We start from the raw sequence: 100365 nt of genomic DNA, 5'->3' as shown, positions 1-100365 counted from the left end.
GGTTTTTTGATAAAAATACACAAAAACCCCGAATCATGGGGCTTTTTTTAAGTGTCCATGATTCGGGGTACAGTTCATTACCTATAAGGTGGTGCTTTTTTAATTCCCTTGCTCATGTACAAGAGTGAACGTATCTTTCAACTCACTATCGTTTATTTTAATATTTGCTTTTTTTAATTCATTTTGCAATAGTTTTTTGCCGAATATAGGGTCAGAGATACGTTCTTCTTCTAAGTTTTTGCGAATAGAGTCTTTCACTTCATCATAAGGCTTTAAAGCTTTTTTATCAGTTAATTTAATAATATGATAACCGTTTGGTGATGCAACGGGATTGCTAATTTGTCCGACCTTTAGTTTATAGGCAGCAGTTTCAAATTCAGGTGCCATTCTACCTGAATTGAAGTATCCAAGGTCTCCGCCTTTCTCTTTTGATAGTAGGTCTTGCGATTCTTGTTTTGCTAGTTCTTCAAATGAAGCACCAGCATCTAATTTTTTCTTTATTTCTTTCGCTTCATTTTCGTCACTTACTAAAATATGGCTTGCTTTAATTTCAGGTTTATAGTGGTCTTTCACGTCTTTTTCTGTAATACTTTTCTTAATCGCTTCATTCATAGCAAGTTTGAACTTAATTTGATTTTTGAAATCAGCTTCATCTTTTAAACCATTGTTTTTCAATACGTTTTTAAATTGGTCTCCGTATTGATTTTTCGCTTTTTGTAATTCTTTATCTACATCATCGTCAGATACTTTATATTTTTTCGTGATAACGTCTTGCGCCATCATTTCGTACAGCATGTCTTTTCCGTAACGATCTTTTAACTGTTTTTCGAAGTCGCTCTTCGTAATGGTTGAGTCTGTTGCTGTAGCGACTGTATCTGAGTCGTTTTTTTGTCCACAAGCAGATAGCATTAATATACTTAGTAGTGCAGTAATAATGAAAATGTGTTTCCCTCTCATGCTAACACCTCATCCGAATATGTTATCGCTATTGTAGAATATAGAAGTGAACATGAAGTGAATTTTTAATGTTTTTTCCCTGTAAACTGTAAAAAAAGTACACCAACAATATTGTCGGTGTACGATGGAATCAAAGGTGATCAGTCTTTTTAGAATAGGCACGCTTACCTTGTTCTATATTCTTTTGTTCTTGCTCATTTTTTTGCGCGCGTTTTGCATTATTATCGCGTGCTTTTTTGTCGTTATCACTCGTATGTGGCATATGTATCAACTCCATTTCTAAACGTTGTACGTTTATCATTTCCTTTTTCGTAAAGACTATGTATAGCAGTGTACTCATGAATAATGAAGGTGGATTGGAAATGGATTTGAAGTTGAATTATACCGAACTTATAAAGAAGTTAATCGTTGTAATCGTCGCAGGTTTGTTAAATGCGATTGGAATGAATTTATTTTTAACGCCAGCGAAAGTGTATGCAAGTGGCTTTGCTGGATTGTCTCAATTGCTATCACAAATATTAGGTGATTTTTTATCTATTCACATATCAACCGGGGTATTATTTAGCTTGTTTAACATTCCAGTCGTTATTTTAGCCTGGAAAAAGGTTGGAAAGGCCTTTACTTTCTTTAGTTTTCTTTGCGTTATCTTTATGACTATGTTTTTAGAAATTATCCCAGTTAGAGCAGTTTCAAACGACATCATATTAAATGCGATTTTTGGTGGGCTTATTTCAGCAATCGGGGTAGGGATTGCGTTGAAGTGGGGGGCTTCTACAGGTGGTTTAGATATAATCGCCATGATTTTATCAAAGATTAAAGACAAGCCTGTCGGTACGTATTTTTTCTTCTTTAATGCACTGATCATTATCGCTGCCGGCTATGTGTATGGATGGGAAAAAGCATTATATACTTTAGTGACTTTGTATGTGTCAACGCGAATCATCGATGCAATTCATACGCGTCATGTGAAGATTACGGCGTTAATCGTTACGAAGAATGGGGCGGATGTACGAAAGGCGATTCACTCACGCTTAGTGAGGGGGATTACAACTATACCAGCAACTGGTGCTTATACGAATGAAAATAAGGAAATGTTAATGATTGTTATTACTCGTTACGAACTGTACGAATTAGAGAGGGTTATTAAACAAGTGGACCCAGGTGCATTTACAAACGTACTGCAAACGGTTGGGGTGTTCGGATTGTTTCGAAAAGATTAAAGAGGACCAAAGCTGGTCCTCTTTTTTAATGTGCATTCGTAATGTTTTGCAACTGCTCTTGCATTTCACGTAGCTGAGCTTTTTCAGCTGTTGAAGAGTTTGCGTATGCAGAGTGCAAAGCGTTTTTGGCTCTATATACGAGATCTTGTTGCTCGGCACCGCTTGAACAAGATACGGCATTTGCAACAGCATCTCTAGCTTGTTGAAATAGTAAGTTCCCCATTTAGACCCCTCCAAAAGAAGAGTTACTTCTCGCTTTTTCTGCCTCAGCTAATGTACCTCGGTACGGGAATCTTGCATCATGCTTCATAACAGCATCGGCTCCTTGTTGGATAAAACGTTTTGATTTATTCTTTTTACCCATTCGAAAAACCCCCTTTATTTAGCTGAAAACAATCGACGCGCTAACTTTTGCGTCTAATGATAGTATGAGCGTTTGGCGAGAAACTATAAGCAGGGAATTTTTAGATTACAACCCAAGAACCTCTTCTAAATATAGTGCAATGCCATCTTCTTCGTTCGTTAGCGTCGTATGGTTTGCGAGCGATTTTAATTCAGGGATGGCATTTCCCATTGCGATGCCGTGACCAGCAAATTCAATCATTTCAAAGTCGTTATCTTCATCACCGAAAGCGATAATTCGCTCTTGTGGAATGTTGTAATGACTAGAAATTTTTTGTAGTCCAACGGCTTTATTTAATCCGCTTTTTACAATTTCAATAATCGGCCAAGGTGCGCCCCATTTTCTATGGTCAATTACTTCAGCATGCATATCAGTTAAATGTTGACGAATTGCACTGGAATGCTCGTCATGTGCGTCAATTAATAAGCAAGTTGGATGATCGTTTAAAATATTTAATAAGTCTCCTGTAAAAATGTTTGGAGAACCGAATTCAAAAATATGTTTTTTATCTTCATCAATTTCACGAACATACACATCATCCATTACTTCAGCGTATATATTTTTTACGCCAAAATCAAAGCAAGCTCGGACAATTTCTTGCGCTGTTGCTAGCTCAAGAGGAGAGTGATGTGTGCCCCACTTTGAATCAAGAGGGTGATGTACGTAAGCGCCATTAAAGTTTACGATTGGTGTATTTAAACCAAGTTCTTTATAGTAATCATAACTAGCGCGGAATGGACGTCCTGTTGAAATAACGACAATATGTCCTTGTTCCTTTGCTTTTGCAATTGTATGTTTCGTTCGAGTGGAAATTATTTTGTTGTCTGTTAATAAAGTGCCGTCTAAGTCTAGTGCGATTAAATGCTGTTTGTTCATAATTTCACCTCTTATAATAATTTATTTTTGTTTCTATCTGTATTTCCGTTTTAATATGCAGAAATAAGAGGTTAAGCTGGGTGAGACCACCAAAGATGGAAACTTCACTATATATCCATCTTACGTCGCAAAGTGTTACGGTGTCTACTATTTCTCGCTGGAAATTAAGAAAAGTCAACATCTTTTTAGAAAGTTCAAACAATGTTTCTTTCATTATGGACAAATTGTGAAAAGGGTTACATTGTTCGTAGGATGAGGCTTATAATGAACATGTAATCTTCTCGTATATGTTTGACTCTCCTTTGAAACTGGCCTATAGTAGGTTGGTTTCTTTTTTTTCTACAAATAGGGAAGAAATCCCTGCTTTAAGCTTGTGTCATTCATGTATATGTACAAGAATGAAATGTAGTACTTGTTTCCTAAACATGACAGACAAGCTTTCTTTTAAAATGGATATACTAATGAGGCAAAGACGTCATGGAAGGAGAATGGAAATGGGGCAAAATCGTAGGTTTCGTTCTGGACAAAAAGCGCCGAATGATGGCATTTACGTAGAAATTGGTGAAACGGGAAGTATGGTGAAAGATCCGCAAATGGTAAAATTAACTGCTGGTGAAAAGTTTCCAGATAACACAAATCATAACCGCCAGTGGACATATAAAAGAAAACCGTAAAAGAAGCCGCAATTATTATTGCGGCTTTTTTGTCGTCATTCATTTTAATTTCATTTACCGTATATTTTTCAGTCGTATCATGCATGCTCCCTTTTTCTTTTTCTAATAATAAGTTTGAAAATACATAATCAAAATTATTGTATAAAAAAGTCAGTTGGCGTATAATCAAATCAAAGGTCAAAGAAAGTCAAACATTTGGAGGACTGTAAAGATGGACTTAAATCAAATGACAACAAAAACACAAGAGGCGATTATGAGTGCTCAATCTTTAGCGGTATCTCATCATCATCAAGAAGTAGATACTGTTCATCTCTTGTTTACATTATTAGAAGAGCAAGATGGGCTAGCAGTACGTATTTTTCAAAAAATGAATGTCGATATAGAAGCGTTAAAACAAGGTGCTGAAGGTTTAATTAAGAAAAAGCCCTCTGTAACGGGAAGCGGTGCAGAAGCAGGTAAATTATATATAACAGGTGCTTTGCAACAACTGCTTGTAAGAGCAGGAAAAGAAGCAGAAAAATTGCAAGATGATTACATTTCAGTTGAACATGTATTACTTGCTTTTACTGAAGAAAAAGGCGATATAAACCAATTATTTACAAGATTTCATATTACGAAAGATAACTTATTACAGTCTTTAATGACAGTTCGGGGGAATCAAAGAGTGACTAGTCAAAATCCAGAAGCAACTTATGAAGCGTTAGAAAAATATGGTCGTGATTTAGTGGCGGAAGTAAGAGCGGGGAAAATTGACCCTGTTATCGGCCGCGATAGTGAAATTCGCCGCGTAATCCGCATTCTTTCACGTAAAACGAAAAACAACCCAGTTTTAATTGGTGAACCAGGTGTTGGTAAAACAGCAATTGTTGAAGGGTTAGCACAGCGTATTGTGAAAAAGGATGTACCTGAAGGATTAAAAGATAGAACAATTTTTGCATTAGATATGAGTGCGCTTGTAGCTGGAGCGAAATTCCGCGGTGAGTTTGAGGAGCGTCTCCAAGCTGTATTAAATGAAATTAAAAAGAGTGAAGGTCGTATTTTACTATTCATTGATGAACTTCACACAATCGTCGGCGCTGGTAAAACAGAAGGCGCAATGGATGCAGGAAATATGTTAAAACCGATGCTTGCGCGTGGTGAACTGCATTGTATCGGGGCGACGACGTTAGATGAATATCGTAAATATATTGAGAAAGATCCAGCGCTAGAAAGACGTTTCCAACAAGTATTAGCAGAAGAACCAACTGTTGAAGATACAATTTCCATTTTACGTGGTTTAAAAGAGCGCTTTGAAATTTATCACGGTGTAAATATTCATGACCGCGCGATTGTAGCAGCATCAGTTTTATCAGATCGATATATTTCGGACCGTTTCTTACCAGATAAAGCAATTGATCTTGTCGATGAAGCGTGTGCAACAATTCGTACAGAAATCGATTCTATGCCGACAGAATTAGATGAAGTAACGCGCCGCATTATGCAGCTAGAAATTGAAGAAGCGGCTCTTGGAAAAGAAAAGGACTTTGGTAGCCAAGAACGTCTAAAAACGTTGCAACGTGAATTATCGGATTTAAAAGAAGTTGCAAGTGGTATGAGAGCCAAATGGGAGAAAGAAAAAGAAGATATTCACAAAGTTCGTGACTTACGTGAACATTTAGAGCGTCTGCGCCGTGAATTAGAAGAAGCAGAAGGTAATTACGATTTAAATAGAGCAGCGGAACTTCGCCACGGAAAAATTCCTGCAATTGAAAAAGAGTTAAAAGAAGCAGAAGAAATGGGCGCGCATAATAAACAAGAAAATCGTTTATTACGTGAGGAAGTAAGTGAAGAAGAGATTGCTGATATTGTTTCACGCTGGACTGGTATTCCTGTCGCAAAACTCGTTGAAGGTGAACGTGAGAAATTATTACGATTAGAGCAAATTTTATCAGAGCGTGTCATCGGACAAGAGGAAGCGGTAAGCTTAGTATCAGACGCAGTTCTTCGTGCGCGCGCAGGTATCAAAGACCCGAACCGTCCGATTGGTTCCTTCATTTTCTTAGGACCTACTGGTGTTGGTAAAACAGAACTTGCAAAAACGTTAGCGCAGTCATTATTCGATAGTGAAGAACAAATGATTCGTATTGATATGTCTGAGTATATGGAGAAACACGCTGTGTCACGCTTAATTGGTGCGCCTCCTGGATATGTTGGATATGAAGAGGGCGGTCAATTAACAGAAGCGGTAAGACGTAAACCGTATTCGGTTATTTTATTAGACGAAATCGAAAAAGCACATCCAGAAGTATTCAACATTTTATTACAAATGTTAGATGACGGTCGCATTACAGATTCGCAAGGACGTACAGTAGACTTTAAAAACACAGTTATTATTATGACTTCAAATATTGGATCTGCTCATTTATTAGATGGATTAGAAGATGATGGCTCCATTAAAGAGGAATCAAGAGAGCTTGTAATGGGACAATTAAGAGGACATTTCCGACCAGAGTTTTTAAACCGTGTCGACGAAATTATTTTATTCAAACCTCTTACAACGAATGAAATTAAAGGTATTGTTGATAAAATTGTAAAAGAATTACAAGGTCGTTTAGCTGACCGTCACATTACGGTAGAATTAACAGACGCAGCGAAAGAGTTTGTTGTCGAAGCTGGCTTCGATCCGATGTACGGAGCCCGTCCATTAAAAAGATATGTACAGCGTCAAGTTGAGACGAAATTAGCGAGAGAATTAATTGCAGGTACGATTACTGACAATAGTCATGTAGTGGTTGATGTAGAAAATAACGAGTTAGTTGTTCATGTGAAATGAAAATAGGTTGTGGAGGAGGATTTCTCCACAGTCTATTAAAAAAAGCACTCTTAAGTGCTTTTTTTATTGTTTATAGACTCTGGTGCAACTTCATTATCGGTTTGAGTGTAGTAATTTTCATCGTGGTAGGGCAAAGCTAAGTGCTCCAATGTTTTTTCATCTTCTAGACAAATAATTTTCAATTCGTATCCTTCAAAATCGGTTGGATAGAAAATATCTTCACTTTGATTTTCAGTTAATGCTACATCAATCATATCCCTTAATTGTTCTAATCCTTTTTTGTTACCGATAATTATAGCTTGATTATGCCACATTTGCTGGCCGTAAATATTGCAAATCTTATAATCTTTGAAATTAATAACATTACTCCTTTATATTACGATATAGTCTTTTTTAATAAGAGAATAGTGCTTTTTGTCCTTATATTAGTTATTTAACCGTTAAAGGATAATAAAGGATTTTTATCCATGTAAAAAAGAGTTCGGATAAAATCCGGACTCTTTTTTTAGTGTTGTTCTACTGGTTCGTTTGGAATTGCAGCTGAAATTGCTAGTACGAATACCGCAAGAACAACTGAGAAAATAGACGCTTGGTTAAAATCGTATGTACCGCCAGTCATAGAGCCGATTACGTAGCTCATCATATGTACAAGCAAGAACGACCAAATTAATGCCCAAATGAAACGCATATTTTACACCTCTATTCGTTCAATCTGTCCTTATTGTAACACAATTGAAAAAAGAATATAGAAAAATATTTGTAGATTTTTCAACGCAAATTTGCATTCCGTTCATACATTATAAAAGAGTACTTTTATACGTTTAGAAAATAAGGCGGGGGAAAAATGAGTATTACGGAACGTTTTTTTTACTTAGAAAAAGAACCATGCGTTATTTATTTACCAGAGAAGCCAAATGGATTTTCTGTCATGCTTCTTGGTGATTACAACTACTTTATTGAGAATGGTACAAGTTTATGGACACAGCATACAGGTAGATCTTATTTTTTACATGGCCTTATTGAGGAAGGCTATACGGTCTTTTCTTCTAATTTATACGGAAGACATTGGGGAAACGACCAATCTGTTCGTCTAGCGAAACGTCTATATGACGTTGTGTTGAGAAAAGAGACATTAAATGCAAAAATGCACATTATGGCAGATGGTATGGGGGCACTTGTTGCGCTTGAAATGATGAACAAATACCCTGAATGTATACGTTCTGTCATTATGTTAAATCCGTGTTTAGATTTACCAGAATATGTGGAGTTTGAGAAAGAGCATAAATTTTTTTACAAGAGACTCTTGAAGGAATTAAGTTTGGCGTATGATGCTAAAGAAGAAGAATTAGAAGCGAAAATAAATAAGAAATCATTTACGCTTCTTCCGTCTTGTGTACCTGTTAAAATTTTTGTATCAACACAAGAAAAAAGAGGAAGAAAACAGCTGCTACGTAAATACGAGAAAATGAGGCAATTGAACCAATGCGATACTTCTGTCTTATTCCATCTGCAAGATGTGAAATATAAAATGGTTAGGCAAACGACTGATTTCTTTAAAAAATATGAAGAAGAATTGTGAAGCTCCCATATACATAAATGAGGAGCTATTTGTTTCAAGGGGAAAGGGCTGGTGGTATGGAACGCGTGCTAATTATAGGTGCACTTACGTTTGTAGGTTATCACCTTGTGAATAAAATGATTGCAGAAGAAGTAGAAGTATATGGTCTTGATTTTGATGAATTTGATAGTATGACAAAAATTAATGAAGAGAAGTTATTGTTAATTGGGCGAAATGCGTTATTTACGTATTATTCGATAAGAGATGAAGACGGATGGAGATCCGTAGAGGAAGAGAAATTTGATGCCGTTTACTTTTGTCTGTATGAACCAAATCAACAAAGGGGCTTTCGAAATGAAAGAGTTATATTACAGTATTTAAAGCGAATGATAAGACTGTGTGAAGAACATAAAGTGAAGTTAAATCTAATTTCTTCTATTGAAGTAGGAAACGCAGATGAGTCCGAAAATAAACGTTTATTTTCGAAAGTGGAAGAAGGATTGAAAAAAGGAGAGGTACAATATAGTGTATTTCGAGTTCCTACATTATATGGTCCATGGCAACCATCTTTTATGATGTATCATCAGCTCATGTTATCAGAACTGGGTGAGAAAGAGTGCCATTATGTGAGTGAGGAAAACGGAAGTGATCTACTGTACGTTGAAGATGTATGTGAATACTTATGGGAAAATGGAATGAACGAGGAGCATCTCGGTATATATAATTTACTTAGTGGCAAAAAATCATTATGGAAAAAAGGTATGAACCTTTTACGTGCAGAGGATAAAGTGAATAAAGAGAATGCGGAAGAAAGAGATGGAGCGGCCGAGGATATTTCAATAAAAAGAAATACTCCGTTAGAATACGGTTTAAATAAACAATTGGCACATATGAAAAAATATAAAGAGTTATACGAAGGATAGAGAGCGTGTTACACTATGTATGTGAAAGTTTTAATGGAGAGGAAGAACGTAATATGAATGAGAAAAGCATGCAATTTTTACAAATCGCAATGAAGCATTTACCAGAAGCTAAGGCCATTTTAGATGATAATGGAATTGCGCTTGATATGGAGAAAGCTCAACCAGTATTAGAGTTATTGATGAAAGTTATGAACGAAGCATATGAGCTCGGGAAAGCAGATAAAGAATAAAAGCATTTTTTTAGACGGAAGAAAGGCCCGAACCGTAAGTAGAAGCGGTTCGGGCCTTTTTATATTTCGAAAGAATAGGGAAAGGTATGTTTCCGTTTCTTTTCATGAACAATAAGGTGAATAATGCGTTAGCTTTATGTTTTAGCTGAAATATATTCTAGACAAAAATACATTTATGTTTTAAAATTAGTACCAAGTCATAATAATTGATATAAAACGGAGGGCTGCGATGTGAACGTGGGCATTTTAGGGATCGGAAGATATGTGCCAGAAAAAGTAGTCACAAATCACGATTTAGAGAAAATAATGGATACATCCGATGAATGGATTCGTACGAGAACAGGGATTGCGGAAAGACGCATTGCCGATGATACAATAGATACTTCATATATGGCCGTAGAGGCTTCTAAAAAAGCACTTGAAGATGCAGGGATTAGCGGAGAGGATATCGATCTTATTTTAGTAGCCACAGTAACGCCAGATCGTGCTTTTCCAGCAGTAGCTTGTGTTATTCAAGAAGCGATTGGCGCAAAACATGCAGCTGCAATGGATTTAAGTGCAGCGTGTGCTGGTTTTATGTACGGAATGATTACAGCGCAGCAATTTATTCAAACGGGAACTTATAAAAATATACTAGTAGTTGGTAGTGATAAACTATCTAAAATTGTAGACTGGAACGATCGAAATACAGCAGTACTATTTGGAGACGGAGCCGGTGCGATCGTAATGGGAGCTGTTTCAGAAGGTAAAGGTGTTCTATCTTTCGAATTAGGAGCGGACGGAAGTGGCGGTAAGCATCTTTATCAAGACGAGTATGTTATGATGAATGGCAGAGAAGTCTTTAAATTTGCCGTTCGTCAACTTGGGGATTCTTGTCTTCGCGTTTTAGATAAAGCAGGTCTTACGAAAGAAGATGTGGATTTCTTAGTACCGCATCAAGCGAACATTCGTATTATGGAATCTGCAAGAGAGAGATTAAATTTACCACAAGAAAAAATGAGTATGACAATTGAGAAGTTCGGTAATACATCAGCTTCTTCCATTCCGATTGCGATGGTAGAGGAATTGCAAAACGGACGTATTCAAGATGGTGATTTAATTATACTTGTTGGTTTTGGCGGCGGATTAACGTGGGGAGCAGTCGCTCTTCGTTGGGGTAAATAAGGACTGAGAGAAAAAAGGAGTGTATTTTGTATGGAAAAAAAGAGGGTCGTAATTACAGGACTAGGAGCTGTTACACCGGTCGGTACAGATGTTGAAACAGCGTGGGAAAACATTAAAAAAGGTGTATCTGGAATCGGACGACTTACAAGAATTGATCCGGAACTATTTCCAGCAAAAGTAGCAGCAGAAATTAACGACTTTGAAGTCGAGAAATATATTGATAAAAAAGAAGCGCGCCGTATGGATCGCTTTACACAATATGCAGTAGCAGCAGCGAAAATGGCAGTTGCAGATGCAAAGCTTGAGATTACAGAAGAAAACGGACCTCGAATTGGTGTATGGATTGGTTCTGGTATTGGCGGTATGGAAACATACGAAGAACAATTTAAGATTTTTACTGAGAAAGGTCCGCGCCGCGTGAGCCCATTCTTCGTACCGATGATGATTCCAGATATGGCAGCAGGCCAAGTATCAATCGCAACAGGAGCAAAAGGAATTAACACTTGTTCTGTAACGGCTTGTGCATCTGGTGCAAACTCAATTGGTGATGCGTTTAAAGCGATTCAGCGAGGTGATGCTGATGCAATGATTACAGGCGGAGCAGAGGCGCCGTTAACAAGTATGGCATTCGCAGGATTTAGCTCAGCGAAAGCATTAACATTCAATGAAGATCCAGCAACAGCTTGCCGTCCATTCGATAAAAACCGTAGCGGTTTCGTAATGGGTGAAGGTTCGGGTATTTTAATTCTTGAAGAATTAGAGCACGCATTAGCTCGTGGTGCTCACATTTATGCAGAAATCGCTGGTTACGGTGCAACTGGTGATGCATTCCATATTACAATGCCGGCTCCTGGCGGTGAAGGCGGCGTGCGCGCAATGCGTCAAGCTTTAGCAGATGCAGGTCTACAGCCAGAAGATATTGATTACATTAATGCGCATGGTACAAGTACGGATGCGAATGAAAAGTATGAAACGATGGCAATTAAAGAAACGTTCGGTGAGCATGCGTATAAAGTAGCGATCAGCTCAACGAAATCAATGACAGGTCACTTATTAGGGGCAGCTGGTGCTGTTGAAGCGATTTTCTCTATTAAATCAATTACAGATGGAGTAATTCCTCCAACAATTAACTATGAGACACCAGATCCAGAATGTGACTTAGATTACGTACCGAATCAAGCGAGACATCAAGAAGTAAACGCAGTGTTAAGTAATTCATTAGGATTCGGTGGTCATAACGCAGTATTAGTATTTAAAGCGTATAAATAATAGATGAAATAAGGAGTTTTTTCGTAACATATTGCGAAAAAACTCCTTATTTATTTTTACGCCTTTTTCTCCTTTTGCATATACATAAGAAAAAGGAGGGATAAAGATGGGGGTTGTTGAAACTGCTGAGTGGTTACATCTATATTACGGACGGCCAGAAAAGCTGTGTGAGAAATTTACGAAGTATATCCCGCTGCCAAAAGAAAGATTGTATCGCTTTTTAATTTCTAAAGGTATGTATCGCCCCGTTATGCGAGGAGAACGAGAAATTAAAGAGTTAGAGAAAAAGGAAGTTTGGAAAGAGTTACGTGCGGAGTATGAGAAGCTGAAAGATTGGCTAAAAGGTCCAGATGTCCCTGTCTTTATTTTATTATCAGATTCCTATAATCGAACGGTACAAGAAGAGTATAACGGCAGGGCTGGATTATCTATGCGTCACGTTATTTTCTTATTTGTATGTGGACGGAATTCGGTGGAAGAATTAAAAGTGTTACTAGCGCATGAATATCATCACATATGCAGGTTACATCAAATTGAGACGAAAGAAACGGAATATACATTACTTGATACGATGATTATGGAAGGTTTGGCTGAGCAAGCGGTAACGGAAAGATATTCAGAAAAAAACAATGCACCGTGGACGACGTATCTTTCAAAAGAAGAGGCTATATATTATTGGAAAAATGTTGTACATGAAAGAATAAGTATAAAGCGAGGAACAAGGGAGCACGACATCTTATTAAATGGATTTCATTCTTATCCAAAGATGCTTGGCTATGCGCTTGGATTTCATATTGTCAAAGATTGTGTAACTTTGGAAGGAGAAGATACACTTTCTTTATTGCCTATAGATGCGAAAGAAATATTGAATAAAGCAAATACATTTCATATATAAAAAAACAGGAGCTCTCTTTCCTGTTTTTTTAGTATTAATAGAAGAAAAAATAATAATTAGAATATATTTCCTTAGGTGGAATAAAGTTAAGAAAAATTGAACATAATGATGGATACAAACAGTAGTGAAGTGAGGGGTAGTGAATGTTATATCTACATGATGTATGGGTAAATTGGTTTGAAGGTGAAGAAAATGGGTATAACGTTTGTCATTTTTACGAATGGCGGAAAGATGATACGATTGAGCTATTAGATCAAGTGCCATTATTAAAAGTAGATGCCACATTATATCATTACATCGAGAACGAATTGTTAGAGCTTCCGCAAAAAATGTTGGAAGACGTACATCATAAGGCTTATATTCGTAAAAATCATGAACGTTTGCAGCAAGAGTATTGCTTTGTAGTTACAGATGGAAAAGGAATTATTGCGATTGACACAATTGGTTACAATGTACCGATTCGAAAAAGTAGACTTATACCGCGCCAAGAGCAGATGGTATATGAGATGGTAGAAAACGTACAAGCAGAAAAGTATGAGTTCCAAGTAGAAGAAATAGAAAAAGAACATCATATTTTATCACCATCACCATTCATTATGAATGGCCTGACTCGTAAAGAAAGACAGCTTAAACAATTATTATTTATGGCGTTAGATCAATTACATACAACGAAAAACACAGCAGAAATTCGCTATTGGTTCACAGAGTGGGATCCATCAGCATACGGAATGGTTCAACATATGGAATTTGAAGATATTTGGGCTAAGCTGTATGAGGAAGCGAAAACAGGTTGGTCTGAGAAGCACGAACAATTATGCGAGCGTCTCGTAAAAGGACAACCATTTTTTGAAAAGTTATGGGAAATGGAAAACGAGCAAAAGGTAAATTAAAAAAACCGCCAATCGGCGGTTTTTTTAATTTGGTGTAACTTATCTTCAGCAGCAAGCTCTTCGTGTCTAAGAACTGAACGAGCTGCCTCCGCTTTTATATGAAATCCAGCTCCAGCGGCAAGAATGTTCGGTGGCTTCGCACCTTCCTGCGAGGCAAAAAACGCCTCTCCGTCAGGAGCTCCATCCCCTCACATTCTAAGCGAGCCGCTTCCGCTTTATATAGAAATCCAGCTCTGGCTCCTAGCCCTCCGCTTTATATGTTACCTACGTTTTCTGCTTAGTCCCATTGCGTTTTCTACTTTGCGTAGTTGTTTGAATGCGACGCGGTTTGCTTTTTCGGCACCTTTGTCTAGAATTTCGTCTAGTTCTGGTGAGTTAATTAGTTCGTTATATTTGTCTTGGATTGGGCGAATCGCTTCTACGACTACTTGTGCTAGGTCGCCTTTGAAGTCGCCATATCCTTTTCCTTCGTACATTGCTTCGATTTCTTCAACTGTTTTTCCAGAGAATGAAGAGTAGATTGTTAATAAGTTAGAGATACCAGGTTTGTTTTCTTTATCGAATTTCACGATACCTTCAGAGTCAGTTACAGCACTCTTAATTTTCTTTTCAATTGTTTTTGGTTCATCAAGCATGCTAATCATTGATTTTGGATTCGGATCAGATTTACTCATTTTTTTCGTAGGCTCTGTTAGTGACATAACGCGAGCTCCTACTTTTGGAATGCGGATTTCAGGAATTGTGAATACTTCACGGAAGCGTTTGTTGAAACGCTCTGCTAGGTCACGTGTTAATTCCATATGTTGCTTTTGATCATCACCAACAGGCACGATCTCAGTGTTGTAAAGTAAAATATCAGCAGCCATTAATGGTGGATACGTTAGTAATCCAGCTGGTACTGAATCTCTACCTGACGCTTTATCTTTATATTGCGTCATACGCTCTAATTCTCCAACGTAAGCAACTGATTGCATAATCCATCCTAGTTGAGCGTGTGCCGGTACTTCTGATTGTACAAATAACGTAGCTTTTTCAGGGTCGATACCGCATGCTACATAAAGTGCAGCAAGACTGCGGATGTTTTTACGAAGCCCGACAGGATCTTGAGGTACTGTAATCGCATGTTGGTTTACAATACAGAAATAACAGTCGTGTTCATTTTGAAGCTCTGTAAATTGCTTCATAGCTCCTAAATAGTTTCCAAGTGTAATCGTTCCACTTGGCTGAATACCAGAAAAGATAACTGACATAATTAATTCCTCCTAAATTTGAATGCGTAATGGGGAAGAGAAGGCAAACAAAAAAAGCCCATTCATCCCAAAAAACTATAGGGACGAATGGACCGCGGTACCACCCTAATTATTTCACTACTGTGAAATCTCTCTAATCCATAATAACGTTTGGATATAACGCCAAAGCCTACTACTTTCGGTTCGGTTTGGAGCTCAAAAGCCCATTCCATACTGTACAATTACTTGTTCACACCAGCCACAAGCTCTCTGAAATTGCCTCAATATGTACTCTTCTTTATCATCGCATACATATAAATTTATTTATTGTTACCTGAGCTCTTTAAATATGAAAGAACTAAAGTTTTATAACAAAATGTTTTGCTGATTATTATATCATATGGGATAGTGTTTGCAAACTACATCAAAATAGTAAAGCTAATGAAGGTCGAGAACAACCCAAGAATGATACCGGTAATGCAAATTGGATACGTCCATTTGAATGAATATGTTTTATAAATACGTTCTTTCTTATCGACAGGTTCCTCTACTTCTTCAATTAAAGAGTCAATTTTTTTGTTCGTACCAAATACTCTTTGGAAGGCGTAAATTGTTACATTAAAAAATCCATTTTGAAATATGAATAAAAAACCGCCTATAAGAATAAAAAATAGTGCAATATAAAACGAGATGTTGACAAAATTCAACAAAAAATGCGATGAAACGAGGAATGCACCAATACTAGAAGCGATTATCGCTATGAAAATTAGTATACAAGTATGAAAAAAAACTTTATTCAAAATGTTCCCCTCCGTCAAAATATTACTAGAATTATTATACTATAAAAGCTATAATATGTACTAGAACTAATTTTTTGAAAATTATACGCAATTAAAGGTCTGATTGCAAGATGATGGTAGCAATGTTAACGTATCCCTTTACAAAAAAATAAAAATATAAACATTTTATTAAAAATTTTAACAAAAAAACAAAAAACTATATTCACAATTGTTATATTATATGTATAATGAAAATTGTAGAAACTTGGAGATTATTCTTTCAATTCTACTTTTTTACAAGTGAGGGTACAGGAAGTGCAATTAGGGGAGGCAACACAACATGAAGAAAAAGATACCGTTATTACTTGCATCGACGTTGACTGTCAGTATGTTAGGAGCTTGTAGTTACCAAAAAGAGGATAATAAAGCAGGCGCGAAAGAAAAATCCTCAAACAAGCAAGTGTTAAATCTAACTGAGACAGCTGAAATCCCAACTATGGATACGACGTTATCAACAGATGCAACATCTTCTAACATCATGAATAACACAATGGAAGGGTTATATCGTCTGGGGAAAGATGATAAACTTGTTCCGGGTGTCGCTAAATCTTATGAGAAATCAGAGGATGGCAAAAAGTATGTGTTTAAGTTACGTGAAGATGCGAAATGGTCTAATGGTGAACCTGTAACAGCGAAGGACTTCGTTTATTCTTGGCGAAGAGCTGTAGATTCAAACACGGGTGCCAAGTTTGCTTACATACTATTTGATGTTAAAAATGCGGAGAAGGTTAACAAAAAAGAGTTACCAGTTGAAGAACTTGGTGTAAAGGCAATTGATGATCATACACTTGAAGTGGAATTAGATAACCCTGTTCCTTATTTTGTAAGTTTAACAGTCTATCCAACATTGTATCCTTTGAATGAGAAGTTTGTAACAGAACAAGGAGCAAAATTTGGATTAGAATCCAATACGACACTTTATAATGGTCCATTCGTATTAAATGAATGGAAGCATGAACAAAGTTTCAAGCTTAAGAAGAATCCAACGTATTGGGAAAATAAAGAAGTAAAACTTGAGGAAATAAACTTCAATATTGTTAAGGATCGTTCAACTGCTATAAATTTATATGAAACGAAAGCAATTGATCGTGTAGTCTTAACATCAGAGTTTGTAGATAAATACAAATCAGATGCTGACTTTAAAACGATTAAGAGACCATCTACACAATTTATTCGCTTAAATGAAAAGAATAAATTTTTAGCAAATAAAAATATCCGAAAAGCAATTGCAATGTCCTTTGAACGTGAAAACATCGGAAAAGTAATCTTAAACGATGGTTCAGAGGGTATATATGGTTTTGTTCCGAAAGGCTTAGCAAAAGGTCCGAATGGAAAAGACTTCCGTGAAGAAAACGGAAAGCTTATAAAAGAGGATATGAAAGAAGCACAAAAATACTGGGAAGCTGGTAAAAAAGAACTTGGTGTAGACAAAGTAGAGTTAGAGCTATTAAACTTTGATACTGATGATGCTAAAAAAATCGGAGAGTATTTAAAAGGCCAATTTGAAAAGAACTTACCAGGTTTAACAGTTCCAACAAAAATGCAACCATTTGCACAAAAATTAAAACTTGAAGCAAGTGGAGATTATGCAATGTCATATGCGGGATGGAATCCAGATTATATGGATCCAATGTCATTCCTTGAAATGTATACGACAGGTAATGCGCAAAACAAAGTACATTACGCAAACCCAGCGTATGATGATTTAATTAAAAAAGCAAAAACAGAAGTTGATGTACAAGCTCGTTGGGATGCATTATTACAAGCAGAAAAACAACTGCTTGAAGATGCAGCAATTGCTCCAGTATATCAACCTGGAAAAGCATATTTACAACGCCAATCTATTACTGGCCTATTAGAACATAAATATGGCGGGGAATTTAGCTATAAGTGGGTTGAACTCAAAAACTAAAAATGGTTTCCATCATGAATAAGGGTATATGCCTATGATGGGCATATACTCTTATTTTAAAAAAATAAAAGTAAGAATATTTAAAACTATCTTATTGCTTTTGAGAAAAACGGGGAGGTGCTTGACTATGGGACGTTATGTATTAAAACGTTTCGTGTACATGGCTTTGACATTATTTTTAATTACTACACTGACTTTCTTTTTAATGAAATTACTTCCGGGTTCTCCGCTTAAAAACCAGGAGAAGTTATCACCGGCACAAAAAGAAATCATTCTTGAAAAATATGGCTTAAATGATCCAGTACCAGTTCAATACGCACGTTACTTAGGTAACTTAGCAAAAGGGGATTTAGGGGTATCATTCCAATATGATAACCGTCCAGTAACAGACATGATTGTGGATCGCATTGGACCATCAGCACAACTTGGTTTACAAGCGATTATATTAGGAACATTTATTGGTTTAATTTTAGGAATCGTTGCGGCACTTCGTAACAATACGTGGGTCGATTATGGAGCAACAATTATTTCCGTACTCGGGATGTCGGTACCATCGTTCGTATTTGCCGCATTACTACAATATTTCGTAGGGGTAAAACTTGGATGGTTCCCAGTAGCATTCTGGAAAGGACCAGAGTTTACAGTAATGCCTACAATTGCTTTATCGATGGCAGTTATCGCAACAATCGCACGTTTCGCTCGTGCAGAGTTAATTGAAGTTATGCAAGCTGACTACATTTTAACAGCGAAAGCGAAAGGAATTAGCCAAGGCGTTATCATTATCAAACACGCCCTTCGTAACGCGTTAATTCCAGTTGTAACAATTTTAGGACCAATGGTTGCAGGGTTAATTACAGGTACATTAGTTATTGAGCAAATTTATGCTGTACCAGGACTAGGGGAACAGTTCGTTAAATCTATTACAGTGAATGACTATACAGTTATTATGGGAACTACAATTTTCTATAGTGCGATCTTCATCTTAGTTATTTTCATTGTTGATATTTTATACGGAATTATTGATCCTCGTATTCGTTTAGCGGGAGGGAAAAAATGATGAAAGATGTACAAAAATTATCTCCAGACTTATTTCAACAAGCTAATCAAAATAATGTGGATAATGAAGTCATTGCCCGTCCAAGCTTAACGTTTTGGCAAGATGTAAGAAGACGTTTGTTCCAACATAAAGGAGCAATGTTTGGTTTAGTTTTATTAACGCTTATTATCTTACTAGCAATCTTCGGACCGATGGTAAGTAAGCACTCGTATAAAGAGCAAGATTTAGGACGTGCAAAATTGCCACCGAAAATTCCAGTTATTGAAAATGTTCATTGGTTACCATTTGACGGTACAGATCAATATGGTGTTGACCAATATGAAAAACGTGATATTAAAGAGTATTTCTGGTTTGGTACAGATGATCTTGGACGCGATTTATGGACAAGAACATGGGAAGGTACACGCGTATCATTATATATCGCTCTTTTAGCAGCAGCAATTGACTTAGTAATTGGGGTTGCATATGGAGGTATTTCAGCATTCTATGGCGGTAGAGTAGATAACATTATGCAACGTATTATGGAGATTATTAACGGTATTCCATACTTAATCATCGTTATTTTAATGGTAATCATTATGGGATCTGGTATATGGTCAATTACACTTGCAATGGCAATTACAGGTTGGATAGGGATGTCGCGTATCGTTCGTGGACAAATCTTAAAATTAAAAAACCAAGAATACGTATTAGCATCTCGTACATTAGGTGCAACAAATACACAATTAATTGTAAAACACTTAATCCCGAACGTAATGGGACCAATTATCGTAATGACAATGTTTACAATTCCAACAGCGGTGTTTGGTGAGGCGTTCTTAAGCTTTATCGGTTTAGGTATTCAGCCACCATTCGCATCACTAGGTTCTCTTGTAAATGACGGTTATAAATCAATTCAAACGTATCCGCATATGATGTTCATTCCTGCGGTTGTCATCAGTATATTAATTTTAGCATTTAACTTAATGGCAGACGGATTACGCGATGCGTTAGATCCAAAAATGCGTAAGTAAAAGAGGGGAGAGGCAAAGATGAAAACATTGTTAGAGGTAAAAGATTTACAAGTCTCCTTTGATACACATGCAGGTGAAGTACAAGCTGTACGCGGCGTTACTTTTGATTTGAAAAAAGGGGAAACATTAGCGATTGTAGGAGAATCTGGTTCTGGGAAATCAGTTACTTCTAAAGCGTTAATGGGTTTAATTCCGAATCCTCCTGGACGCATTAAAAATGGTGAAATCGTATTTGAAGGTCGTGACTTAACGAAATTAACAGAAAAAGAAATGCAGCAAGTACGTGGTAAAGATATCGCGATGATTTTCCAAGATCCAATGACATCATTAAACCCAACGATGACAATTGGAAATCAAATTATGGAAGGCCTTATTAAACACCAAGGGATGAGTAAAGCAGACGCACGTAAAGTTGCGTTGGAATTAATCGACCTTGTAGGTATTCCAAATCCAGAAGCTCGTTTAAAACAATATCCGCACCAATTCTCTGGTGGTATGAGGCAGCGTGTAGTTATTGCGATGGCGTTAGCTTGTAACCCGAAATTATTGATTGCGGATGAGCCGACAACAGCGCTAGACGTTACAATTCAGGCGCAAATTTTAGAGCTTATGAAGGACATTCAGCAAAAAACAGAAGCAGCAATCATTTTCATTACGCATGACTTAGGTGTAGTGGCAAATGTTGCGGACCGCGTAGCAGTTATGTACGCTGGTAAAGTTGTTGAAATCGGAACTGTAGATGAAATTTTCTACAACCCAAAACATCCATATACTTGGGGCTTAATCGCATCTATGCCAAGTTTAGATGGTTCAGAAGAAGAGTTATATGCAATCCCTGGAACGCCTCCAGATTTATTGAAGCCGCCAAAGGGAGATGCTTTTGCACCACGTAACCCACAGGCATTAAAAATTGATTTTGAAATGGACCCACCTTTATTTAAAGTAAGTGATACACACTATGCGGCAACTTGGTTACTTCATGAGCAAGCTCCAGAAGTAAAACCGCCGGCAGTCGTTGAAAAACGTATTCTTCAAATGAAAGCAGGTGAACAACATGACTAAACAACGTGAGAAATTAATTGAAGTAAAAAATGTAAAGCAGCACTTCGACGTGAGTGGTGGTGTTGTCAAAGCGGTTAATGATATTTCATTTGATATTTACCGCGGAGAAACATTTGGTCTTGTAGGAGAATCAGGTTGTGGTAAATCAACAACTGGAAGAACGATCATTCGTTTATATGATGCAACTGCTGGTGAAGTATTGTTTGATGGTGAAAATGTACATGGTAAAAAATCACGCGCAGAACTGAAGAAATTCAACCGTAAAATGCAAATGATTTTCCAAGATCCATATGCATCATTAAACCCGCGTATGACAGTAGGGGATATTATTGCAGAAGGTATTGATATTCACGGATTAGCGAAAAACAAAAAAGATCGTATGGACCGTGTTCATGAATTATTAAACACAGTTGGTTTAAATAAAGAGCACGCAAACCGTTTCCCGCATGAATTCTCAGGTGGACAACGTCAACGTATCGGTATCGCTCGTGCACTTGCTGTAGAACCTGAATTTATCATTGCCGATGAGCCAATCTCAGCACTTGACGTATCAATTCAGGCACAAGTTGTAAACTTACTGAAAAAGTTACAAAAAGAAAAAGGATTAACATACTTATTCATTGCCCATGATTTATCGATGGTAAAATACATTAGTGACCGCATTGGCGTAATGTATCGTGGTCAAATCGTTGAATTAACAACAAGTGATGAGTTATATGCAAATCCAATTCATCCATATACAAAATCACTATTATCAGCAATTCCACTTCCAGATCCAGATTATGAGCGCAATCGTAAACGTATCGTATACGATCCATCTCAGCACAATTATGGTAGTGAAGAACCGACAATGCGTGAAATTCGCCCAGGACATTTCGTATTATGTTCTGAAGCGGAGTATAAGAAATATAAAGAGATTTATCAATAATAAAAAATCCATTCTTCTATCACGGAAGAATGGATTTTTTTACTATATAAAAGAGTTGTCAATATTTCTCGGTAAGTCGATATATTTAAAGAATCGCAGATATAAGTTGCCTATACGAATGACTACACCTTAATTAAACGAGTATTATTGCGCCTGAACAGAAACAATCTCCTCTTGTTCTTGAGGTTTAACAAGTGCATAACGTTCCCACGCTCTACTTTTCCAGCGGAAGAACATAATAATAGCACGTGTCCATTCATCAATAGCAATTGCTAGCCAAATACCAACGAGCCCCATATCTAAATGGAAGGCAAAAAAGTAGCCGAGTGGTAAACTCATTAACACCATAGAAAATGCGCCGATTAAAACTGGGTACTTTGCGTCACCAGCTGCGCGAAGTGAATTGATGATGACGATGTTCATCGTACGTCCTGTTTCAAGTAGTACACTTAGTAAAAGAACGCTTGCACCTAACGAAATAATGTGCGGATTATCTGTAAATAGTCCCATTAATTGTGTGCGGAATGTAATAACGAGAGCAACCATACATAAAGTGACACCAATCGCCCACTTTACACTTTTCCATACACGTTCATACGCTTCATCTTTTTCACCACCGCCAACGAGGCGCCCAATAATAATAGCTGTTCCCATACCGATTGCAATAGCGAATAAATAAGTGAACATAGAAATGTTCGTAGCGTATTGTCTAGCCGCTAACGATTCCGTTCCTAAATATGTTGCATAGTATAAGAAGACAATTTGGCAAGCTTGATACATAACCTGCTCAAATGCAGATGGAATCCCAATCTTTAAAATTTTTCCGATGTATTCTTTTGATAAGGTGAAGTAGTATTGTAATTTCACACGGTACTCCATAACGCGGTACAGTAACCAGAAGAAAACGATAAGCGCGATTAGCCTGCTGGCAGCAGAAGAAATGGCAGCCCCTTGTACACCAAGCTCTGGAAAACCAAATTTCCCGAAAATGAGTACGTAGTTTCCAGCGATATGAATAATATTCATTCCAAGTGAAATAAACATCGCTTGCTTTGTGAAGCCATGTACGCGGATAATTGCGGCTAATGAATTAATAATAGCTTGAAGGAAAATAGCTCCTCCGACGATAGATAAATAGCTCTGTGCATACATAAGTACATCGCCTTGTAAGTTCATCGCCATCATCATATGTTTTGAAAATAAAAGAAAACCAGCACTTATAACGAGTCCGACCACTAAATTTAATGTGACGGCTAAAGCTGATATTTTAGATGCTTCCATAAAACGTTTGGAACCGAGGTATTGAGATACGACGATAGCTGCGCCGTTCCCGATGACTTCTAGTACCAAAATAGCGATATGGAGATATTGATTCGCTGCACCAACCCCAGATACAGCATCGTCTGATAATGCACTTAACATGAAAGTATCAGCGATCCCCATTAACATAAATAGAAAAACTTCTAGAAAAATAGGCCATGTTAATAAGAATAAACTTAATTTCTCAGTAGGCCTGTTTTTTGCCTGAATTGCTGTCATGTCCGTCCCCTCTTTACCGATATCTATTTTTAGCAAAGTGTATCGTAACATACTTTCTTAACCTTTGCACTCATTTTAACCTACATATCTTTATTATGAAGGGAGCGCTATTTTATGATAAAAACAGAAGGATAATTATGCAGAAAGTATTATAGAATATAAAATTTATTTTTATCTAATAATTTAGAAAAATATAAAAATAATTATTTCTGACATTTCAGTAAGGAAAATCAGCAATATGAAACGTTTACAAAGGTTTATTTTTTAACAGAAAATTTTAATAAAATAGAAATATAAATATACAAAAAATATATTTGTGTGTATAATATGAATTATTGGAACATATATATATTTCTATTTGTTTGAAAATGAAAGGGCTAACATTTTTGTGGAGGGTGGAAATATGAAAAAAAAGATGCCAGTTTTTGTAGTATCAACAGTAGCGATGAGCATGATGTTAGGGGCATGTAGCTACCAAAAAGATGAACCGCAAGCGAACGCAAAAGGGGATAGCGGGAAAAGCGGTGCGAAGCAAGTTATTAACTTAATTGAAACACAAGAGATTCCAACGATGGATCCAGCGTTATCAGCTGATGCAGTTTCTTCAAGAGTAATGACTAATACGATGGAAGGCTTATACAGTTTAGGAAAAGATGATAAGCTAGTTCCTGGTGTAGCGAAGGAATTCAAAAAGTCAGAAGACGGTAAAAAATATACATTTACATTACGTGAAGACGCAAAATGGTCAAATGGTGAGCCTGTGACAGCGAAAGATTTCGTATACGCATGGCAAAGAGCGATTAACCCAGATACAGCTGCGAAATCAGCGTACATTATGTATGATATAAAAAATGCAGAGAAAATTAATAAAAAAGAGATGAGTCCGGACCAATTAGGGGTAAAGGCGATTGATGATTATACATTAGAAGTGGAATTAGATAATTCCATTCCATATCTTGTAGATTTAATGGTATATCCAATCTTCTATCCTGTGAATGAAAAGTTTGTGAAAGAGCAAGGTACGAAGTTTGGTTTGGAAGCGAATACAACACTTTATAACGGACCATTTACATTAAGTGATTGGCAACATGAACGTAGCTTTAAAATGACAAAGAGCGCGTCATATTGGGATAATAAAGAAGTGAAGATTGAGGAAGTAAACTTTAATATTGTTAAAGATACGTCTACACCAATTAATTTATATGAAACAAACGCAGTCGATCGAGCGACGTTATTAGCGGAGTTCATCGATAAATATAAAGGAAAACCAGATTTCCAAACAGTAGAAGATACATCTGTATTCTTCCTTCGTTTAAATCAAAAAGATCCAGCGTTAGCAAATAAAAATATTCGTAAAGCAATTTCACTTGCTTTTGAACGTAAACCGTTCGTTGATACATTATTAAATAACGGTTCTAAGCCGGCGACAGGATTAATTCCTGATAACTTCATTAAAGGACCGGATAAAAAGGACTTCCGTGCTGTAAATGGAGATATTGTAAAACCAAACGTGAAAGAAGCGAAGAAATATTGGGAAGCTGGTAAAAAAGAGCTTGGTAAAAATGAAATCGAATTAGAGTTATTAAACGAAGATGTTGAATTATCGAAGAAAACAGGGGAATATTTAAAAGGTGAGTTAGAAAAGAATTTACCAGGTTTAACAGTGAAAATTAAACAACAACCATTCGCGCAAAAACTAAAATTGGAAGATGCGGGCGATTTCGTCATGTCATTCTCTGGATGGAGTGCAGACTTCCCAGATCCAATTACATATCTTGATATGTTTGTAACTGATGGATCACAAAATAAAATGAAATATTCTAATCCGAAATATGATGAGATCATCATGAAAGCGAAAAAAGATGGAAGCGATGTAAATGCTCGTTGGAAAAGCTTACTAGAAGCAGAGAAAATGTTACTTGATGACGCTGCGATTGTACCGGTATATCAACGTGGTAGAGCATACTTACAAAGAGATTCCATTAAAAATATGTACAACCATAAATATGGCGGCGATTTAAGCTTTAAATGGGCGTCAGTAGAGAAATAAGAAAAAAGCAGGTAATTGCCTGCTTTTTTTAATACGTACGTTTCTTATAAATACCTTTCCCGCCAACCTCGTTCCAGCCGGATTGTACATCCAAACTTTTATTAACAAACTTCATCTTTTCTTTTCCGCCAAAGAGTTTTTCACCAATGCTATTTGTAATGACACCAATCAATGCTGTTATTCCGATGATGAGGGCAGCAACAGTGACAAAATCAATAAAAAAAGCAATCATTTGCAAATTCCCCCTTTGCCTGTCTGTATTTTTATTGTATGAGATAAAAGATGAAAAAGAAAGAAATGTCAGAAAAATATTTAATATATTTTAGAAATCGTATAGACATGAACGAGAATGTTTGTTAAAATAAGAACAAACGTTCTTTTAATTCTCACTTATATAGTCTTACATTTCTTAATTGATTTATCAAAAAAAGGTAAGAAAACGTTCTCTTTTTCATAGAAAAGATTATGAGGAAATAACTATAAATCATATGAAAAATCTATGAAAAGCAAGCGTTAAGAGGGTTGAAGATTATTGTTAAAGAACAGATGAAGTAAGTGTGATTATGTTACATAGCAGTGAAATGCACGGAAGAGTTTTCTCAATTAGAAGGAAATTTACTGTATATTTCTTGCAAAATCTATTGTATAATGATTATAGAAGTTACTTATTAAAAGTAATTGTTGTTTACTAAAAGTTGTTGCTTACATGAAAAGCAATTTTTGCACTTTGTTTTAAGACAAGGTATCGCGAAAAATTGCTGAATTAAGAAATTTAAACTGTAATTAGTACAGAATTTGTACTCTTTAAGGAGAGTGAGCTTTGTATGGTAACATTATATAGTTCTCCAAGCTGTACGTCTTGTAGAAAGGCGAAATTATGGCTAGAGGAAAATCATATTCCTTATACAGAACGTAATATTTTCTCAGATCCGTTAACGATTGAGGAAATTAAAGAGATTTTACGCATGACAGAAAGCGGAACGGATGAGATTATTTCTACTCGTTCGAAAGTTTTCCAAGAATTAAATGTAAACTTAGAGTCTTTACCACTTCAAGATTTATATAAGATGATTCGTGACTATCCAGGGATTTTACGTCGTCCAATTATGATTGACGAGAAACGCCTTCAAGTAGGTTACAATGAAGACGAAATCCGCCGTTTCTTACCACGTACAGTAAGAACGTTCCAATTACGTGAAGCACAGCGTCTTGTAAATTAATTATAATAATATGAAAACCTTCTACCTATTATATAGTAGAAGGTTTTTTTTAATGTTTCACATTTCGTAATCGAACTCGTTGAACGATAAAACCGATGCATAAGATGGTGAAAATAAATAAGTAAGGAATGCCTGCAGTGAAACTTGGGTTGTTATGAAAAAAGGTTGCCAGTCTGTCTTCATGTGTGACCATTTTTCCTGCTGTATAAGCGAGAATTGCTGCCCCGCAATAGATGAGGAATGGAAAGCGTTCCATAAGTATTAAAATGAGTTTGCTGCCCCAAATAATAATCGGGATAGAAATGAGTAAACCGATTATTACGAGTAAAAATCTTCCGTGAGCTGCCCCTGCAATGGCGATAACGTTGTCAAATCCCATAACAAGGTCCGCGAATACAATTGTACGCACAGCTTGAAATAAAGTTGTTTTTCCTTGAATAGAAGAAAGATCGTTGCTATTATCAGTTAGTAAATTTACTGCAATGAATGTAAGTAAAATGCCCCCGATAAGTTGCAGAAATGGAATGTCGAGCAAATAGACAGCTAGTATAGTAAGGATAATTCTTAGTACGATTGCTAAAAGAGTACCGATCAAAATAGCTTTATTTCGTTTCGATTCAGGTAAATTTCGGCTAGCTAGTGCGATGACAATTGCGTTGTCACCACCTAATACAACATCGATACCGACAATCATTAGTACAGATGTTAAAAACTCTAAGTCCATTCGTCTGCCTCCATTTATGATGTTTTAATAAGCGAACTATATGTATGTGGTGAAAAGGACTAAAGCATCTTCTCTAATAAAAGTTTCACTTTATTACAGTGTACGGGGGAAGATGGAAATGTATGTCCAAATTTTTTATAAGTGAGTAATCGCCACAATGATATATTTGTGTATACCATTGAACGAAGATAGGTATATAACTATTTTTGTAAAATAAATCGATTTTATTTCCATTCTGGAGAATCTTATCATAAAATGAGAGTACAAGAATCTATTGATTTGTCATATGAGTGGGGAATCCCTTCATAACAATTCTAAGCAGGAAGGGAGAGTTGTATTTTGGATATTGAAAGAATTAATGATCATACGATGAAATTTTTTATTACGTACATTGATATAGAGGACAGAGGCTTTAATCGTGAGGAAATTTGGTATGACCGCGAAAGAAGCGAAGAGCTCTTTTGGGAAATGATGGACGAAGCTCGTGATCATGACGATTTCTTTATTGATGGGCCGTTATGGATTCAAGTGCAAGCAGTCGATAAAGGGATTGAAGTACTTGTAACGAAAGCAGAACTTTCAAAGGATGGACAAAAGCTAGAACTACCAATAGGTGTAGATAAAATTATAGACATTCCTCTAGATGAAGGTATTGAATCATTATTCCAGCAAGAAGTAGTGGAAGAGGTAGAAGAACAAGCAGGTACAAACTTTAACGAAGATGGTACGTTTGGCTTTTTAATTAAGTTTAATGATTTTGAAGATGTCATTTCATTAAGCCACCGTCTTATCTTTGAAGATATAAAAGATGAGCTGTATTCATTTGAGGACCGCTATTATGTATATGTGGAATTCGATGAAGTGCTACATGATGAAGAAGAAATTGATCGCATTTTAAGCATTGTTTTAGAATACGGGGAAGAATCAACTTTAACAATTCATCGTGTAAGTGAGTATGGGAAACAAATTGTGAAAGAGCATGCGCTTGAAACAATTCGCAATAATTTTCCTGCTAAAACGTAGGCCGATTTCTGTAGTATGAAATCGGCTTTTTATATGAAGAATAGGAAAGCTTTCTTAGTAAGGAGGTAAGAGATGAAAAATACGTTAAAGTTGATTTTTTTTGTGTTACTATTGTTTGCATTATTTGTGTCATTACGTATGTTTATTGATGTAGCATTTTATTCGGATGTAATTGGGATAAAAGATGTTTCGATTTTAGGTATTATTAGTATTTTATTTACGGTATCTGCATTTTTAATTGGCTGCGTTATTTTCTTAGAGAACCGTCATCCGTCAAAAACACTTACATGGCTCATTGTGTTAGGGATTTTTCCGGTATTTGGATTTTTCGCTTATTTATTATTCGGACAGAACTTTCGGAGGAAGAGAATGTTCCAAAAGAAGGCGTTGCTCGATGAACAAGCATTTTTACAATATAAGGGGCATGAAGATTACGAAGAACGGATTTTGCGCAATCATAAGCATCAAGAGCTGTTATTTCGTTTAGCGGATCGCTTAGGCGCTTTAAATATTTCATTTCAAACTGAAACGAGAACATTAACAAATGGAGATGAAACGTTTCAGGCTATTTTAGATGGATTAAAACGAGCGAAACATCACATTCATATGGAATATTACATTGTGCGTGATGATAAGCTTGGAACAGAAATTAAAGATATTTTAATACAAAAATCAAAAGAAGGCGTAGTCGTTCGTTTTTTATATGATGCGGTTGGAAGTTTTAAATTATCAAAATCATATATTGAAGAATTAAACGACGCAGGTGTCGAAATGATTCCGTTCTTCCCTGTACGCTTTCCGATTTTAAACGATAAGATTAATTATCGAAACCACCGAAAAATCGTTATTATTGATGGAAATGAAGGATTTGTAGGTGGATTAAATATTGGTGATGAATATTTAGGGAAGGATAAGTACTTCGGCTTTTGGCGAGACACACATTTATATTTACGTGGTGAAGCTGTGCAAAGTTTGCAGCTTATTTTCCTTCAAGATTGGTTTTATATGACTGGTGAGGCTGTGCTAGCCCCTGAATATTTACAAGCGAAAGCAGTTGAGGGGGAGCATTGGGGAGGCGTGCAGCTCGTTGCAGGTGGACCGGATAATAAATGGGAAACAATTAAACATTTATATTTTGCCATGATTGCTTCTGCGCGGAAATCCATTTGGATTGCAACGCCGTATTTCATCCCGGATGATGATATTTTGTCCGCATTAAAAGTAGCGGCACTTGCCGGTATCGATGTTCGTTTGTTAATGCCGAGTAAGCCTGATAAGCGCACTGTCTTTTATGCATCAAGGTCATACTTCCCAGAGCTTTTAGATGCAGGGGTAAAGATATATGAATACGAAAAAGGTTTTCTTCATAGTAAAGTTGTCATTGTCGATTCTGATTTAGCTTCAATTGGGACAGCTAATATGGATATGAGAAGTTTTCATTTGAACTTTGAAGTAAATGCCTTTTTATATGATACAGATAGCATTCGAAAACTTGTTCAAGATTTTAAAGACGATTTAGAAGAATCCAGTGAAATTCACGTCGATCGTTTTCATAAAAGGCGTCTGCATAGAAGAATTGTTGAATCAACGTATCGGTTATTATCGCCATTATTATAAAAAGAGATGTCCGAAATTGGGACATCTCTTTTTTAAAAGGAATTTGTAATAAATTGTAGAATATAAGGAGCTGAAAGGGTGTGATTCCGATGTTTATTGCCAAAAGAGAAAACGGAGAGAAAATTCATCTACTCTATCATCATGATGAAGAGATTTTACATCGTATGCGGAAAAGGGAAAGCTTCTTTTGCATAGCTTGTGGGAAAAAAGTACTAATGAGATTAGGAAAACAAAAAAAGTGGCATTTTGCTCATAAGAAAGAAGATTCATGTTTAGCCTTTTATGAAGCAGAATCTATGTATCATAGGCACGGTAAAGAATTGTTATATAAATGGTTCAAACGTCAAAACTTTCATGTAGATATAGAGCATTATTTACCAGAGATTCAGCAGCGACCAGATATTTTCATAGAGAGAGCAGGGAGAAAAGTTGCGATTGAATACCAGTGCGCGAATCTCTCTATAGAACAGCTGTACAAACGAACCTATTCGTATTGGCGAGCTGGTATACAGGTCATTTGGATTATTGGTGGAAATCAATTGAAAAAGCACTCTGCCTATTGGGTGAAATTTTCCTCCCTTATGGCTTTCTCCTTACAATCTTATCCTCAACCACTTCTTATTTTCTTCTGTTCGAAACAAAAATCATTTATGAAATGCGCGTTTCTCACTTCGTTTTCTACAAGCGTCTCTTTCTCACATATTATATACTTACCAACTGAAACGACTACTTTTGAAATGCTCTTTTCTTCTGTTCCTTTTCAAAAGGAGATATTAGAACGAGAATGGAAGAAGCGAAAGGACTATTTTCGAAAAAAGGCTTTGCCTATTTGGAATTATAATCATAAATCACTATTACGCCTCTTATATCACTGTAAATGTACCCCAGCAAATTTCCCTTCTGAAATTGGTGTGCCGCTTCCGTCCTCATTTGCTTTTCAAACAAATCCATTTATATGGCAAGCTTTTTTATATATGAAGTGTATAGGCGAGCTTGCGGTAGGGGATTATATTTCCCTTCCATACGTGTGGAGTTATATAAAAAAGTATACGAAAAGGCGTATGCTCCCGTACTTTTCACAGCATATATGGAAAGTAGCAGTTACTGAGTATATGACATTTTTATGCTATACAGGTGTATTACGTAAAGTAGGGACTTATAAGTACCAGAAAATACGGGGGATAGTTATGGTAAAAACAGAGGAGGAAGTTATGAAATATGATGAAAGTAGTTTAGCGTATGCCTTATCTTTATTTGAGGCAAAGTACAACATGAGAGAAGGAAAAGCGGATATAATAAAGACTGATCGTGAAGGAATTACATAAGAAAAATCGAATTGTATGTAAGTAGAGATATTTAAAGGAGGGCTTAAAGCATGTCTGAACAAAACACAGCAAAAACATTACCGGATCGTAACGAGATTGAAGAATCAAGTACGTGGCGATTAGAAGATATTTTCCAAACAGATGCAGAATGGGAACAAGAATTCCAAGCTATTAAAGAGCTATTACCGAAGTTAACTGAATTTAAAGGGAAACTTGGTGACTCTGCGAACAATTTACTTGAAGCATTGCAATATGAAGATGAAATTTCAATGCGATTAGGTAAGCTATATACATATGCACATATGCGTTACGATCAAGATACAACAAACTCTGTGTATCAAGCGTTAAATGACCGTGCAACAAATTTATATTCACAAGTATCTAGTAGCACAGCATATATTGTGCCTGAAATTTTATCGATTTCAGAAGATACATTGCAAACATTCTTGAAAGAAAATAGAGAATTAAGTGTATATGAACATGCGTTAGAAGAAATTACGCGTCAACGCCCTCACGTATTATCTGAAGCGGAAGAGGCTTTATTAGCAGAAGCATCTGAAGTAATGAGTGCGTCAAGTAATACATTTGGTATGTTGAATAATGCGGATTTGAAATTCCCATCTATTAAAGGTGAGGATGGAGAAGAAGTAGAAATTACACATGGCCGTTACATTCAGTTTTTAGAAAGTGATGATCGTCGTGTGCGTGAAGATGCATTCAAAGCTGTATATGAAACGTACGGAAAATATAAGAACACATTTGCAAGTACGTTAAGCGGAGCTGTAAAGCGTAATAATTTCAATGCACGTGTTCGTAAATATGACTCTGCACGTCAAGCAGCATTAAGTAATAATAATATTCCTGAAGCGGTGTATGATCAACTTGTTCAATCTGTAAATGATAATTTACACTTGCTACATCGTTACATTGATATTCGTAAGCGTGCACTAGGGCTTGATGAGCTTCATATGTATGATTTATATACACCACTTGTACCAGAAGTGAAAATGAATGTGAAGTATGAAGAAGCGCAAGACATGTTATTAAAGTCTTTACATGTACTGGGTGATGAGTATGTTGATATTTTGAAAGAAGCATATGAAAATCGCTGGGTAGATGTGTATGAGAATAAAGGAAAACGAAGCGGAGCATATTCATCTGGTGCATATGGAACAAATCCTTATATTTTAATGAACTGGCATGATAATGTAAATAATTTATTTACACTTGCTCATGAATTTGGCCATTCTGTCCATAGTTACTACACAAGAAAAACGCAGCCGCACGTATACGGGGATTATTCAATCTTCGTTGCGGAAGTAGCATCAACTTGTAATGAAGCGCTTCTAAACGATTATTTATTAAAAACGACAGAAGATAAGAAAGAGCGTCTATACTTATTAAATCATTATTTGGAAGGATTCCGTGGTACTGTATTCCGTCAAACGATGTTCGCAGAGTTTGAGCATATTATTCATAAGAAAGTACAAGAGGGACATGCGGTAACACCAGACATGCTAACGGAGATCTACTATGATTTAAATAAGAAATATTTCGGTGATGCTTTAGTAATTGATGAAGAAATTGGTTTAGAGTGGTCTCGTATTCCGCACTTCTACTACAACTATTACGTATACCAATACGCAACAGGATTTAGTGCAGCAACGGCTCTATCTAAACAAATTTTAGAAGAAGGGCAACCAGCAGTAGAACGTTACATTAATGAGTTCTTAAAAGCAGGAAGCTCAGATTATCCAATTGAAGTGCTGAAAAAAGCTGGAGTAGATATGGCATCTCCAGAACCGGTAAAAGAAGCATTGCAAGTATTTGAAGAGAAATTAAATGAATTAGAAGCATTATTATTTGAAGAGAAGTAATAGAAAAGACGAGGAATTTGCCTCGTCTTTTTCTTGATGTCATTTTGTCGATATTTGTCGAGAAAATAAATCGAATTGTCTTCTTTTTTCTAAACTAGAAGGCAGTTTTACAGTTCATTAAAACCCTTTAAATCGTTTTTTATGGTTGAAATAAGAGAGAGCGATGACAATGACTCCGAATAAAAGAGGAAAGGCAATCATTTTAGGAAAAGCTTGTAGTAGAGAGAGGATGTACAAGAAAAAAGAAACGATGACGGCTAGAATGATAAGTAAAATATACGTTTTTTTCATACAAAACACCTCCAAAATAGCTTTTTTATAGCTTATTCAAAAATGAAAACGTTTAGAATGTGACAAAAGTGTGAAATTCGACAAAAGGGGTTGTCATCTGACGTCGAATCTTGTAATATAATAAGCGTGAACGAATTCACATACAAACATATACCCCTTTGTTTGAACGTGAAAATTTCTCCCATCCCCTTTAATATTTTTATAAGCCGTAAAGAAAAAGACCTGGTGTTTACACCAGGTCTTTTTCTTTTGCTATCCATTTCCAATAACGCTCACATTTTACGTCAATCATTTGTACTTTTCGTTTCAGTTGTAATTTTTTTAGTTCACGTTCAATTTCTTGCTTCGAGCAGTCATATATAAATGCTACTTCTTTTGAAGAGATAAATTGTGTCGCTTCCAGTAATACTTCTAAAGGTGGTAATGGCTCTGGCTCGATTTCACATTTTACAAGTTCTTTCAATAATTGTACGTAGACGTCGTAGGAATACGTTCCAGCGATTTTAATACCTTCTTCATCTGAATTTGCATGAAAGAATACGAGAGAAGGTATTTCTGTAATATGCATTTCATTTGTGAATTTTAAGTCACATTGGAAAGCCTTTTTTGCGCTAGCGGAATATAGGTCTTTTTTAAATTCTTCTACATCAATATTGCTATCTTTTGCGCATGCAAGTAATAATTCGCAGTCAGGATTTGATACATTTTCAAGGAAAATATATTCTTGGAGTTTTCGCAAAAACTTCGAACCTGCTTTTCGGCCCTGCAACTCCGCTGCTTTAATTGCCATCGAAACTAAATATGGTGTTGACGATGCTTCTTGCATATGTACCTTTCCATCACATGAAAAACCTTGTAAACTTGTTGTCTTTTCCCACACAAATCGAATATTAGCAGGTTTATTCCATTTGTGTGAGGAAGCGTTCGTTCCGTCCACTTTTCCTGTTACGATATGACGAATAGAGAAGTATTTCCCGTACTCAAGCCATAGTTTAATAATAAAGGGCTCAATTTCCCAGCAATCTTTACAAAGTGGATCAATAAATAAATATGCTTCTACAGACTTATGCTCACATGCGGAAGGAGATGGCATATTGATATGCTTTGCTTCCTGTTTATCCATTATATTTCACCTGTTTCGTTTGGAGTATTAACCATATGCTGAGCAGTTAATGCTAAACGTTCAAAAACGAACTCTCTTATATGACCGTGCACTCCTGTGTCATCCATTGCTTGCTCCATGCACGATAGCCAAGCCTCTGCTCGTTTTGGAGTAATCTCAAACGGGAGATGGCGTGCTCTTAACATAGGATGACCATGTTCTTCAGTGTACAAATTAGGACCACCTAAATATTGTGTTAAAAATTGTTTCTGCTTCCTAGCTGTTTCGGTTAAATCATCCGGGAAGATGGGAGATAGGTCAGGGTGTTTACTGACATAGGAATAAAATGTGTCTACTAATATTGCAATGCATTGTTCACCGCCAATTGCTTCAAATGGTGTCATCGGTTGCTTGCTCATCCTTTTAAACTCCTTTTTCCATGAAATGTATATCTATTGTAGCAATGGAATGTTAGGGAGGGCAAATAAACAGCCTTCATAACGTTCTTTGCTTATTCTACAAATGTAAAAGAATCTTTTCTTTTTCAAAAAGTGAGATGTATCCACTAGTAGAACGTATTCACTAGTGGAATTTTCACTTTAGCGTGCTTTGTTTTGTTTGGCAAGGAAAAAGCGTTTTACTTTATTATTTGTATGACGGATTGGTATGTCGTGTTGCTTTAACAAATGAATAAATGAAGCTTTGCCTGCTTCTTCATCTTGCACTTCAAATTCAATTTCATAATCATCGTGATTGTAATAGAAACTATGATCAAAGACAAGCGTTCCGCCTTCAAATAGTGTTTCGGCTCTTTCAGTTGTTAAACTACCCATATAAGTTAAAGCAGAAACAGGAATTTGTAATGTGTGTAGTTGATCTACTACAGCGCCTTGAATAATTGTATTTGTTTCCATCATCAATCTTGCTTCATCTGCTGTTATAACTTGATGCGTTTCTAACAAGCCGACTTCTGCAGGTTGTTTCAATGTTAATGTATAAGTTGCTCCTTTATGACGAATACGAAGTGCAGAGCCAGCTTCTTTTAATGAGAAGCTCGGTGTTTCAAAGTAGTGATTCACCTGTTTCGTAAATCCTTCAATAGAGAATGATTTACATAATGTATTGAATTCTTCTTCTGTAACAATATTTTTAAATTCAATTTCAATTTCTTGTGTCATTGTATGCGCGCTCCTTTTGAAAAATAATTCTTTACACATTATCGCTTTTTCACAAATTTGGTTCAATGTTTTATTTGTTTGCGTCCATGTTATGATACAATAATACTGTTAAGTAAGACAGGAAGTTGAGATGGAGGAGTTAGAGCATGCAAAATAAAATCCAAGTTAAGAGCGTAGAAAAGAGAGAGAATGCTCTTATTTTTTGTGCGGAAAATAGTGAAATAGAGGTAAAGGAGTTAAGTGCGCGTAATCACGTACTTGTAGACTCAGATAATTTATCATTTTTATATATCTTAGAAAACGAATCATCTTTCATTTATGTAAGCATTCCGCATACATGCTGGGAAGCAATGCATGAAGCGATGAATAACGACGTGGTTATGTTCGTTCGCGTGAATGACATTGAAATGGAATTAGAAGGTTTAAAAGAAGAAGTAGAATATTTAGTTGAAAATATTGAAGGTAATGCAAATTACGGAGAAGAACTAGTAACTGCTGTAGAAAAAGTATTTCTATAAGCAAATGGATTGATTTTGGTGGTGGTTGAAATGAATCGAAATTGGGAAGAATTTTTAGCACCTTACCACCAAGCGGTGGCAGAGCTGAAAGTGAAACTAAAAGGAATGCGTACTCAATTTGCAATGTTAACAGAGCATTCTCCAATTGAGTTTGTAACAGGAAGGGTAAAGTCGGTTGCAAGTATTATTGATAAAGCGGAGAAGAGAAATGTACCGTTAGACAGGCTAAGAGAAGATATGCAAGACATCGCGGGCCTTCGAATGATGTGTCAATTTGTTGATGAGATTAAGCCTGTTGTAGAATATCTTAGAAAACGAAATGACTTTGAAATCGTGGAAGAACGTGATTACGTCACGCAGAAGAAAGATAGCGGTTATCGTTCTTATCATGTTGTCATTAGTTACCCCGTTCAAACGATTCAAGGTGAACAAAAAGTATTGGTAGAAATCCAAATACGTACGCTAGCAATGAACTTTTGGGCAACAATTGAGCATTCTTTAAATTATAAATATAGTGGGCGTTTTCCTGAAGATATTAAAATACGCTTGCAACGTGCAGCGGAAGCAGCATTTTTATTAGATGAAGAAATGTCTTCTATCCGTCTTGAAATTCAAGAAGCGCAGAAGGCTTTTTCAAGAAAGCAAGAAACGAAAGATTCCGAATCATAAACTAAAGGGTGTTGGGCGATGAAATTTACAATTATGTCAAAGGGAGATCAATCATCAGATGCACTGGCAAGCACGATGAAAGAATACTTGCTAGATTTTGGATTTATAATGGATGAACAGGAACCCGATATTGTAATTTCTGTTGGGGGAGATGGAACGCTTTTATATGCGTTTCATCGTTATTATAATCGATTGGATGAAACAGCATTTGTTGGTGTACATACAGGGCATTTAGGTTTCTATGCAGATTGGTTACCGACAGAAGTAGAGAAATTAGTAATTGCAATTGCTAAAACACCATTCCAAGTGGTGGAATATCCGCTTTTAGAAGTGATTATTCGCTATGTGAATGGGAGTAAAGAGTCACAGTATTTAGCGATGAATGAAGCGACTGTGAAAAGTGCAGAAGGTACATTAGTAACAGAAGTGGAAATACGCGGAGAGTACTTTGAAACGTTCCGCGGGGATGGCCTTTGTATTTCTACTCCTTCGGGAAGTACTGCGTATAATAAGGCGCTTGGCGGAGCAATTATTCACCCTTCTATTGAAGCGATTCAAATTGCGGAAATGGCATCTATTAATAACCGTGTGTTTCGTACGGTAGGTTCGCCGCTCGTATTGCCGAAACATCATACATGCGTGCTGAAGCCGACTGCAGGAATGAACTTACAAATTACGGTGGACCATTTAACGATGGTTCATCAAGATGTGAAATCAATTCAGTATCGCGTGGCAAACGAGAAAGTACGATTTGTTCGTTTCCGACCGTTTCCGTTCTGGAAACGAGTTCGTGACTCGTTTGTTGCAGATAAATAGAAAGGGTTTATATATTTGAACAGATTTACATTGAAATGGGATATAGACTCGGCTGAGGAAGGAACTTTGGTTAGAGAATTTTTAAAAACAAAAGGGATCTCCAAAGCCGCATTAACGGATATAAAGTTTCACGGCGGAGCTATTGAAGTAAATGGTCAACATGCGAGCGTTCGCCATCAGTTGCAAGCTGGTGAAGAATTACGTGTCTTTTTTCCAGTGGAGGAAAGAAGTGAAGGGATGATTGCAGAAGATATCCCTTTATGTATTGTATACGAAGATGATGCAGTTCTTGTCATAAACAAAGAGGCGAACATGTCAACGATTCCGTCTAGAGAACATCCGGCTGGAAGTGTTGCAAATGCACTTTTATCTCATTATGATAAGCAACATCTTGCAAGTACGGTGCACATCGTAACGAGGTTAGATCGTGATACTTCAGGGCTTATGCTTATTGCAAAAAATCGTTTCGTACATCATCTTTTATCGAAACAGCATCAACAAAAAGCTGTGAAAAGAACGTATGAAGCGATCGTTCACGGTGAGATGGTAGAAAGAGAAGGAACGATTGACGCACCGATTGGACGAAAATCGGATAGCATTATTGAGCGAACCGTTTGTGAGGATGGGCAAAGAGCTGTTACTCATTTTAGAGTGATCGATAGCGCGAATCATAAGACGCACGTATCACTTGAGCTCGATACAGGGAGAACGCATCAAATTCGTGTACATATGGCGCACATAGGACATCCGCTACTTGGCGATAATTTATATGGTGGAAAAAGAGATGAAATGAAGCGACAAGCGCTTCACAGTACATCCTTGACGTTTTATCATCCTATTTTAGAGAAAGAAATGTCTTTCACTACACCGATTCCAAGCGATATGCAAGCGGTATTAAGACATACTTAAAAAGGGAACAAAATTCTTATGTAACGAAGAATTTTGTTCCCTTTTTTCTTAGCGGAATAATATTAAAATTTGGTTTTCACCCGTGCGCTTTATAACGAAAAAGCCACTTTCAGATTTTGTAGCAATGCCATCGTTATTTGGACGACAATATCCATGCGTTTCGCAAGTACCGTCATCACGTACTAACATTTGTCCAATTAATCCGACAGGAAGCCACTCGTTACGGTCTTTTCTTGCTATATATTTGCAAGCTGGATCCCATTCTGTATTTAAAAGGGGTTGTATGTCTTGCGATTCCGTACGTACATATTGACGTTTTCCAAAGCTATCTGTTTTATAGCGTTTTTGCCAACTTAAAGCGCCGCTATTTCCTATAAGAGCGGGGGTGGCGCTAGATATTCCTAAGATGAATGAATCGTTTGAAGTAGCGATTCGAATTTTTTCTTCGCTACTAAATGTAACGAAATAACCTACATCAATAAAAGTATTGTCTACTGTTTCAAACATTTGCGCAAAATCAGTTCCGCTTGCATTGTAAGAAGCGCCCTCAATGTACATTTCTCCATTATGAGCAAGCCACTTTGCACCGATATTATGATCGGTTTCATTTGTGCCGTTTGCAATAAACCAAGAATAAGATTCATCTGCTGTGCCGAAGCGCCCCATAATATGGCTACCTGCAAAATGAGCTGTTGATGTATGATTACCTTCCGCATGAGAAGAGAATCCGTTAGCGATAGTCGCGGTTCCTTCTGCATGTGCTGCTTCGCCTAAAGCGATTGTATGTTTACCTTCTGCATGAGAATAAGCGCCACTTGCTGTCGTTTCACTTCCTTCACTATGGGAACTATGTCCAGTTGCTTTCGTTTTTGATCCTTCTGCATGAGAGAAAGAACCTTTTGCATGTGTCAGAAGTCCTTCTGCATGTGAAGCTGTACCCTCTGCATGAGAGTGAAGACCCTCTGCATATGCATACCGCCCATCTTTTTTTACTTTTGTATTTTCAGATGTAGGGGTCTGAATGATAATCGTTTTTTCTGTTTGTATATCACCTGATGGTACTAATGCTTCTTTAATTTTTTTCACTTGATTTATAATAGCAGCTGGAATTTCTGCTTCCGCTTTTTTATTTATTGCTACAGGGCTGTTTTCTTCTGTATTCTTCTCTACTTGCTCAGAAGGCACAATCTGTTCAGGATGAGTAGAGAGAGGTTTATTTTTTTGCTGCATCTTTGCTTTTCTATTATCAATTATGCGGCTCATTACAGCATTCTGTAATGAGACATATTTTGGTCTATCTTTGTTTTTTGTGGAAGCCTCTTGTTCTTCCAGTTCTTCTACAGCTGCAGCTCGAATGCTGCACCAGTTGTTAATTCCGTACATGGGCAGATAAAAAGGCGGGCATTTTCTTTTTTGTTTAGAAGATTTTTTCTTCATTCTGTCACCTCCTGCGACAGTATATGCCGTGTCATTAAAAAAAGATGCACTTTATTGCATCTTTTTTTAATGACTTTACCTAGTTTTTATATGAGAGACGCCTAAATGATACGGTAATCCTTACATATGGGTTATGAAATTGGGCGGAATTTCTCAGGGACAAAAGGCAGGGAGGAAGGAACGGAAACAGTCTCCATTTCAGGATAACGTAGTCCAGTTAGTTTGCCACCAAATACAGCACCAGTGTCAATATTGACTGTATGATTTACAAAGCGAGGTTCTTTTACGGGTGTATGTCCATATACAACCCAAGCTGTTCCTTTATACTCCTTCGCCCAGTCGCGACGGACAGGAGAGCCGTCAGCATGTTTTTCTCCTGTAATATCGCCGTATAATACAAAGGTTTGTACTTTTTTATCTTTTCTTCCTATGTAATCTTGCCGAATGCCGGCGTGACACATAATTAACCTTTTTTCATCGAGTACATGATATAAAGGGGATTGCTCGTAAAGTGTGATGAATTTTTCTTTTATCATGTTTTGTTGATGAGAAGGCAGTGCTTCATATTCGGCAACAGTTGTTTCGAGTCCATGAGCGATTGTCACATTACGTCCAAGGAAAAATCGGTATAGCTTATTGCAGTGATTTCCCGGAGCGTAATACGCTACTTTTTTATTTATGACAAGTTCCCATACAATTTCAATCATACGTAATGAGTGAGGACCGCGATCTGTGATATCGCCAACAAAAGCAAGCTTGCGTTGATCAGGGTGAATCGGCAAGTCACTATTCCAGTTATATCCGAGTTTTTTCGTTAAATCTTGAAACTCTTGGAAGCATCCATGAATATCCCCTATAATGTCATATTTCATATGTAAACCTCCATCATATTTTTCATTAGTATATCTAAAAAAGGATAGAGATAAAAATATACCGCTTTTGTGCTTCAGTTGAACATAAAGATTTTCGTTCTTGAGCGGACGTTTAAAACAAATCCAATCGCTATCATGTATGTGAGTAAGGAGCTTCCTCCGTAGCTCATAAGGGGTAGTGTGATGCCTGTAATAGGTAGTAATCCGATTGTCATCCCGATATTTTGAAATACTTGAAAAGTAAACATTCCGATTGTACCAGCGCAGATGTAACTGCCGAAAGGGTCATTACTTTCTATAGCGATATGAATCATGCGGAAAATAAGTAGGAAAAAAAGCGCAATAATGACGCTTGCGCCTAAAAATCCGAATTGCTCAGCGACATTCGTGAAAATAAAATCTGTATGTGGTTCTGGAAAGTATACTTGTCCATTTTCCCAACCTTTTCCTTGCATTTCTCCTGATCCGGTAGCTAAGAAAGCTTGTCTTAATTGATAGCCTTGCGCATCATATTTGTATGGCGCTAACCAGCCGTAGAAGCGATTTAGTTGATATTCTTGTAAAATGTGTGCTTTAAAGAATTTTGTATGAGTGAAAAAAATATACGTTAATGTAAAGCCAGCTACAAAGATACCGGAAACTAACCCGAAAATAAAACGCCAACGTATACCAGAAACTAATATCATTGCTGCGAGCATAGCTGAAATTACCATTGTGTTTCCTAAATCAGGTTCCTTTGCAATCAGTAGTAATGGCGGCAAACTTGTTGCGCATATTTTTCCGAGTAATAGAAAATCGTCGTGTATTGTTCGGTAAAAATATTTCTCATTATGATTAGCTATAATTCGTCCGATGACAATAATTAAAAACAATTTCATAATTTCGGAAGGCTGGAAATTTCCGATGCCTGGGAGCCTGTACCAAGCGGTCGCACCTTTAATTGTAACGGCACCTGGTACTTGAAATTCTAGTCCAATAAGTAGTACCAATGCAAAGCTATATAAATACCAAGCAATTTTTTGATAACGATCGAAATCGATAATCATAATGATACCAATGGCTATGAATCCAATGAAGTACCACTGGATTTGCTTTAATACAAAATTTACATGTTGTAAAAATGGTGGTAAAGAGGCTTGTGCACTTGCAATTGCAAAACAACTAACAATTCCAATGGCAAATAAAATGAATAGCAATACGTAGTCTATTTGATATTGAGAATTTGAATCTTTCAATGTGTGTATTCCTTTCTATCGCCTAGTAAGTATGTGGATCATGTCATGATAAAAATAATATACAAGCAGACTATGCATACATTTATTCCACTATTTGCGGGAAGTCATACATCACAAGGAAGGAATTCCCCCTTGTGATGGATTATATTGCATGGAGTTCTTTTGTAACTATATTCAAACAATGAGAAAGGCGAGTATGTGTATCGGTCGTTGGAATGAGTTCTGGATATAGCTGATAAAATGTTGTAGCATTTTTATACCATTCGCAAGCTTTTAACAGACTCGTTTTGTAATAGTCAATCTCTTGTAGAAAACCATATTTTTTTGAATGTAAAACGAGATGTGAAAAATCTTCGCAACCTTCAAGGTATTTGTGATGTACTTGCTGTCCCGTATGAAGGCGGAAAGAACTTAAAGGTTCCGTGATGTAGATTGCATCACCTTTGGAAAGTAAACTGATCCAAGAAGCCATATCAACACTACAATTATAATTTCTCCCATTTAAAGTACCGAAAGGTTCTGTTAATAGGCGTTTTCGAAAGAGTACAGTCGTAGGTTCACCGATAATATTTTGTCCTAGTATAAGCATATGGTTTCCAAGATCTCTCCCATTTAGTAGAGTATCTTCATCATATAATCTTTTCATGGAGGGATGTTGTTCAATTATCTCTCCATCGTCATTAATCCAAGTACGATAAGATGTAATAAGTGCGAGATTTTGATCTAAGTCTTTTTGGAAATAAAACATCATTTTTTCAATTTTATTATTATAAAATATATCATCGTCCATTAAGAAATTTATGTACTCTCCATTTGACTGTTCTAAGAGCATAAGGGCGTTATGAAATTGTCCTAAAGTAGAGGGATTTCGAATGTATTTTATATGTTTATACTTATGTAAATAATGTCTGTATATTAATTTTTCTGTTTCATTATTTGTACTATCGTCTCCTACAATAATTTCAATATTCGAATACGTTTGTGCTAATGCACTTTCTAGAGCAATTTTAAAATAATGTGGTCGATTATAGGTAGGAATAAGGATGGAAACGAGAGGTGAATTTTTTATATTATCCATATACAACTACCTTTCAGAAATTTTTTGTGTAAGAATCATATCTTGATAACTTGTGTGTTTCGTTCTGCCACACCATGAACCATAATGGAGAGGAGTCTGTACTTCTAGCCCATATTTATTTAATAGAGTACGAATATCTTCCTCAGGATAGGCAACTGCGAAATTCGGGATATCTTTATTTAGAACATAACAATTGTCAATTTGATGATAAAAACCTAACGTACTTAGTCCTGCATTTAAGTAATAGGAAGATTCAGGGTTAATTAAAAAGAAAGTAATAAAACATCTCCCATCCTTTTTCAAAACTCGAGAAATTTCACTTAAGTAATGCTCTAATTCTTTCGGAAGGAGGTGGGTAAATATAGACGTTAAAAAAATAAAATCAAATGATTCATCTCCATATGGAAACTTGTATTGGGAAGCATCTTCTTTTCCATCGGGATTGTAGAATTGGTTATATATATCGACATGTTCAAAATGGAAATTGTTACGGCGTTTTGAAATGTTATTTTTGCACCATGTAATTCCCTTATTAAATAAGTCAAATCCATAATAATTACCATCATCGCTTAAATAGTTCATTAATGGAACCGCCATCCGGCCGATACCACAGCCTACATCTAACACTGTTTCATTTGATTTTAAATTGCCAATTTCAATAAAATACTGCATAAACTCTTTTCCAACTTCTTCAAAATGACCACCTACATATTGAACAAGTTCTGGAGGTGGGATTAATGTGATTTTTTTCTCATTTTCGTTCAAAAAATTCACACCTTTCTTATAGTAAAGTAGGAAATTTCTACTTTATATTGAGGGGAGCTTTGCTTTTATTCATTACAAGATTGGTTTTCATGAATTAGTAGTATAATAGTACCCCTCAACTAAATATTTTTTTATTCTATTCTTTTCTCCAAAAAATACCGAAATCATCAATTTGAGTCATAGGAGTTTTTATGTTTCTTTCACTTCTGAAATCTGTTACAGCCTCTGCGCATGTTATCAATCCATAATCATCAATAATAATAAAGCCGCCTGTTGAAACTTTATCGTATAAATTTACAAGACTATCCATCGTTGATTCATACATATCACCATCAAGGCGAGCAATTGCAATTTTTTCTATCGGTGCTGAAGGCAATGTATCTTTAAACCAACCCTTTAAAAATTTCACCTGATCATTTAATAAATCATATTTTCTAAAGTTTTCTTGCACTGTTTCTAAAGAAACTCGTAAGTAATCGAATGTGTGCAAATAATCACCGTAATCTTTCGGATATTGTTCTAAGTTAGGTGCGGGCAGACCTTCAAACGAATCGGCAACCCATACAGTACGATCCTTAATGTTGTTTGCTTGTAAAAACCCGTTCATAAAAATGCATGATCCTCCGCGCCATACACCAGTTTCAATAAAATCACCTTCTATATTTTCCCTGACTACAGTTTCCATCGCCTCTTGTAATTGATTCATACGTTTTCGCCCAACCATACTATGTGCAGCTCTTGGCCAATCCTTGCCACCTTGCCGCTCATTGTTTGAAACATTAGGATTAACGATTTTTAAATTGTGATTTTCTACATACTGCTTAAGAAATAAAGGAAGTGGAACCGTAACTGGTTCATATGATAGTTCTTTAGATATATGTAACGAAGCAGGTAAGTATGGTTCGTATTCTAACCATATTTCAAATAAAATTGTTTTCTTTAATAACTCAAGATAAAGCTGGACAGCCGATTTATTTTCCATATAAGTGCCTCCTGCGGAATGTCATACAACATTATGACTATGTAGAAAAGGAAGATTTAATGATTGAATTTAAAAATGAAAAAGCAGTAAAACTGATATCAGTTTTACTGCTAAGTAAAAAAATTAAGCGATTTTTTCAATAATAATAGATGCATTTGTACCAAGAGCTAATGATAGCCCAACCCCTGTAACAATTACTTCAACTAATGATGGAGTTGTCGTAATTTGCGTAATTGCTTGAACAACGATAGGTGCTCCAACTGAGATTAAAGTAGCCCCAGTACCTGGTACAGATACCCCATTTACTTGAATTGTAAGCCCCCCTAATACACTTACTGCTGCAGTATATACGATAACAGTGATTTTATAGAATCCAGTTTCACTAATTACGAAAGTATCAGGATCTAATTGAGAAATTGCTGTACCAAACTGAGATCCAACAGTATTAAATGGTACTGGAGCATTAAGTCCAAGATCCAAAGAAATCCCAGCGGAGTTAAATGCATACAATCCTGCTGGAAGTCCTAGCCCTGATGGTCCAGTCAGTCCAGTCGGTCCAGTAGGCCCAGTCGGTCCGGTAGCCCCAGTCGGTCCAGTAGCACCAGTGTCACCAGTAGGCCCAGTTGGTCCAGTAGCACCAGTGTCACCAGTAGGCCCAGTTGGTCCAGTCGTACCAGTTGTACCAGTCGGTCCAGTGTTACCAGTTGGTCCAGTTGGTCCAGTTGTACCAGTAGGCCCAGTAGGCCCAGTCGGTCCAGTAGGCCCAGTAGGCCCAGTTGGTACAGTAGGCCCAGTAGGCCCAGTCGGTCCAGTCGGTCCAGTAGGCCCAGTCGGAAGGGTAAACGGTGGTATTGGTGGTAATGTTGGTCCTACAAGATTAGGGTCAAATGCACTAGCTGATAAAGATTCATCGGGATTCAATCCATCTGAATAATTATTATTTGACATAAATTCACCTCCATAAAGCGTTCATTATATAGTAGATGCAAAACCGGAAGAAAATGACACGGACATTTGAATTATTGAAAAGAAATCTTAAACTGCTTGTGCAAGTTAAAAAAGTGGAAAGTTTATTGTATGTATAACATATGATTGATTTGGAAGAGGGTGATTATGTTGAACAAGCAAGGAATTACAATTAGTTTATGTATGATTGTTCGAGATGAGGAAGATACAATCGGTCGATGTTTAGATGCAGTCGGAAAAATTGTTGATGAAATTATTATAGTTGATACAGGTTCCATTGATCGAACGAAAGAAATTGTAGCTCAATATACCTCTAACATATATGACTTTCCATGGATTAATGATTTTGCGGCAGCGAGAAATTTTTCTTTTTCAAAAGCAACGCAAGAGTATATATTGTGGCTAGATGCAGATGACGTATTATTAGAAGATGCTCAAGAAGCATTGAAACTCTTAAAAAGAGAATTAGATCCTAAAATTGATGCTGTTTCGATGCCTTATCATCTTGCATTGGATTCTAGCGGGAAACCTTTATATTGTACAAAAAGAAATCGACTTGTAAAGCGTGAAAAACAATTCCAATGGTTTGGAAAGGTTCATGAGTATTTAGCTATTTCTGGTGAAACTTTTAGTAGTAATGTTGCTATTACACATAAAAAAGAAAAAAAGGTAACAAATCGTAATTTGAAAATTTTTCAAAATGCTGTAGCTGCAGGAGAAGAATTGAGTCCGAGAGATTTATTTTATTACGCTAATGAATCTATGGATAACCAAAAATATGATGATGCAGTTATGCTATATGAAACATTTCTTAATCAAGATGAAGGATGGTATGAAGAGAAAATTTATGCATGTGGTAAGTTAGGAGATTGCTATGCAAAGCTTGGATCATGGGAAAAGGCAATTGAATCTTGCGTGAAGTCGTTTCGATATGATGTTCCTAGAGGGGAGAATTGTACAAGAATAGGATATATATATATGGAACAACAAAAATATAACGAAGCGATATTTTGGTTTAAACTTGCAACGGAAGTACCAATGGCGACGGAGAGTCCATTTCATAGTCCAGCGAGCTACACATGGCTTCCCTATTTACAAATGTGTATTTGTTATAGCAAGTTAGGAGATCAAGACAAAGCTTATTATTACAACGAATTAGCGGCTGCTTATGTTCCAAATAATGCTGCAATCGAATATAACCGCAAATATTTTCGGGATGTTTTTGATAAACAATATAAATCGTTATAGGCAGCTTTTTTTAGAAATGGCTCATCGCGATTCTAACTCTAATAGATTGGCTATATAGTAAAGTATCGGCAATGTAACTAGTACAGGTTACATTTATAGACTTTAAATGAGATTTATATTTCAAATTCAATTTGCATAAGGAGTGTGTAAAATGAATTCCCCAAAAAATTCTTTATACGAAGAAAAGTCTGGGCATTATTATAATGCAGTGAATCCGAATTTATTAAAGCATATAAAAAAGGAATGGAAAGAAGTTCTTGATATCGGTTGCTCGAGTGGTGCATTGGGAGCCGCAATAAAAGAAAATGGCACACGTGTATCAGGAATTGAGGCATTCCCGGAAGCGGCAGAACAAGCAAAAGAAAAACTAGATCATGTCGTTTTAGGCGATATAGAAACAATGGATATGCCGTATGAGGAGGAGCAATTTGATTGCGTTATATTTGGTGACGTATTAGAGCATTTATTTGATCCTTGGGCTGTAATAGAAAAAGTAAAACCATATATAAAAGAAAATGGCGTAATTTTGGCTAGTATACCGAACGTTTCGCACATTTCAGTATTAGCTCCCTTACTCGCTGGAAATTGGACGTATACAGAATATGGGTTATTAGATAAAACACATATTCGTTTCTTTACATTTAATGAAATGCTACGAATGTTTTTAAAAGCAGGCTTTTCAATTAGTAAAGTAGATCGTGTATATGTTGATCATAAAATGTATGAACCGCTTATTGAGGAATTATATGGAATTTGTAAAAAATATCGTCTTGGAAGTGGCTTCATGGCTGAGACGGTTGTATTTCAATACATTATTGAAGCAGAAAAATCACAATTATGAGTGCCGCAGATAAAACAATATTATTTGTTACATGTATAAATGATCGGAAAATGTATGCACAGTGTGTACGACATATATTGAGTTTAGCAGTGCCTCCAGGATATATTGTACAATTTATGCCAATTCGGAATGCGAAAAGTATGACGAGCGGATATAATCAAGCGATTTCGCATCCAGCGAAATATAAAGTATATATACACCAAGATGTTTTCATTATGAATGTGGCATTTTTATACGGATTACTTCAATTATTTAACGAACATGAACATCTTGGAATGATTGGAATGATTGGAGCGCAATATGTTCCTCCAAACGGGATATGGAATGAAGGCAAGGGAGTTGTTGGGAAAGTAATTGGGTATATGAACGATTTATTTTATATGGCAACTCAAGAACAACCGTACCATGAGGCAAAAACATTTATACCTGTGGAATGTATAGACGGTTTATTGATGGCAACGCAATACGATATTCCGTGGCGAGAAGACTTGTTTGATGGGTTTGACTATTATGATGTATCTCAGTCATTTGAATTTAGAAAAGCTGGCTATACAGTTGGGGTTCCTGTACAGCGTGATGCGTGGTGCATTCACTATCATATTGATGTGAATATGACCAACTATGACAAGTATAGAAAGATATTTGTGGAGCACTATATGTCAGATGTAAATCAAGACGAATAGAGGGGCTACAAAATGAAGGATCGTACAATATTAGTTGTTGTTTGTGTGAATAATGAAGAGCTATTTGAACAATGCGAGAGACAAATAAGAAACCTTTTTGTTCCCCCTGATTATGTCGTGCAAATTTTTCCGATACGAGATGCGAAAAGTATGGCAAGCGCATATAACCGAGCACTTTCATATCCCGCGAAGTATAAGGTTTATATACATCAGGACACGTATCTTATTAATCGAGAGATGTTTTATACACTTATTTCCCTGTTTAAAGATAATGAAAAGCTCGGCTTAATTGGAGTAGCTGGAGCCCAATTTTTACCGAGTAACGGGATATGGTGGGAAGGGAAAAATTTAGTAGGGAAAGTGATTGAGTATAGAAGACGGAATTATCAATTATTAAATTTAGATCAGGGGTTTTATGGAAGTCAATCTTTTATGTCGGTGCAGGCAATTGATGGCTTATTCATGGCAACGCAGTATGATATTCCGTGGCGAGAAGATTTGTTTCAAGGGTTCCACTTTTATGATGTATCACAGTCTTTAGAGTTTCAAAGGGCTGGTTATTTAATTGGTATCCCAAATCAATCAAATTTATGGTGTATTCATTATAACGGGGATGAGTTTGATGCGGATACATATGAGGAGTATCGGAAAGTGTTTGTAGAACATTACAAAGATATATTATCTCCATCATAAGGGAGAGATGCAGGATGAAAGGAATTATTTTAGCAGGTGGAACTGGATCAAGATTATATCCAATAACGAAAGTAACGAATAAACATTTGCTTCCAGTTGGACGGTATCCAATGATTTATCATGCAGTATATAAGCTAAAACAATGCGAAATTACAGATATTATGATTATTACAGGTAAAGAGCATATGGGAGATGTTGTTAGTTTTTTAGGAAGCGGCCAAGAATTTGGCGTGTCCTTTACGTATCGTGTGCAAGATAAGGCTGGCGGAATTGCGCAAGCATTAGGGCTTTGTGAAGACTTCGTTGGGAATGATCGCATGGTAGTTATATTAGGAGATAATATCTTTTCTGATGATATTCGTCCGTATGTTGAAGAGTTTGCAAATCAAAAAGAGGGTGCGAAAGTACTGCTGCAATCTGTAGATGATCCGGAGAGATTTGGCGTAGCGCATATTCAAAACGACAAAATAATTGAAATTGAAGAAAAGCCGAAAGAGCCGAAAAGTTCCTATGCAGTCACAGGAATTTATTTGTATGATTCGAAAGTCTTTTCTTATATAAAAGAATTAAAACCTTCCGCAAGGGGAGAGCTTGAAATTACAGATATCAATAATTGGTATTTAAAACGTGAGGTACTTACTTATAATGAAATGAGCGGTTGGTGGACTGATGCAGGAACTCATGTTTCTCTTCAAAGGGCGAATATGTTAGCGCGGGATATAAACTTTGGTAAACAGTTTAACGGAGAATAGGTGAGAATATGGAAGTTATAGAAACAAACTTTACCGACGCAAAATTGTTAGAACCGAGGTTATTTGGAGATGAGCGTGGCTTTTTTACTGAAAGTTATAATAAGAAGGTGCTAGAAACATTAGGGATTACGTATTCATTTGTACAGGATAATGTTTCGTATTCGACAGAAGCGGGAACGATTCGGGGGTTACACTTTCAAAAAAATCCGAAAGCACAAACGAAACTTATTCAAGTTATGCAAGGAGCAATTTATGACGTTATCGTTGATTTGCGAAAAGATTCACCAACGTTTAAACAATGGAGAGGATATATTTTAAGCGCGGATAATCATCGGCAATTATTAGTGCCAAAAGGATTTGCACATGGTTTTTGTACACTTGTCCCGCATACTATTGTTATGTATAAAGTAGATGAGTATTATAGTGCTAATCATGACTCAGGGGTACTTTGGAATGATAAAGACTTAGCAATTCCATGGCCGGTAACAAGCCCTATTTTGTCTGATAAAGATCGAATATTACCATCGCTTCAGGAATGTGAAGATAGTTTTTGAGTAGGAGAGTTGTGTATGAATATATTAGTAACAGGTGGGGCCGGATTTATTGGAAGTAATTTTGTGCATTATATGTTACAAAGCTATGAAACATATAAAATTATTAATTTCGATGCATTAACATATAGTGGAAACTTAAATAATGTAAAGTCTATTCAAGATCATCCGAATTACTATTTTGTAAAAGGTGAAATTCAAAATGGAGAGCTGCTGGAGCATGTTATTCAGGAACGTGATGTGCAAGTCATTGTCAATTTCGCAGCTGAATCACATGTGGACCGTAGTATTGAAAATCCGCTTCCTTTTTATGATACAAATGTAATTGGGACAGTCACTTTATTAGAATTAGTAAAAAAATATCCGCATATTAAACTCGTGCAAGTATCAACGGATGAGGTGTATGGCTCTTTAGGAAAAACAGGGCGATTTACCGAGGAAACCCCGTTAGCTCCAAATAGTCCATATTCTTCAAGCAAAGCGAGCGCCGATATGATAGCTTTATCTTATTATAAAACATATCAATTACCAGTTATCGTAACGCGTTGTTCCAATAACTATGGGCCGTATCAATATCCTGAAAAATTAATTCCGTTAATGGTTACGAATGCGCTCGAAGGAAAAAAATTACCGTTATATGGCGATGGATTAAATGTAAGAGATTGGCTACATGTAACGGATCATTGTCGTGCGATTGACGTTGTTTTGCATAAGGGACGTATAGGAGAAGTATATAATATAGGTGGAAATAATGAAAAAACAAATATAGATGTTGTGGAACAAATTATTACTCTCTTAGGAAAAACGGAAAAGGATATTGAATATGTGACAGACCGTTTAGGACACGACCGCCGTTATGCGATTGATGCAGAGAAAATGAAGAATGAATTTGATTGGGAACCGAAGTATACGTTTGAGCAAGGGTTACAAGAAACGGTGCAATGGTATGAGAAGAATGAGGAATGGTGGAAACCATTAAAAAAGTAAGGGGTATATAAATGAGAGAACGGATTATCATAACAGGAGCAAATGGTCAATTGGGAAAGCAACTACAAGAAGAGTTAAATCCTGAAGAATATGACATATATCCATTTGATAAAAAGTTACTAGATATAACAAATATATCCAAAGTGCAGCAAGTAGTACAAGAAATAAGGCCACATATCATTATTCATTGTGCAGCGTATACGAAGGTTGATCAAGCTGAGAAAGAACGAGATCTTGCTTATAGAATAAATGCAATAGGGGCTCGAAATGTAGCAGTTGCCTCACAAATAGTGGGGGCGAAGTTAGTTTATATTAGTACGGATTATGTATTTCAAGGTGATAGACCGGAAGGGTACGATGAATTTCATAATCCGGCGCCGATAAATATATACGGGGCTTCTAAATATGCGGGAGAGCAGTTCGTCAAAGAGTTACATAATAAATACTTTATCGTTCGTACGTCATGGTTGTATGGTAAGTATGGAAATAATTTTGTGAAAACGATGATGCGATTAGGGAAAGAAAGAGAAGAAGTATCTGTTGTAGCGGATCAAATCGGTTCTCCTACGTATGTGGCGGATTTAAATGTAATGATTAATAAGCTCATTCATACTTCTTTATACGGTACGTATCACATATCCAATAGAGGATCATGTTCTTGGTTTGAATTTGCAAAGAAAATATTTTCGTATGCAAATATGAAAGTGGATGTATTACCGGTTTCAACTGAAGAATTTGGAGCGGCGGCAGCGAGACCAAAATATTCTATTTTCCAACATAACATGCTACGATTAAATGGTTTTTTACAAATGCCTTCTTGGGAAGAAGGATTAGAGCGTTTTTTTATAGAAACAAAAAGTCATTAACAATTTTCAGTTAATGACTTTTTTGTTTGCCTTTAAGAGGTTTTATGTTACTATAATTATAGTATCAGGTACTAATAACAAGTATAAGTATTTCTGGGAGGATATATCATGGAACTATTACAAGGGAAAACATTTGTTGTTATGGGCGTTGCGAACCAAAGAAGTATTGCATGGGGAATTGCTCGCTCTTTGCATAATGCAGGTGCAAAATTAATCTTCACATATGCAGGAGAACGTTTAGAGAGAAATGTTCGTGAATTAGCGGATACATTAGAAGGACAAGAATCACTTGTATTACCTTGTGATGTAACAAATGATGAAGAACTTACAGCTTGTTTTGAAACAATCAAGCAAGAAGTTGGTACAATTCACGGTGTAGCGCACTGTATTGCTTTTGCAAATCGTGACGACTTAAAAGGTGAATTTGTAGATACTTCTCGCGACGGATTTTTACTTGCACAAAATATTAGTGCATTCTCTTTAACAGCTGTAGCAAGAGAAGCGAAGAAAGTAATGACAGAAGGCGGAAATATTTTAACGTTAACATATCTTGGCGGCGAGCGCGTTGTGAAAAACTATAACGTTATGGGCGTTGCGAAAGCTTCATTAGAAGCGAGCGTGAAATATTTAGCGAACGATTTAGGCCAACATGGCATTCGCGTTAACGCTATTTCTGCAGGTCCAATTCGTACGTTATCTGCAAAAGGTGTAGGCGACTTTAACTCAATCTTAAGAGAAATTGAGGAGCGCGCACCACTTCGTCGTACAACAACTCCAGAAGAAGTTGGGGATACAGCAGTATTCTTATTCAGTGATTTAGCACGCGGCGTAACAGGAGAAAACATTCACGTTGATTCAGGGTATCATATCTTAGGATAATTATAATATGAACTGTTAAAGGACAATCTCTACATGTTGAGATTGTCCTTTTTATTTGTTCTTGGAAAGAACGATTTTTAACGAAAGTTCTTACCATGTGATGAATATAACTATAATAGTACACGATTTATCCAGCTACGTATGGAAGTGGGAGGGACGAGTGTGAAGAATAAAAATAAAAGTTCAACAGTTGGAAAACCGTTGTTATATATTGCGCAAGTAAGTTTGGAACTTGCTGCACCGAAAATAAAAAGAATTATTTTAACAAACTTTGAAAATGAGGATCGAAAAGAGGAAAGTAATAGAAACGAAAATGTTGTAAGTAGTGCTGTGGAAGAGGTCATAGAACAAGAACAGGAACAACAAGAGGAGCAGCAAGTGGAAGGGAAAATAGAAGAAGAGGAACAAGTACAAGAACAGCAAGAGCCAGTGAGAACTGTTCCATATAATAAATCATTTAAGGATATGAATAACGAAGAGAGAATTCATTTTTTATTAAATCGCCCTCATTATATTCCGAAAGTAAGGTGCAGAATAAAAACAGCTACAGTTTCATATGTTGGATCAATCATATCGTATCGTAATGGAATTGTAGCGATTATGCCACCAAATAGCATGCGAGATATTAAGTTGTCTATAGATGATATCCAGTCGATTAGTATGGCCGGCTTTTAAATATGTAAAGGTGGTAGAAATCTTCTACCACCCCAATAGTTTTTTAGTTTACTTCACTTATTAGATAGAAACGTCGCGTAAGCACTGGATAGCACAGAAACAGCTTAAATCAACAGTAAGGCAAGTGTTAGTTGATACTAATCTTGCATTTGGTACAGCTAAAAACGTACAAATTGGATTATCACCAGGTGGTACAGGAGAACCGTCACCTAATACAACAGTTAATACACGTAGCACAGCACAGCTATCATCATCTACACTTTCCACACGGAAAATTGGAGATTGGCAGCTAACAAGGCTTGCAGATGGTGCAAATGCTTCAAATGCTGTTCCAGCTTTTGTGTATAAAATAAAAGGGCGTGTATTTGCTACTGAAGCACTATTGTGTGCCCCTAAAAATGGGATTTCACAACCAGATCCACACGTTGTTGTAGAACAATCTTGTAATTCATTGATGAATTTTACAACGTCAACTACACAATGAGAAGAGCCATGGTGTTTATTTTCGTTACAACTCATTAATGTCACTCCTTATCTTCTTGTTTGTATTTACATTAATAAGATATTGGAGTCGAGGAGATTTGGTCACAATCTCAAGACCTTTTTTTTTAAATAGGCGAAAGAAGATAAGGGAAGGTGGAATCATGCTGTTTACAAGTTGGCTTTTATTTTTTATTTTCGCGTTAGCGGCTTTTAGGCTCACCCGTTTAATTGTTTATGATAAAATTACAGCTTTTTTGCGAAGACCGTTTATTGACGAATTAGAGATTACAGAGCCGGATGGAAGTGTATCAACTTTTACAAAAGTAAAAGGTAAAGGATTAAGAAAGTGGATTGGCGAATTATTAAGCTGTTATTGGTGTACAGGTGTATGGGTTAGTGCTTTTTTATTAGTTTTATATAATTGGATTCCAATCGTTGCAGAGCCGTTACTTGCGTTATTAGCTATTGCAGGAGCAGCAGCAATCATTGAAACGATTACAGGATATTTTATGGGAGAATAATATATTTTCATACTAAGAGAAAAAGCGGAGTTTAAAAGAATGAGGGAACGGAAATAAAGAGTTGTTCATATAGTAAATAGACAGAATTGACAGTAGAGGAGATGTTTGCTGTGAGCAATAATCCAAGGCAAAATTCATATGACCTGCAGCAATGGTATAACATACAGCAACAGCACTATGCACAACAACAGGCATATCAAGAACAATTGCAACAACAAGGATTTGTGAAGAAAAAAGGATGCAATTGTGGGAAAAAGAAGAATACAATAAAACACTATGAAGAATGAAACACTCATGCTACTGTGAGTGTTTTTTATTATACATATAAAAAGCGGTATTTCAATGAAGAAATACCGCTTTTTACTAACCAATTTGTGAAACTGTTAATGCTGCAGCACGGATGTCTACAGTTCCAATTAACTCAACTGGTACAATTTGAATTAAGTCACCAGGGTTTAAGTTAATAAGAATAACACCACTGGATACGTCTACTTCACCAGTACCAATAACGTTAGAACGAACCGCTGTACCTGATCCAGGAATAATGTTAGCCGGTGTACCTAATGATAAGAAGAAACGACCAGCTTCTGGTGCAGTAGGTACATTATCAAGACTAATTGTTAATGTATAACTGATTTGATAAATACCAGCTCGTAGAATTCGAATGCCATCTCCGACACTTACTGTATCATTTATTACAGGAACAGGAATATTTGGGTTTGGACTTACGCTAGGTAATAGTAGTGGTGTAAATAATGAAGCGAACTGAGGTGCAGACGCGTTGAAAGCAAAACCGAAGGCAGGTAGTGTACTAGCTGGTTTCGCCTCACAATCGATTTTTGTAAATTCGCAATCAGAAGAGAACATGTTTTTCACTCCTTTATCTGTTTCTACTTTCAGTTAATGAAAAGGACAGGTTCTATGTTCTAGACAAGTTCCCAATTTTAAGAAATTTACATAATAATACTCGTTAAGCATGGATTGGGTGGCAGATAATTCTGCCACCCAATCCATGCTTAACTCATTATTTAGTTTTAAATCGTAACATCACGTAAGCATTGAATAGCGCAGAAGCAACTTAAATCAACAGTAAGACAAGTGTTGGTCGATATTAATCTTGCATTTGGTACAGCTAAAAACGTACAAATTGGATTATCACCAGGTGGTACAGGAGAACCGTCACCTAATACAACAGTTAATACACGCAATACAGCGCAATCATCATCATCTATACTCTCGACACGGAAAATTGGAGATTGGCAGCTAGAAAGGCTTGCAGATGGCGCGAATGCTTCAAATGGTGTTCCGGCTTTTGTGTATAAAATAAAAGGACGTGTATTTGCTACTGATGCGCTATTATGTGCTCCTAGAAAGGGGACTTCACAACCAGATCCGCATGTTGTTGTTGCACATTCTTGTAGTTCATGTATAAAACGAACGACATTAGATACACAGTTGAAATCAAAATCATGTTGATGATCTTCGTTACAATTGCAGCTCATTATGTTCACTCCTTCTCGTGAGTTCTGACATACACTATTACAATATGAGTGGGATATGGTTGATATTACGTTAATTCTTATGATAAAAAGAGGGAATTTATATAGGAGGGATGTACATATTGCAATATAAAAAAAGACATCCTTATTTCGTGGATGTCTTTTCAGGTAAATCTTTTCGCACAGTATACAAAAAGCGAGATATATCTAATTTTTTTCCTCTAAAAAATTGCGGAGAGGAAATGTACAATTCTTCTTTCGCACGTGTAATTGCGACATAAAGTAGTCGGCGTTCTTCTTCTAAAGCTTCAGAAGTCTCTGTAACACGATCATTTGCATCTTTTAAAGAAGAAGTATGGGGCAGAATACCATCGCTCGCTCCGAGTAAAAAGACACATGGAAATTCAAGGCCTTTTGCGTTATGAATAGACATAAGTGAAACAGCATCTTTTTGCGGCATTGTTTTTAATGCTTCCATTTCTTTTTGACCTTGAATGGCTTCATCAATAAATTGTAAATAAGCTGGAATGTCGGTGAAGCGATTTGCCGACTCCATTAATTCTTCTAACATTTCTTCTTGTATATCTTTATGCATCGTAAAGGAAGAACGATCGTTACTTTGTAAGTATTCTAAATACTTTCCTTTACCATGAATAATTTCTTTTAATGCTTTTTTCGGTTCTAATTCTTTTATAAATTTAATAAAATCGATACGCTCATTTACCTTTTTCACTTGAAAAGGTTTTAAGTTCGGATTTAATAATAAGAAATGAAGAAGAGAAGGGAAACGGCCTTCACCATATTTCCATTGTTCACGTTCAATAAATGAAATACAATCATCACGCCCGATATACATCGTTGGTAATATGTTTGAAAGTGATTCTAATCGAAATGGTTCAATTACGAGTCGTAAATGATCCAATACAGGCTTAATTAAAGAATGTTCATAAAATGACTGACTCGCACCGTGCTTAATAAACGGGATTTTATGAATGGTAAGCTGATCAAGTAACGAACGGCTTACAGAATGTGTGCGATACAGCAAACAAAAATCTTTATAATTTCGTTCACCACTATCTACTTTTTCTTGAATGAGCTGCAAAATTTGATTTGCTTCATCAAGAGTCGTAGCCGGTCTTGCATAAAAAGGTTGTACACCTTCTTCATGAACAGAATATAGCTCTTTATCAAACCGTTCTTGATTTAGTTTGATAACTTCATTTCCAAGTCCGACAATAAAAGGATTGGATCGATAATTCGTATTAAGGGCGATAATCGTAGTGTTATCAAATTCTTTTGGAAAAGATAAAATAATTTGGTGACTTGCTCCTCGCCAACCGTATATAGCTTGATCGTCATCACCTGCGATAAATAAATTATTTCTTGGCGAAGCTAACAATTTTACAATTTCATATTGAGCATACGATGTATCTTGGAACTCATCTACTTCAATATAGTGGAAACGTTGTTGTAATTGGGTAAGCAAAGGAGCGTTATTTTCTAACATATAATATGTTTCTAATAAGATGTCATCGAAATCGATATAATTATATCGTTGTTTCACTTCTTCAAAACGCTCGTATACTTCTTTAAATTCTTGTTCAACGGGTGTTTTTGCTTTTACATCTTTCGGACGATTCAACTTGTTTTTCTCAAGTGAAATCATCGCGAGCATCGTTTCAGCATCATAATCGTCTTTTAAACGCAATTCTTTTAAAATTTTCTTTATCATAATTTGTTTATGTTTTTCGTTTGCTAAAATTTGCTGATTATATCCTTGACTACGAAGCAATTTTAAAAAGACAGAGTGGAACGTACCGGCAACAACGTAGCTACTTGCCGCATGATTCATACCCGGTAAATTCGCTACACGATTTCGGATTTCTTCAGCCGCTTTTTGTGTAAATGTAAGTAATAAAATATTTCGCGGATGAACTTGTTTCACATTTACTAAATAACCGACGCGAGTTGTTAAAACAGATGTTTTCCCGCTTCCGGCACCAGCTAATGTAAGAACAGGACCTTCTGTCGTTCGAACGGCCTCTAATTGTTTTTCGTTTAAAAATACATTTTGTTGTTCGAGAGCGCGGAAATACGCCGCATCTGCATCTTCTTCCATAATTAAATGGGTAGATGTTTTTGGAATATGATATGTTGCACGTGGAATATCAGCGTGCGTTAATGATTTTTGTGAAAATTTTTCTTGTGTCATATATTCACCTTCAAAACTATAGCATCAACATTTAACTTTAGCGGAAGAAAAAGAAAATAGCAATGTAAAAAACAGGAGGGGATACCTCCTGTTTTCAAATTACAATTCTTTTATCATAACGACGTGAGGAATATTTGCTTCCATAAATACATCAGAACTCGTTACATATCCAAGTTTCTTATAGAAATCTTCAGCATGTGTTTGAGCATGCAACTTTAATTTTGATAGCGAGTTTTCCTTCGCATATGCTTCAAGTGCGTCCATAACAATTTTTCCGATGCCTTTTTTTCGATGGGAAGCTAGTACGCAAATGCGTTCCATTTTTCCTATTCCATCAATGGTGCGAAAACGCCCAGCACCAACGGGAACATCATTATCATATATAACAACGTGTATGGAAGTTTCTTCAAACTCATCATACTCTTCTTCGGCAGAAACTTGCTGTTCCTTCACAAATACTTGCTTACGTACAGAGAATGCATCTCTTAGTTGTTCGTCCGTTTGTACGATCTGTGCATGCAAATTAGTTGTTCCCCTTTCCAAGGCGGAATGTTTCGTGTACAGTCCATGTTCCGTTTTCTAATTGATATAGAAGATGGAAGCGGTCAATTGGTTGTTCGTAATAGAAATCTTTCATACGTAATCGACCTAGTACATCAGCATGCTCTGCATCTGATAAGCCTTGTCCAATTGTTAAATGAGGTACAAAAGCGTATTCGCGTTCTTGTGTAAAGAATCCGCTATGCATTTCCTCATTTAAGAAAGTAAGTTCAGGTGTTTTTTCTACTTTAAAATAAAGAACATTATTAACAGGTGCGAATGAACCAACTTTTCCAACATGAAGGGTAAAAGGGTTCGTTTTACTTGCGATTGTATGTAACTCGTTTACAATCGATTCTAATTGTTCATCTTGCGTCTCAAAGGGTGTTTTCAATGTAATATGTGGCGGAACTAATGCGTAGTGCGGATCATAACGTTTACGCAATCCGTTCGCTTTATCTTGAATCATTTTAGATGGAAAAATTACAATGCCTAATTTCATGTTCCAATTCCTCCCTTTGTAAGTCTAGTTAGATTTTGAGAAAATAACTCTCTTAATCTATTATATCAAATTATTCTGAATACTGCTCTCTATTATTTCATTGATAGCATATGAGAGAAAGCTTTCGGTAAATCAGTTTGCCAATATTTCCACGTATGATTACCTTCAAACTCCTCGTAATGCGTGATGAAATTTCGATCTGTCAGAAGGGTATTAAGCTCACGGTTCGGCCCTACGAAATCAGATACTTGTCCATCAGTGCGCTTTACAGCTGTTTCTTCTGTCCCAATAACGTGATAAAGCTCTAGCGCCTCCGGATTTTTGAAGTCTTTTGCTAAGTTTATTACTGTTTCATCCACAAATGGTGATTGCATAACGACTTTACCGAATGTATGCGGATACATAAGTGCGGTCATAAAGGAAACTGTTCCGCCAAGAGAATCACCAATTAACACACGACCTTTTCCCATTTGGTACGTTGGATAATTCTCATCGATATATGGTGCAAGTTCATGAGCAAGGAAACGAATATACGCAGCGTTTTTTACTTCGTTTGGGAAATATTTTTCTTTACGATCGTGTACATTTTTATATGGAATACCGACAATAATTGTACGGTCAATTTCTTCAGTTTCACGAAGGCGCTCAATTACACGGTGTGCTTTCCCAAGCTGAAAATAATCTCTGCCATCTTGTGCAATTACAACTGTATGTTTGTGCAGCGGTGTGTAATTTACCGGTAAGTAAACGAGAAGTGTAACATCTTCTTGAAGTGATGCACTATAAAATGAAATCTCTTCAATTCTCCCAATTGTTTGATTCATGTAGATCCCCCTAAATAAAAATTTACTGTAATGATTGTAAGAGCGACGCTTGTAGTGAAAAAGAAAGAAATATTCACTAATAGGTGCTTTCGTTTCTATTTTACCATAATGGTACGAAGAATCTAAAAAATTAGTATTTAAGTTAGGGAAGAAAACGGATATAATGAAGTGGGATTTTTGACAGGTGAGAGGGGAGACGGAATTTGAAACAAGAAAGGTCAATCGCGCTACCATTAGCTATTTCCATTATAGCCATTTCATTCGCAGCAGTTTTTGTAAAGATGTCCTCGGCACCATCTTCCATATTAAGTATGTATCGATTATGGATTATCGTACTTCTTATGCTGCCTATTGTTTGGAAAAAACGGGAAGAGTTTAGTAAGATTCAAATAAAAGATTGGGGATTTTTAATCGGATCTGGTTTCTTTTTAGCACTTCATTTTCTTTTATGGTTTGAATCTTTAAAGCATACAACAGTTGCGAGTTCGACGATTATTTTAGCGCTTCAACCAATCGTATCTTTAGTTGGAGGTTTTTTCTTATTTAAAGAAAGAACAACATACTCAGCCATTGCGACAATGGGAATTGCGATATTAGGTGTAGTGTGTATTGGTTGGGGAGATTTAGGACTAAGTGAACAAGCAATTTATGGCGATATATTATCCTTTTTAAGTGTAATAGCAGTTGTTGGTTATTTATTTATCGGCCAAACGACAGTAAAGAAAGTATCACACTGGATTTACAGCTTTACAGTCTTTGCATTTGCAGGTATTTTTATGGGGATTTATAATATAGCATTGCAAGTGCCTTTTACAGGTTATACAAAGTGGGATTGGACCATTTTTCTTTTACTTGCGGTCGTGCCGACAGTGTCACACGTCATTAATAACTGGTTATTAAACTACGTAAATGCAACAACAATTTCAATGAGTATTTTAGGTGAACCAGTTGGAGCGTCAATACTAGCGTTCTTCTTACTTGGGGAAAGATTAAATGCTATGCAAATGATCGGTAGCATACTCGTATTGTTTGGTGTATCTGTTTTCTTATTGCAGCAACAAAAAAGAACAGCAAAAAATGTCGTAAACGAGCCTGTTTATACACAGGAATTATAATGTTAAGAGAGAAAAGAGAAGTTGTGATACTTCTCTTTTTGTTTTATAGAAATACGGGCGTAGAAGGGGGAGGGAAATGGAAGAGATATTAAAGAAATATATGCAGAGCCTTACAACACTAAGTGAAGAAGAGCAGCACATGATTCTCAGTGAATTACAAATTGAAGAATATAAAAAAGGAACAGTGCTTCTAAGGCAAGGAGATGTTTCGTTAAAATGTTATTTTGTATTAAAAGGATGCGTTAGACAACATAGTATAGATGAAGCAGGAAAAGAAGTTACATCAAATTTTTATACAGAAGAACAAACAATCGCAAATTTTAATCATCATAAACAAGATAAATCATCCCCGCATACGTTAACGTGTTTAGAAGACTGTCTAGTTGTAGTTGGCGACCTGCATAGTGAAAAGGACATGTATAAGAAATATTCACAATTAGAAGAAATGACACGCCAAATGATTGAATACAATTTCGGTGAGGTACAAGAAGAACTTTCATTATTTATTGCATCGACACCAGAAGAGCGCTACAAATCATTATTACAAAAACGACCGCATTTAATCAATCGTGTTCCTCAATATCAATTGGCGAGTTATCTAGGTATTACGCCAGAATCATTAAGCAGAATTAAGAAACGACTCAAACAGTAGCGTTTTTTCCACCTTTAATCAATAGCCATATACTAAATCCGAGTTCACCTGCGATCATCGGTAGTTGAAAGACAACATTAAGAATGGAGATCATCGCATCATATTGTGAAAACATTGTATTCATGACGTGAATTACGATATAACCGATAGAAGCCAAGAATAGTAGTATACTAATACATTTCGGTATATGTTTACATAGAAAAGTTACATAACCTAAAACAAAAAGATGTAAGCCGAAAATGATTAACCCTACAGACCAAGTGTACTCGAATGAACTGAGAAACAACATCGTATATGTTTCTGAATTTGCGATTGTGCTTTTTGAAAGTAGCAATACTAATATTAGATTGAATATAGCGATCCCAAGTATCGATGTATACATAAGACGAAGCAAGGATGCTAGTAATGAGAGGCTAGTATGAATAGGTTTTAGAAAGAAATAAAGAGCCCATGCGGCGACAATATCAGTAATAAAAATAATAATCCAACCGAAGATTTCTGCTTTGAAAAGTGAATTTGAAGTTTGGATATTATGGAATGTTGTACTCGCGTTTTCTTGTACAATGAGATGTCCATGAACAAAACCGTAAGAAAAAAATGCAATGGCTGCCATAACAAGAAGAGAAGAGCCAGCAAGTAATGCATACTTTCGTTCAGTCATAATACGTCCTCCTATCCTAATGGTGTTTTCATTGTAATAGAGAAGAAGAGGAGGTTCATTGACTTAAATCAAGAGAGGGGAAGTTTAATGGAATTTCCATCAAAAAAAGATATATGGCTATATCCGATTTTTTTCGTTGTCATTGGAGCGTGTTTTGCTCCCATATTTGCAGGAAGAGAATATTTTCTTTTATTTTTCACAATCCCATTAGCCATATTATTTATGTGGAGTTGGTTTTCGACAAAATATATTGTCGGAGAAGAAACAATTATTATTAGATCAGGCTTCGTTAAAAAGCGCATATTTATACGAGATATAAAAAAGATTTCAAATACGAAAAATCCAGTAGCAGCTTATGCCTTATCATTTGATCGACTTGAAATTATTTATGGATCACATCAAACAGAAATTATTTCTCCTAAAGATAAAGAGCAATTCATCAATCTCGTTACAAGTAAAAATTCACACATTGAAACAAAGTAAAAGAGTGGCTTCGTAGCCACTCCTTTACTTTGGATTTGTCATATAAGGTTGTACATGAATGATACATAGGTCACGGAACTTTCCTTCAGCAGTTGTAACAATTACGACTGCTCTACCTGCACTTTTTCCAGTAATCGTTACCGTGTCACCTTTTGGATACAGTGTGATAACATCAGCATTCATATTTGTCCAAACAAGTTCTTTATTCGTTGCTTGTACTGGCAAAACAGTAGCGGATAACTCAGTACTTTGTCCCGTTCGTACTTTTAACTTGTTTTTTTCCATATGAACACCGATGACTGAAATAACAGAAGGAGCAATTGAAATTTTAGGTGGATTAGGTTGTATGTTCAAACAAGACGCAGAAGTATTGGTGATAGGTGAAAATTTTCGTGTTTGTTGTTGCTGGAAAGCTGCTAACATGTTGGAGTCCCCTTTCTGTATAAGTGCTGATAGTACTACTATAAAGGAGTAGTGTTACGTTTAATTTAATGAAACATAAAGAAATTGTTAAATTCGAGCAGAAGATTGTCGAACTTTGAGAAAAAAGAAAACTCTGCTGATACGATAACAGCAGAGCTTTTCCTTTATAGATTATGACTATGTTGCTTTTCAAAAGTCTCAAAGTGCTCTTCAACTTCTTTTGAAGATTGTGTTAGTAAACTAACAATTATGATTACTAGTAAACTAATAGTAAAACCAGGAATCATTTCATATAAGAATTCTTTTAAGAATTTGAATTGCGTCCAAATAATTACTGTAGCAGCACCAGAAATCATACCAGCAAGTGCGCCCCACTTCGTCATACGTTTCCAATATAAGCTTAATAAAATAGCAGGTCCGAATGAAGAACCAAATCCAGCCCAAGCGTATCCAACAAGAGCTAAAATCGTATCATTTTGTTTAAACGCTAATGCACACCCAACTAATGCAATAACAAGAACAGCCATACGGCCGACAAATACAAGCTCTTTATCAGAAGCAGAACGTTTAAAGAAAGTACGATATAAGTCTTCCGTTACAGCACTAGAAGTAACGAGTAACTGAGATGAGATTGTACTCATAATTGCTGCTAAAATAGCGGCTAATAAAAATCCAGTAATCAGTGGGTGGAATAAAATTTTTCCAAGTTCAAGGAAAATTGTCTCTGGATTGGATAGTGTTAATCCTTTGTCTGAGTAGTACGCAATACCGATAAGACCAGTAAACATAGCTCCGACAACAGAGAAAATCATCCAGCTCATACCAATTCGTCGCGCACTTTTAATCTCTTTTACAGAAGAAATTGCCATAAAGCGTACGATAATATGAGGTTGTCCAACATAACCAAGGCCCCATGCGAATAATGAAATAATACCTAATACAGAAGTACCTTTAAAAATATCTAATAATGTTGGATCAATTGATTTAATTGTGCTAAATGCTGGACCAAGTCCATTTACATTCATAATTGTAACAGTAGGAACAAGAATAAGAGCAATTACCATAATGATTCCTTGCACGAAGTCTGTCCAACTTACTGCTAAGAAACCACCAAATAATGTGTAAGCAACAACAACGCCAGCTACAATGAATAATCCAACGTGGTAGTTCATACCAAATGAATTTTCAAATAATACAGCACCTGAAACGAGTCCTGAAGCTACATAAAAAGTAAAGAAAATCATAATAACAAGTCCAGATACTAAGCGTAGCATGTGAGATTTGTCGTGGAAACGGTGTTCCAAAAATTCTGGGATAGTAATAGAGTTGTTTGCAATTTCAGAGTAGGTACGTAAGCGAGGAGCGACATATAGCCAGTTTGCGTATGCGCCTAGTGTCAGGCCGATCGCAATCCAACTACTACTTAATCCAACGCTAAACATTGCACCGGGTAAGCCCATTAAAAGCCACCCACTCATATCGGATGCTCCAGCACTTAATGCTGTTACTGCGGGGCCTAGTGTACGCCCGCCAAGCATATAATCTGTTAAGTTGGACGTTCGTTTATAGGCGAAATAGCCAATGACTAACATCCCGAGCATGTAAATAGAGATTGAAGTTAAAGTTAACATCTGCGTACTCATGAAGTTCCCCTTCCTTTTGTCATGTCTTTTGATGCGTTATGCATATTTATAATCTATCATGATTATTCTGAAAAATCCATACAGAAATATGAATTTTCAGAAATGTAAGCGTTTTTTGATATCATTTTACTTTTTTAATATATAATATTCATACAAAAAACCTTATTTTTAATAGAGTATTTATTATATTTACATAAAAAGAGGTTGTTTTGTCAATATAATATTGAAAGGAAAGAAAAATAAAATTTTTAAAAAAGTATTGACTTATGAAAAAAGTCAGGTCTATAATGAGTGCAACTTAAAAAAATGCAAGCGTTGATGAAGAAGAGTACACATGATGAACATGTCAGAGAGCTGATGGTTGGTGCGAATCAGTATGGAATTGATGTGGAATGGGCTTCGGAGCTTCCAAACCGAAACGAAAGAAGTAGGCTTTGGCGACATGATCTCATCGATACAAGAGACACGTATTGTTTTTGATACGGTAAAGTGCGTTACATTCGTAACGAATTAAGGTGGCACCACGGGAGTACCCGTCCTTTCTATAGGATGAGTACTCCCTTTTTGTGTATAAAAAATTAAATAAATGAAATCGTTTCAGTAAGAAGAGTACGTATATTGGAGACGTTACAGAGAGCCGGGAATAGGTGGGAGCCCGGTGCGGTACCATATACGGAATGGGCTTACGAGAGGTATGCTGAACAATTATTTTCAGTAGGCAACCCGGGTTCCGCCGTTACAAGGATAAGGTATATATTTTGTACCTGAACAAAGCGGGATGCTTTTGCATCCAATACGAGGTGGTACCGCGGTATATTTATCGTCCTCTACATATTTTCGATATGTAGGGGGCTTTTTTATTTTTCAGGACGAGGTGAAGGACATGATGACGAAAGAAGAATTTATAAAACAAAAAAGAGAGAGAAAGACATTTTTAGTAATCACTGAAGAAGAAGGAGATAGCATTACGCCAATTTCTTTATATAGACGTATGAAAGGGAAGAAGAAATTCTTATTAGAAAGTTCACAGCTTCATCAAGATAAAGGACGCTATTCCTACTTAGGGTGTAATCCGTATGGGGAAGTGAAAAGTATCGGTACGGAAGTGGAACGAACGATTTACGGCCGGGCAGAAAAGTTGCAAGGTAACGTACTAGAAGTGTTAGAAGAAGAAATCGCGTCAGCTCAAGTAGACAGTCCATTTCCGTTTTGCGGAGGAGCAGTTGGTTATATTGGCTATGACGTTATTCGGCAATATGAAAACATTGGAGCAAATTTACACGATCCATTGAATATTCCAGAGGTACACCTTTTACTGTACCGTGAGTTTATCGTGTATGACCACTTACGCCAAAAGTTGTCGTTTGTATATGTATGCAGGGAAGATGATGCAGCAGATTATGAAGAAGTATACGAAAGGCTGCGAGTATACAAAGAGGAAGTGCTACAGGGAGAAGAAGCGGAAGTAACTGAAATAAGATCAACATTATCATTCACTTCTTCTATAACGGAAAAAGAATTTTGCGTAATGGTAGAAACGGCGAAAGAACACATCGGGGCCGGGGACATATTCCAAGTCGTATTATCCCAGCGTTTACAAAGTGAATGTATTGGTGATCCATTCGCGTTATACCGAAAACTACGAATTGCCAATCCATCACCATATATGTTTTATATCGATTTTCAAGATTATGTTGTACTCGGTTCTTCGCCAGAAAGTTTGCTATCGGTAAGAGACGATAAAGTGATGACGAACCCGATTGCGGGTACGAGACCGAGGGGGAAAACGAAGAAGGAAGATGAGGAAATCGAAAAAGAACTGTTAGGCAATGAGAAAGAGCGAGCAGAGCATATGATGCTTGTAGATCTTGGGCGAAATGATATTGGTAGAGTGAGTGAAATCGGCTCAGTTACGATAGATAAATATATGAAAGTAGAAAAATATTCTCACGTTATGCACATTGTATCTGAAGTTTACGGAACATTGCGAAAACAAATGAGCGGATTTGATGCATTAGCGCATTGCTTACCGGCGGGGACGGTATCAGGTGCTCCGAAAATTAGAGCGATGGAAATTATAAATGAGCTAGAGAATGAAAAAAGAAATGTGTACGCCGGTGCAGTTGGATACGTTAGTTTTTCAGGGAATCTTGATATGGCGCTTGCCATTCGAACAATGGTCGTGAAAGATGAGAAAGCATACGTTCAGGCAGGAGCGGGGATCGTCTACGATTCAGACCCAGTAGCTGAATATGAAGAAACATTAAATAAAGCGAGAGCGCTCTTGGAGGTAATGAAATGATTGTACTTATCGATAATTATGATTCATTCACATATAACTTGTATCAACTACTAGGCGAATACGAAGAAGAAATTGTTGTCGTAAGAAATGATCAAATAACGATAGAACAATTAGAAGAAATGAAGCCGAAAGGAATTGTGCTTTCACCAGGACCAGGAAAACCAGAAGATGCTGGAATTTGTATGGAAGTGATTCGTCATTTTTATAAGAACGTTCCCATATTAGGTATTTGTCTTGGTCATCAAGCAATTATATCAGCATTTGGAGGAGATATTGTAAGAGCAGAGCGCATTAAACAAGGAAAAACATCACGTGTGAAACATAACGGAACGTCAATTTTTTCGTATGTGACACAACCGCTAACAGCGATGCGCTACCATTCTCTTGTTGCAGCACAAACAAGCTTGCCGCAGTGTTTTGACATACTAGCGACAGCGATGGACGATGGAGAAATTATGGCAGTTCGTCACAATTATTATCCACTCTTTGGATTACAGTTTCATCCGGAATCAATTGCGACAGAAGAAGGCGGAAAGTTAATACGTGCCTTTTTAGGCGAAGTGAAAGAGGAGGAAAGAGTATGAATAACTATCTTCGTAAATTAGTGGAGGGGCAACATTTAACAGAAGAGGAAATGTATAAAGCAGGACTTCTTTTATTAAATGAAAACATATTGGAAAGTGAAATTGCAGCTTTCTTAGTCTTACTGAAAGCGAAAGGTGAAACTGCAGAAGAAATATACGGTCTCGTCCGAGCTCTTCGTGAAAAGGCATTACCGTTTTTGAATCATATACAAGGAGCGATGGACAATTGCGGGACAGGTGGTGACGGTGCCCAAACGTTTAATATTAGTACAACATCGGCATTTGTACTGGCAGGAGCTGGTGTAAAGGTTGCAAAACATGGTAACCGTGCTGTTTCTAGTAAAACAGGAAGTGCAGATTTATTAGAAGAACTCGGTGTAAATATTAGCAGTACGCCAAACGAAATTGATTATTTATTAGAGCATGTCGGAATCGCATTTTTATTCGCACCAGCGATGCACCCAGCATTAAGACGCATTATGAAAATAAGAAAAGAATTAAACGTGCCGACAATCTTTAACTTAATTGGCCCTTTAACAAATCCGGTAAATTTAGAAACACAATTTGTCGGCATTTATAAAAGAGATATGTTACTACCAGTTGCGCAAGTATTACAAAAGTTAGGCCGGAAACAAGCGCTTGTCGTAAACGGAAGTGGTTTTTTAGATGAAGCGTCATTACAAGGGGAAAATCACGTAGTCCTTTTAAAAGATAATGAAATAGTAGAAATGAGTATTGATCCAGAAAAGTATGGTTTTTCAAGAGTGAAAAATGAAGAAATTAGAGGGGGAAATTCAAAAGAAAATGCAAAGATTACGCTCGGCGTATTGAGCGGAGAAAAGAGTGTTTATCGCGATACAGTTTTATTAAATGCAGGTCTAGCTCTTTTCGCAAATGGAAAAACGGAAACGATTGAAGAAGGAATTAAACTCGCGGCATATAGCATTGACTCTGGAAAAGCATTAGCCAAATTAAACTTATTAATTGCAGCAAGCAACGAAAAATTAGAAAGGGTGAACTAAAGTGGGGACGATTTTAGATAAAATTGTAGAACAGAAGAAAAAGGAAGTTGCGACATTATATGAAACATATACACCAATAAAAGAAAGTAGAAAGACACATTCACTCGTAGAATCATTACAGCAGTTTACTGTTATTGCAGAAGTAAAGCGAGCATCACCATCAAAAGGAGATATCAATTTACACGTTGATGTACGAAAACAAGTGGAAACATACGAAGAATGCGGCGCAGGAGCAGTTTCTGTTTTAACAGACGGTCAATTTTTTAAAGGTTCGTTTTATGATTTACAAACGGCGAGAGAAGAAAGTAACATTCCGCTTTTATGTAAAGATTTCATAATTGATAAGATTCAAATTGATAGAGCGTATGAGGCTGGCGCAGATATTATTTTATTAATTGTAGCAGCGTTACCGAAAGAGAAGTTAAAAGAGCTGTATAGCTACGTACTAGAAAAAGGGTTAGAAGCAATTGTTGAAATTCATGATGAAGAGGAATTAGAAATTGCAATCGAATTAAATCCGCACGTTATCGGTATTAACAACCGTAATTTAAAAACATTCGAAGTCGATTTAGGCCAAACAGAAAAGCTTGGAAAACGATTAAATGAGGAGAAATTACTTTGGATTAGTGAGAGCGGAATTCATTCAAAAGAAGATATAATCCGCGTCAAGCGAGCTGGAGCAAAAGGTGTATTAGTTGGAGAGGCACTTATGACATCATCTTCTATTCGCACCTTTTTTGAAGATTGTAAGGTGAACATATGAAAGTGAAAATTTGCGGCATCACTGATATGGAAACAGCAAAACGTACTTGCGAATACGGAGCAGATGCACTCGGATTTGTTTTTGCAGAAAGTAAGCGGAAAATTACTCCGGGGCTAGCGAAAGAAATCATTCAGGAGCTTCCAGCCAACGTGTTAAAAATTGGTGTTTTCGTAAATGAATCAGTAGAAGTGATCCAGAAAATTGCGGAGAATTGCGGGTTAACACATGTGCAACTACATGGGGATGAAGATAATCATCAAATTAGAAGATTGAACATTCCGTCTATAAAAGCGCTCGGAGTAACTTCAGAGACTGATATGAAAAATGCTCAAGCATATAAAACGGATTATATATTGTTTGATAGCCCAAAAGAAAAGTTTCACGGAGGAAATGGAAAGAAATTTTCATGGGAACTACTCGCGCATATGTCAAAAGAGTTGCGAGAGAAAACGATATTAGCTGGTGGATTAAATGCTCTTAATATAGAAGAAGCAATTCGAACTGTTCGGCCATATATGGTCGATGTGAGCAGCGGAGTAGAGACAGAAGGAAAGAAAGATGTAGAGAAAATAAAACAATTTATTATAAAAGCGAAGGAGTGTTCTAAATGAACTACGCATATCCAGATGAAAAAGGTCACTACGGTATATACGGAGGACGATACGTTCCAGAAACGTTAATGCAATCTGTATTAGAACTAGAAGAAGCATATAAAGAAGCGATGCAAGATGAGGCGTTTCAAAAGGAATTAAATCATTATTTAAAAACGTACGTCGGAAGAGAAACACCACTTTATTTCGCTGAAAATATGACGAAGTATTGCGGCGGTGCAAAAATTTATTTAAAACGTGAAGATTTGAACCATACAGGAGCTCATAAAATTAACAATACAATTGGTCAGGCACTTCTTGCAGTAAGAATGGGGAAGAAAAAAGTTGTCGCTGAAACAGGGGCTGGACAACACGGTGTTGCAACAGCTACTGTATGTGCCCTTCTCGGATTAGAATGCGTCATTTTTATGGGAGAAGAAGATGTAAGACGTCAAAAATTAAATGTGTTCCGAATGGAATTACTCGGAGCGAAAGTAGAAAGTGTGGCGGCAGGTAGCGGTACATTAAAAGATGCGGTAAACGAGGCGCTTCGTTACTGGGTTTCACACGTGCATGATACGCACTACATTATGGGATCTGTTCTTGGACCACATCCATTCCCACAAATTGTCCGTGATTTCCAAAGTGTAATTGGGAAAGAAACGAAAAAACAATATGAAGCGTTAGAAGGAAAGTTACCAGAAGCTGTTGTTGCTTGTATTGGTGGTGGTAGTAATGCGATGGGAATGTTTTATCCGTTCGTGCATGATGAAGAAGTTGCTCTTTACGGCGTAGAAGCAGCTGGAAAAGGAGTTCATACAGAACAGCATGCAGCTACTTTAACGAAAGGAAGCGTTGGCGTTCTCCACGGATCGATGATGTACCTTCTGCAAAATGAAGAAGGACAAATTCAAGAAGCTCACTCTATTTCAGCTGGACTTGATTACCCGGGGGTTGGTCCAGAACATAGTTTACTAAAAGATATTGGCCGCGTTTCTTATCATTCCATTACTGATGATGAAGCGTTAGAAGCGTTTCAATTATTAACGAAAAAAGAAGGAATTATCCCGGCGTTAGAAAGCTCGCATGCTGTCGCATATGCATTAAAATTAGCGGCGCAAATGAAGAAAGACGAAGGGCTTGTCATTTGTTTATCTGGCCGTGGTGATAAAGATGTAGAGAGTATAAAACGTTATATGGAAGAGGTGTAAAAGATGGGAGTAGAAAAAATTAAAGCAGCATTTGAAAATGGTAAGAAAGCATTTATTCCGTACGTAATGGGCGGAGATGGTGGCCTTGAAAAGTTAAAAGAAAGAATTCGTTTTCTAGATGAAGCAGGAGCAAGCATCGTTGAAATTGGTATCCCATTTTCAGATCCAGTTGCAGATGGCCCAACAATTCAAAGGGCAGGGAAACGAGCACTAGATAGCGGTGTAACAGTAAAAGGCATTTTTCAAGCATTAATAGAGGTAAGGAAAGAAGTACAAATTCCGTTTGTACTTATGACATATTTAAATCCAGTACTCGCATTCGGAAAAGAACAATTCATCGAAAATTGTATAGAAGCAGGGGTGGACGGTATTATCGTTCCAGATTTACCGTATGAAGAACAAGACATTATTGCACCGCTTCTCCGAACTGCAAATATCGCTTTAATCCCACTCGTTACCGTTACAAGCCCAATTGAGCGAATCGAGAAAATTACGAGTGAATCAGAAGGGTTCGTCTACGCCGTTACAGTAGCGGGCGTAACAGGCGTACGTCAAAATTTTAAAGAGGAGATTCATAGTTATTTAGAAAAAGTAAAATCACATACGCATTTACCGGTAGTGGCAGGGTTCGGTATTTCAACGAAGGAACATGTAGAAGACATGATTACAATATGTGACGGAGTTGTCGTTGGAAGTAAAGTGATTGAGCTGTTAGAAAATGAAAAACGAGAAGAAATATGTGAATTAATACAGGCAACAAAACAAAAAGAAGAGACATAAGTCTCTTCTTTTTGTTTTGTGTAATAAATGTTAAAATATACAGAAAATACATATAATTTATAGGGGGAGAAAGCATGCTAAGACGGAAACTACTATATCTTCTCTTAACTGTACCACTATACGCTTGGCTCATTAGCATGACGAAAATAGAGTTGATGGCTCTATTTTTAGGATATGTATTCATCTTTTCCAACTTAAATCGCATTCAAGAGCAATCTATTTTAGAAATATGTATATTTTCGATTAGTATAGAACTATTTAGTATCGTTTCGATTGTATTATTAAATGAAGTATTCCGATGGATCCATTCATTTGAATTCATGAAATTTGGAAATGTTGTATTGCAAGTCATATGTGCTTATATTGTGTTTGTTCTGTTAGATAAAATGGTCGGACAGCAGACAGTTTTTCAGGATAATAGAAAATGGGAGTGATTAAAAAAGGAGCCGTTTGGTTCCTTTTTTGAATCTGTTTTAAAAACAATTGAAAATTATAGCATCTGTTATATAATAGTTAAAAATTGTATTTTAAACGAAATGAGATGATAACATGGCCATATTGTTGGCACTTATCCCAATTATGATGATTTTCATTTGTTTATTTTTATTTAAACAAACGTCATTAAGGTCCTCGTTAATTTCTTATGCTGTGTCTGTTGGAATCGTTTTACTCTCGCCAACGTTTCAATTAGGGATAAGTGAAACTGTACACGCAACGATTAAAGGATGGTTAATTTGTTTTATTGTTGGGTACGTTTTGTTTTTCGGTATTTTTTTATTTCACCTCATGAACAAAAGGGGGTACATCGATCAAGTAGCACGTTTTCTAGAAGAAGTGACGCACGATCGTTTATTACAAATGCTTCTTATGTGTTTTGGTATTTGCCCACTAATTGAATCAGTAAGTGGATTTGGAATTGGCTTTATGGTTGCAGCACCTATTTTTCTATCATTAGGCTATAAACCGTTTCAAGCTGTACTACTTTCATTTATTGGTTTACTAGCTAGTTCATGGGGGGCAATGGCAACTGGTACGATTATCGGTTCGCAGCTTATAAACATGCCCCTTACAACACTCGGTACAAATACAGCGCTATTAAGTATCCCGATGTTTGCTTACTTCGTTATTCTTTCTTTACATGTTGTTGGTGGCTGGCAGGCGGTTATTGAAAAGTGGAAGGAAGGATTCGGCTTCTTTCTATTATTTTCTCTCGGAATCTATCTTTCTAACGCATACGTAAGTGTTGAACTCGCAGGTATATTAAGTTCTATCGTTACCATTACATTTGGCTTTCTTATCATTAAATTAAAAGGGAAAAACGAACAAAACTTAATAACAGAACATGCTGCGGCAACAGAAAGAGAAATATCTATTATAAAAATTATTAGCCCTTATATATTTCTAACAGTTTGTATTTTACTTTCTCGCCTCGTTCCAGCATTACATGATTTGTTCAGATCATATGCGGTTCTTGATTTAAAATCATACTCTTACAAACTAGAGTTACTATATTCACCAGGATTTTGGCTCAGTATGACTTGCTTATTTACTATTATTTTCTTCCGCATCCCGTCTAATATTATTAAACAATCACTCTCACAAACGATCAAACAATGGATTCCTTTTGCGATTACGACGACAATGTTTATCGCCATTTCAGAACTAATGGGGGCATCAGGCATGCATTCATTACTCGCAAAGACAGCTGGTGATACATTTGGAACATTTTTCGTTTTCGTTGCGCCGTTTATTGGCGCTATTGGTGGATTTTTAACAGGTAGTAACGCAGGATCAAATGCAATGTTTATAAAACTACAAATGCAAACGGCACAAAACGTAGCACTCCCGTGGCAATACGTTACAACATTGCAAAACACCGCATCATCAGTAGCGACGATCGCTTGCCCGTCAAGGATTACACTGGGGGCGTATTTATGTAACATACCGTATCGTGAAAATGAACTATTGAAGAAAACGACGTTAATGATTTTAGGGGCTGTGTTACTTGTAGTGGTAGAGGTTATTGTTTGGTATATGTTGAGAAATTAAAAATCCTCCTAACATAGGAGGATTTTTTTTATGAATGGATAATGATTTAAATATGAATAGCTTCTACTAAATGAATAGGAGATGAAATGTATGGCCCTAAAAAACTACGGCGTGTTAAAAGGTACAGTTATACAATCAAAGATTGGAAAAGGGAAAACTCCTCATTATCAAGTTCATTTACAAGATGAAGCAGAAGTAGATTATCGCATTGCAATTAACGTAAAGTCGCAAAGTTATCCGTCAGAAGTTTTATATTTTGCAAGCGACAATATTCGATCAGAAGCGATTCATATTTTACCAACATTACCATTTGGTTTTACAGAAATAAAAAACAATGAGCCGGAAGTAGCTTTAGACTACGTAAGAGGTAATGTATTTGATTCGAAACAAATGATTCCTTTACCTGCTGAAAAAGCAGGAGTGGATAATGATTTAAATGAAAAAATAGAACGTTATATAAAACAAGCAATAGAAGAAAAAGCAATTATTTACGCGTTTGGTGAAAGATGGGGACCAGAAGAAAATACACCTGATTCTTACTTTCATTTCGAACCAGGAAACGGGATACACGATATTCACATGAATCAAGGAAATGTAGAGAAATGGAAAGGTGATAATGGTATATGGCAAGACGGAGGGATACTCATTCATTTTGAAAAGGAAGAAAAATGGATTGGTATCTTTCTTGCCTTCCAATCACAGTCATGGTGTACCGATGAAGAGGGAAATGCTCGTGTGCCGGTTGAGCATTGTGATTATACAAGTAAGAGATAGTTTATTATACAGGAAAAGGCCATTGCAAGTTATAGATGGTCTTTTTTTGTGTGATACAATTATTTACAATTTTGTCCACCTTGATATAATTGAATAGTCAGAAAAAAAGGAGGGTGGAAATGAAAGGAAATAAACCGAAAGTTCTAATACTGGGATCGTGTCATATGAGTGAGCATGAAGAATTATTATCGGAAAAGAGGCAAGCCGAAATTAGAGAGCTTGTTTCTATCATACAGAAATTCCAGCCAACAAAAATTGCAGTTGAAAGTATTACAGATAAGCAGGATAAATTAAATGAGGATTTTAAAGAGTACAAGATAGGTGCATACGAATTAGCATTAAATGAAATAGATCAAATTGGTTTTAGAATGGCAGCAAACTTAAAGCATAAACAGGTATATGCAATTGATTGGATGGGTGGAAATGAAGTTACTGATGTTTGGGATGTACATAAATGGGTGAAAGAAAATCAACCAGATTTATTTGAAGAAATATTTAGTTTGGTACCAGAAATAAATTTAGCGGATACTAAAAGTGTTCTTGAGTTTTACCAAGAAATGAATAATCAAGAAGTATTTAATCAACTACATAAGTTATATGTGAATATGGCACGCATTGGTGATTTCGGTCAATATGTTGGGATGGAATGGTTAACATGGTGGTATAAAAGAAATTTAATTATGTATTCAAATATTGTTCGTTTAATTGAATCAACTGAGGAGCGTATTTTATTTATAGTTGGTGTGTCACATTGTTCGATTGTTGCTAGATTCCTTGAAGAAGGAGAGAATTGTGAGGTCGTATTAGCAGATAAATATTTGTATGAAGAACATGCATTTAAATAAAAGGGTATCCAGTTGTAATTGGATACCCTTTTATTTAAATAGAACGCCCTCCTCTTATTTTATAAAAACCAAAACTAACAAGTGTAGAAAGACAAGAGAACAATAGTGCCACGCTAGAAAACGCAATGAGGTACATATTATACTTCATCACTTTGCCAATTAGTTGGTTACTATCGTACTGAAACAGCCCTGCTATTATATTGAATAAAAATAACACGATAAACATGACGATAATGCCGTCTATTGATCCTTTAATATCTGGTTTGCTTAAAGCGATATGTGCAGAAATACAAATGGCGATAAATAAAAATAGCCAAAAGGAAGGATTCAATACATTATTTATTGTAAATAAACTTTTCAATAATACGAATGTCGACAAGAGCATGTTTTGCCCCATTTCTACATTAATAGAAGTAGAAGTGATTGTTTTTTCGAGAGTTGTATGAAATAAGAAATATGAATTTGGTACGAAATAGCGCATTAATAGGATTAATGCAGTAATGCCCGAAATAATAGGACCAATTCCAATGAAGAAGTTCCCAATTCGTTGATATACACTTTTATGATTGTATTGATGTTGTACGTAGCCTAAAGCGCCTTGACTTGTATCTGTTGGGAAGAACTGCGTTGCTACAATTTTATGACGAAATAGTACACACATAATGGCATGCCCAAGTTCGTGAATCGGAACACCAATCCACGCCGTTAAAAGGAATCCTTTTCTTCCGAAAGCTCTCGACCAATACATTCGTGTGAGAGATTCTAAATAACCTAATAGAAATCCGATTACAATGATAACGCCAATTAAGGAAAATAATTGGATTATGCTTGTAAGGAGTATTTGAAAAATTGAGTTTAGCAATTCCATCGTCTTTCATCCAATCTGTTAAAAATGTTATTTGTTCTGTTTCATAATAGCATTTTTTTCAAGATTGCTAGCACATATATTTCTTTTGAAAGAAGGATTTCAGAATCTTTTTCTTGTAGTCATGTTTTATGTACAAAGTCATATATTGAATTTGTAACACCCTATACGGTATATGGTTAAGGAGGGATGAGAGAATGAAATGTCCGGCGTGTCACACAGAAAATGCAACAGAGGCAAAGTTTTGCGGGAATTGTGGACATTCGTTAACGGAGGGAGCAGTAGCGAGTAGTGCACAGGGAGAAGGTGAGCAACAGGCACGCGTAGCACAAACAAAGGAAACTCGACCAAATGAAACGGTAGAGCAAGCGAAGCAGTTTGCAAGTGGCTATTTTCAGTTTTTTAAACACGCATTACAAGCACCGACAGCTATTATGAAAAGCGGCAAGATTGAAGTACGAAATGGAATTGTAAGTCTTGTTCTTATTTGTTTTTTAGGAGCGTGTATTTTTTATAGAATGATGAGTGCTGGGGCAGCACTTACGAGAACGTTAGCGCCAGATTTATCTACTCCTTCTTTCTTTGGAGACTCTGTAACGGTCTTTTTATTTTTACTCATTTTAACTTTATTCGTCGGATTTATTATTTTTGTAAGTGGAAAGATGATGAAATCTTCATTTTCATTTCTTGAAGTATTCGGTGTGTGGGGAACGATAACGACGCCAGCTATTGCTATATTAGTTCTTTCTTTTCTGTTTAGCTTTTTATTAATCTTTTTCTTACCAATCTTATTAGGGCTGGCTACAACGTATATGTCAGTTAGTATAATTGTCGCTATAGTAAAGCTAGATAACGGCGGATTAGACCTTATTTATACACTTCTTATCGCAAATGTTTTAATCGGAATTGCAACATTTATTGTGCTGTGGTCTTACATTAGCACGATAATTCAAACCTTTACACAGGGAATAACTGGCCTCTAAAGAAAAGGTGGATGAATGTATGTACAAAGTGTGGGATTCAATTTGAAGATTGAATCTTATAATGTTGAACTGAATAAATCAAGAGAATAGAACATATGAAAAAGGTACAGTGCACAGCTGTACCTTTTCTATAGTTATTTAGCTGGACCAGGTTCCCTTGAGAAAAAGATATGAAAGAGGAATGTGACTTTGCTTGCTCCTCCTGATGTACTTGCTTGCACATCAGATAAAGAACTAGATGTTAAAGCAGCTTCAGAATGAGGAGGAACGATTATTTTTAGAGTATCATCTGATTCTGAGGATATAGTAACTGTTATTGTATCATCAGAAAAATTTATAATTTTAACTGTACCGACTGGAAAGATGGACTTATTAGCGTGTGATGCAGAAGAGAAACGAGAGGATTTCCAAATAGTTTGTGGGAAAGTGTCATTGTCAGATAACCAAGCGCGAGCGCTGTATAAAGTTGTACTAATGGTAAACTCTTGTTCAAGCGGGAGGGCGGGTTTTGGTTCTCTTGGTTCTTCTGGGAGCTGGACGAGAAGGCCGGCGCACATGTATGTTTCACCTACTTTCAATTGTTACTGTAATAGCATATTAAACATAGTGTTTATAAGACACGACGGCTACCTATTCAGGCATAGGTTTGTGCACAAAATTTGAAGATGAAATTCTCTTTCTTTACAATGGAAGTAGGTGTTATTTCTATAAAATATGGAAAACGTAAAGAGTATGTAAAAAAGAAGGAGTGGTAAAGTGAACTATGTCATTATTGGCGGAGATGCAGCTGGTATGAGTGCAGCTATGCAAATTGTTAGAAACGATGAAAATGCAAATGTTGTGACGTTAGAAAAAGGTGAGATTTATTCATACGCGCAGTGTGGGTTACCGTATGTCATTAGTGGTGCTATCGCTTCAACGGAAAAATTAATTGCGCGTAATGTGAAGACGTTTCGTGATAAATATGGAATTGATGCGAAAGTACGACATGAAGTAACGAAAGTAGATACGGAAAAGAAAATGGTATACGCAGAGCATACGAAGACGAAAGATGTCTTTGAATTTCCGTATGATCGATTATTAATTGCGACCGGAGTACGTCCTGTTATGCCAGAATGGGAAGGCCGAGATTTACAAGGTGTTCATCTTTTAAAAACAATTCCGGATGCTGAGCGCATATTAAAAACGCTAGAAACAAATAAAGTTGAAGATGTAACCATTATTGGCGGCGGTGCAATTGGACTTGAGATGGCAGAAACATTCGTCGAACTTGGTAAGAAAGTAAGAATGATTGAGAGAAATGATCATATCGGTACAATTTACGATGCAGATATGGCGGAATATATACATAAAGAAGCAGATAAACATCATATTGAAATTTTAACGAATGAAAATGTAAAAGCGTTCAAAGGGAATGAACGAGTAGAAGCGATTGAAACGGATAAAGGAACGTATAAAGCAGATCTTGTTTTAGTATCTGTCGGAGTGAAACCAAATACTGATTTTCTTGAAGGAACAAATATACGTACAAATCATAAAGGGGCAATTGAAGTAAATGCATATATGCAAACGAATGTGCAAGACGTATATGCAGCTGGTGATTGCGCAACACATTACCACGTTATAAAGGAAATCCATGATCATATCCCGCTCGGAACGACTGCCAATAAACAAGGGCGACTTGCTGGACTGAACATGCTTGATAAACGAAGAGCTTTTAAAGGAACGTTAGGTACAGGAATTATTAAATTTATGAATTTGACGCTCGCAAGAACAGGCTTAAATGAAAAAGAAGCAAAAGGACTACATATCCCGTATAAAACAGTCAAAGTAGATTCGACCAATATGGCGGGCTATTATCCAAATGCGAAACCACTTTACTTAAAATTACTATATCGTTCTGACACGAAACAATTATTAGGTGGACAAGTAATTGGAGAAGAAGGTGTAGATAAACGGATTGATGTAATCGCGATGGCACTTTTCAGTAAAATGAGCATTCACGATTTAGAAGATGTGGATTTAAGTTACGCACCACCATATAACAGCGTTTGGGATCCAATTCAGCAAGCGGCAAGACGAGCGGAATAGCACTTTTTTTAGTGCTATTTTTTTCGTTAAAGGGTAATCATCATTTTTGTCGAATGAAGAGGGTTGGGAAATAGTTACATATGGGGAAGGGGATTATTAAAAATGTTTGTAACACTGCAAACCGTTCAAGAATCAGAAAAAGAAATATTACGTAATTTGTATGCACTATATCTTCATGACCTTTCTACATTCACTTCTAATATAACGATTGGGGCAAATGGATTTTTTGAATACGAAGATTTACATATGTTTTGGGTAAATGATGGAATCACTCCGTATTTTATTAAAAGTGATAATGAGATTGTAGGATTTTTATTACTACTGGAACGTCCATTTTTGAAGAAGGAAAACGATTTTGGTATAAATGACATTTTCATATTGAATCAGTACAAAGGAAAAGGAATCGGTAAACAAGTTATTGAGAGTTTGCTAAAAGAGAAACGAGGACAATATTTCGTTATCGAACTTGTGAAAAATGTACCAGCTGTTTCTTTTTGGAAGAAAGTATATAGGGAGCTAAACATTGAATTTGATGAGAAAATACAGTTAATCGATGATGAAGAATGTCTCGTTCAAACGTTTGAAATATAATGAAATGGATTCTTTTAGTATATTACTTTGAAATTTAACTTTATTTTGAATATATCTTTCACCCTTGAAAACATAGTATGTATCGCTTATATTGTCATATAGTATTTACTTTAAAACAAAGCAATGAACGAACCAGGGGGCACAGTATGGCAATTAATATGAAAACAATCGAAGAATGGATTGCTGAATCAAACACAAGACATGAAGAAGACTTTGGACACGTTATTGAAGAGATGAAAGAAGTATGCGTCGGACTTGATAATGCGACATTAATTTATACGAAAAATGTATTTTGTTTCGGTAAGAAAGTAGAAGTCTTTTTCTTCTTCCAAGACCATGTCGTGATCGGACAAGAAAAAGACGAATATGTTGAAATTGAAAAATTAAAGTATGATGCCATTACACATAGTAACTTAAAAACAAACGATAAAAATACAACGCTAGAATTAAAGTTTGCTAACGGACAAACTATCAATTTAGATAGTTTAAATGATAACTACGGTACGAAAAACTGGTTATTTGCGAGACAAATAAAGAGCATTTTCAAATTAATCTAGTAAAAAAAGCAGACCTCAAAGGGCCTGCTTTTTTTACGTGGTTCCTATTACACAAAGGCATCCTTTTTATTCATAGCACTTCACACTTTTAAATCCTGTTTTATAAAATAAGTTTATTAATTCTTCAGTCGTTTTATATTTCTCCATATGATATTGAATTTTGAAAGTTTCAGCTACTAATAAAAAGGATCCGTTCGGCTGTAGGACGCGAAATACTTCTTTTATATCTTGTTCCACATCAGGCCAGAAGTAGTGTGTTTGAAAAGCGGTAATGAGGTTGAAGAAGTTTGTATTGTAAGGAATAGAGGAGACACTTGCTTGATGAATGATTACTTTTCCTTTTTTTACGTCTAGCATATTGGCTTTTTTTGAGTTTTCAACAGCTTGTTCCGAATAGTCAATTCCGTATATTTTCCCAAACGGAATTCGTTTTGAAAGAGTATGTATTGTTTTACCACCGCCACAACCAATATCTAAAGTAATTGCATCTTCACGTATATGTATTTTTTGTAAAGACCAATTTGTTAGTCTCGTATGTGCGGCATTCATAATACAAAGCATGGAAGAACCAATTGCCCCGCGCGGATTTTTTGCTTGCTGGATTAATCGTTGTAAAATGCTCAAGTTAAACTCTCCTTTTATGTAAGAATATATACTTATTTCGCGTTTTATAAATTAAGTCCTTTAAAAAAGCACGCCGATAGCCGGCGTGCTTCTAATTACGCAAATCCCCTTTTAACCAATTCCGCGCCCGATAAGCTCCAACAGGAATTTGAATAAGTGACGTTTCATTCCCAGCCTCTATCCCGTACAACTGATCACATGAATTTGTATCAAAACTAAGTAAAGGATGCCCAGCCATCCCCATTGCGGTCGCGGCGAAAACGAGTTTATGAACGAGTATACCCGCTTCCATTTGGTGAATACGGTATCCTCTGTAGCCTAATGCATTTGTATAGTAATCTTTCTTTCCGACTACATGTAGGCAAAGCGGTACTTGAAAAAGGTTTACATTATCCATCGTCATACTAGATTGTAGGGGATAACGAAGGTCTCCATATCGAAGTGGCTGTATGGAATGCGTTTTACTATTATAAGAATAAGCGCCGTTTTCTATATCTTTTACGTTATAAAAACATCCATATAAGGAAACGCGTGCATTTTCATTTACATACTGCCCATCAAGGTCATTGTAATAAGGGAAGGAGAGGCTCGCTTCTTGTAGTAAAGTAGCGAGCTCGGCTGCATCCAATTTCGTTAAAGTAAAGTCAGCATCGGGTGAATACCGTTGTTTACATAGTTGTAAAAAATCGTATGATAATCGCTCTACTTTCGGCAGTTGTACAGCGTGCGCATGATGTTGAAAGTGCTCTTCATGAGCTAGTGTTTGGAACTGTGCTGTCGATTCGATCATAGAAGCTTCATTTATTTTTGTTATCATCGGATACTCATTTACATGCTTTGAGCGAACGAAATGTTCATGTGCTAAAGGTGGAATTTGTTGTAATAGCTCATGAGAAGTAACTGTTTTAATTTCACGGTAATCATTGTGAAACCAATTCGTTTGCGGTTCTGTACTTAAAGGAAGGACAGCATACACGCTTTCTTCGCCTTCTGACAGTCCGAGTAAATGGTTGATTGACCGGTCTAGAAACTGAAAGTATACGCCATTTGTGTAACCGAATTGTTTGGAACATTCAAGTAATTGTCCGATGAGAACGCCACTATCTAATCCTTGAAGTCGATATGAAAAGTTATTGTATTTAAAGAAGTTTTTCCAAAACATGGTGGATACGAATGCAGCACCAAAACAAGATTGTAAGTTACAACGATTGCCGAGTGCTTCTGTAAGGTAAGAATCGAAATTTCCTTCGCGAATTAAGATAAGTCGGTGATGCGCGGCGTCGTAATGGTAAATGCCGTCTGGATAATCGTCAATTTTTAAATATATATACAATTCATTTGGATATAAAGCGCCGCCTGAAGGGATAGATCTTCGGAATAAAATTTTTTCGCTATTTAGCTGACATAACTGTGTTAAACCAAATGAGCACCAAAGGTAATGACCAATCTCATTCAAAGTAGGTGTAGTAGAAGAGTTAGGTAAAGATAATGGGATTTCTAAAGAGAGAGGAATGATAGGTACATTTCGATATAGTTTATAAGGAAGCGGTGCATCTTCCCAGTCCACTTCCTGATTCGGCATAATTTTATCGATAGAAAAATGGAGATGATGTAAAAAAGTATCTAGCTGCATAAAATCCCCTCCTTTACTATGGAAACGGATGCGGATGTGGATTTAATTGTTCATTTGTTAAAGGTTCATTTGTATACCCAAGTGTCATCGGTACAGTATACACTCTATCCAGTCCTGTAACCCGAGTGAGATGGTGACCGAACGTCATCGGTAGCATACCTGGAATAATGACTTTTACACAATGTAATCCGTTTTTTTCTATAAGAGGTACTGTTTGATTTACAACGATTACTTCAAGTCCAGTTTGCTCTAGACGGTTTAAAAGTTGATGAAGATCGGATGTTAAATCTAGATCAACTGATTGTAATACATTCATTTCTTGGAACGATTGCACCGGAGCATCGTCACGTAAAAGGAAGTGAAGACGTTCTTCTGCTTTTTTCAATCCGTACAACATACTATGGTCTCCCATTTGGCTAACGAGATAAGGGTCTTGTAAGCAGTTTTCGTAGTGCTCTCTTTTTTGTTCGAGCTCATCGTCTGTTATGAGTAACATGCCTGCTATTTCGTGAATGGCACTCTTTAAAGCACGGACGGGATCCAAATGAGAGCCTCCAGCACAAACAACGTTCATTCCATGTTCACGCGTATTTTTCGCAATTACCCATAAGCTCGGGATACCGTGTTCCATCGTTGCGTTAAAAGCATACAATTCATAACCGGTAATCGTGTACAGCCGCTGGATCATTAATTGTAATTCCGTATCATTTGCTGAACTAAGATCAAGGCGGGGAAGAGGTAATTCAGCATACCAAGTGAGCAAAAAGGCGTCACGCTCTACAACTTCTAAAATGCCGTGAAAAATTGCTTCTTCTAAGCTACCACCAATGGCACAGCCATTTGATGTTTCATATACGTAAGCATCTCGATGACCGAGGCTATAATAAGCGATTGATTCAGGAACTAAAATCGTCCGGTTTTGTGACAATGAATATCCCCATACCCAGTTTTGTTCATAGTCAGGATCAAACGGTTTAAATGGAAAACCATCACGATTATAATGTTCATTTGTATGTACACCGAGCGTAAGGGGATTTAGTGCATAATCCTCTAAATCATGAAAACTACCATGCACATTTGTCTTTTTTCCTCGAGGTGACATACCACAATATCGTTCTAAACCTTCTAAAATGGCAGTTGCTTCACTTATTGCAAATGAAAGAGTTCGGCCTGCAACCCCTTCATTTCCAAACATTAATGGCATGTTTATAATAACGTCAGCAAATGGTAGTAAAGAATGTTGCATTTTTCCGTTCAACATACCGACGCGGTAATCTAAATAATCTCTCGTTAAAAATGTGTTTAGTTCATGAATGGAACGACAGCGATATGTTGCATCATTTGTTTTTAAGCTCGGTTGTAATGAAATCGCTGCTGCATCTGCCGTGTCATCAGGTAAATTGCTACATACAGGGCAGAGCGGATCTGGAAGAAAAGAATGCCGCGTACATTGCAGTGTTTGTAAGTTTAGTAAAATGAGTTCATTTTCTAAAGAAGAATGAGTATGAGTTAATATTTTCTCTGTTTCTGCGCAAATAAGATGGCACATTTGCAGAATGCCATTTTGGGTGGCACGTACATCACGCCTCGTTACGTTTTCTTCCTTTACCGCATATTTTCGTTGTAGCTCCCACATTTCTTTTTGATCAAATCCAGCGATAAAGCGTCGTCCATCGGCACAATGAGTACATCCCGCTGCAAGAGGATGAATATAAGGACCGATAACCCCTTCACCAAATGAAGTAAAACCACGTAGCCACGGAATATGATTTGACCGGAAAGTTAGCTCAGCGTCATGATGAATCGTAGAAGGAGAGCCGTCGTGTAATACGAGAGCGAGGTCGATATTTTCAGGGATTTCGTCTGCAATTGTGTGTTGCCGAATGATGGAATATTGTTTGCATAATTGATCATGTACATAGTCTGCAAGAAGGCCATCTCCTATAAGTAATATATTTTGAGTCATAGACTATCCTCCTTTGCAATTAAAACCCCGTACACACCATCTAAGTTTTCTTTCAAAAATGATTCAATTGCCAAATCAAATACAAATGGATAGAAATTATGTTCTTCTAAATGTTGTAAGGCGAGCTGTACAGATTGCGTACTTGGAATTTCTTCTTCCTCTTGTATTTCTAATCTAAAAGAATCAGTATCATATAAAATGATAGAGGATTCAGGCAAAATATTAGTTCTGTAAGGAGTCTCTTCATTTTGATTGTGGAGAAGTGATAGTTGTAGTGCGTTTCGTAACGCTAACGTCGTATTAATATTAGATGCACCGTACCAATGATTATTTATACCGACCCAAACGACTGGAAAGCTGAGAATCTCTTCACCCATTGCGATTTTTGGTGTTTCATGAATTGTAGCGAGGGCATCGTAATAAAATCTACAATGTTTATCATGAATTTCGGTTAAGTCGACCGTCGTAATTTCTTCTAGCATATGTGATTGTCGTTCATACAATTTGTGATTTAAATGTTGTTGTAGTGCTCGGTATACCCCCTCTGTCATCGTTTCTCCAGCGCCAATACCGATATCGGTATGTTCAGGGATAAGGCGGTGCATAATTTCTGCTACGTATGTTTCAATTCCTACTAAACCAGCTTCTCGGCGCGCTTCGTTATGAGTCAAACCAGCGCAAGTCATAAGAGGCAGGAGGGAAGTTGGACCATCTGATAGCGGTGTAGCTACTTGAATATTGCATTGTGATAATGGCAATTGATATAAATCTTGTTCATCCCATACATGGAATATACCAGCTTCTTTAGAAGTTAATGAATCGAAAAAACGGAATAATTCAGTTGAAGTATGTTGGCTAGACCGATGCTCAAGTTGTTCAGAAAGGTCTTCTATCGTATCAATTGTAAAACTTTCATCAGTTGCGAGAGGGTGTTTTATAAAAGGATGCCATGCTCCTTCGAGTGTTTCATAATTTAATAAAAAGAATTGTGGATCCTTTTCTCGATGTGAATCATCAGCAACGTGCTTAAATAATTCAAAAACGATTATATTTGCTAGCATTGCAGATGTAATAGGAGAGAAGGCGGCTGATGAATTTTCATTTTGTAAAGTCGTTTCATGTAGCCGATGCCATGCGGATTCCCAGCATTCTTCACGATTAGCCATTACGACAGGACCAGCTATACCAAGTGTTGATAAACAGACGGCTGGTATAAAGTTCTTTCCTACTTCCTTGCAAATCGTGTGAGCTGCTCTTAGGCCATCAATATCTCCATTTTGAGAAACGTACAAAATCCAGTCGAAAGGCTCGAACACTTCATGCAGAGGACGATCAATTGTCGTATCTATTTCTTGAACAAGTACAGTATCATCCACTTCATGTGCAAGTTCTATTAGCTCATGAATGCGGTCGTAATTCGTTTCTTCATAATCTGTCACAAGGTAATGAAAGGTAGGTAATCCGGATTCTAATAAAGAAGAAACTAAGGAAGTGAGCATATCTCCAGAACCAATTATAAGGACATTCGCTTTGCGGTACGTTTCGAATTTTAATGCGCCTGAATGAGAATCTGCTTCTAGAAATTCAATTTGCGAAGCGTATCTATCAAGTAATGCGCTGTTTAATTCGTGAGGTGCGTCTTGACTTACATCACGGACAAAGCCATTTGTATATAAAATCTCTCCAATTTCAAGTACACGATTTTGATAGGGAAGAGGGAGACCATCCGTTATTTCTGCTAAAGAATAATTACCGTTAAACATCGGCATTAATTTTTCAATCCAATTATAAATTCCATCACCGTCCATACGAAATGAACTGGCGTTATTTCGAAAATAGACACCCCCGTTTGAGTCGGGAAGGAAGAAGGTATCCTTATTTGCTTTCAATTTTGCATGAATTGGAAGGTTACTCATTTTAATCCTCCTTACGTTATAGGCATACATTATTAGCTTATGTCATGCGATTTGTCCTGTATGAACGAAAAAAAGGCTGTAGAATGATGTATTCTACAGCCTTTATATAATAGATTATTAATCTATCAACCTTCTAATAATAATGATTTTGGATCTTCAAGCATATCTTTAACAGCAACAAGGAAGCTAACTGCTTCTTTACCATCAACGATACGGTGATCGTAAGATAAAGCGATGTACATCATTGGGCGGTTTTCCATACGTTCGTTATCAATTGCAACAGGACGTACTTGGATTTTGTGCATTCCTAAAATACCAACTTGTGGGCTGTTTAGGATCGGTGTTGACATTAGAGAACCGAACACGCCACCGTTTGTAATTGTAAATGTACCACCTTGTAGTTCTTTTAATGAAAGTTTGTTGTCACGTGCTTTTTTACCTAATTCACGAATTTCGCTTTCGATTTCAGCGAAGTTTAATTGGTTCGCATCGCGTACAACTGGAACAACTAATCCATCTGGAGCTGCTACTGCAATACCGATATCATAGAATTTTTTAATGATAAGCTCGTCACCTTGAATTTCAGCATTTAATAATGGGAATTGTTTTAATGCTGCAACAACTGCTTTTGTGAAGAATGACATGAAACCAAGACGTACATCATGTTTTTTCTCAAAAGCGTCTTTACGCTCTTTACGTAATTCCATGATTGCAGTCATATCAACTTCGTTAAATGTTGTTAACATTGCAGATGTTTGTTGAACTTCTACAAGACGTTTTGCAATTGTTTGACGGCGGCGGGACATTTTCACGCGCTCAACTGGTTTTTCAAATTCAGTTTTTGCAACTGGAGCAGGAGCTGGACTTTTTGGAGCAGCTGGTGCTTCTTTTGGTGCTACAGCATGAGCTTGTACATCGTGTGGTCTCACACGTCCAAGTGGATCTGTGCTACGTACGTCGTTTAAGTCGATTCCTAATTCACGAGCCATTTTTCTAGCAGCTGGTGATGCGATAGGACGGTTTGTATTTGGTAAACCTTGTAAAGTTGCAGTTTGTTCAGCACTTGGTGCCGCAGCTTTTGGTGCTTCAGCTGTTTCTTGTTTTGGTTGCTCAGCAGCCGGTGCAGGTGTACTTACTGCAACTGGTGCTCCGTTTGCATCTAAAATTGCGATAGTTGCGCCAACTTCAACTGTATCCCCAGGTTCGCCTAGTAACTTCGATACAATACCTGAATCTTCTGCAATGATTTCTACATTGACTTTATCAGTTTCAAGCTCAACAACGCTGCCACCTTTCTCAACTTTGTCGCCTACGTTGATAAGCCATTGTGAGATAGTTCCTTCAGTAATAGATTCTGCAAGCTCAGGTACTTTAATTTCGATCATTTTAAATGTCCTCCCCTTATTTGCCTAACGGTGTGTTTTTTCTTCTTTTGTCTTCGGTAATCTCCATTTGTTAGCCTGACCTTGGGCAGAATATCTGCCCAAGGAACAAGCTAGAAATCTTCATTGTTACTTTTTAGTTGCTGAAAACTTCAATTTCTAGTTTATCTTGACGGAAGTTATACTTTACATCTAAAGCGTGTGCAACAATTAGTTCTTGCTCAGCTTTGTGAGCGAATGGATCGCCGCCAGATGGGCTAGAGCGATCTGGGCGTCCGATGTAACCTGTTTTCACTTTATCTCCAGCTAGTTCGAACAGAATTGGAGCCATGTAATGCCATGCGCCCATATTACGAGGCTCTTCTTGAACCCAAATAATTTCTTCTAAGTTTTTAAAGCGTTTAATAATAGATTGAACTTTCTCAGCAGGGAATGGGTACAGTTGTTCAATACGAACGATATGAATTTCATCTAAGTTGTACTCATGCTTACCAGACTCGATTTCTGCTGCTAAGTCAATCGCCATTTTACCTGTACTTAAAACAAGACGTTTTACTTTGTTTGGTTTTGTACCAAGGTTTTCTTGTTCTAAAGCAGGTTGGAAACGTCCTTCGCTTAATTGACTAGCAGTTGAAAGCGTAAGTGGGTGACGTAATAAACTCTTCGGCGTCATCAATACTAATGGTCGAACAGCTTCTGTTCCTAAGATAGATGCTTGACGACGTAAAATATGGAAGTATTGTGCCGCACTCGTTAAGTTTGCAACTGTCCAGTTGTTCTCAGCAGCCAACTGTAAAAATCGCTCTGGACGTGCACTAGAGTGCTCCGGTCCTTGACCTTCATAACCGTGTGGTAATAGAAGAACTAAACCAGATTTTTGACCCCATTTTGCTCTTCCAGCTGAAACATATTGATCAAATAATGCTTGCGCAGTATTTGAGAAGTCACCATATTGCGCTTCCCACATAACAAGCGTTTCTGGAGCGAATACGTTATAACCATACTCGTAACCAACAACAGCAGCTTCTGATAACGGACTGTTATGAACAGAGAATGAAGCGTTGATGTTTGGTAAGCGATGTAATGGTGAATATGTTTCATTTGTATCAGTATCGTGTAATACGATGTGACGATGCGCGAATGTACCACGTTGTGAATCTTGACCAGTTAAACGAATTGGCGTACCTTCTTGTAAAATAGAAGCGAATGCTAATGACTCAGCAAGTGCCCATTCAATTTTACCGTTCTCTTCAAGAGCGTCTTTACGGCGCTCAAGAATTTTCTTCACTTTCGGATATACGTTAAAGCCTTCTGGCCAAGATAGTAGACCTTCATTAATTGCACGAAGTGAATCAAGTTCAACACCAGTATCAATTGACTGAATGCCCTTTGCAACAACATCTGGTACTTTAACGTGAATTGTTGCATCGCTCGTATCAGCTGGTGGTACTTGTGCATAGTCAGATTTTAATTGTTCTTGTGTAAACTGAGTAATTGTTTCAATTTCATCTGCATTTAGAACACCAGCAGCTTGTAATTGATCTGCATAAATTGCTCTTACAGTTGGGTGATTTTTAATCTTTTTGTACACTTGTGGTTGTGTAACTGCTGGGTCATCCATTTCGTTATGACCGTAGCGGCGGTAACCAATTAAATCGATTAAGAAATCTTTTTTGAACAACATGCGATATTGAATTGCAAGATTAGCAGCAGCAAGACAAGCTTCTGGATCATCAGCATTGACGTGAACAATCGGGATATCGAAACCTTTTGCAAGGTCACTTGAATATTTCGTAGAACGAGAATCATAGCTATCAGTCGTAAAACCAACTGCATTGTTTGCAATAACATGAATTGTTCCGCCTGTTTGATACGCGTTCAATCTGCTTAAGTTTAGTGTCTCAGATACAATTCCTTGACCAGGGAATGCAGCATCACCGTGAACTAAAATTACGAATGATTTTGAAGTATCTTGTTCTGGAAGACCAGATTTTTTACGATTTTCTTGAGCCGCACGTGCGAAACCTTCTACAACAGGATTAACGAACTCAAGGTGACTTGGGTTATTTGCTAATGTAACGCGAGTGCTAACTTCCTCGTTACTAACGACTTGTTCTCTACCTAAATGGTATTTTACGTCGCCAGTCCAGCCAGAATTTGCTACTGCGCCTTCTATTTTTGCATGTTTGAACTCGGCAAACATGTGACTATATGGTTTTTCTAATACGTGTGCAAGTACGCTTAGACGACCGCGGTGAGCCATACCGATCATGACATCTTCTACGCCGTTTTTAGCACCTTCTAGCACAATTTCATCTAGAACAGGTACAAGCATATCAACGCCCTCGATAGAGAAACGCTTTTGCCCAACGAATGTTTTATGCAAGAATTGCTCGAAACCTTCAACAGCTGTTAAACGTTTTAAAAGAGCAGTTCGTTTTTTATTTGATAGTGGTTGACGCAATGAATTTGATTCCACCATTTGATGCAACCACGCGCGTTCTTCACTATCTTGTATATGAGAAAATTCATAAGCTAAAGTTTGTGTATACACTTCTTTTAATCTATGAATTACATCAAGTGCAGTGTGAATACCTTCTGGTGCATCTTGCCATACTGTTTTTGCTGGAATCGCTTTCAAATCAGCATCGCTCAGTTCGTTCATTGCTTTCTCAAGAAGAGATTGTCCATTTGCAGCATCTTCCATCGGATTGATGTGAGCCAACGTATGCCCGAAAGAACGAATCTGTTCAACAAGTTGAACGACTTTAAGAATTTTTTCAATGTTACCTGTGTTTTGAGGAGAAAAATGTGTTGCTGTGTTGTCCCCTGTTACGACATCATCTTGAAACGAAGGAGCTCCAAAAATTTCAAAAAGCTCTTGTAATTCCGGATCAACAGAACCTGCTCCAGTTACGTAAAGATCATACTGTTCAATAACATAACCAAGGTTCGGACCGTGGAACTTGGCCCAAGGGTTTGTCGTTGTATTCTTCCTCGTCATTTGTTTAAACCTCCCAATGCATATAATCCTTTTTCCATACAAAAAGGTGCATTTTGCTCTTTTCAATAATTGATGAACCAATAATCAATGTAAATGTTTTTCTTTACTCTTATGTTATTACAATAATTTACATAATACCAAACACTATTACTTATCTGTTTTGTAAAAAAACATTCACAATAACTTATCACCCAAGTTAATCTTTCATGTTATAAAGTAATTTTACAGAAAAATAGGGTGGATATATTTGGTATACCTATACAAATAACTAAAATTGTTGCATGTAAATATAAGTATAATAGTTAGAATGTTTTGATAAAAATAAGTTCGAATTATGTATATTGAAATAATAAGCGCTTTCATTGATATTATACAACAATATAACGGAATATAGTATAAAAAATAAAAAATTATGAATTTAGCGTAAACTTTATTTAGATAGTGTTAAATATTGAAAGGAAAGTGAAGGATTTCTACAAAAAAAGTTGCTAAACATCAAAAATGCTTCATAAACAGTTAGTTTCTATAAATATGACGAAAAACACCGTAAAACCAATAACGCATTTCGCGGAATAAAGGGATAAATGAAATATTTTAAAAGGATAAAACAAATATGGAGATATTAAATTTTAAAAAAAGAGAGGTGGAGATATAGTAACAGTTATTTACATTGTTCCATGTTTCATTACAAAATAGACGTGCTGAAATTGAAAAAGTTTCTTCTATATAAATAGCGTGAATAATAATTAAAATGAATGTAAAGGAAGCTTGACGTAAAGTTTGCTTTACATATATACTCGGTATAAGGGAGGGGGGAGAAATTTCCTTGGAAAATAAAATGGTCGAATACCGAAAAAAATTTGGACTATCTCAAGAAAAATTGGCTGAGAAACTTGGCGTTTCCAGACAAACCGTCATTTCAATTGAAAAAGGAAAATACGATCCATCACTTCCGTTAGCATTTGAAATCGCGAAAACATTTCAGACGACGATAGAACATGTATTTATTTATGAAGGAAAAGAAGGGGAGGAATAAAGATGAACTATTCACAAAAGTACTTCGTTATCATGGGAATTATCTTTCTATTTATGAGTGGATTTATGATCCTAACAGGAATAATGACGCATTCTGCACCACCAACTCCAACTTATACAGTGCTTGCGATGATGATCATGTGCTTTTGCTTAAGCTACTTACATCCGCAATTTAAAGAAAAAGACGAGCGGATGAAATTAATTCGTTATAAAGGCATGTTCTTCAGCTTTTTTGCATTAACAGCGTATTATCTTCTTTTCTCTATTGGCTTAAACTTAAATGTTATTACACTATCTGCAGTTGAACTACTGAACATACTTATGGCACTCACGATGAGTACCGTCTTTATCTCGTTTGTTGTTTTGGCAAAAAGATATTAAGATGGAAGAGAGAAAGGAAGATTAACATATGCAAATGATGTATGCTTTTGGCATTGGGCTTGTATTATTTTTAGCCGTATTCTTATTTATTCGGAAAGACGTGCAAGGTGGGACGTTAACGAAACGAGGCTTTTATAAAATGATCGGCTGTTTAGTTGTTATGTTTATAGCGATTATCGTCATGATCGTTTTAATAAATCGGTCACTATAGAATATAAAAATGGAACCTTACAGCAGTAAGGTTTTTCTCTTTTTTTGTAAAATCCGAAAATTCCTACTAAATCCATTTACTGTATATAATGGATATTATATAATTTAATAAAATGATAGATAGGGAGAAGAGTATATGAATAAAAAAACTATCTTCTTTTTATTAACATGCCTACTACTTATAGCTAGTATTACTTATATAATATGTAACAAACGAGAACAAGTGCCACCTATGTTAGTATGGGAGGGGCAAGAATACTACATAACAAATGAACCGGCTAAAGCAGAAGAAGTGGGGCAAAGGCTAGGAGAAATAACAAAGAAAATTGAAACAAGTGAAAAACCTATTAAAAATAGTGAATCCAACATATTAAGCGAAAAAACAGAAGTATTCACATTGATAGAAGAAGAGGGGAATCCTCACTCACCCTTAATCATAAAGGAGCTTTATAGTGACGAGTATAGAGTAGTAAGGCCGATGTTAAAGGTACTATAAAATAAAAAGGAGATCTATATGCAAACAGTAACTTCATATCCATGGTCATTAAGAAAAATGTTTGTTTTTTTCCTTTGCTTCATCCTTCCACCAATCGGCGCTATTTATATTTTGAGGAATAGAGAAGCACTACAAAAGAGAGACTTCATTTTATATGTATTATTTGCTGCTATTAATATATCGTTTTGGTTATCGCTTATGATTTTTGATCGGAGTATGTGGATGGTAGCGGGGCATTATGTGCTTGGAGCAATTGTTATTAGTGTTTCGAATATGAATAAGAGATAGGCCAGCAATCTTAAAGTTGCTGGTTTTTATTTTGCTATTTATAATGAAGAAACAAATTTTTAATAGAGAGTAGTGACGTTATGAGATGGAAAGAGGGAACGTTTGAAAAAATAGAAACGAATGACGAATCTGTTGCGCAACTTGTAAACACGTTTAAGGAACAAAACTTAAATGGTGGCGCAATAATAAGCTGTTTTAAAGTACATAACGAAAATTTTTTCAAAGAAATACCACATTCGAAAGAGGGGCATGAACACTTCTTTAGAAGAATATTTAACTCTTTAGATATAATCAATAGCTTAGAAGAGTTAAAAATACATACGTCACAAAAATATAAGTTTCATTTTAAAGAGCAATGGGCAGTCATGCTTGATGGTAGCATTGCCGCTCAAATTTTGTGGGGCGGAGCATATGAAGCATTTAAGGAACGACCAGTTATCGCAAAACAATTAGCAGTTAATGTATGTCAATATATGTTCCAAGATCGATACGAAGATATTAAAGTGTTCGAAAGCTATCGCCCTTGGACAGATTGGTTTTACGATGTTGCGTGGGATATTACTTGGATGGTGTTAGATAGTAAGGAGCAGAAAATGTGGTTAGTTTGTGCTACTGATACGGATTGATAGATGGGAGAAGTTTTATGCCAATGGTCTTTGCTAGTGCTTTTAGCAAAGATAGAGGTGGTGACTAGAAAATCGTTGCAGATGATAACTTGAAAGAAGTATTGTTTGCCAATGCGAAGTCTTTGGAGAAGAGGTTTGGTGGGAAGTGATTGATTTAGATAAAAAAGAGAAGCCATATCACGTAGAAAGTTGATATGATTTCTCTTTTTTTATGACCCCGGAGAGGCTCGAACTCACGACCTCCACCCTGTCAAGGTGGCGCTCTCCCTGCTGAGCTACGGGATCTTCAAAAATACTTATGTAATAGCATCTTTAATCATTATGTTAAAGCAATTATATAAAATTAACTGAAATTTTACAATATTTTTTGTGGTAAGTTTTAAAAGGGGAATCATATGCAATTATGCGAGTAGTATCTGAAGGGATAATAATGAGAAAAAACTTAGTAGGATGTAGCGGTCGTATTATTTAAGATATTTATCCAAAGGGTTTTCATCGTTTAAATCAACAAGTAAAGGACATAGGAATAATAGAGGTAGAGCGGCATTAGCATGATGAAAGGTGTCATTAGATAGATACTGCCTCCCAAAACAATACGGACAATCTTTTTCAAATGTCACGAGTATCGACCATACATCTTTTACTTTCCATTTCGTTTTACAATACGTACAACGCGCCATGGAGTTCCTCCTCATTATAAGTTTTCTTCTAGTATATTCCATTCTATTGTACGAAAGTCATTTGTATTTGGTGTGATAAAATGTAAGTTGTTTTATTTTTATGTGAGTTTATTTAGTTATTTATGATCCTTTACATATCGTTTGCTATTTTTGCAGGATGATAGATTTTCAGTTTCAATATGCAAACTGGCCAATATATCCTTTTTACAATTTACTTAAAATCATGTATAACAGAGATACAAGATTATTTTACCCCGCTATTTGCGGGCAGTAAGATTCACCTCAAAACTCAGCGAAAGCAAAGAGGTTAGGTGGGGGATGAAGCCCCCCACTGATTAAAGTTTCACTTTATAATTATTCAGAAGTAGAGGGAGAATTATTGTAATGGTAAGGAAAACGTTCAAGATGCGCGTATCTAAAAATAGAACGATTTCAATTAATGGCTCAATTCTTGATGTGGATGTTACACATGATGAGTTTTTGCAAGAGTTTGTTGAGTGGGTCGATTCTAAAGGTTGGTCGTTTATGGGGATGACAGATGAGATTACACCTGAGGAAGCTAGTCAAAATTTAATTGATTCATTAATTGATGAGAAGGATAAGAAAGAATAATTCTTTCTTATTTTTTATTGTATATTTATGTTATTTATCGTAAAAGTATGATATAGTAAAAAACAGTGAATATTCTTCCAATTTAATACAAATTACATATAGATTGGTATATTCAGTTTTTAAGCTGTGAGAGTATAGTGAAAAGGGAGAGTCATATGGTAAATTTTAAGAAAATTTTGGCTTTTATTACCGTTATTTGTTTATTTTTTTTGACACCTATGACGTTACGTGCTGAGAAGAATGTTGGAGTGAATCCAGAACAAGTGGCACCACCACCTAAGGAAGGGCCAAATGTTTTTAGTCAGTTTGCAACTACGATTGATGCGAAAACTGGAGATATTTTGTATGATAAAAACGCACATCATCGTGCATTTCCGGCTAGTATGACGAAAGTGTTAACGGCGATTTTACTTATGGAGCATACGAAGCCAGAGGATCAATTTACGTTTTCACAATTAGCATTAGATCAAGAGAAGAGTAATTATCAAATTGAGTTTCAACCTGGTGAGACGATTAATAGAAATACTGCACTTATGATTTTAATGGTGCTAAGTGCGAATGATGTGTCATATGCAATCGCAGAGCGTATTGGCGGAAGTGTTGAGAATTTCGCTAATATGATGAATGAGAGAGCGAAGCAATTAGGGGCTACCGATAGTCATTTTGTAACACCAAATGGATTGCATGATCCGAACCATTATACTACACCATATGATATGGCTATGATTACGAGAGGTGTGCAAAAGTACCCTGAGATTTTGCAAGCGATGAATACGAAAAGGACGACAGTTACGACATCTAGGCAGACGGTGTCTATTTTTAATAAATCTACTTATTTTGAAAATCCATTTAGTATTGGCGGTAAGACAGGTTTTACAAATGAAGCGCGCAATACGCTCGTTCTATTAAATGAGAAGGATGGAAATCGTATTATAAATGTAGTAATGGCTTCTCAAAGACCTGAAATTTATGAAGATTTAAAGCAGATGGCGGACTATTCTTTTGGTCAATTTGTGAAGCAAACTGTACTAGATAAACATAGTTGGCATCAAAAGACAACGTATTTAAATAAAGATATTGATAGCGAGCTTGAAAAAAGTGCAGAAGTGATGCTTAAGAAAGATGAAGGAAAAAATGTGAGGACGATTTTCCGTGCGGCTTCATTAGATAAAGATTCTTTGTATCATAAAGGAATTCATCGTGGTGAGGTAGTTGGGGCAGTTGATATCACGAAGAATAATCAAACAATTGCGACGGTTAATGTTCTTTCTAAAGAAGATGTTACTTTTGCAATGCCTAAAAAAGATACGATCGAGCCTGAAGTAAACGAATCAAACGTGAAAATAATAAGTATTGGAATAGGTGCTGCCATATTATTTGGAGCCATTTTATTTGTAGTGCTACGCCGAAATACAAAAGGAATGAAATCAGAAGAAAAATAAATTACTAGTTTAAAGGGCTGTGAAGAGAATTTGTCACAGTCCTTTTTTATATTTAAAATAACTAATAATTGTAAAATTTCTTATTGCATTTCCGTTTCGTTCGTTATATTATTTATTTGTGTTCTCGTTAAAGAACGAGAGTGAATATTGCATACTTCAAATAATATAAAACAACGGAGAGGGAGAGAAACGATGAAATTAATTTGGAAGGTGATTAGCAACGTTATCTCATTTGTTTTATTTGCATTAATGATTTGCTTAGCTTTTGTAGTTATTTCTTCAAAAGCGAGCGGTGGGGATCCAACGGTGATGGGATATCAATTTAAATCAGTGTTATCAGGATCGATGGAACCAACATTTTTAACAGGGTCAATCATTGCGATAGAACCGACAAAAGATGGCTCTAAATATCAAAAAGGTGATGTTATTACTTTTAAAGAGAAAGATGAAAAAATTATCACTCACCGTATTATCGGTGTGAAAGATACAAATGGAAAAGTAATGTATGAAACAAAAGGGGATAACAACAATGGCCCTGATTTAGAACCAGTACTTGCGGATAATGTCATTGGGAAATATGCAGATATTACAGTTCCTTATGCAGGGTATGCATTAAATTATGCGAATTCAAAAGCTGGAGCTGCTTTACTTCTTATTATTCCAGGAATCTTTTTACTAGGCTATTCAGCGATTACTATTTTTAGTGCGATTCGTAGCATTGATGGAGAAAAGAAAGAGAAAAAAGTAGAACAATCCGTCTAGTTATTTTGGTTATAGTTTCCTATTAGGAAATTAACAAATATATATTAAGGGGATATGGACATGACTTTAAAGAAAAAATTAGGAATGGGTATTGCATCAGCAGTATTAGGGGCTGCATTAGTTGGTGGAGGAACATTTGCATACTTTAGTGATAAAGAAGTGTCAAATAATACATTTGCGTCTGGGACACTTGACTTAGCGCTGAACCCTTCAACAATTGTGAAAGTGGATAATTTAAAACCAGGTGATACAATTGAAAAAGAATTTAAATTAGAGAATAAAGGTACATTAGATATTAAAAAAGTATTATTAACTACAGAATATGATGTAGAAGATGTGAAGAAAGATAATAAGAGAGACTTTGGTGAAGACATTGAAGTAGTTTTCTTAAAAAATATTGATAAAAAAGATGAAGTAATTAAGAGAACGACATTAAAAGATTTGCAGAGTCAAACAGTGACTGCTGCAGAAAATGATATAGTAAGTTGGTTATGGCCTGAGAAAGGCATTAAAGCGGGAACTAACGATTCATTTAAAGTGAAATTCCGCTTTATTGAAAGAAATGCACCTCAAAATGAATTCCAAGGCGATAAACTTCAATTAAAATGGACATTTGAAGCGCAACAAGGCGATGGAGTGGAGAAAAAATAAGCAGAAAAAGAGACTATCAAAAATGATAGTCTCCTTTTCTGTTAAAAGGGAAATGTAAAAAGAAAGATAATTTCTTATATCATTTTATAATTCACTTTATTATAATAAAGATATAGTTCTTGATAAAGAACGAGTTGTTCGATAGGAGAGATTAAAATGCTGAAGCAACCTCGTAAATTCAAAAAGATGCTTATATTGCCATGTTTGTGTTCTATTACTTTTTATTTAGGCTCTCAAATGATGACTTATACAGAAGCAGCTTTCATTCATAAAACGAAAGTAGAGGCCACTATTTCTACAGCAAGTATTTTTCCGAAAACAGTTGATCAATTAATAGAACAAGCTAAGCAGCATAAGGAAGTTATTTTGCATGAGTACGAAGGGATGAAATCAAAATTAACTGTTAGATCCACTCAGGAATTAGAACAGGCGCTTGTTATATGGAAGCAAGGGCGTGAGAAGATAGCTACTGAGAGAGAATCGTTACAAAAAGTATATAAATCAATAGAAGAACCTTATAATCAAGTACAAGAAGAGTTAAAAGGAAATGGAACTGAATCGAATAAGCAAGTATTCTCGTATGTGAATGCTGGCTTCCAAATAGTAAAAGACAACTGTCAGTATGTCGATAAAGAAGTAAATTTACAGGCGATCGATAAACAAATTCAAGATTTTGAGAAGTTACTAGTAGATGAAACAGCAAAACAAGTGAGTGAGGCTGAGAAACAAAAGGAATTAGAAGAGAGTAAGAAACAAGAGGAAGCGAAAAAACTAGAAGAGAGTAAGAAACAAGAGGAAGCGAAAAAACTAGAA

At 36.4% G+C, this 100365-nt stretch carries 108 protein-coding genes, 1 tRNA gene and 3 other annotated features; of the genes, 66 read left to right on the top strand and 43 right to left on the bottom strand.

The window, feature by feature from the left end; translation table 11 throughout:
- Positions 1-99: 99 nt before the first annotated feature.
- On the bottom strand, positions 100-957 hold the full coding sequence (gene prsA / locus PDK19_RS19285; protein ID WP_001214227.1) for a peptidylprolyl isomerase PrsA: 858 nt from the start codon (positions 955-957) through the stop codon (positions 100-102).
- A 130-nt stretch (positions 958-1087) separates the two neighbouring features.
- Positions 1088-1219: a DUF3941 domain-containing protein gene (locus tag PDK19_RS19280; RefSeq protein WP_001120845.1), complete on the bottom strand. Its 132-nt coding sequence runs from the start codon at positions 1217-1219 to the stop codon at positions 1088-1090.
- Positions 1220-1319: 100 nt separating this feature from the next.
- Here PDK19_RS19280 and PDK19_RS19275 point away from each other — a divergent pair, with 100 nt between their 5' ends.
- Positions 1320-2177, top strand: a complete 858-nt coding sequence (locus tag PDK19_RS19275) for a YitT family protein (RefSeq protein WP_000364453.1) — start codon at positions 1320-1322, stop codon at positions 2175-2177.
- A gap of 25 nt (positions 2178-2202) precedes the next feature.
- Here PDK19_RS19275 and PDK19_RS19270 read toward each other — a convergent pair whose 3' ends face one another.
- The 3 genes from PDK19_RS19270 to PDK19_RS19260 all read right to left on the bottom strand — a co-directional run bounded on the left by PDK19_RS19270 (position 2203) and on the right by PDK19_RS19260 (position 3456).
- Complete coding sequence (locus tag PDK19_RS19270) at positions 2203-2400, bottom strand: DUF3813 domain-containing protein (protein ID WP_000527391.1); 198 nt, start codon at positions 2398-2400, stop codon at positions 2203-2205.
- Positions 2401-2541, bottom strand: coding sequence for a hypothetical protein (locus PDK19_RS19265; RefSeq protein ID WP_000516816.1), 141 nt, complete (start codon positions 2539-2541; stop codon positions 2401-2403).
- A 105-nt stretch (positions 2542-2646) separates the two neighbouring features.
- The gene (locus tag PDK19_RS19260; protein ID WP_001041235.1) at positions 2647-3456 is read right to left on the bottom strand and encodes a Cof-type HAD-IIB family hydrolase; all 810 of its coding nucleotides are present in this window, start codon (positions 3454-3456) and stop codon (positions 2647-2649) included.
- Positions 3457-3950: 494 nt separating this feature from the next.
- On the opposite strand from PDK19_RS19260, the gene PDK19_RS19255 reads away from it, so the two are divergent.
- Positions 3951-4130 (top strand): YjzC family protein, encoded by a 180-nt coding sequence (locus PDK19_RS19255; RefSeq protein ID WP_000531421.1) that lies wholly within the window; start codon positions 3951-3953, stop codon positions 4128-4130.
- A gap of 211 nt (positions 4131-4341) precedes the next feature.
- Positions 4342-6942, top strand: coding sequence for an ATP-dependent chaperone ClpB (clpB, locus tag PDK19_RS19250; RefSeq protein ID WP_000365370.1), 2601 nt, complete (start codon positions 4342-4344; stop codon positions 6940-6942).
- A 50-nt stretch (positions 6943-6992) separates the two neighbouring features.
- Here the strand turns inward: clpB and PDK19_RS19245 are convergent, their stop codons facing one another.
- Together PDK19_RS19245 and PDK19_RS19240 are read right to left on the bottom strand one after the other, a co-directional pair.
- Positions 6993-7256 carry a hypothetical protein gene (locus PDK19_RS19245; protein ID WP_000264678.1) on the bottom strand — a complete coding sequence of 88 codons (264 nt, stop codon included), beginning with the start codon at positions 7254-7256 and terminating at the stop codon, positions 6993-6995.
- 191 nt (positions 7257-7447) lie between these two features.
- Positions 7448-7630, bottom strand: a complete 183-nt coding sequence (locus tag PDK19_RS19240) for a YjzD family protein (RefSeq protein ID WP_001211115.1) — start codon at positions 7628-7630, stop codon at positions 7448-7450.
- Between the two features lie 156 nt (positions 7631-7786).
- Between PDK19_RS19240 and PDK19_RS19235 the strand changes: the two genes are divergently transcribed.
- The 7 genes from PDK19_RS19235 (at position 7787) to PDK19_RS19205 (ending at position 13871) form a co-directional block, all read left to right on the top strand.
- Entirely contained in the window at positions 7787-8521 is a 735-nt protein-coding gene (locus PDK19_RS19235; protein WP_000028715.1) for a hydrolase, read from the top strand.
- A gap of 29 nt (positions 8522-8550) precedes the next feature.
- Positions 8551-9423 (top strand): NAD-dependent epimerase/dehydratase family protein, encoded by an 873-nt coding sequence (locus PDK19_RS19230; protein ID WP_000486158.1) that lies wholly within the window; start codon positions 8551-8553, stop codon positions 9421-9423.
- 53 nt (positions 9424-9476) lie between these two features.
- The gene (locus PDK19_RS19225; protein ID WP_001986215.1) at positions 9477-9653 is read left to right on the top strand and encodes a ComZ family protein; all 177 of its coding nucleotides are present in this window, start codon (positions 9477-9479) and stop codon (positions 9651-9653) included.
- A gap of 231 nt (positions 9654-9884) precedes the next feature.
- A complete protein-coding gene (gene fabH / locus PDK19_RS19220; protein ID WP_001100536.1) occupies positions 9885-10817 on the top strand; it encodes a beta-ketoacyl-ACP synthase III in 933 nt (310 codons plus the stop codon).
- 30 nt (positions 10818-10847) lie between these two features.
- On the top strand, positions 10848-12086 hold the full coding sequence (fabF, locus tag PDK19_RS19215) for a beta-ketoacyl-ACP synthase II (RefSeq protein WP_000412655.1): 1239 nt from the start codon (positions 10848-10850) through the stop codon (positions 12084-12086).
- A gap of 106 nt (positions 12087-12192) precedes the next feature.
- Entirely contained in the window at positions 12193-12981 is a 789-nt protein-coding gene (locus PDK19_RS19210; protein ID WP_000539320.1) for a DUF2268 domain-containing protein, read from the top strand.
- 143 nt (positions 12982-13124) lie between these two features.
- Positions 13125-13871, top strand: a complete 747-nt coding sequence (locus PDK19_RS19205; protein WP_000966125.1) for a YjbA family protein — start codon at positions 13125-13127, stop codon at positions 13869-13871.
- Between the two features lie 260 nt (positions 13872-14131).
- On the opposite strand, the gene trpS is transcribed toward PDK19_RS19205, so the two are convergent.
- The gene (gene trpS, locus PDK19_RS19200; RefSeq protein ID WP_000110985.1) at positions 14132-15121 is read right to left on the bottom strand and encodes a tryptophan--tRNA ligase; all 990 of its coding nucleotides are present in this window, start codon (positions 15119-15121) and stop codon (positions 14132-14134) included.
- Between the two features lie 76 nt (positions 15122-15197).
- Positions 15198-15414: a binding site (T-box leader), on the bottom strand.
- A gap of 105 nt (positions 15415-15519) precedes the next feature.
- Positions 15520-15900, bottom strand: coding sequence for a DUF3899 domain-containing protein (locus PDK19_RS19195; RefSeq protein ID WP_001044987.1), 381 nt, complete (start codon positions 15898-15900; stop codon positions 15520-15522).
- 319 nt (positions 15901-16219) lie between these two features.
- Here PDK19_RS19195 and PDK19_RS19190 point away from each other — a divergent pair, with 319 nt between their 5' ends.
- From PDK19_RS19190 to PDK19_RS19170, 5 genes are all read left to right on the top strand, one after another.
- The gene (locus tag PDK19_RS19190; RefSeq protein ID WP_046646762.1) at positions 16220-17851 is read left to right on the top strand and encodes a peptide ABC transporter substrate-binding protein; all 1632 of its coding nucleotides are present in this window, start codon (positions 16220-16222) and stop codon (positions 17849-17851) included.
- Positions 17852-17978: 127 nt separating this feature from the next.
- A complete protein-coding gene (gene opp3b / locus PDK19_RS19185) occupies positions 17979-18908 on the top strand; it encodes an oligopeptide ABC transporter permease (protein WP_000534165.1) in 930 nt (309 codons plus the stop codon).
- On the top strand, positions 18905-19921 hold the full coding sequence (opp3C, locus tag PDK19_RS19180) for an oligopeptide ABC transporter permease (protein ID WP_000974101.1): 1017 nt from the start codon (positions 18905-18907) through the stop codon (positions 19919-19921). The genes opp3b and opp3C overlap by 4 nt, the downstream gene beginning before the upstream one ends.
- 18 nt (positions 19922-19939) lie before the next feature.
- On the top strand, positions 19940-20983 hold the full coding sequence (locus PDK19_RS19175) for an ABC transporter ATP-binding protein (RefSeq protein ID WP_000854346.1): 1044 nt from the start codon (positions 19940-19942) through the stop codon (positions 20981-20983).
- The gene (locus PDK19_RS19170) at positions 20976-21911 is read left to right on the top strand and encodes an ABC transporter ATP-binding protein (protein WP_000166342.1); all 936 of its coding nucleotides are present in this window, start codon (positions 20976-20978) and stop codon (positions 21909-21911) included. The genes PDK19_RS19175 and PDK19_RS19170 overlap by 8 nt, the downstream gene beginning before the upstream one ends.
- A gap of 144 nt (positions 21912-22055) precedes the next feature.
- Here the strand turns inward: PDK19_RS19170 and PDK19_RS19165 are convergent, their stop codons facing one another.
- On the bottom strand, positions 22056-23501 hold the full coding sequence (locus PDK19_RS19165) for an MATE family efflux transporter (protein WP_262722690.1): 1446 nt from the start codon (positions 23499-23501) through the stop codon (positions 22056-22058).
- Positions 23502-23853: 352 nt separating this feature from the next.
- On the opposite strand from PDK19_RS19165, the gene PDK19_RS19160 reads away from it, so the two are divergent.
- On the top strand, positions 23854-25500 hold the full coding sequence (locus PDK19_RS19160; RefSeq protein ID WP_000728614.1) for a peptide ABC transporter substrate-binding protein: 1647 nt from the start codon (positions 23854-23856) through the stop codon (positions 25498-25500).
- A 28-nt stretch (positions 25501-25528) separates the two neighbouring features.
- Here PDK19_RS19160 and PDK19_RS19155 read toward each other — a convergent pair whose 3' ends face one another.
- Positions 25529-25732 carry a hypothetical protein gene (locus PDK19_RS19155; RefSeq protein ID WP_000559976.1) on the bottom strand — a complete coding sequence of 68 codons (204 nt, stop codon included), beginning with the start codon at positions 25730-25732 and terminating at the stop codon, positions 25529-25531.
- Positions 25733-26324: 592 nt separating this feature from the next.
- Here PDK19_RS19155 and spx point away from each other — a divergent pair.
- Entirely contained in the window at positions 26325-26720 is a 396-nt protein-coding gene (gene spx / locus PDK19_RS19150; protein ID WP_000258267.1) for a transcriptional regulator Spx, read from the top strand.
- A 49-nt stretch (positions 26721-26769) separates the two neighbouring features.
- On the opposite strand, the gene PDK19_RS19145 is transcribed toward spx, so the two are convergent.
- Entirely contained in the window at positions 26770-27444 is a 675-nt protein-coding gene (locus PDK19_RS19145; protein ID WP_000362602.1) for a TerC family protein, read from the bottom strand.
- A gap of 339 nt (positions 27445-27783) precedes the next feature.
- Between PDK19_RS19145 and mecA the strand changes: the two genes are divergently transcribed.
- From mecA to pepF, 4 genes are all read left to right on the top strand, one after another.
- Positions 27784-28467, top strand: coding sequence for an adaptor protein MecA (gene mecA / locus PDK19_RS19140; RefSeq protein ID WP_000350722.1), 684 nt, complete (start codon positions 27784-27786; stop codon positions 28465-28467).
- A 72-nt stretch (positions 28468-28539) separates the two neighbouring features.
- Positions 28540-30084 carry a cardiolipin synthase gene (locus PDK19_RS19135; protein ID WP_000799204.1) on the top strand — a complete coding sequence of 515 codons (1545 nt, stop codon included), beginning with the start codon at positions 28540-28542 and terminating at the stop codon, positions 30082-30084.
- Positions 30085-30164: 80 nt separating this feature from the next.
- Complete coding sequence (locus tag PDK19_RS19130) at positions 30165-31409, top strand: competence protein CoiA (RefSeq protein ID WP_270707840.1); 1245 nt, start codon at positions 30165-30167, stop codon at positions 31407-31409.
- A 50-nt stretch (positions 31410-31459) separates the two neighbouring features.
- Positions 31460-33286, top strand: coding sequence for an oligoendopeptidase F (gene pepF / locus PDK19_RS19125; protein ID WP_000003391.1), 1827 nt, complete (start codon positions 31460-31462; stop codon positions 33284-33286).
- 117 nt (positions 33287-33403) lie between these two features.
- On the opposite strand, the gene PDK19_RS19120 is transcribed toward pepF, so the two are convergent.
- From PDK19_RS19120 to PDK19_RS19105, 4 genes are all read right to left on the bottom strand, one after another.
- On the bottom strand, positions 33404-33577 hold the full coding sequence (locus PDK19_RS19120; protein ID WP_000754593.1) for a hypothetical protein: 174 nt from the start codon (positions 33575-33577) through the stop codon (positions 33404-33406).
- Between the two features lie 229 nt (positions 33578-33806).
- The gene (locus PDK19_RS19115) at positions 33807-34700 is read right to left on the bottom strand and encodes a ClpXP adapter SpxH family protein (protein ID WP_000360652.1); all 894 of its coding nucleotides are present in this window, start codon (positions 34698-34700) and stop codon (positions 33807-33809) included.
- On the bottom strand, positions 34700-35098 hold the full coding sequence (locus PDK19_RS19110; protein ID WP_000043381.1) for a globin domain-containing protein: 399 nt from the start codon (positions 35096-35098) through the stop codon (positions 34700-34702). The genes PDK19_RS19115 and PDK19_RS19110 overlap by 1 nt, the downstream gene beginning before the upstream one ends.
- A gap of 180 nt (positions 35099-35278) precedes the next feature.
- A complete protein-coding gene (locus PDK19_RS19105; RefSeq protein ID WP_000191109.1) occupies positions 35279-35857 on the bottom strand; it encodes a CYTH domain-containing protein in 579 nt (192 codons plus the stop codon).
- Between the two features lie 146 nt (positions 35858-36003).
- Between PDK19_RS19105 and PDK19_RS19100 the strand changes: the two genes are divergently transcribed.
- The 4 genes from PDK19_RS19100 to PDK19_RS19085 are packed head-to-tail and all read left to right on the top strand — an operon-like array spanning position 36004 to position 38769.
- Positions 36004-36375 carry a hypothetical protein gene (locus PDK19_RS19100; RefSeq protein ID WP_001180003.1) on the top strand — a complete coding sequence of 124 codons (372 nt, stop codon included), beginning with the start codon at positions 36004-36006 and terminating at the stop codon, positions 36373-36375.
- Between the two features lie 30 nt (positions 36376-36405).
- Positions 36406-37044 (top strand): GTP pyrophosphokinase, encoded by a 639-nt coding sequence (locus PDK19_RS19095; protein WP_001081482.1) that lies wholly within the window; start codon positions 36406-36408, stop codon positions 37042-37044.
- A gap of 18 nt (positions 37045-37062) precedes the next feature.
- Positions 37063-37860, top strand: coding sequence for an NAD kinase (locus PDK19_RS19090; RefSeq protein ID WP_000673185.1), 798 nt, complete (start codon positions 37063-37065; stop codon positions 37858-37860).
- Between the two features lie 15 nt (positions 37861-37875).
- A complete protein-coding gene (locus tag PDK19_RS19085) occupies positions 37876-38769 on the top strand; it encodes an RluA family pseudouridine synthase (RefSeq protein WP_049113696.1) in 894 nt (297 codons plus the stop codon).
- 48 nt (positions 38770-38817) lie between these two features.
- Here PDK19_RS19085 and PDK19_RS19080 read toward each other — a convergent pair whose 3' ends face one another.
- The 7 genes from PDK19_RS19080 to PDK19_RS19050 all read right to left on the bottom strand — a co-directional run bounded on the left by PDK19_RS19080 (position 38818) and on the right by PDK19_RS19050 (position 46086).
- Positions 38818-40206 (bottom strand): peptidase G2 autoproteolytic cleavage domain-containing protein, encoded by a 1389-nt coding sequence (locus PDK19_RS19080; RefSeq protein ID WP_000730501.1) that lies wholly within the window; start codon positions 40204-40206, stop codon positions 38818-38820.
- 131 nt (positions 40207-40337) lie between these two features.
- Positions 40338-41078, bottom strand: a complete 741-nt coding sequence (gene prpE, locus PDK19_RS19075) for a bis(5'-nucleosyl)-tetraphosphatase PrpE (protein ID WP_000872678.1) — start codon at positions 41076-41078, stop codon at positions 40338-40340.
- A 74-nt stretch (positions 41079-41152) separates the two neighbouring features.
- Positions 41153-42313, bottom strand: a complete 1161-nt coding sequence (locus PDK19_RS19070; RefSeq protein ID WP_000655327.1) for an FtsW/RodA/SpoVE family cell cycle protein — start codon at positions 42311-42313, stop codon at positions 41153-41155.
- Between the two features lie 142 nt (positions 42314-42455).
- Positions 42456-43391: a glycosyltransferase family 2 protein gene (locus PDK19_RS19065; RefSeq protein ID WP_000368760.1), complete on the bottom strand. Its 936-nt coding sequence runs from the start codon at positions 43389-43391 to the stop codon at positions 42456-42458.
- A gap of 6 nt (positions 43392-43397) precedes the next feature.
- The gene (locus tag PDK19_RS19060; protein WP_270707835.1) at positions 43398-44156 is read right to left on the bottom strand and encodes a class I SAM-dependent methyltransferase; all 759 of its coding nucleotides are present in this window, start codon (positions 44154-44156) and stop codon (positions 43398-43400) included.
- 136 nt (positions 44157-44292) lie between these two features.
- Positions 44293-45138: a TylF/MycF family methyltransferase gene (locus PDK19_RS19055; protein WP_000428858.1), complete on the bottom strand. Its 846-nt coding sequence runs from the start codon at positions 45136-45138 to the stop codon at positions 44293-44295.
- Between the two features lie 123 nt (positions 45139-45261).
- On the bottom strand, positions 45262-46086 hold the full coding sequence (locus PDK19_RS19050) for a BclA C-terminal domain-containing protein (protein WP_270707832.1): 825 nt from the start codon (positions 46084-46086) through the stop codon (positions 45262-45264).
- A gap of 165 nt (positions 46087-46251) precedes the next feature.
- Between PDK19_RS19050 and PDK19_RS19045 the strand changes: the two genes are divergently transcribed.
- From PDK19_RS19045 to PDK19_RS19000, 10 genes are all read left to right on the top strand, one after another.
- Entirely contained in the window at positions 46252-47352 is a 1101-nt protein-coding gene (locus tag PDK19_RS19045) for a glycosyltransferase (RefSeq protein ID WP_000932904.1), read from the top strand.
- A 151-nt stretch (positions 47353-47503) separates the two neighbouring features.
- Complete coding sequence (locus PDK19_RS19040; protein WP_001087863.1) at positions 47504-48193, top strand: class I SAM-dependent methyltransferase; 690 nt, start codon at positions 47504-47506, stop codon at positions 48191-48193.
- Positions 48190-48876: a glycosyltransferase family protein gene (locus tag PDK19_RS19035; RefSeq protein WP_014893215.1), complete on the top strand. Its 687-nt coding sequence runs from the start codon at positions 48190-48192 to the stop codon at positions 48874-48876. The genes PDK19_RS19040 and PDK19_RS19035 overlap by 4 nt, the downstream gene beginning before the upstream one ends.
- Positions 48877-48888: 12 nt before the next feature.
- On the top strand, positions 48889-49569 hold the full coding sequence (locus PDK19_RS19030; RefSeq protein WP_014893214.1) for a glycosyltransferase family protein: 681 nt from the start codon (positions 48889-48891) through the stop codon (positions 49567-49569).
- Positions 49570-49583: 14 nt separating this feature from the next.
- Entirely contained in the window at positions 49584-50321 is a 738-nt protein-coding gene (locus tag PDK19_RS19025; RefSeq protein WP_000676172.1) for a sugar phosphate nucleotidyltransferase, read from the top strand.
- An 8-nt stretch (positions 50322-50329) separates the two neighbouring features.
- Positions 50330-50875: a dTDP-4-dehydrorhamnose 3,5-epimerase gene (rfbC, locus tag PDK19_RS19020; protein ID WP_000451990.1), complete on the top strand. Its 546-nt coding sequence runs from the start codon at positions 50330-50332 to the stop codon at positions 50873-50875.
- A gap of 15 nt (positions 50876-50890) precedes the next feature.
- On the top strand, positions 50891-51859 hold the full coding sequence (rfbB, locus tag PDK19_RS19015; protein WP_001024149.1) for a dTDP-glucose 4,6-dehydratase: 969 nt from the start codon (positions 50891-50893) through the stop codon (positions 51857-51859).
- Between the two features lie 11 nt (positions 51860-51870).
- On the top strand, positions 51871-52725 hold the full coding sequence (gene rfbD / locus PDK19_RS19010) for a dTDP-4-dehydrorhamnose reductase (RefSeq protein ID WP_270707827.1): 855 nt from the start codon (positions 51871-51873) through the stop codon (positions 52723-52725).
- Between the two features lie 108 nt (positions 52726-52833).
- A complete protein-coding gene (gene fabI / locus PDK19_RS19005; protein WP_000421885.1) occupies positions 52834-53604 on the top strand; it encodes an enoyl-ACP reductase FabI in 771 nt (256 codons plus the stop codon).
- Between the two features lie 141 nt (positions 53605-53745).
- Positions 53746-54279, top strand: a complete 534-nt coding sequence (locus tag PDK19_RS19000; RefSeq protein WP_074614861.1) for a spore coat CotO family protein — start codon at positions 53746-53748, stop codon at positions 54277-54279.
- Positions 54280-54339: 60 nt separating this feature from the next.
- Here the strand turns inward: PDK19_RS19000 and exsY are convergent, their stop codons facing one another.
- A complete protein-coding gene (gene exsY, locus PDK19_RS18995; protein ID WP_001277726.1) occupies positions 54340-54798 on the bottom strand; it encodes an exosporium assembly protein ExsY in 459 nt (152 codons plus the stop codon).
- A gap of 125 nt (positions 54799-54923) precedes the next feature.
- On the opposite strand from exsY, the gene PDK19_RS18990 reads away from it, so the two are divergent.
- Together PDK19_RS18990 and PDK19_RS18985 are read left to right on the top strand one after the other, a co-directional pair.
- Positions 54924-55283: a DUF1360 domain-containing protein gene (locus tag PDK19_RS18990; RefSeq protein ID WP_000899662.1), complete on the top strand. Its 360-nt coding sequence runs from the start codon at positions 54924-54926 to the stop codon at positions 55281-55283.
- 101 nt (positions 55284-55384) lie between these two features.
- Complete coding sequence (locus PDK19_RS18985; RefSeq protein WP_002194706.1) at positions 55385-55570, top strand: hypothetical protein; 186 nt, start codon at positions 55385-55387, stop codon at positions 55568-55570.
- Between the two features lie 76 nt (positions 55571-55646).
- On the opposite strand, the gene exsF is transcribed toward PDK19_RS18985, so the two are convergent.
- The 6 genes from exsF to PDK19_RS18955 form a co-directional block, all read right to left on the bottom strand.
- Complete coding sequence (exsF, locus tag PDK19_RS18980; RefSeq protein ID WP_000492932.1) at positions 55647-56150, bottom strand: exosporium protein ExsF; 504 nt, start codon at positions 56148-56150, stop codon at positions 55647-55649.
- 167 nt (positions 56151-56317) lie between these two features.
- Entirely contained in the window at positions 56318-56785 is a 468-nt protein-coding gene (gene cotY / locus PDK19_RS18975) for a spore coat protein CotY (protein WP_001277714.1), read from the bottom strand.
- Positions 56786-56927: 142 nt separating this feature from the next.
- Positions 56928-58994: an ATP-dependent helicase gene (locus PDK19_RS18970; RefSeq protein ID WP_049122635.1), complete on the bottom strand. Its 2067-nt coding sequence runs from the start codon at positions 58992-58994 to the stop codon at positions 56928-56930.
- A gap of 99 nt (positions 58995-59093) precedes the next feature.
- Positions 59094-59516, bottom strand: a complete 423-nt coding sequence (locus tag PDK19_RS18965) for a GNAT family N-acetyltransferase (protein ID WP_000543278.1) — start codon at positions 59514-59516, stop codon at positions 59094-59096.
- 1 nt (position 59517) lies between these two features.
- Positions 59518-60036 carry a YjcG family protein gene (locus PDK19_RS18960; RefSeq protein WP_000765878.1) on the bottom strand — a complete coding sequence of 173 codons (519 nt, stop codon included), beginning with the start codon at positions 60034-60036 and terminating at the stop codon, positions 59518-59520.
- Between the two features lie 92 nt (positions 60037-60128).
- Positions 60129-60860 (bottom strand): alpha/beta hydrolase, encoded by a 732-nt coding sequence (locus PDK19_RS18955; RefSeq protein WP_001076842.1) that lies wholly within the window; start codon positions 60858-60860, stop codon positions 60129-60131.
- 203 nt (positions 60861-61063) lie between these two features.
- Between PDK19_RS18955 and PDK19_RS18950 the strand changes: the two genes are divergently transcribed.
- Positions 61064-61975, top strand: coding sequence for a DMT family transporter (locus PDK19_RS18950; protein WP_000808258.1), 912 nt, complete (start codon positions 61064-61066; stop codon positions 61973-61975).
- A 76-nt stretch (positions 61976-62051) separates the two neighbouring features.
- Positions 62052-62627, top strand: a complete 576-nt coding sequence (locus PDK19_RS18945; protein ID WP_014893212.1) for a Crp/Fnr family transcriptional regulator — start codon at positions 62052-62054, stop codon at positions 62625-62627.
- Here PDK19_RS18945 and PDK19_RS18940 read toward each other — a convergent pair.
- Entirely contained in the window at positions 62617-63288 is a 672-nt protein-coding gene (locus tag PDK19_RS18940) for a DUF4386 domain-containing protein (RefSeq protein WP_049111390.1), read from the bottom strand. The two genes, PDK19_RS18945 and PDK19_RS18940, sit on opposite strands and share 11 nt — an antisense overlap.
- Positions 63289-63375: 87 nt before the next feature.
- On the opposite strand from PDK19_RS18940, the gene PDK19_RS18935 reads away from it, so the two are divergent.
- Entirely contained in the window at positions 63376-63771 is a 396-nt protein-coding gene (locus tag PDK19_RS18935; RefSeq protein WP_014893211.1) for a PH domain-containing protein, read from the top strand.
- A 24-nt stretch (positions 63772-63795) separates the two neighbouring features.
- Here the strand turns inward: PDK19_RS18935 and PDK19_RS18930 are convergent, their stop codons facing one another.
- Both PDK19_RS18930 and putP read right to left on the bottom strand, forming a co-directional pair.
- Positions 63796-64194, bottom strand: coding sequence for an Ig-like domain-containing protein (locus PDK19_RS18930; protein WP_049111391.1), 399 nt, complete (start codon positions 64192-64194; stop codon positions 63796-63798).
- Between the two features lie 164 nt (positions 64195-64358).
- Positions 64359-65837, bottom strand: a complete 1479-nt coding sequence (gene putP, locus PDK19_RS18925) for a sodium/proline symporter PutP (protein WP_049122633.1) — start codon at positions 65835-65837, stop codon at positions 64359-64361.
- A 306-nt stretch (positions 65838-66143) separates the two neighbouring features.
- Positions 66144-66381 (top strand) — a binding site (T-box leader).
- Positions 66382-66423: 42 nt separating this feature from the next.
- Positions 66424-66668 (top strand) — a binding site (T-box leader).
- A gap of 52 nt (positions 66669-66720) precedes the next feature.
- On the opposite strand from putP, the gene trpE reads away from it, so the two are divergent.
- From trpE to PDK19_RS18870, 11 genes are all read left to right on the top strand, one after another.
- A complete protein-coding gene (trpE, locus tag PDK19_RS18920; RefSeq protein WP_270707821.1) occupies positions 66721-68139 on the top strand; it encodes an anthranilate synthase component I in 1419 nt (472 codons plus the stop codon).
- Complete coding sequence (locus tag PDK19_RS18915; protein WP_208735034.1) at positions 68136-68723, top strand: aminodeoxychorismate/anthranilate synthase component II; 588 nt, start codon at positions 68136-68138, stop codon at positions 68721-68723. The genes trpE and PDK19_RS18915 overlap by 4 nt, the downstream gene beginning before the upstream one ends.
- The gene (gene trpD / locus PDK19_RS18910) at positions 68720-69745 is read left to right on the top strand and encodes an anthranilate phosphoribosyltransferase (RefSeq protein ID WP_270707818.1); all 1026 of its coding nucleotides are present in this window, start codon (positions 68720-68722) and stop codon (positions 69743-69745) included. The genes PDK19_RS18915 and trpD overlap by 4 nt, the downstream gene beginning before the upstream one ends.
- Before the next feature lies 1 nt (position 69746).
- Positions 69747-70508 (top strand): indole-3-glycerol phosphate synthase TrpC, encoded by a 762-nt coding sequence (gene trpC, locus PDK19_RS18905; protein ID WP_000536712.1) that lies wholly within the window; start codon positions 69747-69749, stop codon positions 70506-70508.
- Complete coding sequence (gene trpF, locus PDK19_RS18900) at positions 70505-71119, top strand: N-(5'phosphoribosyl)anthranilate isomerase (protein ID WP_000865124.1); 615 nt, start codon at positions 70505-70507, stop codon at positions 71117-71119. The genes trpC and trpF overlap by 4 nt, the downstream gene beginning before the upstream one ends.
- Complete coding sequence (gene trpB, locus PDK19_RS18895) at positions 71116-72309, top strand: tryptophan synthase subunit beta (RefSeq protein ID WP_001105023.1); 1194 nt, start codon at positions 71116-71118, stop codon at positions 72307-72309. The genes trpF and trpB overlap by 4 nt, the downstream gene beginning before the upstream one ends.
- A gap of 3 nt (positions 72310-72312) precedes the next feature.
- On the top strand, positions 72313-73089 hold the full coding sequence (trpA, locus tag PDK19_RS18890) for a tryptophan synthase subunit alpha (RefSeq protein WP_074614858.1): 777 nt from the start codon (positions 72313-72315) through the stop codon (positions 73087-73089).
- Between the two features lie 74 nt (positions 73090-73163).
- Positions 73164-73523 (top strand): DUF4029 domain-containing protein, encoded by a 360-nt coding sequence (locus PDK19_RS18885; RefSeq protein ID WP_014893209.1) that lies wholly within the window; start codon positions 73164-73166, stop codon positions 73521-73523.
- A gap of 115 nt (positions 73524-73638) precedes the next feature.
- Positions 73639-75138 carry an L-lactate permease gene (locus tag PDK19_RS18880; protein ID WP_270707812.1) on the top strand — a complete coding sequence of 500 codons (1500 nt, stop codon included), beginning with the start codon at positions 73639-73641 and terminating at the stop codon, positions 75136-75138.
- 90 nt (positions 75139-75228) lie between these two features.
- Positions 75229-75912 carry a DUF2278 family protein gene (locus tag PDK19_RS18875; RefSeq protein WP_014893208.1) on the top strand — a complete coding sequence of 228 codons (684 nt, stop codon included), beginning with the start codon at positions 75229-75231 and terminating at the stop codon, positions 75910-75912.
- A 119-nt stretch (positions 75913-76031) separates the two neighbouring features.
- Entirely contained in the window at positions 76032-76757 is a 726-nt protein-coding gene (locus PDK19_RS18870) for a DUF5694 domain-containing protein (RefSeq protein WP_014893207.1), read from the top strand.
- 34 nt (positions 76758-76791) lie between these two features.
- On the opposite strand, the gene PDK19_RS18865 is transcribed toward PDK19_RS18870, so the two are convergent.
- A complete protein-coding gene (locus PDK19_RS18865; protein WP_000421869.1) occupies positions 76792-77625 on the bottom strand; it encodes a hypothetical protein in 834 nt (277 codons plus the stop codon).
- Positions 77626-77819: 194 nt separating this feature from the next.
- Between PDK19_RS18865 and PDK19_RS18860 the strand changes: the two genes are divergently transcribed.
- Positions 77820-78605, top strand: coding sequence for a zinc ribbon domain-containing protein (locus PDK19_RS18860; protein WP_014893206.1), 786 nt, complete (start codon positions 77820-77822; stop codon positions 78603-78605).
- Positions 78606-78739: 134 nt separating this feature from the next.
- Here PDK19_RS18860 and PDK19_RS18855 read toward each other — a convergent pair whose 3' ends face one another.
- Positions 78740-79162, bottom strand: a complete 423-nt coding sequence (locus PDK19_RS18855; RefSeq protein ID WP_000332425.1) for a hypothetical protein — start codon at positions 79160-79162, stop codon at positions 78740-78742.
- 199 nt (positions 79163-79361) lie between these two features.
- On the opposite strand from PDK19_RS18855, the gene PDK19_RS18850 reads away from it, so the two are divergent.
- The 3 genes from PDK19_RS18850 to PDK19_RS18840 all read left to right on the top strand — a co-directional run bounded on the left by PDK19_RS18850 (position 79362) and on the right by PDK19_RS18840 (position 81844).
- A complete protein-coding gene (locus tag PDK19_RS18850) occupies positions 79362-80696 on the top strand; it encodes a CoA-disulfide reductase (RefSeq protein WP_001110221.1) in 1335 nt (444 codons plus the stop codon).
- 102 nt (positions 80697-80798) lie between these two features.
- Positions 80799-81287: a GNAT family N-acetyltransferase gene (locus PDK19_RS18845; protein ID WP_000498241.1), complete on the top strand. Its 489-nt coding sequence runs from the start codon at positions 80799-80801 to the stop codon at positions 81285-81287.
- Between the two features lie 146 nt (positions 81288-81433).
- Entirely contained in the window at positions 81434-81844 is a 411-nt protein-coding gene (locus PDK19_RS18840; protein ID WP_000996804.1) for a DUF3908 family protein, read from the top strand.
- Positions 81845-81910: 66 nt separating this feature from the next.
- On the opposite strand, the gene PDK19_RS18835 is transcribed toward PDK19_RS18840, so the two are convergent.
- The 6 genes from PDK19_RS18835 to odhA form a co-directional block, all read right to left on the bottom strand.
- Positions 81911-82468 carry a class I SAM-dependent methyltransferase gene (locus PDK19_RS18835; RefSeq protein WP_270707808.1) on the bottom strand — a complete coding sequence of 186 codons (558 nt, stop codon included), beginning with the start codon at positions 82466-82468 and terminating at the stop codon, positions 81911-81913.
- Between the two features lie 91 nt (positions 82469-82559).
- Complete coding sequence (locus tag PDK19_RS18830; RefSeq protein WP_270707806.1) at positions 82560-84101, bottom strand: SagB family peptide dehydrogenase; 1542 nt, start codon at positions 84099-84101, stop codon at positions 82560-82562.
- Positions 84102-84117: 16 nt separating this feature from the next.
- The gene (locus tag PDK19_RS18825) at positions 84118-86067 is read right to left on the bottom strand and encodes a TOMM precursor leader peptide-binding protein (RefSeq protein WP_000192978.1); all 1950 of its coding nucleotides are present in this window, start codon (positions 86065-86067) and stop codon (positions 84118-84120) included.
- Positions 86064-87983 (bottom strand): putative thiazole-containing bacteriocin maturation protein, encoded by a 1920-nt coding sequence (locus PDK19_RS18820; RefSeq protein WP_049111712.1) that lies wholly within the window; start codon positions 87981-87983, stop codon positions 86064-86066. Before PDK19_RS18820 ends, PDK19_RS18825 begins: the two co-directional genes overlap by 4 nt.
- A 125-nt stretch (positions 87984-88108) precedes the next feature.
- The gene (gene odhB / locus PDK19_RS18815; RefSeq protein WP_270707804.1) at positions 88109-89368 is read right to left on the bottom strand and encodes a 2-oxoglutarate dehydrogenase complex dihydrolipoyllysine-residue succinyltransferase; all 1260 of its coding nucleotides are present in this window, start codon (positions 89366-89368) and stop codon (positions 88109-88111) included.
- 133 nt (positions 89369-89501) lie between these two features.
- Positions 89502-92369, bottom strand: coding sequence for a 2-oxoglutarate dehydrogenase E1 component (odhA, locus tag PDK19_RS18810; RefSeq protein WP_270707801.1), 2868 nt, complete (start codon positions 92367-92369; stop codon positions 89502-89504).
- An 826-nt stretch (positions 92370-93195) separates the two neighbouring features.
- Between odhA and PDK19_RS18805 the strand changes: the two genes are divergently transcribed.
- From PDK19_RS18805 to PDK19_RS18780, 6 genes are all read left to right on the top strand, one after another.
- The gene (locus PDK19_RS18805) at positions 93196-93405 is read left to right on the top strand and encodes a helix-turn-helix transcriptional regulator (RefSeq protein ID WP_049111715.1); all 210 of its coding nucleotides are present in this window, start codon (positions 93196-93198) and stop codon (positions 93403-93405) included.
- Between the two features lie 2 nt (positions 93406-93407).
- Entirely contained in the window at positions 93408-93785 is a 378-nt protein-coding gene (locus PDK19_RS18800; RefSeq protein ID WP_001109914.1) for a hypothetical protein, read from the top strand.
- Between the two features lie 28 nt (positions 93786-93813).
- Positions 93814-93996, top strand: a complete 183-nt coding sequence (locus PDK19_RS18795; protein ID WP_001178301.1) for a DUF3976 domain-containing protein — start codon at positions 93814-93816, stop codon at positions 93994-93996.
- 135 nt (positions 93997-94131) lie between these two features.
- Positions 94132-94491, top strand: coding sequence for a hypothetical protein (locus PDK19_RS18790; protein ID WP_014893204.1), 360 nt, complete (start codon positions 94132-94134; stop codon positions 94489-94491).
- Between the two features lie 18 nt (positions 94492-94509).
- Positions 94510-94779 (top strand): hypothetical protein, encoded by a 270-nt coding sequence (locus PDK19_RS18785; protein WP_014893203.1) that lies wholly within the window; start codon positions 94510-94512, stop codon positions 94777-94779.
- 80 nt (positions 94780-94859) lie between these two features.
- Positions 94860-95405, top strand: a complete 546-nt coding sequence (locus tag PDK19_RS18780) for a hypothetical protein (RefSeq protein WP_270707799.1) — start codon at positions 94860-94862, stop codon at positions 95403-95405.
- Positions 95406-95617: 212 nt separating this feature from the next.
- On the opposite strand, the gene PDK19_RS18775 is transcribed toward PDK19_RS18780, so the two are convergent.
- Positions 95618-95690: transfer RNA gene (locus PDK19_RS18775), tRNA-Val, on the bottom strand.
- A gap of 179 nt (positions 95691-95869) precedes the next feature.
- The gene (locus PDK19_RS18770) at positions 95870-96085 is read right to left on the bottom strand and encodes a hypothetical protein (protein ID WP_049111720.1); all 216 of its coding nucleotides are present in this window, start codon (positions 96083-96085) and stop codon (positions 95870-95872) included.
- A gap of 384 nt (positions 96086-96469) precedes the next feature.
- Between PDK19_RS18770 and PDK19_RS18765 the strand changes: the two genes are divergently transcribed.
- The 5 genes from PDK19_RS18765 to PDK19_RS18745 form a co-directional block, all read left to right on the top strand.
- Positions 96470-96697, top strand: coding sequence for a hypothetical protein (locus PDK19_RS18765; RefSeq protein WP_000251858.1), 228 nt, complete (start codon positions 96470-96472; stop codon positions 96695-96697).
- A 155-nt stretch (positions 96698-96852) separates the two neighbouring features.
- The gene (locus tag PDK19_RS18760; RefSeq protein WP_270707795.1) at positions 96853-98139 is read left to right on the top strand and encodes a D-alanyl-D-alanine carboxypeptidase family protein; all 1287 of its coding nucleotides are present in this window, start codon (positions 96853-96855) and stop codon (positions 98137-98139) included.
- 192 nt (positions 98140-98331) lie between these two features.
- A complete protein-coding gene (sipW, locus tag PDK19_RS18755; protein WP_000767807.1) occupies positions 98332-98901 on the top strand; it encodes a signal peptidase I SipW in 570 nt (189 codons plus the stop codon).
- Between the two features lie 60 nt (positions 98902-98961).
- A complete protein-coding gene (locus PDK19_RS18750) occupies positions 98962-99552 on the top strand; it encodes a TasA family protein (protein WP_000172845.1) in 591 nt (196 codons plus the stop codon).
- Between the two features lie 156 nt (positions 99553-99708).
- The coding region (locus PDK19_RS18745; protein WP_061661279.1) for a DUF4047 domain-containing protein at positions 99709-100365 on the top strand (657 nt) is incomplete at its 3' end.

The organism is Bacillus cereus group sp. BcHK124 (assembly GCF_027712065.1).
GTDB lineage: Bacteria > Bacillota > Bacilli > Bacillales > Bacillaceae_G > Bacillus_A > Bacillus_A pacificus.
This window is presented reverse-complemented; position numbering and strand designations above follow the sequence as displayed.

What these genes read in the sequence shown, in the direction of transcription:
- prsA (WP_001214227.1), bottom strand. Translation starts at nt 957, where the DNA reads ATGAGAGGGAAACACATTTTCATTATTACTGCACTACTAAGTATATTA.
- PDK19_RS19280 (WP_001120845.1), bottom strand. Translation starts at nt 1,219, where the DNA reads ATGCCACATACGAGTGATAACGACAAAAAAGCACGCGATAATAATGCA.
- PDK19_RS19275 (WP_000364453.1), top strand. Translation starts at nt 1,320, where the DNA reads ATGGATTTGAAGTTGAATTATACCGAACTTATAAAGAAGTTAATCGTT.
- PDK19_RS19270 (WP_000527391.1), bottom strand. Translation starts at nt 2,400, where the DNA reads ATGGGGAACTTACTATTTCAACAAGCTAGAGATGCTGTTGCAAATGCC.
- PDK19_RS19265 (WP_000516816.1), bottom strand. Translation starts at nt 2,541, where the DNA reads ATGGGTAAAAAGAATAAATCAAAACGTTTTATCCAACAAGGAGCCGAT.
- PDK19_RS19260 (WP_001041235.1), bottom strand. Translation starts at nt 3,456, where the DNA reads ATGAACAAACAGCATTTAATCGCACTAGACTTAGACGGCACTTTATTA.
- PDK19_RS19255 (WP_000531421.1), top strand. Translation starts at nt 3,951, where the DNA reads ATGGGGCAAAATCGTAGGTTTCGTTCTGGACAAAAAGCGCCGAATGAT.
- clpB (WP_000365370.1), top strand. Translation starts at nt 4,342, where the DNA reads ATGGACTTAAATCAAATGACAACAAAAACACAAGAGGCGATTATGAGT.
- PDK19_RS19245 (WP_000264678.1), bottom strand. Translation starts at nt 7,256, where the DNA reads ATGTGGCATAATCAAGCTATAATTATCGGTAACAAAAAAGGATTAGAA.
- PDK19_RS19240 (WP_001211115.1), bottom strand. Translation starts at nt 7,630, where the DNA reads ATGCGTTTCATTTGGGCATTAATTTGGTCGTTCTTGCTTGTACATATG.
- PDK19_RS19235 (WP_000028715.1), top strand. Translation starts at nt 7,787, where the DNA reads ATGAGTATTACGGAACGTTTTTTTTACTTAGAAAAAGAACCATGCGTT.
- PDK19_RS19225 (WP_001986215.1), top strand. Translation starts at nt 9,477, where the DNA reads ATGAATGAGAAAAGCATGCAATTTTTACAAATCGCAATGAAGCATTTA.
- fabF (WP_000412655.1), top strand. Translation starts at nt 10,848, where the DNA reads ATGGAAAAAAAGAGGGTCGTAATTACAGGACTAGGAGCTGTTACACCG.
- PDK19_RS19210 (WP_000539320.1), top strand. Translation starts at nt 12,193, where the DNA reads ATGGGGGTTGTTGAAACTGCTGAGTGGTTACATCTATATTACGGACGG.
- PDK19_RS19205 (WP_000966125.1), top strand. Translation starts at nt 13,125, where the DNA reads ATGTTATATCTACATGATGTATGGGTAAATTGGTTTGAAGGTGAAGAA.
- trpS (WP_000110985.1), bottom strand. Translation starts at nt 15,121, where the DNA reads ATGTCAGTTATCTTTTCTGGTATTCAGCCAAGTGGAACGATTACACTT.
- PDK19_RS19190 (WP_046646762.1), top strand. Translation starts at nt 16,220, where the DNA reads ATGAAGAAAAAGATACCGTTATTACTTGCATCGACGTTGACTGTCAGT.
- opp3b (WP_000534165.1), top strand. Translation starts at nt 17,979, where the DNA reads ATGGGACGTTATGTATTAAAACGTTTCGTGTACATGGCTTTGACATTA.
- opp3C (WP_000974101.1), top strand. Translation starts at nt 18,905, where the DNA reads ATGATGAAAGATGTACAAAAATTATCTCCAGACTTATTTCAACAAGCT.
- PDK19_RS19175 (WP_000854346.1), top strand. Translation starts at nt 19,940, where the DNA reads ATGAAAACATTGTTAGAGGTAAAAGATTTACAAGTCTCCTTTGATACA.
- PDK19_RS19170 (WP_000166342.1), top strand. Translation starts at nt 20,976, where the DNA reads ATGACTAAACAACGTGAGAAATTAATTGAAGTAAAAAATGTAAAGCAG.
- PDK19_RS19165 (WP_262722690.1), bottom strand. Translation starts at nt 23,501, where the DNA reads ATGTTACGATACACTTTGCTAAAAATAGATATCGGTAAAGAGGGGACG.
- PDK19_RS19160 (WP_000728614.1), top strand. Translation starts at nt 23,854, where the DNA reads ATGAAAAAAAAGATGCCAGTTTTTGTAGTATCAACAGTAGCGATGAGC.
- PDK19_RS19155 (WP_000559976.1), bottom strand. Translation starts at nt 25,732, where the DNA reads ATGATTGCTTTTTTTATTGATTTTGTCACTGTTGCTGCCCTCATCATC.
- spx (WP_000258267.1), top strand. Translation starts at nt 26,325, where the DNA reads ATGGTAACATTATATAGTTCTCCAAGCTGTACGTCTTGTAGAAAGGCG.
- PDK19_RS19145 (WP_000362602.1), bottom strand. Translation starts at nt 27,444, where the DNA reads ATGGACTTAGAGTTTTTAACATCTGTACTAATGATTGTCGGTATCGAT.
- PDK19_RS19135 (WP_000799204.1), top strand. Translation starts at nt 28,540, where the DNA reads ATGAAAAATACGTTAAAGTTGATTTTTTTTGTGTTACTATTGTTTGCA.
- pepF (WP_000003391.1), top strand. Translation starts at nt 31,460, where the DNA reads ATGTCTGAACAAAACACAGCAAAAACATTACCGGATCGTAACGAGATT.
- PDK19_RS19120 (WP_000754593.1), bottom strand. Translation starts at nt 33,577, where the DNA reads ATGAAAAAAACGTATATTTTACTTATCATTCTAGCCGTCATCGTTTCT.
- PDK19_RS19115 (WP_000360652.1), bottom strand. Translation starts at nt 34,700, where the DNA reads ATGGATAAACAGGAAGCAAAGCATATCAATATGCCATCTCCTTCCGCA.
- PDK19_RS19110 (WP_000043381.1), bottom strand. Translation starts at nt 35,098, where the DNA reads ATGAGCAAGCAACCGATGACACCATTTGAAGCAATTGGCGGTGAACAA.
- PDK19_RS19105 (WP_000191109.1), bottom strand. Translation starts at nt 35,857, where the DNA reads ATGACACAAGAAATTGAAATTGAATTTAAAAATATTGTTACAGAAGAA.
- PDK19_RS19100 (WP_001180003.1), top strand. Translation starts at nt 36,004, where the DNA reads ATGCAAAATAAAATCCAAGTTAAGAGCGTAGAAAAGAGAGAGAATGCT.
- PDK19_RS19095 (WP_001081482.1), top strand. Translation starts at nt 36,406, where the DNA reads ATGAATCGAAATTGGGAAGAATTTTTAGCACCTTACCACCAAGCGGTG.
- PDK19_RS19090 (WP_000673185.1), top strand. Translation starts at nt 37,063, where the DNA reads ATGAAATTTACAATTATGTCAAAGGGAGATCAATCATCAGATGCACTG.
- PDK19_RS19080 (WP_000730501.1), bottom strand. Translation starts at nt 40,206, where the DNA reads ATGAAGAAAAAATCTTCTAAACAAAAAAGAAAATGCCCGCCTTTTTAT.
- prpE (WP_000872678.1), bottom strand. Translation starts at nt 41,078, where the DNA reads ATGAAATATGACATTATAGGGGATATTCATGGATGCTTCCAAGAGTTT.
- PDK19_RS19065 (WP_000368760.1), bottom strand. Translation starts at nt 43,391, where the DNA reads ATGGATAATATAAAAAATTCACCTCTCGTTTCCATCCTTATTCCTACC.
- PDK19_RS19055 (WP_000428858.1), bottom strand. Translation starts at nt 45,138, where the DNA reads ATGGAAAATAAATCGGCTGTCCAGCTTTATCTTGAGTTATTAAAGAAA.
- PDK19_RS19050 (WP_270707832.1), bottom strand. Translation starts at nt 46,086, where the DNA reads ATGTCAAATAATAATTATTCAGATGGATTGAATCCCGATGAATCTTTA.
- PDK19_RS19045 (WP_000932904.1), top strand. Translation starts at nt 46,252, where the DNA reads ATGTTGAACAAGCAAGGAATTACAATTAGTTTATGTATGATTGTTCGA.
- PDK19_RS19040 (WP_001087863.1), top strand. Translation starts at nt 47,504, where the DNA reads ATGAATTCCCCAAAAAATTCTTTATACGAAGAAAAGTCTGGGCATTAT.
- PDK19_RS19035 (WP_014893215.1), top strand. Translation starts at nt 48,190, where the DNA reads ATGAGTGCCGCAGATAAAACAATATTATTTGTTACATGTATAAATGAT.
- PDK19_RS19030 (WP_014893214.1), top strand. Translation starts at nt 48,889, where the DNA reads ATGAAGGATCGTACAATATTAGTTGTTGTTTGTGTGAATAATGAAGAG.
- PDK19_RS19025 (WP_000676172.1), top strand. Translation starts at nt 49,584, where the DNA reads ATGAAAGGAATTATTTTAGCAGGTGGAACTGGATCAAGATTATATCCA.
- rfbC (WP_000451990.1), top strand. Translation starts at nt 50,330, where the DNA reads ATGGAAGTTATAGAAACAAACTTTACCGACGCAAAATTGTTAGAACCG.
- rfbB (WP_001024149.1), top strand. Translation starts at nt 50,891, where the DNA reads ATGAATATATTAGTAACAGGTGGGGCCGGATTTATTGGAAGTAATTTT.
- rfbD (WP_270707827.1), top strand. Translation starts at nt 51,871, where the DNA reads ATGAGAGAACGGATTATCATAACAGGAGCAAATGGTCAATTGGGAAAG.
- fabI (WP_000421885.1), top strand. Translation starts at nt 52,834, where the DNA reads ATGGAACTATTACAAGGGAAAACATTTGTTGTTATGGGCGTTGCGAAC.
- PDK19_RS19000 (WP_074614861.1), top strand. Translation starts at nt 53,746, where the DNA reads ATGGAAGTGGGAGGGACGAGTGTGAAGAATAAAAATAAAAGTTCAACA.
- exsY (WP_001277726.1), bottom strand. Translation starts at nt 54,798, where the DNA reads ATGAGTTGTAACGAAAATAAACACCATGGCTCTTCTCATTGTGTAGTT.
- PDK19_RS18990 (WP_000899662.1), top strand. Translation starts at nt 54,924, where the DNA reads ATGCTGTTTACAAGTTGGCTTTTATTTTTTATTTTCGCGTTAGCGGCT.
- PDK19_RS18985 (WP_002194706.1), top strand. Translation starts at nt 55,385, where the DNA reads ATGTTTGCTGTGAGCAATAATCCAAGGCAAAATTCATATGACCTGCAG.
- exsF (WP_000492932.1), bottom strand. Translation starts at nt 56,150, where the DNA reads ATGTTCTCTTCTGATTGCGAATTTACAAAAATCGATTGTGAGGCGAAA.
- cotY (WP_001277714.1), bottom strand. Translation starts at nt 56,785, where the DNA reads ATGAGCTGCAATTGTAACGAAGATCATCAACATGATTTTGATTTCAAC.
- PDK19_RS18970 (WP_049122635.1), bottom strand. Translation starts at nt 58,994, where the DNA reads ATGACACAAGAAAAATTTTCACAAAAATCATTAACGCACGCTGATATT.
- PDK19_RS18960 (WP_000765878.1), bottom strand. Translation starts at nt 60,036, where the DNA reads ATGAAATTAGGCATTGTAATTTTTCCATCTAAAATGATTCAAGATAAA.
- PDK19_RS18955 (WP_001076842.1), bottom strand. Translation starts at nt 60,860, where the DNA reads ATGAATCAAACAATTGGGAGAATTGAAGAGATTTCATTTTATAGTGCA.
- PDK19_RS18945 (WP_014893212.1), top strand. Translation starts at nt 62,052, where the DNA reads ATGGAAGAGATATTAAAGAAATATATGCAGAGCCTTACAACACTAAGT.
- PDK19_RS18940 (WP_049111390.1), bottom strand. Translation starts at nt 63,288, where the DNA reads ATGACTGAACGAAAGTATGCATTACTTGCTGGCTCTTCTCTTCTTGTT.
- PDK19_RS18935 (WP_014893211.1), top strand. Translation starts at nt 63,376, where the DNA reads ATGGAATTTCCATCAAAAAAAGATATATGGCTATATCCGATTTTTTTC.
- PDK19_RS18930 (WP_049111391.1), bottom strand. Translation starts at nt 64,194, where the DNA reads ATGTTAGCAGCTTTCCAGCAACAACAAACACGAAAATTTTCACCTATC.
- putP (WP_049122633.1), bottom strand. Translation starts at nt 65,837, where the DNA reads ATGAGTACGCAGATGTTAACTTTAACTTCAATCTCTATTTACATGCTC.
- trpE (WP_270707821.1), top strand. Translation starts at nt 66,721, where the DNA reads ATGATGACGAAAGAAGAATTTATAAAACAAAAAAGAGAGAGAAAGACA.
- PDK19_RS18915 (WP_208735034.1), top strand. Translation starts at nt 68,136, where the DNA reads ATGATTGTACTTATCGATAATTATGATTCATTCACATATAACTTGTAT.
- trpD (WP_270707818.1), top strand. Translation starts at nt 68,720, where the DNA reads ATGAATAACTATCTTCGTAAATTAGTGGAGGGGCAACATTTAACAGAA.
- trpF (WP_000865124.1), top strand. Translation starts at nt 70,505, where the DNA reads ATGAAAGTGAAAATTTGCGGCATCACTGATATGGAAACAGCAAAACGT.
- trpB (WP_001105023.1), top strand. Translation starts at nt 71,116, where the DNA reads ATGAACTACGCATATCCAGATGAAAAAGGTCACTACGGTATATACGGA.
- trpA (WP_074614858.1), top strand. Translation starts at nt 72,313, where the DNA reads ATGGGAGTAGAAAAAATTAAAGCAGCATTTGAAAATGGTAAGAAAGCA.
- PDK19_RS18885 (WP_014893209.1), top strand. Translation starts at nt 73,164, where the DNA reads ATGCTAAGACGGAAACTACTATATCTTCTCTTAACTGTACCACTATAC.
- PDK19_RS18880 (WP_270707812.1), top strand. Translation starts at nt 73,639, where the DNA reads ATGGCCATATTGTTGGCACTTATCCCAATTATGATGATTTTCATTTGT.
- PDK19_RS18875 (WP_014893208.1), top strand. Translation starts at nt 75,229, where the DNA reads ATGGCCCTAAAAAACTACGGCGTGTTAAAAGGTACAGTTATACAATCA.
- PDK19_RS18870 (WP_014893207.1), top strand. Translation starts at nt 76,032, where the DNA reads ATGAAAGGAAATAAACCGAAAGTTCTAATACTGGGATCGTGTCATATG.
- PDK19_RS18865 (WP_000421869.1), bottom strand. Translation starts at nt 77,625, where the DNA reads ATGGAATTGCTAAACTCAATTTTTCAAATACTCCTTACAAGCATAATC.
- PDK19_RS18860 (WP_014893206.1), top strand. Translation starts at nt 77,820, where the DNA reads ATGAAATGTCCGGCGTGTCACACAGAAAATGCAACAGAGGCAAAGTTT.
- PDK19_RS18855 (WP_000332425.1), bottom strand. Translation starts at nt 79,162, where the DNA reads ATGTGCGCCGGCCTTCTCGTCCAGCTCCCAGAAGAACCAAGAGAACCA.
- PDK19_RS18845 (WP_000498241.1), top strand. Translation starts at nt 80,799, where the DNA reads ATGTTTGTAACACTGCAAACCGTTCAAGAATCAGAAAAAGAAATATTA.
- PDK19_RS18840 (WP_000996804.1), top strand. Translation starts at nt 81,434, where the DNA reads ATGGCAATTAATATGAAAACAATCGAAGAATGGATTGCTGAATCAAAC.
- PDK19_RS18830 (WP_270707806.1), bottom strand. Translation starts at nt 84,101, where the DNA reads ATGCAGCTAGATACTTTTTTACATCATCTCCATTTTTCTATCGATAAA.
- PDK19_RS18825 (WP_000192978.1), bottom strand. Translation starts at nt 86,067, where the DNA reads ATGACTCAAAATATATTACTTATAGGAGATGGCCTTCTTGCAGACTAT.
- PDK19_RS18820 (WP_049111712.1), bottom strand. Translation starts at nt 87,983, where the DNA reads ATGAGTAACCTTCCAATTCATGCAAAATTGAAAGCAAATAAGGATACC.
- odhB (WP_270707804.1), bottom strand. Translation starts at nt 89,368, where the DNA reads ATGATCGAAATTAAAGTACCTGAGCTTGCAGAATCTATTACTGAAGGA.
- odhA (WP_270707801.1), bottom strand. Translation starts at nt 92,369, where the DNA reads ATGACGAGGAAGAATACAACGACAAACCCTTGGGCCAAGTTCCACGGT.
- PDK19_RS18800 (WP_001109914.1), top strand. Translation starts at nt 93,408, where the DNA reads ATGAACTATTCACAAAAGTACTTCGTTATCATGGGAATTATCTTTCTA.
- PDK19_RS18795 (WP_001178301.1), top strand. Translation starts at nt 93,814, where the DNA reads ATGCAAATGATGTATGCTTTTGGCATTGGGCTTGTATTATTTTTAGCC.
- PDK19_RS18790 (WP_014893204.1), top strand. Translation starts at nt 94,132, where the DNA reads ATGAATAAAAAAACTATCTTCTTTTTATTAACATGCCTACTACTTATA.
- PDK19_RS18785 (WP_014893203.1), top strand. Translation starts at nt 94,510, where the DNA reads ATGCAAACAGTAACTTCATATCCATGGTCATTAAGAAAAATGTTTGTT.
- PDK19_RS18780 (WP_270707799.1), top strand. Translation starts at nt 94,860, where the DNA reads ATGAGATGGAAAGAGGGAACGTTTGAAAAAATAGAAACGAATGACGAA.
- PDK19_RS18770 (WP_049111720.1), bottom strand. Translation starts at nt 96,085, where the DNA reads ATGGCGCGTTGTACGTATTGTAAAACGAAATGGAAAGTAAAAGATGTA.
- PDK19_RS18765 (WP_000251858.1), top strand. Translation starts at nt 96,470, where the DNA reads ATGGTAAGGAAAACGTTCAAGATGCGCGTATCTAAAAATAGAACGATT.
- PDK19_RS18760 (WP_270707795.1), top strand. Translation starts at nt 96,853, where the DNA reads ATGGTAAATTTTAAGAAAATTTTGGCTTTTATTACCGTTATTTGTTTA.
- sipW (WP_000767807.1), top strand. Translation starts at nt 98,332, where the DNA reads ATGAAATTAATTTGGAAGGTGATTAGCAACGTTATCTCATTTGTTTTA.
- PDK19_RS18750 (WP_000172845.1), top strand. Translation starts at nt 98,962, where the DNA reads ATGACTTTAAAGAAAAAATTAGGAATGGGTATTGCATCAGCAGTATTA.